A 115,343-nucleotide genomic window follows, 5' to 3' on the forward strand; every position below is an offset into this window, starting at 1 on the left:
AAAGACGGCTTCAAGCAGCGGCTTCAATCGTTCTTCGTCGCTCCATTGCCGGAACAGACCCAAATCTGTAGGATTCGAATTCGCCATCACGAAACGCGCTTTTTTGCCTTTGGTTTGGCTGAATCGGCTTCGAATAAACACAGAAGGGCTAGGCACAGTCGTCACATAGGTACCGTATTCCGTTAACAACGGACGGCATTTACCGAATTTCGATTTGGCTGCCGCATCGAAAATCAGATCGAAAGCTTGACCGCTTTTGAGAAAATCTTCGCGGTCATACGCGATCACTTCGTCGCAGCCGAGCGCTTTTGCTGTCGCTTCGCCGGACAAGCGGCAAACGCCGGTTACATGCGCTCCGGCGATCTTTGCCAACTGAACGGCGTAATGCCCGACGCCGCCTGTCGCGCCAATGACAAGCACCTTCATCCCGGCAGTCATGCCGCCGAGCTTAGACAACGCCTGATAGGCGGTAGACGCGGCAAGCGGCACTGCCGCCGCTTCTTCGAAATTCAGTGAGGTCGGCTTTTTCGATACAATAGAAGCCTTGCAACATAATACTTCCGCCAAAGCTCCCGCTTGCGTGGCTCCGTTGGTAAAGCCGTATACTTCGTCTCCCGGCGCAAATTCGCTTACGCCTTCGCCGCATTGCTCGACGATTCCGGCAAAGTCCGATCCGAGAATTTTAGGAAACCGAAGCCCGGAGATCACGAAGGCAACTCCGCCGCGTACTTTAAAATCGATCGGATTGATCGAAGTCGCTTTCATCCGAATTTTGACTTCGTCTGCTTTGGGGCTAGGCTCGGGATGTTCACCGACACGGAATTTCTCAGGCCCTCCATATTTATCGATCAGCACAGCTTTCATATCGAGCACCTCGCTTCGCTTTTTGGTCATTCTAGACTTGATCATACTCGGTTACAGAGGCAAAAAAAAGCTCGATCTGTCGTAATCTTCCGAATAGATCGAGAAGATTACGACAGATCGAGCTGTTGGATCGAATATAGATTAAACTTAGATGCCGCTTGGTACAGGTGTTTCTACCGTATCAAACAAGAAATCTTCGTCGCGCAGCGGCTCAACGTGAACGGTACGAACATAGCCGTTGCCTTTTTTGGAGAAGAAGTCATGCTGTTTGGTTTGCGTTTTGAGACCGTTGAGGACGATCGGGTTGATACTTTCATCGTCTTCTTCGAACTGCGGTTCCAAGCCCAAGTTCATCATCGCTTTGTTGGCGTTATAACGAACGAATTTGTTGACTTCTTCGGTCAGACCGATTTTGCTGTACAGTTGCGCCGTGTATTGTTCTTCGTTTTCTTGAAGAATATGCAGCAGATCGTACAGTTCTTTTTTCGCGTCTTCCGCTTCCGATGCGGGAAGATCGCGCAGCACTTCTTGCGCAAGGACGCCGACGTAGACGCCGTGAATACTTTCGTCGCGCAAGATCAAGTCGATGATCTCGCCGCTGCTTGTCATTTTGCCTTGTCCGGCAAGATACAGCGGATAGAAGAAGCCGCTATAGAACAGGTAGCTTTCCAGCATAACCGAAGCGCCCATTGCCAAGTACAAGTCTTTTTGCGTCTCGATATTTTGGTAATATTTCGAAATGATCGACGCCTTTTTTTGCAGCAGCGGATTTTCTTCGACCCAGCGGAATACTTGGTCGATCTCTTCCGTGGACGCAAGCGTTGTGAAAATACTGCTGTAGGACTTCGCGTGAATTTGCTCCATCATGCCCATGAACGCGAGTACCGCTTTGCGTTGCAAGTTCTCCACGTGCTCCATGATTTGCGGCATACCGACGCCGCCTTGTACCGTATCGAGCAGCGTCAAGCCGCCTAGAACCTGCATGTACGCTTCGCGCTCGTCATCGCTTAATGTGATCCAAGACATTTTATCATCGGACAACGGAATCTCTTCATCTGTCCAGAATTGCATAATATTTTGGTTCCAGAACATCAATGTAAAGTCATCGGCAGGACGGTTCCAGTTCACAGCTTTAATCATGTTGAGTCATCCCTTTCATGGTGGAGTATTTATAAAAAAAGTTAAGTTTGGATATTGTTGGTTGAAATTACGACGCACAGAGACCGTTCTTCATCGAACGGCGCACAAGTTACTTATTATGAGCGATAAAATTACAAAAGTAAAGCGGGGCGTTTTTTAAGTTCAGACTGGTCATCCGAATCGTGAAAAGGCGCCCCGCAGCTTCTAAATGAACTTACAATCTATCTACTAAACTCTTCTCAAATCTTCGGCTGGCTTAGATCGCGCAGCTGATACATTCTTCCACGCTCAAGTGGTTCGTACGTGTGTAGTACAGAGCTTTTAAGCCTTTGCGAGCGGCATACAGGTAATAACGGGCCAGATCGCGAGTTGTGACGTTACTGTTGACGTGCAGGATTGCCGAGATGCCTTGATCGATATGTTCTTGGATTTCCGAGATCAGATCGATGACTTTGAATTGGTTCATTTGGTACGCCGATTTGTAGTAGAAGAAGTTCTCTTGCGCCAAATACGGCATCGGGAAATACGTTGTCGAGTTCGCGTAAGTGCGAGTCTCGATCGCATCGACGATCGGCATTACGCTAGACGTCGAGTTTTGGATATACGAGATACTTTGCGTTGGTGCAATAGCCAAGCGATAAGCATGGTACAGACCGTTAGCTTGAACCAGCGTACGTAGGTGCGACCAATCTGCCGTTGTCGGGATATGCACATCGCCGAACAACGCTTTGATTTTGTCGGTGCGCGGGCTGTAATCAGTCTGTACGTACTTGTCGAAGTATGTACCTTTTGCGTATTCGGATTTCTCAAAGCCTGCAAAAGTCACGTTGCGGTCGCGTGCGATTTCCATACTTTTTTCGATCGAGTAGTAGTTCATCATCATGAAGAACGTACGAGCGAAATCGATCGCTTCATCGCTTTCGTAAGCGATTTTGTTTTTCGCCAGATACCCGTGCAAGTTCATCGCGCCCAAGCCTACCGAGTGCATTTCACGGTTCGCTTTCGCTACGCCCGGAGCATTTTGCACTTCAGTCATATCGCTTACAGCGGTCAGACCCAGCATCGCTTCGTGTACGGATTCACGCAATTTGCCGTGTTCCATCACGTTTGCGATATTCAGGGAAGCCAAATTGCAGCTGATATCGCGGCGAATTTGGTTTTCTTGACCGTAATCGTTGATTGTCGATGTTTCTTGCAACTGATAGATTTCGGTGCACAGGTTCGACATTTTGACCATACCGAGATCTTTCAGGGCATGGTTATTGTTGGCGTTACTTTTGTTCATGATGTACGGATAGCCCGATTCCAATTGAACCATCGCAATCTTAACAAGCATATCGCGTGCGCTCATGATGTTCTTTTTCTTGATTTTGTCGTTTGCGAGCAGTTCGTCGTACATTTCGTCCAGATCGAGATCGTCGAGATGTTTGCCGTACTCTTTGTAGACGGAATAAGGACCGAATACCACAAGCGGTTGGTTTTGTTCGGCAAGTTGGTAGAAACGGTTCGGGATAATCAGACCGATCGACAGCGTTTTGAGGCGCGATTTTTCGTCGGCATTGATCTTTTTGCTATCCAGGAACTCCAGAACGTCCCAACCGAAAATGTTGTAGTAAGCCGCGCCGGAGCCTTTGCGTTGACCCATCTGATCGGCATAAGAGAACGCGTCTTCCATCAATTTCAGAACAGGCATTACGCCTTTTGCCGCGCCTTCGACGCCTTTGATCGGTTCGCCGCGTCCACGAAGCTTGGACAAGTTAACCGCAACGCCGCCGCCGATTTTCGACAACTGCATGCAAGTGGACAAGACATAGTTGATCGAGTTCAGCGCATCGTCCATTTCGAGCAGGAAACACGAAACCAATTCGCCGCGGCGGCTTTTACCTGCATTTAGAAACGTCGGGGTAGCCGGTTGTACGCGTTGCTCCATGATTGCCGTTACGAGCGATTTTGCGGTCTCGACGTTACCGCCGCCGAGATGCAAAGCTACGATAGCCGAGCGATCCGCGTAAGTCTCCAGATATTGTGCTTTGTCATTGCTTCTCATCGCATAGTCGGTATAGAACTTCGAAGCTGCCATGTACGAAGCGAATTCGAACGGAACGTTGTGCGAAGTCTCGAATACGGAGATCACTTCTTCGCGCGTATAGTTCTCATAGACATTTTCGTAGTAATCATTTTCGATCATGTAATCGACTTGGGAACCGAAATCCGGGAAAGTCAGGCTGCGCTGCTGTACTTCCTCCATGAAAGCAGCGACCGCTTCTTTATCTTTTTCTAAACGGAAAAATCCATCGGCGTTTCTAAGCATCAGTTGGTTGTTCAGTTCAATATGCCGCAAGGGTATTCAGCTCCTCTTTGAGATGTAAAATATCTTTATTTGTGCCCGACAGTTCGAATTTGCATAAGATCGGTACGCCGTAAGTTTGAGAAATAGTATCTGCGCTTTTTGCAAAAGAAAGTCCCCAGTTGCGGTTGCCGCTGGCGCATACGCCTTTGAGCTGCTGTCCGTTTTTCTGGAGAAACGAGTTGACTTTGTCCGGGATCTGTCCGAAGCCCGTTGTGTAGGTGACGAGGATGAAAGGCTCTTCCAGCTTCATCGTTTCGTCGATTTGAATCGCGGGGAGTTCCAATTTTTCGATAAATCTCCGCACGTTTCCGGTTCTGGAATCGTAAGCGATCAACATATTCTTTCACGCTCCTTAACACCCGGCAACAACTAGATATAGATTAACCAGGTCAGTGTTAATCATTCTATAACCAGATATGGGGTTTGTCAAAGCAGAATTCGATAAAATAAAAGTGAGCAAAATAGAAGAAAAGGCGTAAACGCGAGCTATATCGGGAAAAAGGGCGATTTTACTTTGCCTAGGTTCTTAAATGGGGATTGACGACGAAAAAAGCAAAGAGCTTTTTTGAGAATGGCGTAACGGTGCGGGAGGAAAGAGAGGCTTTGAGCAAAAGCTTCTTTTTAACCGTCAAGAAGTGCAAATTAATTTTTTTGAACAAAGTGAGTAAAAGTTAGCTGTGCGGGAAAAGGATGGGGATAAGCTGTAGAGAAGAGTTGTTTTTGAGCGGTGGATAATGGGGATAGCGGGGATAGATCGGCGACTAAAATTGTGGACGGCGGGGATAATGGGGATAGATGCACAACCTAACAAAAAGCAGCGGATAGACTCCAGCTGCTTTTTCTAAATTCCATATCTGCATATAGACAGTACGATTCGTTTTACTGGAGTTCGATCCTTTTCGCCATTCGCGCATAGCGATGACCGCTTAACTCAATCCTGCCGTCTTCGATATAGCCAAGACGTTCATACAAGGCACGCGCTTTGACGTTATCTTTTTCGACAAGCATCATAGCTTTGGCGTAACCGAGTTCGGCAGCGCGATGTTCGAACGCTTGAATCAGACGCGTGCCGATTCCGCTTCCCCGATAAGCACCACTGACCGCGAGCGAATCCAAGTAATACTCGCCAGATCTGGTTTCGGGAATTAATCCTTCAGTGGGTAAGCCTTGTGCTCGTAGTCGGCGTAGCAAAGGGAGGTCTAACGCTTCGGCTTGTTCACCCGGATAGCTGAGCATAAAGCCTGCGATATTGCCGTCAGCATCTTCGCATACGATCGTGTGCTCGTAACTGAGCCGGCAGCCGGGCAGTCGGAACAATTCTTCCAGTACATCCATCGTATCCGGCATATCCGTAGTCCCCGCGATCGTATGCGCAATATCTCCGATCGCGTCATACATGAGAAGAGATACCGATTGAGCGTCGTCAGGAGTTGCCTTGCGAATCTCAAAATGGGAAGTCATAGTCAAACTCCTTTTTATTCGTTGTATTCGTGATTAATCCGGGTCATGGTTAGGATCGGCAGCTTGGCGTTTTTTCTCTTCGACATGGGTCGGATGACCAAGATAAAAACGGCGCAGCGGCTTAAGGTCTTCACTGAGTTCATAGACCAGCGGAATCCCGGTTGGGATATTCAGATCCAGCAGTTCATGTTCTTCGAGGTCTTCCATAAATTTGATTAAAGCCCGAATCGTATTGCCGTGAGCGGAGATTAGAATATGATGACCGCTTTGCACCAAAGGAGAGACTTCGTCTTCCCAAAATTCGCCGACGCGTTCGATCGTATCTTGCAGACTTTCTCCTGCCGGAAGCTGATCTGCTGGAACATCCGCGTAACGTTCATCATGGCTTGGCAAACGTTTGTCGTCTGCTTCCAAAAGGGGCGGACGTACCGACAGACTGCGACGCCACAAATGGACTTGTTCTTCGCCGTATTTTTCAGCCGTCTCCGGCTTGCTCAGACCTTGAAGCGCTCCGTAATGCCGTTCGTTCAGTTTCCAAGATTTATGTTCAGGAATCCATAGCAGCCCTAGTTCGTCCAGCGCGTAATGCAGCGTTTTGATCGAGCGTTGCAGCACGGAAGCATAGGAAATATCGAATGTATAATCGGATTCGCGTAAAATGCGTCCGGCGTCTTTGGCTTCTTCGATTCCTTTTTCAGTCAGATCGACGTCAGTCCATCCGGTAAACAAGTTTTTTTCATTCCACTCGCTTTGTCCATGTCGAATCATGACTACCCGATACATAGTTCGCATCTCCTTTTGGCAAAAAAATCAGCACCGTGTAAATTTTTTCTTCTATATATAATAAAGCAAAACCGTCAATTTAAACGCAAAAGCAAAAATCCCTCTTCATCAGGCGGTTGCCAGAGAAGAGGGATTGCTGTTCCTGCAAGCTTACGTTCGATTACTTCGCTTCTTTAATCTCCGTGATCGTCATGACTTTGGTCTCGGAATCGAAGTCTTCTTCGGTATACGTGAATTCAACATTCGCATTTTCCGAGATTTTGCCAAGCTGTGTTTGCGCTTCTTCGGACAATTGGTACATAACCGGGTTGCCGCTCACTTCGATCTCAGCTGTGTGACCATCGGCAAGACCGATATACGCACCTCGACCTGTTTTGTCATCTTCAGTTGTTGGTGCAGAAGCCGAAGGCGTAGTGCCTTTATCCGTGCTGTCTGCTGGTTCTTCTGTTTTCGTGTCAGCAGGAGTGCTGTCTGTCGAACCGTTGTCTGTTGTCGCTGGATCGCCTGTTGTTGGATCAAGATCCGTCGTTTCTTGCGCTTCGCCAACTGCCGAATCCGTAGATTCATCCGAGCTGTCTTCTTTGTCGATGTCTACTTCGTTAGTCGGATGCGCGTCGTTATCTTCTCTAGAGATATCGCCGGTCGTTTCGTCCGAAGTATTGGTCGGAGCCTGCTCTTGGATCGGCGAAGCTTCTTGATTGTTCCCACACGCCGCGAGTACGCCCGTTAGCATCAAAGTCAAAGCCAGTACAGATAAAGATTTCATTTTTTTCATGTTGTGAAACACCTCCAAATGGTTATACGCTTAAGGTTCTCAAAAGTTACATAGCCGGCAGTCCGAGTAAAAGAACGACTTGGCGACTGAATGTACGGTGTAGAAAAGTGCCTTAAGAAAGTAAGTCTTAATCTATTGTTACCCAAAAAGGATAGGGGTTGCAAATGTGCGGGGGAGGGATTTGTGTTTTTTGCAGAAAACTTTGAAGAAAAACCAGTATCGGATTACAAGAAAATACAGTATGATTCTCTCAATAATTTGATATTGGAGTGAATAAGGAGGGCACCTACAACATGAAACTCAAACTCTGGACATTCGTGCTGCTCATCGCCATTTTCCTCATTGCGATCGCAGCAAAGCCAGCAGTCTTAGAAGCGCTAGGAATTGGACAAAGTCGACCAACAATTACCGACGCTTCACTTGCCAAGCTCACCGAGCAGCAGATGAACGACAAATACGGCGCAACGTTTCAAGTCCATTCATTAACCGAAACCCAAGTCGGCGCACGGTTTCAAACGGTAATATCGGAGAAAACTCTATCCAATCAGTCTCCACCTTTCTTTTTTCATGCAGCCGCTTTCAAAGTTGCCGATTACTTCCGAATCCAAGACGATTACGAGCTGCAACGATTAGTTCGACCGATCGTGGATGACGTGATGGGAAGCGATATAGAGTTCATCTACGATCTTACCTACGCTTCGCCGAGTTTATTTACGCATATCGACAATATCAATATGGACTGGAACCAATTGCTCAAAAATCGCGAACGCGAACATATCGAACTCGAATTATCCATGTACGCGCCGATGGTATCCCGTTATGACCTAGCGCAAAAATTTACAACATTGAAGAAGCGACTCCAACAAGAGCACCTGAGTTTTGCCGGGCTACATATGTACCGAGTGGACGCAGCGAATTTCGATACGAAGCTGCTCACGATGAAACGTAAAGACTTGGCGAAAGTCATTCGTGAAGTTCATGAGCTTGCCGAGAACAAATCGACAAATGAATCGAATTTGAAAAGCACGCCTTTTACCGGATTTCAATAAACTGAACTTGTCAGAGACTTCGCAATTTCGTTCCATATTGGGTACAATACATAGAAGTGTTTATTAAGCGATTCGTAAGGAAAGGAGTTATTTCATCATGAGCGAAGAACAAAATCAACAAAACCAAGTACGCGAAGCAGCCGATTTGGCGGCGCATTTCGATGTCACGGTAGAGAAGGCGCGAGAACTTCCTTTTGCGGAAGGGCAAACTTTAATATGGGGCGAAGCATTCAAGATGGATAGTTGGTTGATTTTAATGCAGCCAAGCGACAATCCGCAGCAGCCTGAACCTTTTTTCGGTAACGTTGACGGTCAAGGCTGGGCATTTCTGTTCACCGATCCGATGCACGCTCAGGTCTTTGCACGCAACAACCAACTGGTAACACCGGGCGGGCAAGTGCTTATTGCCAAAATGCAGGTTGATCCGATGATTAACTGGTTGGAAGAAATCGAGAAGTCGGGACTGTACGGCGTTCGTTTTAACGAAGGCGAGCAAGGATGGTTCTCTCCGATCTCCAATCTGCGCGATATGCAGCGTTATGTCGAAGAACAGCAATAAGATTGGATTTGGAAAAATCAAAGCGCCTATTCGCGAAAAGAAAGCATACTCGCGAATAGGCGCTTTTTTTGGCGTATACAAACAACAAAATGTTAAAAAGATAACGTCTCGCCGTCAGCCGGAATATGCACCTGTGCCGACAGATTTTCTTTGTTCAACGCTTCAGCCAAGTCTACGCGACGCGTCAAACAATGATTGATCGCTTCCATATGAACCGCAATCACTTGGGTATTCGGTGCGTAACGACATACGTTTACTACATCGCTCGGCGTCATGATAATCGGATCTCCCTCGTTGAACCTAGCGCCGCCCGCGTTCACGACGGTAATATCCGGGTGCTCTTTGTCCAACACCTGAATGACATCGTCGCACCAGATCGTATCGCCCGCTATATATAAAGTCGGTTCACCGTCAGCTTTTAACACAAATCCAGAGACTTGCCCCATCGCTTGACCGATCTTCCCTGTGCCATGTCTACCGGATGTACGGATGATCGTCACTCCTTCATGGATAACGGGTGCATCTATCGCGGTTAGATTCGAAAACCCGCTTTGGTCAATCTTTTCTTCGTCTCCGGGCTGACAAAACAACGGAACATGACCACCCAGCCTTCCGGATCGCAAAGTCTGCTGCCCTGCCGGGTCCCAATGATCCAGATGTAGATGGGTCACTAATACGGCATCCGGCGAAGACCAATGCTCACTAGGCAGCGGTAAAGGAACGAGCGGATTTGGCTGGGGGTTGGGGCTGTTGGAGATCGGAGGGTTAATGCCTTGCGCACTAAGGGCAGGATCGACAAGCCAAGTCAGACCGCCGTATTCTAGCCATAATGTAGCGTTGCGGATCAAGGTGATATTCATTTTTAAAGTCTCCTTTGGCTAAAAAGTTAGATAGGGATAGCACATTCAAGCGTTGCGGCTAGCTGCCGTGATATACTTCTGATTATAAAAAACGAACCATGTCTCCGTACATAAGACCGTGAAAGAATTAGACATCTGACGCTTTCAGCATGAAAAAAGGGGGAGAAAACAGTGAGTATAGAGCGTCGTAATGAAATGCAGCGCAAACAACGGCGACAAGCGGACAATCATGCGGCAGATCGGCAAATTGCAGAAAGTACAGACCGCTATCCTTTATTCCATGCTCCAGCGCTCGACGATATCGATCGAATGATCTTGGCTTTGCTGCTTGAAGACAGTAGGCGAACGCACAAAGAAATCGGCGAACAAGTGCATCTCACGGGGCAAGCGGTGGGAACGAGGGTCAGACGTATGCAAGAAAACGGTGTGATCCATGGATACACGCTTCGCTGGAATCCGGCGCAAGCAGGGGTGGGTACCGAAGCTTTTGTGACGGTATTTCTGGATTCCGGTACGATTCATGCGTCTTTTTTGGCGTTTGCCCAAAAAGACGAACGTGTAGCGGAATTGGATCGGACAAGCGGCGAAGGATGTTATTTGTTAAAAGTTCGTACGGGTTCGCCGCAAGAATTGAACGATTTTTTGCAGGCGTTACTTCGTTACGGCAATTATCGGGTAAATCTGTCGATGGGACGTTTAAAAGGGTAAGGCAGACGTTAGAGGAAAATGAATCGATCATAGCGAAAAGGAAAAGAACGGAGAGGGGCGACATTCATGCCAAGCGCTTTAGAACAAATTCGCAGTTATCTGGCGGGAGAAACGGAAGTAACCGAGATCAGCGATCTACCTGCATGGTTAGAAATCTTGGCTTCTGCGGAAGAATATATCGTCAATTATGAACGGATTGGCTCAATCGGAGAATTGGAGCAACTTAATCCGGTACTGGCTTATGTCGAGCGGAGTCTGGACGTGCTGCAAAGCGAGCGTAATTCCTTTTGGATTCAAGAACTACTTGAAGAAGTACTTGCTTGGAGCGAGACGGCAAAAGGCGGCACGCGCCTAGATCGGATCGGTTGGCAACGCCAAGGCATCAATGTATTTGTACATAATGAAGGTTCGGCAGATTTGTATTTGGCACGTTCTGCGGTTCAAAATCGGGATCGGCGCCGGTTGACGGCTTTGCTGATTCGCACGCATGGTCTGCTCGGTCAATATTTGCGCGGAGAAGTGCCTTTTGCCGCGAATTTGCCGCTGCGAGGTCCTGTCGACGAAGGGCTTCTGACCGAGACGGAGTTGGCGCGTCTGCTTATGGCGCTGAATCGTTGCGTGATCGCGGCGGTATCCGAAGAATTGTGGGAGTCCGTCGCTTCGGATCTGGAAGACTGCGTGCTGCATGTCTCGCTGGGCACGATCCCGGAAGATGACGGGCTATATACGCGTCTTCGCCGACTACGTACCGGTTCGATTCGTCGAGGCGAAGATTTCGATGGCGAGTTGAAGAACGTGAACCAAGCGCTGCAAGAAGCAGGCATTGAAGGCGGCTTGGAACAAGCTTTCGAACGTCTGCGCGATAAAACGTTATGGTATGTCGAAGCGGCACTTAGCGAGTTTTCGCTCGAAGAATTTGTAAAGATGATGCTTCTTGCGCTGCGCGGCGCGGACGAAGGCCCGCAAGCTCGGCATATCAGCTTCGAGCGTCTGATGCACGGCTTGTATTACGACTACAAAGGCGTCAAAAAAATCAATCTGTACAAAAAGCGGATCATCGAAAAGTATTTGCGCGAACTGGATTGGACAGCGGTACAAGAAGGCGGTCGTCATGCGGATAGCCCTCATCTGCATCACCGGGTCATTCGTGAAAAAAGCAACGCCGATACGTGTTTCTTCGGCTTTGTTTTTTCTCCGGCTGCGGAGAAGTTGATCGATTTTTGCGTCGAAGCCGAAAAATCGCCGTTGTACGAACGTGCGGTATTGATGCTGATGGATCTATTTGGGCTGCGGCGCGATGCGTACGACCGTTTCCATAACGAAGACGAATATTTGGAGACGATGAACAGTTCGGCAGACGATAAAAAGATTTTGCTGTCGTATATCTCGGGATCACGCGTGCTGGATATCGGACCTGGCGGCGGCGTATTGCTGGATCTGATCGAACGCGAAATGCCGGGCAAAGAAGTGATCGGAATCGATATTAGCGAAAATGTAGTGGAAGCGCTAGAACGTCGCAGACGCTTGGAAGGACGCAATTGGCGCGTGCTCAAAGGCGATGCGCTCAATTTAACCGAAACGATTGCCCCGGGCAGTATCGATACGGTCGTTTTTTCTTCGATTTTGCATGAACTGTATTCTTATATCCCGTTCAACGGACGAAAGTTTAATCTCGATACGGTGCGCGCCGCGCTGCGAAGTGCTTTCGATCTGATTCCGGTCGGCGGGCGTATTTTGATCCGAGACGGGATTATGACGGAACCTGGTGAACAGCTTCGCAGATTACATTTTACCGATCACAATGCGCTCACCAAGCTGGAGCAATATGCGTCGGATTTTGCCGGTCGCAAGATTCAGTATGACGTGATTGGACCCAACCAAGTCGAAATGCCGGTTAACGACGCGATGGAGTTTTTATACACGTATACATGGGGCGAAGAAGCCTATGTCCATGAGGTGCAGGAGCAATTCGGATATCTGACGCCGTCGCAGTATGAGAAATGTATCGGAGAGTTATTTGGTGAACAGGTCAATATCGTGTTAAGCCGTGCCTTTTTACAAGAAGGATATACGCACGCGCTGCAAAATAAAGTCACGATCACGAACGAAGCCGGAGAAGAAGTATCGCTGCCCGACAGCACATGCTTGATCGTCATCGAAAAAATCTCCGAAAAATAAAGAAGAGTTGCGATGGTATTCGGAACCTTCTGACAGACGTCTTCGTACTAGAAAAAGAAAACCTGCGCGCCAAGCATGGTGATGTTGGAACTTAAGGGGGAAGAAGATGCCGAAATGGGCAAAATTGGTGCTGTATCTGCTGGTTGCCGCGATACTGACCCGACTGATTCCGTTTTCGTCGCTGTTCCGCAATCTTAATACGATGATTCACGAATTCGGTCATGCCGTTGTCGCGCTCGCGACTTCGGGCAAAGTCTCATCGATCGATCTCAACGCGAATCATAGCGGAGCTACGTATGTCATGACGTATTCGACGTGGAGTTCGATCCTCGTGTCGCTTGCCGGATATACGTCTGCTGCTTTGTTTGCGGTACTGCTGTTTTACGGGTATTACAAAAGACAACAAAAACAAGGTCTGATCTTGATGACGGCAATTGCGCTGATTCTGCTTATTTTCTATGTGCATAGCGGATTTGGCGTAGTCTGGTTGATCGGTTTTATTGCGCTAAATGTATTGATGTATTTTGTATGGGAGCCGCTTCGCAATTTTTATTATTTGCTGCTCTGTTTTTTGACTTTGGAAGAGTCGATTACAAGTTCGTTTTATCTGGCTTGGGTGTCGGTCACGTCTCCGCGTGCGGCAGGGGATGCGGCGCTATTGGCGCAAGATACGTATATCCCGGCAATCGGTTGGTCGATCTTATTCATCGCGTTCTCGCTATTGTGTGCGAACTGGTGTATCCGATTATTTACCAAAACGAGAGAAGAACGTTCGGGAGGCCGGAGTGCCGGCAGCGGTTCTCGGCGTTCGAAAATGAGGTTTTAAGCATAAATAGCAAGAAGGAGCTGACTGGAAGATGGCGGATAAAAAAAGCTGGAAAGACCGAATGAGCGAGTATGGACGAGACAAATTAGGAATTGGCGTCGGCGGCAAAGATCCGATTGATGCGGAAACTGTAAGATCGGCAAGTCAACCCATTGATGAAGCCGAATTTCAGTCCCGCGTCAAAGGCTACGGCAAAGAATATTCGGAAGCTTCGTTTTGGGAAAAAGTAAAAAAGTTCGGTAAAAAAGCAGGCGTCAAAGTGGTGTATGCCGCTCTCCTTCTTTTTTATACATTAAAAGATTCGGACGTTCCCCCTTGGGCAAAATCGGTGATCGTCGGCGCTTTGGCGTACTTTATCTCGCCGCTCGATATCATCCCTGATTTTATTCCCGTTGTCGGCTATCTGGACGATTTCAGTACGTTGATCGCAGCCGTCTCGATCGTCGCCAAACATATCGACGACGAAGCGCGCGGCAAAGCAAGAGCGCGACTCGTTGCATGGTTCGGCGAAAGCGCCACGCTCGATCTAGGCGAAATCGAAGCCAAGATCGATACTTCAAAAGATTCTGAGTAATCAACATAAAAAGCACAGCCAACTGATGGCTGTGCTTTTTTATTTACCTGCCCACACAAAAATCGCGGTGCGAAGAGAAGCAGCAGCGAAGGGAGAAATTCAGTGAAAGACGCCTTTAAACTCGGAAAGCTACTTCCTGAAATCTCTTCCCGCTTTCCGAGTGAAACAGCGGCTTGAACGAATTTCTCCCGCAGCGTCTCCTTATCTCAATCTTACGCTCGATCTGAGACCGCTTCGATCCCAAGCGCAAGCGATCCTACGAGCCCGGCGTTATCGCCAAGCCCCGGCGACACAATATACTCGCTCATATTCTCTAGCACCGACGAAGCCACATAGCCGTTCAAGTTTTTCGAGACTTGCTCGCGAATCAACGGGAATAATTGCGTTTGGTGCATAACACCGCCGCCTAGAATAATCTTTTTCGGCGATAGCAGCAAGATCGCGCTTGTGATCGCTTCCGCTAAATAATGGGCTTCGATTTTCCAAGCTGCATGATCTTCGGCAAGACCATCGGCGCTTTGTCCCCAGCGTTTGCCGATTGCCGGGCCTGCTGCCATGCCTTCCAGGCAATCATGGTGATACGGGCAAGTGCCTTCGAAAGTGTCATCGGGATGTCTGCGAACCGGGACATGCCCGCCTTCGGGATGCACCAGACCGTGAACCAATTGACCGCCAGCGTATACGCCGACACCGATTCCGGTACCGACCGTGTAATACAGACAGCTATCCAAGTCTTGAGCCGCGCCGAACCTTGCTTCACCGAAAGCTGCCGCGTTGACGTCTGTATCGAATCCGACCGGAACATCCAGTTCCTTTTTCAAATGTCCGAGCAGGTCGTAGTTCGCCCAACCCGGCTTAGGTGTGGTCGTCACATGCCCATAAGTCTTGCTGTTGATATCCAGATCCAATGGACCGAACGAGCCGACGCCAAGCGCTTCGATATTTTTGTCTTTGAAATAATCGACTGCTTTTTGCGTCGTGGCTTGCGCTTCTTCTGTAGGAAAACTGATTCGATCCAAAATTTCTCCATGTTCGTTGCCGATGCCGCACACGAATTTGGTGCCGCCTGCTTCGATTGCTCCGATAATCATTCTGATCGTCCTCTCTGCCTAGATTGAAACTCATTATATCATATGCAACTATACGCTTTTTAATAAAGAATTGAATTTATATTGACAAGTATACTTGGCAGGAATTATGATTCATCTATGACAAGTACACTTGGCAATATCGAAGGAGAAGAGTGGAATGAACAAAGACGAAATATTAGCAAAAAGTCGCAAAGAACATAAAAATCGAGATCTCGTCAAACAAGACATTCAGATTCGAGCGGGTCATATCGGATCGCTGACTGCAATAGGTCTTGCAACGGTCTTTTTCGTACTTCAAGCTGTACTCGGCGGAGGTCTGAATTTTGGGTTTTACGCGCTTCTTTTTGCAATCAGTGGAACCAGCTGGATTATCCTCGCTTGGAAATTGAGACAGAAAAAAGATATTGTATTTGCGGTTTTGTTTTCGCTGGCAGGGATAGGATTTTCGATCATTTATATCTATCAGCTAATTTCGGAGTACATGGGGTGAGGTCATGGAAAGCGAATTAATTCTTAGAAATCGATTGAAAGAAGCTCGAACCCAGCAAAAGCTTTCTCAAGCTGAACTTGCGAAAATAGTAGGGGTATCCCGCAATACGATTAGCTCAATCGAAACAGGGCAATTCAATCCTACTGCGAAGCTAGCTCTGATCTTATGTATCGCGCTTGATTTAAAATTCGAAGATTTATTTTTTTTCGATTAAGGAATCAACCTAATTTACAGCTGCTCGATCAGCGTAAGGAGAACCGATCATGGATATTTCAGGGATTTTGGAAAGTGTCAGAGACGCAAATGTATGGATACAGATGGGCGCTGTATTTTTGCTTTCGCTGGTGCCTTTTTTGGAAGGGTATATCGCGGCGGCTGTTGGGATTGCCATCGGATTCCCGGCTATTGCAACCATTTTGGCAGCGACGCTCGGGAACTGGGTTTCCGTCATGGCTGTCGTTGTACTCTATGATAAAATCGGCAAATATCGCGAAGGTAAAGCTTCCAAAAAATCGTCGACGAAACGGATGGAAAAAGCACGCGCGTTGTTCAGCAAATATGGAGTGCCAGGCGTTGCATTGATTGGCCCGCTCGCATTCGGTCATCATCTGGGTGCCTTGATTTCATTACTGTCGGGAGCGCCAAAACGGTACGTAACCTTATGGATGACAATCGGGATTATCGTATGGACAGTGGGAGCGGGCGTACTGGTCTTGCTTGGCGTTAATGTCGCAGGTAACTTCTAACCTCAATACTTCTCGAAAACCAAGCAGAGCTTCCAAGTCGAAGTGCTGCTTTTTTTGTTTTTAAATTTGGCAATGTGGAGTTTGACCTATCTTGGATGAGTGCGTTGTGCTATTTTAAACAAGAATATTGAAAGCGTAATCTTGAAAGGGGACATATACCATGAACCATCGGAATCATCACGCCTCGACGACAGATTTAAACGGAAGTTGGAGAATCAAAGATTTTACGCCGGGGGAACCTTCTTCGCAAGAACAAGCGGCTCCCGGTCTGGATGATCGGTATTGGATGAGTGGTCAAGTGCCTGGCGACGTGCATCATACGCTAACAGAGCGGCGGGTGATCGATCCTCCGTATTTTGGACATAACGATCTAAAAAGCCGCTGGGTCGAAGAACGGGAATGGTGGTATCGCAAAGGCTTTGAATATCAGGAAGAATTGGTTTCTGAAAAGACCGAGCGATCCGAGCTGATATTCGATGGGCTGGATACATTCGCGACTGTGTTTGTAAATGGGCACGAAATCGGTAGAACCGCTAATATGCTGATGTCGCACACTTTCGACGTGACCCGCGTTTTGCGTAAAGGCTGGAATATGATCGCGGTTCGTTTGGATCCCTTGCAGCCGCATCATCGGGATAAAGAACGTTTTGACTGGTCGTCCTATACGAAAGAACGTCCGTGGCTGCGCAAAGCGGCAATGAATTTCGGTTGGGATTGGGGTCCGAGATTGGTGACCGTAGGGATCTGGGGTGGAGTACGTCTGAACCGATACACGCAGGCAGAAATCGAAAACGTATTCGTCGAAACACTCGCAATAGATGAAAAACAAGCAGAGCTTCAATTATCAGCAGAAATTAAGACGTATCGCGGCATATCGGAACTTCCGTTAGCTCTTCAAGTGAAATTGGAAGATGCCGAAGGAAATAGCGTATACGAAGATACGATTCAACCTTTACAACAAGCAAATCTGAATATAAGGAATCGACGACAAACTGGTTTTCATACTTTGTTCGCTCTGAAAAATCCAAAACTTTGGTGGACGCATGATCTAGGTGACCCTTATCGGTATACGTTGACCGCGAAGCTTTATATTGGAGAAGAACAGATCGATACATGGACGCAATCTGTCGGCGTACGCACGATTCAACTACATACCGAAGATGAACAAGGACGCGCCGCTTTTCGGTTTTTCCTTAACGGTCATCCGATGTATATCCGAGGTGCCAACTGGATTCCTGCGGACAATATGATCGGAGCGATTCCAGATTCCCGTTATGAGGAATTGATCGAGTTATCGGCAGAGTCCGGCATGAATATGCTACGCGTCTGGGCAGGCGGTATTTATGAAAAAGAAGTGTTTTATGAACAATGCGATGCTCAAGGAATGTTGGTCTGGCAAGACTTTGCGTTCGCGAACGCGCTATTCCCAGACTTCAATATCGATTTTATGAACAATGTACGCGCCGAAGTGGAATCCAATATAAGGCGCTTGCGCGGACGTGCTTCGCTTGCGATCTGGTGCGGGAATAACGAGATCGATTGGCTCTATGATATGAAAAGTGCGAGTGGCGATATTCGTAGCGATTTTTACGGCGAATTGATCTACCATGAACTGATTCCCGAAGCGCTGGAAGTTCTCGATCCGAATCGTCCGTATTGGCCTTCCTCGCCTTTTGGCGGAAGCGATGCGAATGATCCCGAAGTCGGTGATCGGCATAATTGGCAAGTCTGGCATGGCTCGGTCTATCCGCGTCGGTCGGGAGAAGTGCCGATTTTGGATTATAGTATAGAAGGCGTTACTTTTAAAAACTACAAAAAAGATATGGCGCTGTTCAGTAGTGAATTCGGGATGCACGCGTCTGCGAATCGATATACGCTTGAGAAAAATATGCCGCTTGGCGAATGGTTCTGGGGCAGCGAAGAAATGGCGTACCGCAACAAAGATACAAACCATCGCAAAGGGATTTTGTTGATGGAAGGATATACCGGGCTTCCGCACGATATGCAGCAGTATATGAATTTCTCAATGCTCACGCAAGCGGAAGGTCTACGCTACGGCGTCGAACATTATCGGCGCAATCCTCGAAACGGCGGGAGTCTGATCTGGCAGCTCAACGATAGCTGGCCGGGGACAAGCTGGGCGATTATCGATTATGAATTGTTGCCCAAAGCGGCGTACTATTATGCGAAAAAGTTTTATCATCCATTGTTGTTGTCGCTCGAACACGAACCAGGCGAGCCGCTCAAAGTATGGGCGGTCAACGATGGTCGGGAAGAAGTTCAAGTGAAAGCGATATTGGAAGTCTGGAATTTTGACGGGGAAAAGGTTAGCGAATATGAGTTTGATTCGGAACAAGGAATTCGAGGGTCTGTTCAGCTTGGAGAAGTAGACGAAGCGCAAGCGTTAAAAGGAGAAGACGCGCCGAGCGTATGTGTGCGATTGCGCTGGATCAGCGGAGGCGATCCTCAATTCGAACAAACGTATATGCTGCGCGATCATCGAGACTTGCAATTGAAACCGACTGAGCTGACTTGGGAAGCTCAGATTCAACAACCAAGCGAGAGTGCAACGCCGCTATGCGAGGTGATTGTCGAAGCTTCGTCGTCGCTAGCGCGTATGGTGAAACTCGATTTGCCGCTTGGACGTGTCCGCTTCAGCGACAATTATTTTGATTTATTGCCGGGCGAACGTAAGAAAATCCAGCTTTCGATGCTGGATGGTTCCGAGCTTCCGCTTGCTTTTGTGATGGAGCATCTGCAAGTAAGCGCGATGAATAGTTATTGATAACAAAAAGGCTGAAAAAAAGCCAGCAAAAAGGCGATTCCGCTGCAAACAGCGGAATCGCCTTTTCGGTATACAATCGCGAAGACGAAATTTATTCGTCTTCGTCCGTGTAGACTTCGTCGCGGTAGCCTTGATCGGTCTCGGAATCGATCAAGTTCTTTTGCACGTCGTCCGGAAGCGACGACGGGAACGAACCTTCGCGGAACAATCCGTTGTCTGGATCGGTATCGCGCTCAGTTACGAGATCTTGCGGGACGGTAGAGCGGTCGCCGTCCGAGATCAGAGGTCTTGCCGAATCGTCGGATTCGGCAGCCAGCTCGCGGCGGCCTTCATCGCCGCCCATTCCGTTGAGCAGATCCGTGCCGTGCGGCTCGTCTTGAGCCGGAGCGGCAGGATCGACCGGGCTGTCCGGATGCAGATCATCGGCATCCGGGACATCTTCCAGCATCGGAGAATCCAGATGCGGATCTTCTTCGGTGCGGTTCGGATACGCTTCCGGATCGGTAATGACGAGGTCTGAATCAGCTGCCGCGTGTTCGGGAACCGTCTCTACGTATTCCATCGTCTCGTCGGGAATATTGCGATCTTCGGCATAGCCGGTATCTCGTTCAAGTTCAAAGCGCTCGTGAGCGCGGTCGGATTCATTTCGCGGATCGAAATTCATGATCATCTCTCCTTCGAATCATAGTAGTTGTATACATAGCCTTTACCCGAAAGGATAAGTTCGTAACCTTTTTTGTCACGTTGATCGCGATTTTGGAATGAAAGCGAGGATTCAGCCGCGATTGGAGATAAAGGTACGTTTGAGTACAGCAAGCAGCTTCAAATCCTTTCATATCAGGCTGGATTTGATTAGGCGGCGTAGGAATCGGGTAGGAAACACAAATAAATAGGAGTAAAATTAGTAGGTTAGAAGCAACCAGACATTTGCTGCGCAGCGATTGAGCCGACGAGGGTATCTTGCGCGAAATCTGTAAATGTCGAACCGGTTTTTTAATCGAAAGGAAGGATGGACGGATGGAGTTTTCGTGGAAAAAGAACTTAATTGTGTTATGGGCAGGCGTATTTTTTTGTAGTATGGCGTACTCGATTTCGATTCCTTTTTTGCCGATCTTTATGCACGACGAACTTGGCGTTGGGGATCGATATTTATCCATTTGGGCAGGAGCGGCATTCGGGATTACCTTTTTGTCCAGTGCTTTGATCTCTCCGTTCTGGGGATCGCTTGCCGATAAATATGGACGCAAACCGATGTTGATTCGTTCCGGATACAGTCTAGCCGCTTTGTATCTGATCAACTTTTTTGTACAAGATCCGGTGCAACTGATTGCACTTCGTCTTTTTCAAGGCTTGCTTGCCGGATTTATCCCGGCGGCGATCGCATTGGTCGGAACAAATACACCGGAAGATAAAACCGGTTATGCGCTAGGAATCATGGCGACAGCCGGAGCTTCAGGCAATATCGTCGGGCCGTTAATCGGCGGTCTGGTAAGTTTCACGCTTGGCAACCGGAATGCTTTTTTATTCTCGAGTGCGATCGTATTGATCTCGGCGCTGGTTGCGACCTTTTTGGTACATGAAAAAGAATTCAAACGTCCGAAAGTGCGTTCCCGGGTCAAAGACGATTTGAAGCAAGCGGCAGGAATCCCGATCTTTTTCGCTCTGCTTGGGCTTGTCGCGATGAGTAACTTCTCGGTCATGATTTTAGAGCCGCTGATTACGATCTATGTCAAAGGCATGGGCGTAGATTCGGATCGAACGTCGCTGATTTCGGGGATCGTGTTCTCGGCAGTCGGCGTCGCGACCGTCATTATGGCGCCTCGATGGGGCAAGATCGGCGGGAAGATCGGTTACGGCAAAGTCTTAATGATCGGTCTGATCGGTGGCGGGATCGGCAACTTGCTCCAATTTTTCGTGACCGGTTACGTCGGATTCGGTATTTTGCGTTTCGTATACGGGCTATTTTTCGCAGCGGTATTCCCGGCGGTTAATGCGATGATCGTACAAGTGACGAAGCCTGAATTCCGGGGGCGTGCATTCAGTCTGAATCAGTCGGCTACGCAAATCGGCACAATGGCGGGACCGCTGCTTGGCGGCGTACTTGGCGCTCTTGTATCGATCCATTGGATTTTCGTGATTAACGGTTGTGCATTGTTACTTTGCGCATTTATCGTACATTACAAAAAGATCGATAAGACCGTGCCTTTTCAACGTACCAAGCTTGCCGAGAGCGAATCGAAATAAAGAGGTCGGTCGTAGGTTTATCGGCAGTTGACAATCGCGTAACTTCGTCTTACCATAACCGAAGGCTGTGGTTCATCTCAGTGATACAAATACTGCGTAAGCAGGCTTAAAATACAAGCTTAAAAATAAAAGCTTAAAATAAAGACTCAGGAGGCGTAATGCACGATGACGATACCTAAAGTTTTGACGATTGCCGGTTCGGATACAAGCGGAGGAGCCGGAATTCAAGCCGATCTGAAAACGTTTCAAGAATTGAATGTGTACGGCATGACGGCGCTGACTTGCATCGTAACGATGAATCCGCAACGCTGGAGCCATAATGTGACGCCAATCTCGGCTGAACTGTTAGAAAGCCAACTCGATACCGTTCTGAACGGAATTGGAGTCACTTCGGCAAAAACAGGCATGCTCAGCACGGTCGAAATTATCGACGCGATCGCTCGGAAGATCGAAGAACGTCCGTTGGAATATTTCGTTGTCGATCCGGTTATGGTCTGCAAAGGCGAGAACGAAGTGTTGAACCCGGATACGGCGGAAGCGATTTTGGAAAAGTTAGTGCCAAAAGCGACAGTGGTAACGCCAAACCTGTTCGAAGCTTCGCAGCTGGCAAAAACAGAGCCGATTCGTACCGTTGAAGATATGAAAAACGCGGCCGTGAAAATTCACGAGCTTGGCGCGAAGTATGTCGTGATCAAGGGCGGCGGAAAGCTGCTGCATGAAAAAGCGGTTGATTTGATCTATGATGGCAAAGACTTCGAATTGCTGGAATCCGAGCGAATCGAAACGAATTATATCCACGGCGCAGGCTGCACGTTCTCGGCTGCGATTACTGCGGAACTCGCCAAAGGCGCTGATGTGCATACCGCAGTCAAAAATGCCAAAGCATTCGTAACCAAAGCGATTCGTCACGGTTTCCCGATTAACTCATTTGTCGGACCTACACTCCATGCGGCACACCGCTTGCATCAAGATTAAAAATCAACGTATCGTTTAATGCTTCGCAACAAAAAGACGGATTTCCGGCAATCTTGCCGAAGAAATCCGTCTTTTTGTGCCTGATGGCAATTGAAAGTATCCAACGATTATTGGAACATAGGGAACAAGTAACGAACCAAGAAGTACAAAATGCCGAACGTAATAATGATATATGCAGCGTACTTGATAAATGTTGAAGCAACCATGCTGGAATCCGATTTTTTCTCGATTCTACGTTCTTCAACGTCCACATCCCGATGCGAATTATTCATAATCATACTCCTCCTTTATTAACGATTTCATTAAGATATTCATTTATACACAGGGTATAATGCCTTGAAACACGGGCTTTTTACCTACAAGTTCAACAAAACGATACATACAATGGCAGGAAAGAAGTCTATACTATCGAATAGGAAGTCTAAGGTATCGAAATATATAGGTAGCTTCTTGGAATTCTGGTGTGAGACGACTTCACGTTTTTTCGCAGATGACGCCAAAGGGAGGGCTTATGCGAACTTTATTGAAAATATTAGCCGTTCTAATCGGAATCTTTATGATGATTTTTATCGGTGTACAAGCTTATCCGAAGCAACACAAAGAAATACAAACCGTTCCCGTCCATACGTGGAATTTTTTGTGGGATAATATAAAATCGGAAAGCAAAGTCGATAGACCGCCTGATCAAGTTCTAAATTCGCAAGAGTGGCAAACGCTTGATGCGGATTCAAAGCCGTCTACACCGCCACCTGGCGTAGAATGGGCTTGGGTGCGTATTGATATTCCAGCGTTAAAAGGCTCAATGCCTTCCGTATGGATCGAAAAAGCTTATGCCAACAATATTGTCGCGTATACCGAATACCGAGAGTTATTCGATTCGAATCGTCAATATGAATACGATAATAATGAGTTATTGCTACCTCTTCGCACCGAAGACGCGGGCGGTTCGATCTATCTGCATATGAATATGAAAGAAGCGCGCACGGGAATCGTGCAAGAAATTAGGTTTGGCCACTTTTATGATCTGCTCACGTTATATTTGACCCGAGATCTGGTAGATGTGCTGCTGGGCGGTTCATTTGTATTGATCGGGTTAGTGATGTTGATTTGCGCGTTCTTTTTCCATCGCAACTATATTCGATTTTGGCTGTCTTTAAGCATTATTATTTTATCGATTGGTCTGCTTGTCGTCTCGTATTCTCCGTTCTTATTCACCGTCTATCCGGAGTACGGTCAGATTCTTCAGCGATTATTCGATTTTGCGTTATTTTCTTTGTTACCTTCCTTCTTATACTTCTTCCAGTTGATCTTTGGTAAAGGGTATAAAAATATTATGTTTTACCTGAGCCGTTTCCAGTTAGGCTATTCGTTTTTCAGTCTGATCTTATTATTTTTGAACGTGCTGACGAACGAACGGTATTTCTCCATCTACTTCTTGTTCACCACTACGATTCTGGGTGTGTGGATGATTATCGAATTGTTGACAATGTTGGCAATCTCGATTCCTTATAGTTTGAAAAAGAACAAAGACGCGCAGATTTTCAACTTGGGTCTGGCTGTTTTTGCAGGTGTCGTCGTGTTCGAATTGGTGCGCTATTATGCGAGTGGGCAGCAGTACGATTTGTATTGGTGGAAATGGGGCATGGTGGTCTTCGTGATCTCGCTGATCGTCGTATTGGGACGGAGATTCGCCGAGACGCATAATCAGATTCTTCAATATTCCAAAGAGCTCGAGATGTTCAACAACGAACTGCAACGAGCCGAGAAAATAGAAATCATTAGCGATCTTGCGGCTTCAGTCGCGCATGAAGTACGTAATCCTTTGCAAGTGACGCGCGGTTTTTTACAGCTTCTTGGAGAACGTTCGGCTTCGTCGGACAAAAAGTATATCGATATGGCTTTGGATGAATTGGATCGTGCCTCGGATATTATTACGGACTTTCTTACTTTTGCCAAACCCGGCACCGAAAATATCAAAACGTTATCGATTTCGGAAGAATTCCGGCATATCGAAGGCGTGCTGACTCCGCTTGCCAGTATTCATCATGGACAGTTGTTGCTCGATATGTCTGCGGATCTCTACGTCAAAGGCAATTCGTCGAAGTTCAAGCAAGCTTTGATCAATATCATCAAAAATAGTATCGAAGCCCTTGAAGATGAAGGCAAAATCCATATCGTGGCTAAGCGAGAAAATGGAGAGATCGTGATTGTCATTTCGGATAACGGGATTGGGATGAAGCCAGAAGAATTAAAGCGTCTAGGCGAGCCTTATTTCTCGAATAAAACCAAAGGTACAGGCTTAGGTCTTATGGTGACTTTCCGTATTATCGAATCGATGCAAGGCACATTGACATTCAGCAGCGAAAAAGGAGCAGGAACCCAAGCAACGATCCGTTTACCGGAAGCCTCGGCGTAAGAGGTTCCAGACGGAAGTTGCGGAGTTCCCGCTCCTTTTTTTGTGAAAGGATATGTGAATTAGGTGCCGCTTCCCCACATTGCCGCAGGTTCAATCGAGACTTTTTCAGCTTTTGGAACGATACTGGACGGATGAGGAGGAATCACGAGATAAAAATGATCGGCAGATTCCTGCACCGCGGTTAAACGAATATGTTCCGGCATTTCAAGACCAAACGTGTCATGCAATGTGCTTTTTGGATCATTTAATAGACGCGCCAAGAATTCAGGATCTTCCCATGCTTTTTGAATCATTTGGGCTTTAATCGAAGTTTCCGTTGTCAGGTTTGTCATTAAAAATCATCCTTTCGCATGCGAATTCATGATTAGATTGCAGAGGACAAGTGACGTTGGGACTTTTTGAAAATGATTATATTTTGTGGAAGATTATAGCACGGATAAAAAAAGGTAGCAAGTAGGTAAAAATAGTCGGTCAACGGTACAACGAATCATTATTGATCCATAAGCCAATAGTGCAATCCGCCTAGCGCCAATTTTTGTTTTTCGCGTTCAATTTGTTCGGCAATCTTTGCTAAATCTCCAGCAAGTGCTTTGTGAAAATCCAGCAGATCGGGAAAATAAGGTTGAGCCTGTTGAAGTCGAAGTTGCCGCTCTGTAGAAAATTGCGCGTAACGGCTGAGCATTCCTTTTGCATAGACGGCTTGATCAATATCAGAAGGGAACACGCTAATCTTAGGGTCTTGCGCGTACTCTTTTCGATAAAGAGATACCAGGCAATTGTAAGAACCGTCTTGCAAATCTTGCTTGTAGTCTGCCCAATCATCTGCCATTTGTAGCGTGATCAGCACTTCACCTACATCATGAATCGCTTGCTTTTGCAAAAATGGATCTTCAGCGAACAGAACCAGAGGGCATAATAGCAACGGAGCAGATCGGTCGGCTAGATCTTGAGGACGTTCGAAAAAAGAATCGTTGCGTTGTTCGGCGGCAAGCCCGGAAGCCCATTGTGAAGTACACGACAACAAAGCTTGACGGAAATGAGAAGCGGAAGGAAATAACGCGGCATAACGGACATTCATTTCGGCATGAAAAAGTTGAGACAATATAACGGAGGTTCGATCTTTCTGGGATACCTGATCGATAAGCGCGTCTTGAAGATGAAAATGCAGCATCCCGAAAATATTGGCTTCGGCGATTTCCCGGCAAGTCTCGATCGAAGCTTTTGCAGCTACGCGAAGCCAATAAGGGAGTAGGCAGCAAATGTAGTTGGTCGAACTATTTCCGTGTTCTGGATCGAACCGATTCAGATAATGGACGCCGGATTCGGCGAAAGGTGGAGGGAATTGTCGGACTACGTCTCGGCACATTCGAAAAGCACGCTGCATCTCTTTTTGCAGTTCAATCGAGAACTCCATAGACATCGCTCCTTTGCCTTTTTATTCTATGCTTATCTACGTTCAATTGGAATGTTTTCCCTGCTAGATTTTGTATTTCTTTGACAGCAGAAAAAAAGCAAAAATCGCTTGGTCGAAAAGCCGATAGTATAGTATGCTGAACATCAGAAATCATTCGTTAAAAATCATGATTTGAAATTTCTCAGGAACTTAAATTTTGCTTATTAAGGAAGGAAGAACTTTACTTATGGATTCTAAACCATCGTTCCCTATTTCCCCGCTTGTTGAATTGCTGGGGCTTGAAGGTCATATCGAAGGCGGCTGGCACAAAGAAATCTGGAAGTCTTCGTTCACGATTCCGCATCGTTCGTTACCCGAAGAATATAGCGGCGACCGTTATGCGGCGAGTTCGATCTATTTCTTGTTGCATCCCGGCGAATTTTCCGAATGGCATGTCGTACATTCCGATGAACTGTGGCTCTGGCACACAGGCGGAGCTTTGGCTTTGACACTTGGCGGCGACGGCGAAGAACCTGTGGAAGGCGAGGAAATCATTCTTGGCCCGGACACGGCGAACGGTCAAACTTTCCAAGGGCTGGTTCCGGGGAAAGTTTGGCAAAAAGCGCGTCCGATCGGCGACGAACCTGTATTGGTAACGTGTATCGTTGCCCCAGGTTTCCATTACGACGATTTCAAGTTGATCGAGCGGAAGTAGAAATTTCAATGAATTGGTATACCTTCGGGCAAATGTTGAACATCATCCAACTCGGACAGATCGCGGAAGCCGCGGATCGTCAGCGGCAAATGCGGTTGCTTCCGCAAGGTCTGGTCTGGGTCAATGGTCCTTATCGCGACCGGATCGTGCAGGTGCAAGATTATTTGCTTAGCGATCTTTGGCATATTGTCGAAGACGAAGACTCCAAGTCATGGATAGAAAAGCGAGCGGAGTGGGAGCGCAAGCGAATCGAAATGCTGGAAAGCCAGTTGTTTGAACAACGGGCGCAGCGATTCGAGCCATCAAATCTTCCAGAGTAAAACGAGCGGAGGGCATGGAAGTGCCGAAAAAAACAAGGTTTAATATTGGCGCAAAAATACTGGCGGGGTATTTGTTCATTTTGATTTGTTTAGGATTATCGCTGTTGGCGGTTTCTTCTCAAGTCCGAAGTTTGCAAGAAGCCAATGCTTTTATTAGCGAGCATGATATTGCGGTACACGATGAATTAAGCGTCTTGCAAAAAAACGTCTTGGATATGGAGACGGGTCAACGCGGCTATCTGCTTACCGGCGACCGCGATTATCTCCAGCCCTATACAACAGGGCGCAGTGAATGGGAAACGACATATAGCCGCTTGTATGAATTGGTCGGCGACAATGCGGCTCAACAACAAACGCTCAGTTTGATTCGCGCGAATATCGAAAGTTGGATTACCGAGATGGGCGATCGTACAATCGCGCTGAAAAGCGAAGGACGAGAAGCCGATATGCTCGCTTTCTATACCGGAGATGCAGGGAAGCGGGAGATGGATCAGCTACGCGTACAATTCGATTCGTTTCGCGATACCGAGCAGCGGTTGACCGATGCTCGGGTTGCCGAATTGAAAGCCGATAGCGACCGGATGATCTATGCCATGATCGGTCTATGGGCGTTGGTCGGAATCGTCTCGATTATTGCTGCGCTTGCGATTGCACGCAATATTTCCAAAACGATCTCCCATGTAACATCGGTGATTCGCTCAATTACACTTGGCGGCGATCTACGTGAACGGATTCATGTTCGTTCGAACGATGAGGTTGGAGATTTAGGCGAGTCGACAAACTTGCTGCTGACCAAAGTTCAAGCGGAAGACCAGCACAAAGAACGGTTGATTCGGTTGGCGGAATTGCTGCAAGAACGTTCTTCGAAGTCCAGTGAAGAATTGGCGGAAGCTTTTATGTCAAAAGTATCCGAAACGACAGGCATACCGGTCGGTGTTCTCTACAAGATGGACGCTGCGCAAAACGTGTTGATCAAATCAGCTGTGCTCGCCGAAGATCACGAACATGCAGAGCGTACAGATAACGTTGAAATCAAAGTCGGTGAAGGCTTGGTTGGACGCTGCGCATTAGAAGGACGCACGCTGCATATGCAGGATGTACCAACTGATTACGTCAAAGTTTCTTCGGCTTTGGGAAATACTTCATCGGCAGAAGTCTTGCTCATTCCAGTGCTATACGGCGGTCAAGTCAAAGCGGTAATAGAATGGGCATCGCCGAAGCCATTCGAACGTTCCGAAGTCGAGCGCTTGGAGCGCAAAGCCGAGCTTCTCGGTAGTACGCTCCAGACGGTAGAAGCTAGACAAGAGATTGAACGCCTATACCGTGAATCGCAAGCGCTCAACGAAGAACTACAAGCGCAATCCGAAGAAATTCAGATGCAGTCTGAAGAACTTCAAGTTCAATCGCAAGAATTGATGACGCAGCGAGACGAGCTGGAAAGTATCAACGAACAGCTTGGGGAGCAAAAACATGCGGCAGAACTTGCGGTCGAAGAAACGCAGCAATACGCGCAAGAGCTTCAAGTGAGTTCTAAATACAAATCGGAATTTTTGGCAAATATGTCGCATGAATTGCGGACACCGCTCAACAGTATGTTGATCTTGTCGCAAATTCTTGCCGAAAACGAGAATCGGACGTTGACTGCCAAAGAAGCCGAGTACGCATCGAGTATTCACGCTTCCGGTAAAGATCTGCTTAACCTGATCAATGATATCTTGGATCTGTCCAAAGTCGAAGCCGGTAAAATCGATATCGCTGTAGAAACGGTCGATTTGGCTAAAGTGGCTTCGGATATGGAGCGTTACTTCGCTGAGATTGCGATGCGCAAACAATTGGATTTCCGAATCGAAATCGAAGAAAACGTACCGGGTTATATTTTCACCGATGAACTGCGTCTTGGACAGATTTTGCGAAACTTGTTGTCGAACGCATTCAAGTTTACGGAGCGAGGCGAAGTCGTACTGCGAATCGGTCGTGTACCGGGAAAAAAGGTCAATCCGGAAGGCGCGGCTTACGATCAGTTGGCATTCAGCGTTAACGATACGGGAATCGGGATTACTGAAGAAAATCGTCAGCTGATTTTCCAAGCGTTCCAACAAGCGGACGGCACGATTGCTCGCAAGTACGGCGGAACGGGGCTTGGTTTGTCGATCTCGACGCAGTTGTCGAATCTATTGGGCGGTGAGATCACGCTCGATAGTCAGTACGGCGTAGGCAGTACATTCTGCTTGTATATTCCGTGCGTCAAAGACGATGGAGAATTAGCTGATTTGTTCTTGCCGCTCAATACGCGTCGATTCTGGTCAAGCGCTCATTCGCTGCAACAAGCTCCGTCTTTTGAAGAAGGGCTGCCGATTGAGCCGTTCACCGATCAGGCAGATTTCTCATTGAAATCTACGTCTGACCATCAACATGGATCGATTCGAATTGTGCCGGACTCCGAAGGAACGGAAGAGCGTGAAACGCAAGCGTTGTTCCCGCCTTCTGCGCAAGATTTAGATTTAGCGCTGGAAGGTACGCGCATGATGATCGTAGACGACGATATTCGCAATGTGTACGCGCTCACGAGCATGCTCGAGAAGCACGGCGTTGATATCGTTGTCGCACTGACTGGGCTGGACGCATTGGATAAGTTAAATACCGAAGGCCCGTTCGATATGATCTTCATGGACATTATGATGCCGGAACTCGATGGGTTAGAGACGATGCGCCGGATTCGCTTGGCTCCGGAGTTAGCTCATATTCCGATTCTTGCGCTAACGGCTAAAGCGATGAAAGAAGATCGGGAAAAATGTCTAAACGCGGGTGCATCGGATTATCTGACGAAGCCGCTGGATATGAATCTGGTGCAAGAGCGGATGAAGATTTTATTGTCTACCTCAGGTCGGATTGCGGACTGAGATTGTTACAAAAGTTACTTGGGTGGGGAAGCGAGACGACTGCGAGATAAATTCGTTAGCGTATGCTTACGATGTGTCTTTCTTCGAAAGCCTTTAGGTCGCTTGTTGAAATTGGGAAAGTTGATTAAAAGTTTTATAAGGTTTTTCCCAATTAGCGATGCAAATTCGACAGTTATCTTCTGGAGAATCTGCATCACAAAGGCGAACACTTAAGCATAGGCTTCCGAAGTGCATTTCTTCGAAATGCTTTACCTGCACTGAATTTATCTCTCCGTCGTCTCGCTTCTCGCGTCAGTGTAACTCCCCACAATAAAAAGCCCTTATCCGAAACATCGGATAAGGGCTTTTTAGGATTTCTTTTAGCTTGGAAGTTGTTCTCTTCCGGATTGGCGGGCGTGGCGGTAGAGATCGGCGTAATGACCGCCGCTGGCGAGCAATTGGGCATGTGTGCCTTGCTCGGTCAATTCGCCGTTTTGCATCACTAGGATGCGGTCGGCGTGCATAATCGTGGATAAGCGGTGAGCGATTACGATGGTCGTTCGACCTTTGGATACGGATGCCAATGCTTGTTGGACAAGCTTTTCGGTCTCGGAGTCGAGGTTGGCTGTGGCTTCGTCCAAGATTAGGATTTTCGGGCGGAATACAAGGATTCTCGCAAAAGAGATCAATTGACGTTCGCCGGCGGATAAGCCGCTGCCGCGTTCGGATAGATGCGTATCGTAGCCGCTAGGCAATCTGAGAATCATCGGATGTGCGCCGACGAACCGGCAAGCTTCGATGACTTGTTCACGCGTAATGTCTTCGCGGAACAAACGGACGTTATCGATGATGGAACCGGCGAATAGATACGGATCTTGCTGGATCAATCCGACAGCGGCATGAAGGTCGCTTTGGCTGAATTTGCGGATATCGGTGCCGTCGATTTCGATCGACCCTTGATTCACGTCGTAGAATCGGTTGAGCAGACTGATCAGCGTGCTTTTGCCGGCACCTGTCGTACCGACGACGCCGATCATTTCGCCGGATTGAATATGCAGATCCAGACTTTTTAACACTGGGCGATCCGGGCGGTAACCGAAAGTCACATTACGGAAATCTACGTCGCCGCGAAGGGCTGTTTTATCTAATGACACACGTTCGGTATCCAGAGGTTCGCCTACATTGGGTTGAGTCTGCAGCACGCGCTGAATCCGTTCGACCGCAACCGTGGTCGATTGGAACGTATTCCACTGCATGGTGATCTGGTTGATCGGTTGGAAAAATTGCCGGATATAGCTGACGAACGCATACAAGACGCCGACTTCCATACTTTGACCCAGCACGGCACGTCCACCTAACCAGACCATCAAGACTAGCGCCGCATTGCCTAGAATATCAAACGTTCGGTTAAACAAGACGTTGGAGCGGATTTGCTTGAGATTGGCGTCCCAGTATTTACGGTTCTGCTCAGTGAATCTTCCTAATTGCTCGTCTTCTTGACGGAACGATTGAATGAGTCCCATGCCCGATAAGTTTTCGGCTGTAAAAGCAATCAGACGAGACAACCGGCTCCGCGCTTGTTGATACGTGCTTCTCAAATACGAGCGGAACAAAGCGGCGACTACAAAAATAACAGGAAGAATCAGCATCGAAAAAGCAGCAAGCTGTGGATCAAGACTAAACATCAAAACGATGATCAGAATCAGCATCATCCCGTCGCGTACCAGACTTAGCAGCACTTGCGTGAAAAATTGGCTGATCGTCTCGGTATCGTTGGAGACATTTGTCACGAGACTGCCGCTATGCGTACGATCAAAAAACGACATCGACATTTTCGAAATATGTCCAAATAAATCTTTGCGAATTCGAGCGATAATACTTTGCCCGGCATACTGCAACAAATTATTTTGCAGATAGGTAAAGATAAAGCTGACAATCGCAATCCCCAAGTAAAAAATCCCGAGCCGGATCAGCGAACTTCCGCCTTCGCCTTTGGCTAAATGATCGTCGATCGCGATCTGGACAATCAGCGGTTGCAGTAGTTCGGCAGAAATACCGAGTAGCGCACAGATGGCAACGCCGACAAAAGCCAGGGTATGCGGTTTGGCGTAACCCATCAGCAATTTTAACGTCGAAGAAGCAAAAGAAGTCTGACGATTTGCTTTCGTAGATGTTCCATCGGTTGATGGTGAATTATTCGATTTCGTCATGGCGAAGCCCCTCCTCTTGCAGACGGTGCATTATGGCATAAGCGCCTTCGCGGCGCAGCAATTCTTCATGCGTACCCCGTTGAACGATCTGTCCTTCGCTTAATACGATAATTTCGTCCGCGTGCTTCACTGCGCTGATTCGGTGCGAAATAATCAACGTTGTTTTGCCGTGTCGTTCTTGAATCAGATTGTCCAAGATCCCGGTTTCGGTGACCGCATCGACCGCGCTCATACTATCGTCGAGAATCAGCAATTGCGCTTTTTTGGTTAATCCGCGCGCCAGACTGGTTCGTTGACGTTGCCCACCGGAGAGTGTGACGCCGCGCTCGCCAAGCTGCGTGTCGAATCCTTCTGGGAAGCGTGAAATATTATCGTAAATCATCGCGTGTTTGGCACCAGTCTCGACTTTCTCGATTGGAGCTTCACGGTCGCTGAAAGCGATATTGTCGCGAATCGTCGTACTGAACAAAAAGCCGTCTTGCGGCACATAAGCCACGCGTTCGCGCAGACTTTCCAGCGTCAGATCGCGAATATCCGTATACCCGAAAAAGAGCGAGCCGCGCGGCGGTTCGTAGATTCGCATCAGAAGTTTGACGAGCGTCGTTTTGCCGCTGCCGGTACGTCCTACGATACCGATCGTCTGACCCGGCGCAATCGTGAAATCCAATTCTTTGAGCGCAGGTTCAGCACTGCCCGGATATGAGAACGTTAGATGTTCAAACCGGATTTCTTGCGGCTTATCGAGGATCTGTGCGTTTTCTTCGTTTTGCACATCGGGTTCTTCGTTCATCAGACGATTCACCCGTTCGAGCGAAGCGCCGGAGCGCTGCATCATATTGATGACGTTGCCGATCTGCTGAAGCGGCCCTACGATGATGCGCATATACAAGGTAAGCGAAACGAAGCTGCCGAGCGTTATCGTGCCGTTCAACGTTTGCGTACCGCCAAGCAGTAACGCCAGCACAAGCGACAAAGCGCCGAGAAACGGAATAACCGCTTGGAACAAAGAAGACAGTCGTACCAGAAATAATTGAGCGCTCCGAATCAGATCGACTTTTTCTCCAAAACGCCGTCCTGCGATCTGTTCCGTGCCAAAAGTTTTCGTAACGCGGATTCCGCCAAATTGTTCTTCGGCAGATTCGGTCATCCCCGCTAACGATTCTTGTACATTCATCGAACGTTTGCGAATTTGAGGGCCGATTCGAACGACGATGAGCGGAATCAGAATCAGCGGGCTGATACAGATGAGAATCAAAGATAGCGGAATATCGCCAATTACCATCATCACGATACAAGACAGGAGCAGAACGACCGCGTTAGTCGTCTGCGTGACCCCATTCGAGATCGATTCCCGTACCGATTGCACATCGTTCGTGACGTAACTGAGAAGCTTGCCCGTACCTTGTTTGGAAAAAAAGTGTTCGCTTAATGTAGAAAATTTGCTGAACAATTTTTGCCGGACTTCGAATTCGAAGCGCCGACCGAGTCGCATCACTTGATATTGTCCTAGACCAAATAAGACGCCATATGTAATGCCGATCCCGAGCAGCAGCAGAGCGAAGGAAGAAACGAGATCGTAATTCAGACTTCCGGCTTGAAGATCGTCGGTAAAGCGTCCCAAGACAAGAGGGAGTGCAGATTGCACCACGTTGGCGACGACAATCAGCAAGACCGCAACAGCATAACCGGGGATATGCGCGAACACATAATCTTTGAGCAGTTCTTTACCTTTCAATCGTTATTCATCTCTCTTTCGAACCGTCCAGCGGCGAGTTAGACACGAAAAGGCAAAGCGAGCAGATCGAAAAGACGATCTATCGCTGTGCCTTTGGTGACGCGTTGTTGCATCGTCATGATGACTCTTGTTTTTCATCTTATACCTATTACCCGGACGTTCAAAAGACAAACGGAATGAGGATTAAATGTAATGCAAACCATAGGTAGAAGGGAGCGGAATAGATTCAAACCAACTTGGAATATCGGACTGACGCGTATAGGTGTGGTCGAACAAAATTCCATATACTTCGGTTGACTGGAGTTCACGGCGGCTAGAAGTCGCAAATACTTTCCCGGTATCGTCGATTTGAAGCGCTTCTTCCCACGAAAGACTCCACAGATCACTCGCTTGATCCAGCAGAATACGAAGATCAGTGATCAATAGCGTACCGCCGTTGTGGACTTGCTCTTCTTCATTATAGGGTTGGCGAAGGATAGCTTGCAGTTCTTGATCTTGCCACGGGACGTCGATTTGCAAGTGGGACAAATCGAATGTTTCCGATGCCGCTGCGAGTAAAGCAGCGACATCCCTAGGGGCGCCGCCGTAAGAAACGACGGTGGCTGGATTTGTAGAGGCGTGCCGATTTTCAGGCACGGCTAGAGCGGCATAGGCGACAATGCCGCTGTGGTCTTCCGCAACCAGCGTCAAAGGCTGGTTGCCGAGTACGGCGGCATACGCAGCGGCGCCGAGCCGGCTACCAAGCCCGGTGACGCTTTCTTCGAAGCGGGTCGGGCTGGCTTCATGCAGCGTATGGATGCGCTGCAAATCTTGCGGGATCATCGCGCGGATAGTCAGCGGCGATGAACTTGCGCCGGAAGCCGACGATTCCGGCAGACGAGGGCGTAGCGCGAACCGGGTCGCGCGCCCAAAAGCGGCGCTGCCCGCTCTTGTATACAGCGAGCGATCGCCGGAGATCAACAGCAGCGGAGCTTGGGCTTGCTTAGCGTGAGCGATGCTCAGCTCAAGCAAGTTTCCGGCAAGCCCTGCACCCCGATGATGAGGCGAGGTGCAGACCGAGCCGATCGAGAACGCGCGGATCGACGCTACGCCGCCTACGCGCAGCCTCGAAGGCGCAAGCCCCATAAAAGCGGCGAGCGTGCCGTCTTCGGCAAAAGCGCCGTAAGAATGAACGATGCCCGGCGCAAATAAAGGCGGAAACATCTCCGCCATCGAAGGGGAAATATTCGGACGAAACACTGCGTCCGAAAGCTGAGCCGCTTGGGTTAATTCGTGCGGTTGAAGGATACGGAAAATCGTCATGGGGTAGACTCCTTTGCCTAAGTGAATGATTGCCGCGACTATAACAGAAAGCGCTTCAATTTGTAAAGACGAATCTAATGGTCTGGACATCGCGTAACTCTCTGATCGATAAAGAGTTGCCTGAAACGATGCACCAAGTGGATTTTTGCACAGTCTTTGACTATGATAAAATAAAGAGCTTGAACCGAACCGACTTACATACACAACTGGGGGAAGCAAACATGGATCAATTTACGCAAAAACTGGAACAATACGCGGAGTTAGTCGTAAAGGTAGGGGTCAACATTCAGAAGGGGCAGGTGCTTCATCTGCAATCTCCGATCGAAGCGGCGGATTTTACGCGATTGGTCGTCAAAAAAGCGTATGAAGCCGGCGCCAAATACGTCGAGATCGAATGGGAAGACGAAGCTTCTACGCGTTTGCGTTACGAATATGCGTCGGAAGATACGTTTGATTATTATCCGACTTTCAAAGCTGAAGCATTAGAAAAAATGGCTGCCGAAGGCGGCGCGGTCATGCATATCAAAGTTCCCGATCCCGAGTTGTATCGCGGCATCGATTCGATGCGCGTGGCGCGTGCGACCAAAGCGGCAGCAGCGGCGCGAAAAGGGTATCAGCATTTTGTCCGTACTAATCAATTGTCTTGGTGTCTGATCAAAGCTCCGACGGTTGCATGGGCGAATAAAGTCTTTGCCGATCTGCCGGAGAATGAACGCGTGGATGCGATGTGGGACACCATTTTCCAAATGAACCGCGTCGGCGAAGGCGATGCGGTAGCCAATTGGCACACTCATATCGAGACGCTCAAAGTCATGCAAAGCAAGCTGAATGATAAAAATTATAAAAGTCTGCATTACCGCGCACCTGAAACGAATCTCAAAGTCGAATTGGCTCTGAATCATCTATGGCTCGGCGGCGGCGACACCAATCAATCGGGTGTATACTTTGTAGCGAATATGCCGACTGAAGAAGTGTATACGATGCCCAATCGTGCAGGCGTAAACGGTACGGTGACCGCGACGCTGCCACTTAATCTGAACGGACGTCTGGTTGAGAAGTTGTCGCTGACTTTTGAAAATGGACGTGTCATCGCATTCGACGCTCAATCGGGACGCGAGCATTTGGAATCGTTACTTGATACCGACGAAGGCGCGAAATATCTCGGCGAAGTCGCCTTGGTTCCCGACGATTCTCCAATCTCCAACTTAAACCGTGTATTCTACAATACCGGAATCGATGAAAATGCGTCTTGTCACTTTGCGCTGGGAAGCTGTTATCCGGTCAATATGAAAGGCGGCGCCGCATTGTCGCAAGAGGAATTGTTGGCACGCGGCGGCAACTCAAGTTTGACGCATGTAGACTTTATGGTTGGATCAGCTGAATTGGATATTGACGGCGAATTGCAAGACGGAACGATTGAGCCGGTATTCCGCGCAGGGCAATGGAGTATTTAAACAATCGGTTTTGCAAAATCTTTTAATCAAAAATTCATCAACTCAATCACAGAATATGGTACATTAAATAAAGGAGGGATCGGTATGGATGAGCAATACCAGCGCCAACTTGAAGAACAAAAGCGCTTGTTTAAGCAGCTTGGAATCAAGCTTGACGCTTTGCAAATTCATGAGAAAGATTTTCCCGTTAAAATGCGAGGTTATACGAAAGAAGATGTCGATGCCTTTTTGGATGACGTGATCCTCGACTATGAACGGTTTTATCAAGTGATCTCGGATTTGCTCGACAAGTACAATGCGCTTCAGCGCCGCCAAGGTTACGATCTGGAGAAGAAAGACGCTGAAATTGCGCGATTGGCTGAAAAAGCGAAGGTGCAAGATTATTTGGTGGATCGCCGAATCGTCGATGAAGCGGTGCAGGATATGGAGCGTGCGCTTCAAGCTGCAAAACGCCGCATGCGTCCAAATCCAGGCGATTCGTACAACGATTCGTATTAAACGGACCATTTCCCGAAATTGAGAGGAGCAACTACACATGGAACGTATTGAGAGCTTGGAACAATATAATCAACAAATCGGTGGCGACGGTTATACCGTAATCAAATTTGATACGAACTGGTGCCCGGACTGCAAAAACTTGGATCGTTTTATCGGCGGAATCATGGACAAAAACGAAGATAAGCAATTTTTCGCGATGGACGCTGAAAAGTTCCAAGAAATTGCGGAGTCGAACGAAGTACGCGGAATTCCGAGCCTGCTCGTTTTCCAAAACGGCGAAAAAATCGCGCATCTGCACAGTAAATTCGCTAAAACGCCTACACAAGTTTCCGAGTATTTGGAATCGATCGGTAAGTAACAACGCTTGTGGCAAAGGCGTCGGATGGTGTCTGTTATCCATAAAGTCAAAGGGCGACCTCGTGTCGTCCTTTTTTTATTTTGAAATTTTTTAACGGAAAAAGGAACTTATTTCGGTCTTTGCGTGTTCTTATCGTCGAGTCATGACTACACAGAGGGGCAAAGGAAGTGAGTGCAATTGGACGATCGCGAACTGTTCGAGACGTATAAAGAAACGGTATACCATTATTGCTTATATATGCTGCGGAGCCGAGCAGATGCAGAAGACGTGTGTCAGGAAGTGTTTGTCAAAGCGCTATTGGCAGATCGAAGCGGTATCGATTATTTGAAAGCTTGGCTGATGAAAATCGCGGCGAACGAATGTCATTCGATGATGCGGCGTCGAACGAACGGAGAAATCAAAGAAAAGCGTGCTTTTTGGTTATCAATGCCGCTGCGCTTAACGCAAACGCCTGAACAATCGTATGAAAAAAGCGAGACCTCAGGTGAGTTTGAAGAAGTATTGAAATCACTCAAACCGAAGCTTCGAGAAGCTTTATTGCTTTATTATATGGCAGATTTATCTACAGCAGAGACCGCAGAAGCGCTCGGCGTACCTCTTGGAACCGCCAAATCCAGAATCAGCAGAGGGCTTCAGGCGTTAAAAAAAGTTGTTCCTAACCAAACGGCGATGCCGAAGAAAGAAGGCGACCATCATGCTTCGAGCTACTGACCACGATACGGAGAACAAGCTGCGGAATTTGCGCAAAGAACAGCCGAATTACGATGTCATGTGGAACAAAATTCGATTAGAAGCGGATAAGCGGGGATCAGGTTGGCAAACGTCGGAAGACCTTTCAAGGTCTAACTCTAATCGACGGAAACGTTGGATATTGCCTATAGCCTATGCGTCTTTGGCAGCCGTCATTGTGATCGGAGCTGCGGCGTCACAAGGGTATTGGAAGAGTTTGCAGCCGGAAGCCAGCGCATCGGCAGTCGGGCAAGCGCTTGAAGCTCAAGCGGAAGTGGACGGTATCGTGCTCAAAGTCAACAACGTCGTACAAGGCGGAGAACGAAGATTCGGTCAAAGTGACGCAGAAGAGCAGATGAAACTCCATGTTTCGCTTAGCGGGCTTAGCGATGAAGATATTCAGATCGCTGCATTCGATAAATCTTCGATCACAGATCTGGATACCGGTAAAAAATTAGACATGCAAATGGCAGAATTTAATATCGGCGATGTGCGTAATGTAGAGGACTGGCAAAACAACCGTACGTTAAATACGCTATCTGTAGTGACGGGAGATTTTAATTCGACTCCGGGCGAACATCGTTATCGGTTAGAAATGTCGGATTTATGGATGATTCGCCATACGAAGGTTCCGATTGAAGGCAAGCTTAAATCAGGTCAAGAATATACGGTGCTACCGGATCAAGATTTTAAAATTAAAGTAACGGATATCGATTGGGATGCCAGTAAGAAAACATTGAAAGTTAAATTCTTACCTAATTCAAATGCTCCTCAGTTAGATACCGAAGATGAAAATCTGTTCACGATGGATCGCATGAGTACGATTAGCTTACAATCAGGCGATAAACAAATCAGTTATTCGGGATTTTCGGCACCTGATCGTTCGAAAACAAGCGATGGACTCTGGGAAGGCGAATATGTCATTCGAGAAGGGTTGACCGAAGACCAATTGTCCGATCTGACGATGACCTACAGTTATCCTGAGAAAGTCCGTGCTATCAAAGGACCGTGGAATATCGACTTTACATTGGATTCGTCAAAAAGTGAAATCCCTACAGAAACGGTTCCGATTCAAGATGCTAGAGACTTCACGGCGCAAAGCGGGTGGACGCTTGGGAATGCGTTAATCGATCCTTATAGTATTGCGATCCCTGTATATCGCGGAGAAAAAAGTCGTGCGCTTCAAGACGGAGAAATTGTTCGATTTGCGAATATTTCGCTGACCGATGGAGTCGTCACCATGTCGGGTATGCAAGATCCTACACCGGACACGATCCAACAACAGGAACGCGAGAATGAACAAGAATTTATTAAATTCGGTATACAAGGTATGGCGAAAAACGATAAGCAAGATCAAATGACATACGACTATTGGGATAGCTACGATTTCCGAGGTAAACCTTTGACGGCTTCATTTGACGGAGCTTGGATCGCGCATATTGAACCCAATCACTGGACGAAGATCGATGCGCCGACGGCGGAGCAAGAAACCGTAAGCGATACGCTAGCGGAAGATAAGCAGGTTCAATACCTGGTTCACCGAAAAGGCAAAGATGTATTTCTCCAAACTCGGGTACCGGAAGGCTTGTGGATTTACGAAGGCACCTCGCTCCAAGTAGACGGTCAAGTCTACAAATTCGACGAGAACGCAATCGAAGAACAATCCGTTCAAGACGAACAAGGCAATTATCACCGCGTAGACGTGTACCGCAACATTCCTGAAGGCAAAGAATTTGCGATCCAGATGCTCGGCTACGGCACGCTGGATCCTACGAAAAAAGCGAAAGTCGTCATTCGTTAATCTTTATCTCGATCAAGAACGCCGAAGGTTTTGTGACCTCGGCGTTCTTTTTTGCGTATATACCTTATCTGGAAGAAAGAGGTGAGAGCATGCTTGTCATTTCTCCGATTGTAGCGGGTCTAGCAGTCCTTCAATGGGTATTAGATCGTATTATTTTAGAAAATAAAGATAAAATGTGGGACATAGACGGAGACGGATTCAAGCCTTACGTCTGGTTTATCGTCATCAGCAGTGTATTGGGGGTTGGCTTTTTGATCTTTTTGAGTGCCCCTTACGGATATGTGTGGATAGCTGGGTTGGTTACTGCACTTTTTGCTGTACGTGCTACATTTGAACGCATCTATATTTTTGATTCGAAACGATATATCGTCTCGTATTGGATGACAGGGATCATGTTGGCGTCGACAGTGTTTTTAGCGCTCGGTATCTACGGTTGAATAAAAAGAAAGGAGAACCCTCAAAAGTTCTCCTTTCTTTAATTTCTATAACCCCCCAACGTAGCTAGAAGCGAGACGACGTAGAGGGGATTCAGTAGAGGAGCGTTAGCGTTCGCCTTTGAAATTGAGAAAACTCCTATTAAGAGTCCAATCACTTTTCTCAATTTCAACAAGCGACCGAAACGAATTCCCCTCGCAGTCGTCTCGCTTCCCATAGCGAGTTAATCCTCCACTTCATTTTCCTTCGCCCACTCATTCAACTTACGATCACTCGGCAACAAGAACGTTATCACGCCAAGCAGCGGCAAATAACTACAAAACTGCATCACCGTAGCGACACCCGAGGCGTCAATCCAATTGCCCAGAACCAATCCGCCAAGACCGCCCATCCCAAAAGCCAATCCTGTCACAAGCCCCGATACAGCTCCGACTCGCCCCGGTATCAACATTTGCGCATACACGACCGACACCGAGAAGCTCGATAGCAAAATAAACCCAATCAATGTCAGTAAAATTCCCGTCCACATTAGATTCGCATAAGGTAGCAAAAGAGTCAGCGGAGCCGCAAATAACATCGATCCGAACAACACATTCCGTTTACCGAAACGATCTGCAAAAGGCCCGCCGAGTAGTGTGCCCAGCGCACCTGCCGCAAGAAACAAAAAGACATAGATTTGCGCATCTGCGATACTCACGGAAAATACATCACGCAAATAAAACGCGTAATAACTTCCGACCGAAGTCACATACCATGAACGGACAAATACGAGCAGCAACAGCATAATCATCGCTTTGGTTACTTTGCGGCGTACAGCCGGATTCATGACTTTACGTACAACCGTTTTTTTCGTCGTCGCCGCAATCTTGAGCGTACGTCCATACCAACGAGCGATAAAAATTTGAATCACGATTCCGATCGCCGCTATGCCCGTGAACCAGATCGCTCCAAATTGCCCCAGCGGGATAAAGATGAGCCGCGTCAGCAGCGGAGCAAGAGATTGCCCGGCGTTACCTCCGACTTGGAAAATCGATTGCGCCAGCCCTCGACGCGATCCTGCTGCCATATGCGAGACGCGCGATCCTTCCGGGTGAAATGCCGCTGAACCTAAGCCGACGAAAATGACCGCGATAATAACAGCGGCATAACTCGGCGCATAAGCGAGCAGCAGCATCCCCGTCAGCGTAGACGCCATCGCCATCGGCAATAGGGCAGGTGTCGGACGCTTATCCGCAAACAAACCGATTACCGGCTGCATGATCGAAGCCGTAAAATTAATCGCAAACAAAATCCAACCCAGCTGCCCATAACTCAGCTGCATCGAATCTTGCAAAATCGGCATGATCGCCGGAATCACCGATTGCATCGAATCGTTAACCAAGTGCACCAATCCGATCGCAAACAATACCCCATATACCGTATTGTTGCTCGTCGGCTTTTTAGTGATCATGTCTTTTTTTACCCCCATACCTCAAACCCTCCAAATCCCAATCAAATATGGAAATCCACAATATTCAAATATTCCTATGTATGAAAATATATATTTTTACCACAATGAGTATCATTTTAGGTGAAGTCCAGCAATCCGGCAACTATACGTTAACTCTAAATAAGATCTTTAAATATCGATTTTTGATTGACTCACTTTTTTGCTAGTGCTATGATGATGGCGAGGCTTGTTACCGGTAATGCGGGCAATACCCACGATGAATAGCTGAGACGTATCGATCTGGAACTTGATTCCTGATTATTACGTATGCTTCTTTCATTGTAGGTATTGCCCTTTTTGGTGCTTATCCCGAAATAAGTTGCTTCCGTCATAGACGGCGGGACGATCGCCCGGCTTTTTGTTTCGGGATAGGCACTTAATCCTCTAAAACAGGTGGTACATGTGATCATTAAGCAGATATTCAACAACAATATCGTCAGTACCGAAGATGATAAAAATCAAGAATTACTGATTCTCGGTAAAGGGATCGGGTTCAATTCTAAAGTCGGCGATTTCGTCGACGAGAAGCGGATCGAAAAGATATTCCGTTTGCAAGATGAAGTATTGTACGAAAAGTTCAAAGCTACGATTATGGATGTGCCTATCGATATTTTACAAGCAACTGATGATGTGGTTACGCTTGCTCGTATGCAACTGGGCAAAACGATTAGCGACGGCATTTACGTGTCGTTATCGGATCATATTCAATTTGCTGTACAACGTATACAAAGCGACATGATTATACGTAATCCGTTGTCTTGGGAAATTCAACATTTTTACAAAGCGGAATACGATGTAGCCAAAGAAGCGTTGAATATACTCAAAGAACGATTGAATATCGAATTCCCCAAAGAAGAAATTTGCAACATCGCGCTTCATTTCGTCAATGCCGAAGTGAGCGATTCGATGAATGATGTTACACGTCTTATGCAGCTTTTGCAGGAAATTATGAATATCGTAAAGTATCATTACAATGTGGAATTGGATGAAGACAGCGTGAACTATTTCCGTTTTACCACGCATCTGAAATACTTTTGCCAGCGTGTTGTGACCCATTCCAGTTACGAAGACGTTGAAGAGTATTTATACGAAATCGTGAAAAAGAATTATCCTGAAGCTTTTGCTTGCATCCATAAGATTGAACGTTTTATTCGCAAAAACTATCAATATGATATGACGCACTCCGAACAATTGTATCTTTCGCTACACTTGGCACGGCTTATGAAAAATCGAATAGACTAAGAAGCACACAAGGGCTTGTTACTGTTCAATCAGGCAATACCCGAATGATCCAGACGTACTCTATAAGGAGACGTCTATTCGTTCGGGTATTTTTTGTGTCCGCATTTCAAATTAACGTACGGAGGAACCTTTAATGAACAATCAAGAAACAGCTCAAAAAATTATTGAATCTGTAGGCGGGATCGAGAATGTCAATTCGGTCTATCACTGTATCACACGCCTTCGTTTCAGTCTGAAAGACAACGACAAAGCAAATGCAGCAGAACTCAAAAAGTTAGATAAAGTGATGGGAATCAATATCGCGGGCGATCAATATCAGGTCATTATCGGCAACGACGTCCCTAAAGTCTACGGAGCGATCGTTGACCAGCACCCTGCTTTAAAAGCAGACACGACCGCTTCTACGCAAAGTTCGACGCAAAAGAAAACAAAAAATCCAATCTCCCGTTTGTTTGATTTTATCGCCGGCGTATTTGCTCCGATTCTTCCAGCCATTGCAGGTGCGGGTCTGCTTAAAGGATTCGTCGCTTTATTCGTCGCATGGAACTGGATGTCGGTCGATACCGACGTGTACCGTATTATTTCTGCGATCGGCGACGGCGTATTTTACTTTTTACCAATCCTGATTGCGGTCAGCGCGTCGCGGAAATTTGGAGCTAATCCCTATGTCGGTATAGCCGTTGTCGCGGCATTGCTGTATCCGGACATGGGAGCGTTATTGTCTTCCGGAAATCCGGTGTCGTTCCTAGGTCTTCCCGTTACCGCAGTAAGTTACTCGTCAACGGTTATTCCAATCTTGCTTGCGATTTGGTTAATGGCTTATGTGGAAAAATGGGTCGATAAGATTATGCCGTCTTCGGTCAAATTGTTGTTCGTTCCGTTGATTACGCTCGTTGTAGTCGTACCGATCACATTGATTGCAATTGGACCACTGGGTACGGTCATTGGTAACGGTCTGTCTGGCGGTATCAACTGGTTGCTCGCAAGCGGAGGTGTTGTCGGAGGCGCTATTTTGGGCGGTGCGATGGCACTGATCGTCATGACAGGGATGCACTATGCAATTGTTCCGGTTATCTTGAGTAATTTGGCAACGGTCGGTTTCGATAAATTTTTGCCGCTCACTTATATTTCGAATATGGGTCAAGCTGGCGCAACTTTCGGGGTGTTTTTCCGTGCGAAAGACAAAAAGCTTAAATCGGTTGCATTATCCACAAGTTTCACGGCATTGATGGGCGTAACAGAACCTGCGATGTATGGCGTCAATATGACGTATAAAAAGCCTTTTATCGCCGGTATGATCGGTAGTGCGGCAGGCGGAGCATTCGGTATGGGCTTTGGCGTTAATGCTTATGTTCTTGCGGGTAACGGCGGTCTTCCGGGTCTGCCTGCGATGATCGGTCCGACATTCGGCTACGCAATCGCTAGTATGGCAATTGCTTTTGTAGTCGCGACTATCGTGTCATTTGTTTTGGGAATCAAGGAAGAGATTGCGGTTCCAGATGTTGCAAACTTGGGCAATACAAAGTCTGAGCCTACTTCAAGTACAACTTCTGAATCGACAACTGCTACATCGCCGAGTTCCGTAACGATTGTCGAAGAACCGGCTAAAATCCCGGCAACCAACGAAACCATCTTATCGCCAATGAACGGACGTTCGATTCCGCTTACCGAAGTACCTGATCCGACTTTCGGCGATGAACTGATGGGTAAAGGCATTGCATTCGTACCTTCGGAAGGTCTTGTGGCTTCGCCGGTTAACGGCACGATCATGAATTTGTTCAAGACGAAGCACGCGATCGTGATTCATAGTGATAGCGGTGCAGAAATTCTTATTCATGTAGGGATTAATACCGTTAAGCTTCGGGGACAGCATTTCGAAGCTTTGGTCGAATCAGGAGCACGCGTACGAGCTGGCGATCCTATTCTGAAATTCGATCTGGAACGGATCGCTGAAGAATATGACACAACGACTGCGATGGTCGTCACCAATACACCGGATTATTCGGTAATCGAATCTCTTGAGATCGGCAGCGTCGCTGTCACTATGCCTGTACTTAAACTCGAAGTGTAAGAGATAAATGTTTTGCAACCATAAATCTTAACATTAACAATGATCTAAATTGAACGGAAAAGGAGAACGACAACATGACGAAAACGACAATGTTTCCTGCTGGTTTTTTATGGGGCGGTGCGATTGCCGCAAGTCAAGCCGAAGGAGGGTTCGATCAGGGCGGAAGAGGAATGTCGACTTCCGATATGGTTCCTTATGTTAATAAAAAAGATTACACCGATCTGAGTTCGCAAATGAGCCGATCCAGTGAGGCAATCGCGGAAGCAATGGCTCACAAAAGTGCGAAAGGTTATCCAAAGCGATATGGAATCGACTTTTACAATCGGTACAAAGAAGATATCGCGTTGTTTGCCGAGCTAGGCTTCAAAACATTCCGTATGTCTATTTCTTGGAGCCGCATTTTCCCTACAGGTATGGAGACAGAGCCGAATGAGGAAGGATTGCGCTACTATGATTCGGTCTTCGATGAATTAAATAAATATGGAATCGAACCGCTTGTGACGATGTCGCATTATGATATGCCGATTCATCTTTCGCTTGAATACGGAGGTTGGAAAAGTCGGAAAGTGATCGACTTGTTTGTCCGTTATGCAGAAACACTGTTGACTCGTTATAAAGGCAAAGTGAAATATTGGCTAACCTTTAACGAAATCAACACAACGATTATCGAACCGTATACAGGCGGCGGACTGATTATGGATCGGGAAAGCAATCCACGCGAAGCTTCATACCAAGCGGTTCACCATCAATTTGTTGCAAGCGCGTTAGCTACAAAAGCAGCGCGGGCAATCGATCCGAATGTTCAAGTGGGTTGTATGCTAGCGCGTATGATCCATTATCCGGCAACTAGCAGCCCTGACGACGTATTGGCAGCGCAGTTCGAAAATCAGTTGAATCTTTTGCACACCGATGTTCAAGTCCGTGGTGCATACCCTCCGATCGCAAAACGTTATTTTGCAGAAAATCAAATTAACTTGGTTATGGAACAAGGCGACGAAGAAATCTTGCGTCAGCACACGGTCGATTTTATCTCGTTCAGTTACTACACGTCGCTCGTTGCCGCAGCCGATCCGAGCAAATACGGCGTAACGGGTGGCAACTTGTACAGCACGATTAAAAATCCGAACCTGCCTGTCACTCAATGGGGATGGCATCTGGACCCGGTAGGTCTGCGCACGACGCTCAAGGATATGTATGATCGTTACCAAGTTCCTTTGTTTATCGTCGAAAATGGCCTGGGAGCCAAAGATACGCTTGAATCCGACGGTTCGATTCAAGACGATTACCGAATCGATTACATGCGCCAACATATTCATCAAATTGGCGAATCGATTTTGGACGGCGTCGACGTCATGGGTTACACCGTCTGGGGTGTAATCGATATCGTCAGCGCTTCGACTTCCGAAATGTCCAAACGCTACGGCATCATCTACGTCGATCAAGACGACGAAGGTAATGGTACGTTGAACCGTTCCAAAAAGAAAAGCTTCGATTGGTACAAAAACCTGATCGCAACCAACGGCGCATCTTTAAATTAAAAGAAATGTAACTACAAAACACAAAAAGCCCTTTTTCGGATGATCCGAAAAAGGGCTTTTTATTTACTCTATATCACTCAACTAAGAAGGAAGCAGACGCAAAATCGCAGCGAAGGACGAAATTCAGTAAAAAACGCCTTTGAACCCGGAAAGTAACCTTACCTCAACTTCCAATCCCACTTTCCGGGTGAAACAGCGTTTTTTACGAATTTCGCCCGCAGCGCCTCTAATGCTCAATCAACTCGTCCTTCTTAGGCTTCTTCCACTTCGAATCCAGCCTGTTTCCAAGCCGCTGTACCGCCATCGATAAACGCTACGTCCGTGAAGCCCATCAGCTTCAGCGCGTAAGCGCCCAGAGCCGCTTGACCGCCTGCGCCGCAAGTGACCAAGATCGGACGATTGCGATCGCTTAGACGTTCGTCGCGAAGTTCAGCAGGAACGCCCAGATCGGCGCGAATTGGCAGCATGCCGAGCGAAATGTTTGCGCTGCTTGGGATTAGTCCGCAAGCACCCGCATCTGTTGCATCTTGCACGTCGATGATGAACGTGTTCGGATTTGCATTGATTTTCTCGCGTGCTTCTTGAGAAGTGACAGCAGGTACATTGTTTCTTGCTTGAGTTACCATGTCTGTGAATGTCATAGCCATTGTGAAATTCCTCCTCGAATATAAAATACTTCCGTTACTCTTTTACCCAATTCTGCGCTTAGCGATTATCGACTTTTTCCGGATACAAATCATGGTTCATCAATCGGTTGAACGCCATTTCTTCGTATTTCGTGCCCGGCTTGCCATAGTTGGTGTAGGGGTCGATCGAAATGCCGCCGCGCGGAGTAAACTTACCCCAGACTTCAATATACCGTGGGTCCATCAGTTTGATCAAATCATTCATGATGATATTCATACAATCTTCGTGGAAATCGCCGTGATTGCGGAAGCTGAACAGATACAATTTGAGCGATTTGCTTTCGACCATTTTCACGTCCGGGATATAGCTGATATAGATCGTTGCAAAATCCGGCTGTCCCGTGATTGGGCACAAGCTTGTAAATTCCGGGCAGTTAAACTTTACGAAATAGTCGCGGTACGCGTGTTTATTATCGAATGATTCCAAAATCGCGGGATCATATTCGAATGTATATTTCGTGCCTTGATTGCCGAGCAACGTTAAATCTTCCAGACCGTCTTGGCGAGAGTGACTCATATCCAGATCTCCTTTTATATGAAACTTAGAATTTAAAAGTGTAAAATTATACGCCGCGTTTGTTGCCCCAGACCAGCGTATGAAGTTGCGGCAGCGCGCGAGCGTCTTTCAGGTCGGCAAGCTTCGACATTTGATCGATCAGCCATTCGTAGCGTTGCAGTAAAGACGACACATGATCGCTAGATTCATGCGACACTTGCGGATTTCCGGTTTGCAAAATAAACGGGACATCCGGGTAACGACGATGCACATCGCGTGCGTAAGTCAGATCGTTTTCATCGAAAATAACGATCTTGATACAGACGTCTCGGCGTCCCGGTGCGTCTTGTAACCGAGTCACAATATCATCCAAGATGTCAAAATCGGTATCCATACCGGAACTTGGCGGCTTCGGTGACAGTGTCACTTCATCAATACGAACTAGCCAATCTTGCCAGCGCGAACCTTGCGTCTCGACTGCGGTTCGGATGCCTTTTTCGTGGAGTTGTTGCGCTAGAAAAGCAAGCTGAGGAAGCAGCAGCGGGTTCCCGCCGGAAATCGTCACATGATCGAACGTGTCGCCGCCGATCTGCATCAATTCTTCAACAATCTCGTTTGCGGACAACATTCGGATTTCTTCTTTGGCGCTGCCGTCCCAAGTGAACTTGGAATCGCACCATGAGCAGCGATAATCGCAACCGGCAGTGCGAACGAACATCGTTTTGCGACCGATTGCCATGCCTTCGCCTTGAATCGTTGGGCCGAAGATTTCAAGCACAGGAATCGGACGGGCGATTGGGGGAGAAGTTGTTGCGGTCATTCTTCCATCCACTCCCGTCTAGCTTCGGCGTAAGAAGTCGGCGTCTCGAACAGACGAACAAACTCGGTACGTGCGCCGAAAGACGCGTATTCATCCGATTGGAGTGCTTGCTCCATCTGTTCATAGATCCAGACCACCATGTTTTCCGCTGTCGTATTCATAAGCGGCAATGTTTCATTCAGATAGCGATGATCCAAATACGTCTCGATCCGGCTTTTCCAAATCTGCTTGATATCGCCGAAGTCGACCGCAATACCGTTTGCTGCGGGAATCGCAGAGATGCCGAATACGACTTCATACGTGTGCCCGTGCAGATTTTTGCATTTGCCTTCGTAATCATGCAGATGATGAGCCGCATCGAACGTAAACGATTTGCTGACCATTACTCTTTTGCGATGATAACGAAGTTGTTCTTTTGTAATATCTTGTTCAAAAACTTGAAGCTGTTGCACGATATGAAAAGGTCCCGGCGTACGTTCACTCATACGGTTTCACTTCGATTCGCTAAATATTGATGCAGACCTGCACTTCTTAGTTGGCAAGCCGGGCATTCGCCGCAACCGTCGCCGATAACGCCGTTATAACAAGTCAGCGTACGCTCGCGTACAAATTCAAAAGCACCCAGTTGATCGGCGAGACCCCAAGTTTCTGCTTTGTCCAGCCACATGAGAGGGGTATGAATCACGAACGGATAATCCATCGCGAGGTTCAACGTGACGTCTAACGATTTGACAAAGGTATCGCGGCAATCTGGATAACCGCTGAAATCCGTCTCGCACACACCGGTTACGATATGACGTGCCCCGGATGTTTTGGCGAGAATCGCAGCAAAGCTCAAAAACAGCAGATTGCGTCCTTCGACGAACGTACTCGGCAGTTCGCCTTCTTCTTGCGTGATCGCAATATCGTCGCGAGTCAGCGCGTTCGGCGCAAGTTGATTGAGTAGACTCATATCGAGAATCGTATGCTTCACGTCTAATTCTTTGGCGATTGACGCTGCACATTCAATTTCCAGTTTGTGCCGTTGTCCGTAATCGAACGTGACCGCTTGCACTTCGGCAAACGTTTGTTTTGCCCAGAACAAGCAAGTCGTACTGTCTTGGCCGCCGCTAAATACAACGACCGCTTTTTCATTTTTTAACATGACAAAAAACCTCTTTCTTCTTCATAAGATGACGAAGGAAAGAAGTTCAGGAACTGATCGGTAAAAAACAAAGGTCGATTTTTGGACAGACTTGCCCCAAAAATCGGATCGCGTTCAAAAAAGCCAACCTTATACAACAGGCATACAAAAGTCGGTCAAGTCGCGATTAGTTTTTTATAGAGGGAGTTCTCGAACCTCTCCCGTACTTTGGCAGCACGGAGTCTCTTCGGATATAGCCAATATACGCTGCACGCAGCGAGCTATAGTATATCATACCTCCTTACGGCATGCGAGTTGAATAAAATAAAAACCCCGAATATTCGTTCGCAAAAAAGCGGTGTTCGTATTGAGGTGCGAACACCGCTATGATATGATTGCAGCAGTCAAAGCTTACATAATCGTGAGACGGCAACAACACGAAAGGACAACTAAAGATTATGATGGGAAAAGCTCATTTTATTATCGGAACGGGCGTATCCTTGTCGGTGTTGGCACTGACCGGAGCGCCTGTTACGCTGGGAGCGATCGCAATTGCAGGGATCAGTTCATTGCTTCCCGATATCGATCATCCGAACTCGATTCTCGTCACCCGCGCTTTGCCGGATCGGCTGCTGCGTATTTTACAATCGGCGATGTTGTTGATCGGAGCCGCTTTGTTGTTTTACGCGCCTGTCCCGCAGCCGTGGAACAGCGTACTTGCCGCAATTGCGGTCGTCGCGATGTTTTTACCCGAACAGGCGCTGCGCAAAGGTGCTTTTGTTCTGATTGGTCTAGCGATCATTATACTGGGCGAACATTATGCGCCGTGGAATCGGATGGGCGGAATTTTGTTGATCGTATTTTCACTGGCTCCCCACCGAGGGATTACGCATACGCTTTACGCGGTCGCGGCTTGGACTTTATTGCTTTACGGGCTAACCGGCTCGCATGGGCAATCGATCTGGTTGGCTGGCGGCTTAGGTTATAGCATACACTTGATCTGCGATTCGCTCACCAAAAACGGGATTCGTCCGCTTCCGCCGCTCAAATGGAAGCTTCGGTTCGCATTAATGACCACAGGCAAAAAATCCGGCAAACGAATCGAAAGGATCGGAATCTGGATTACGATTATTTTATGCGCCGCTGTATTTGGCATTTCGTTAATCGAGTACGGGGCGCGATTATATCTACAATGGACTTCTTAACAGGTAGGAGCGAGATTACGGATGAACAGAAAGTCGTTTTATTGGTTATGGTCGTCGCAGACGTTATCGAATGCCGCCGATATTTTATATGTCACGGCATTGACCGTACTCGTTCTTCAAGGCACAGAATCGGTTGTTTCGACTATTCTTGTGCCTTTTTTTCGTATATTTTCTCAAATTATTAGCGGTTTTTTAGCGCCTTTGATGCTGAGGAAATTCCGTTTGCAACGCCTGATGTTGGTTTCGCAAGGCGGTCAGTTGCTGTTTTTCGCGATATTGGCAACCTATTTGGTTCAATCAGACGGATTACCTTCGCTTGGGGTGGTATTTGGCTTGGTATTCATGATGTCTTTCTTAGACGGATGGACGACACCTGTGCGTAATGCGTTAGTACCAAGGTTGGTCGGAAAAGATTGGTTGATGCGAGCGAACGGATTGATCTCGGTCAGCGACCAGACGGTGCAATTTGCCGGTTGGGGTGTGAGCGGCGTACTGGTTGCTTTTCTAGGCGCTTCGCCCGTTATGTTGATCGTATTAGGGTTATACATCATTGCCTTTATCTTCACCGCATTGATTGTAGAGCCTGCCAAACGCAGTGTTCCGGAAGAAGCAATCTTGCCAGAGTCCGCGCAGACGAGACGTGAAGCGTTGCTTGAAGGTTGGAAAAAGATCGCGGTAAGCCCAAGATTACGTGCGCTAACGTTAATTGATTCGATTGATATGTTAGGCGGTTCAGTATGGGTAGGCGCATTCACACTGATCTTTGTTCAAGAAGCATTGGGACAAGGCGAAGAATGGTGGGGCTTTATCAATGCCTCTTATTTTGCAGGTGCGGTATTGGGCGGCTTGATGGTCGTCACGCTGGTCAAAAAGTTTCAACGCCGCCTGTTCGATTCGATGTTGGTTGGCATTTTGGGTTATGCAGGGCTGACTTTAGTGTATGCCCAGACAACCGTTCCGATCGCAGCGCTTTTCCTCGTATTGATCATGGGACCTTTTGCGGAATTATCGATGATCGCTCGTCGTACACTTATTCAGCAAAGCGCCAGCGAAGAAGATTTGCCGAAAGTTCTTTCCGCGCAAGCGACAGTGCTCAATATCATTTTCTGCGCATCGCTGCTCGGTATGGCAAAACTTGCGGAAAGTATCGGAATCGTGAATTTGTATCTCTATGCGGGCGGCATGTCCGTGCTTGCTTTTGTGATCGGGATTTTCGTAAGAAAGCATTTTACCAACAAATCCCTTTTAGAAAAGCCCCTATGATGATAAAGTGAACAACAACGATATCCTGCTTCGGCAGAGCGAGAGGGGTTCATTGTGAATGAGTATCGATCTACGTAAAAAAGCAGAAGAAAATCTAATCAATCTGTCCAAAACGGCGACCATTTCGTTGGATAAAAAAGGGCTAGGCAATCAGCGGGCGAAAGTCGCTTTGGCGCTCGATATCTCCGGCTCGATGACCGGGCTGTTTTCGAGTGGTCTTGTGCAACAAGTGTGCGAACGGACACTTGGGCTAGGCATGAATTTTGACGATAATGGAGCGGCAGACGTCTTTTTATTCGGGATCAAAGACTATGAAGTCGGCGAGATACAAAAAGATAACTTTTATGAATTTGTCAGCCGCGAAATCCGTCCGAACTATCCGCTAGAAAACGGGACAAACTATGCTGGCGTCATGCAGCGTATCGCGGATTTTTATTTCCCGGATGCGATGAGTGTCAAAAAAGGATTGTTTGGGCTTGGCCGCGGCAAAGTGACGGTAAAACCTACACGCGTCGAAGAGGAACCGGTTTACGTCATTTTCGTCACGGATGGCAACTGCTTTGATGCGGAGCGCGCTGCCGAAGTGGTACGTCAGACGTCCAAGCTCGGTATCTTTTGGCAGTTTGTTGGCGTTGGGCGCGAGCAATTCCAATTTCTGAAACGACTTGATGATTTGGACGGCCGTCTGATCGATAATGCGAACTTTTTCCAAGTGAATGATCTCAAAAAAATCTCCGACGAAGAACTGTATGATCGGCTGCTCGGCGAGTTCCCGGAATGGCTCAAAGCCGCAAAAGAGAAATCGCTGATTAAATAGAGTATACTGAGGTTACATCTGAGGCAAGTGACATCTAAGAAGAATCATTTCATGTTATCCAATTTGATCTAAAACGGAGGCGCATACGATGAGTTCGTTTCAAAGTTGGTTGAACAAAACAAAAACAGGTTTGCAAAATCAGGTAGGTCGCTTTAAAAATAAAGACTTTTTGGACGCAATTGTCGCGGGGTGCGCGGTTGTTTCTGTCGCTGACGGTACAATCGACGCCGAAGAAAAGCAAAAGATGGCAGGTTATATCGGACGCAGCGAGCAATTAAAAGCGTTTAATGTCAGCGAAGCAATCGAACGGTTTAATCATTTTGCCGGAAACATGGAATTCGACGTGATGGTCGGCAAGCAAGAAGCACTTCGTTCTATCGCTAAATTCAAGTCCAAGCCTGAAGAAGCTCGTTTGATCGTCGGTGTATGCTGCGCGATCGGAGCAGCTGACGGAGATTTCGATCCTCAAGAACAAGCAGCAGTACGCGAAATCTGTAATGTATTGAACTTACAAGCTAGCGAGTTTGGTCTGTAAAAAAAGATATTAGATTTACTGTATATATAGCATTAATGATGGAGGAAGAACCTCCGACTTGTCCGTTTTTCGGTCGGAGTCGGAGGTTTTTTTGTAACGAAAAAGAAATTTCGAAACCGATACGAAACTTCGCCGTATAGCTGTATTAGGCTGTGAGGCAAAGGATAAGCAAGCATCGATTGTCTGCAGCACGCAAAGTTGTTTTACCCCCGAAGAAGCAGTTATAATTTAAGTGTTCTTGAAACTCACTTTGCTTTTGAAGAAGCTTGAGATCAAGACGGCTTCTATCACACCATTCCGATAGGGAGGGCAATAGACAGCAATGACAATTTCTTTGGTGAAAGGTCAGAAAGTCGATCTGACAAAAGGGAACGCCGGCTTGTCGAAGATTACGGTCGGATTAGGCTGGGACCCAGCCGAAAGCGAAAGTCGCGGTTTATTCGGAATCAAGAAAAAATCAGCGAACATCGACTGTGATGCGTCGGTACTGATGCTGAGCGAACAAGGGAAGCTGACTAACGGCAAAAATGTCGTCTGCTTCCACAATCTTCAAAGCCCGAACGGTGCTGTCGTTCACGGCGGAGATAATTTGACCGGAGCGGGAGACGGAGACGACGAGCAGATTCATATCGATTTGTCGAACGTACCTGCCGATGTTCACCGGTTACTCGCAGTCGTCAATATTTACGATTGCGAAGCTCGCAAACAGCATTTCGGTATGATCCGTTCTGCATTCATTCGAGTATTTGAATCCGGTAACGGCCGCGAATTGATTCGCTTTAATCTGACGGACGATTACTCGGGTATGACCGCTCTCTTGGTTGGCGAGATTTATCGTCACAACGGCGAGTGGAAGTTCAGCGCAATCGGTGAAGGCGCACAAGCTCCGCACATCGATCTGCTTGCACGTCGTTACAGCTAAGCTTTGATTATTCCATCTTCATCCCAAAACCAAACGAAAGAAGGAATTTAACATGGCAATCAGCTTACAAAAAGGTCAAAAAGTCGATCTTACGAAAACAAATCCAGGTCTGAAAAAAGTTCTGATCGGTCTCGGTTGGGACACAAATAAATATGATGGCGGCGCAGACTTCGACCTTGACGCTTCGGCATTTTTGCTGGGCGGCAACGGTAAAGTAACCGCAGATACAGATTTCGTATTCTATAACAATCCAAAAAATGCGAACGGTTCGGTTGTACATACCGGCGACAACCGTACAGGCGAAGGCGAAGGCGACGATGAGCAATTGACTGTTGAACTCGCTAGCGTACCTGCTGAAGTTGAAAAAGTATCGTTTTGTATTACGATCCACGACGGTGCAGGCCGTTCGCAAAACTTCGGTCAAGTCTCGAATGCTTTTGTACGTATCGTCAATGAAGAAACAAACGAAGAATTGATCCGTTATGACCTCGGCGAAGACTTCTCGGTAGAGACGGCAATCGTAGTTGCTGAACTGTATCGTAATAACGGCGAATGGAAATTTAGCGCTGTAGGTAGCGGCTACCAAAATGGTCTGGAAGGTCTGGTTCGCGACTTTGGCCTGGCTGTATCTTAAGAAAGATAATCGTTCATATACGGGCTTCATGAAATAAAATCGAAGACCGTCTACCCAGACGGTCTTCGATTCATCTATATGCGTTTATATTTAGATATGAAGAAACGGAGGCAATACTCATGACAATTAGCTTATCTAAAGGACAACGAATCGACCTAACGAAAACAAATCCCGGCTTGCAAAAAGTTCTAATCGGCTTAGGTTGGGATACGAATAAGTATAGCGGCGGCGCTGATTATGATTTGGATGCTTCTGTATTTCTTCTTCACGAAGACGGACGCGCAAAAGGGATTGAAGACTTCGTATTCTATAACAACCCAAAAACGCCAAATGGCTCTGTTGTGCATACAGGCGATAACCGTACCGGCGAAGGAGAAGGCGATGATGAGCAAGTGATCGTAGACTTTTCGCTTGTTCCGGCAAATATCACACGTATCGGCATCACGGTTACGATTCACGATGCTGAAGCGCGCATGCAAAACTTCGGTCAAGTCTCGAACGCATTCGTTCGCGTTCTGGATGCGGAAGACAACCGTGAAGTGTTGCGTTATGACTTGGGCGAAGAATTTTCCGTCGAAACCGCGGTTGTCATCTGCGAATTGTATCGTCAAGGCGCGGATTGGAAATTCCAAGCGATCGGTTCCGGCTTTGCAGGCGGCCTGGCTGCACTGTGCAAAAACTACGGTCTTGACGCTCAATAATCCGGTCTAAATTCCGGATGATTAGTTAGAGAAAGCGAAAGGCGGAATTTTTTTGACGACTACGATTATTAGAGGGCAAAAAGCCGATCTGACGAAAACAAATCCTGGTCTTGACGGGATTGTCGTCGGAATGGGTTGGCAAGGAGCGCCGGGATTCGATATCGATTTCTCGGCGTTTTTGCTCGGCGTGGGTTCCAAAGCGACTGCCGACGAAGATTTGATCTTTTATGGGAACCCTGCTGGCGCGGGCGGTGCTGTACAGCTCCAGACCCAAAGCCGTAGTGCTTACGCCGGCGTAACCGATCAAGAACAAGTCAATATCACGCTAAGCCGTATTCCGGCTGCTTATGAACGGATTGCTTTTTCGCTGACTTTGCATGAAGGCGAGCAGCGTCGTCAAAGCTTCGCCGGTGTGAACGGCGTATATTTGCGTATCGTTGATTCCCGCGGCGGCTCGGAATTGGTTCGTTTTACGTTGGATAAAACATCCGGCGTCGAAACCGCGATTGTCGTCGGGGAACTGTATCGCTACAACGGTGAATGGAAGTTCAGCGCAGTCGGTAGCGGCTATACCGGCGGCTTGGCGGCGCTTTGCGGAAGTTTTGGGATCGAAGTGGAATCGGAACCGACTCCGCCAGCTCCTACGCCGCCAACCCCTGCTCCAAAGCCGACGCCGACACCTCCGCAGCCTTCACCGCCGAGTCAGCCGTTCAACCCGATCCCGGCGCAACCTCAAGCTGAGAATCCGGCGCCGCTGAATCTAGGTCGTCCGGGTCAGCAAGCGGGCGGTAATGCCAATCCGACGCCTCCGTCAACTGCTCCACAGCCTTCGGCGCCAAGTTTGCAAAAGATTGAATTGACGAAACGCGGCGAAAAGATCAGCTTGGAGAAAAAAGCGGGCAGCATGACGATCGGAGAAATTCTAATCAACTTGAACTGGAATCAACGTCAAGGAACCGGATTTTTTGGCAAAACTTCTGGCGTCGATCTAGATTTGGGTTGTTTGTTCGAATTGAAAGACGGCACAAAAGGGACAGTTCAAGCTCTCGGCAATGCTTTTGGATCGCTCAATCAAGCTCCTTATGTAATGCTGGATGGCGATGATCGCACGGGTACGAAAAGCGGCGGCGAAAATATGCGGATTAACGGTGCGCGGGTTCGCGATATTAAGCGAATTGTCGTGTATGCGTTTATCTATGAAGGTGCTGCAAACTGGGCACAAGCCGACGGTGTCGTCACGATCAAAGGCGGCGGTCCCGATATCATCGTTCGAATGGATGAGCATGGCAGCCGCAAAGGCATGTGCGCGATTGCTATGATTACGAACGTCGATGATCAGACCTTCAGCATTGAACGTCTGGTTGAGTATTTCTCCGGTCACCGCGAACTCGACAAAGCTTATAGCTGGGGTCTTCGCTGGACGACGGGGAGCAAATAAATTTCTAAAAAATCGATAACAAGCACGACGGTTCGATCCGTCCTGTTGATACGGTCTCTGCCCGCTTCTATGCCCGCAGTCTCCTAGCAGGCCGCCTCTGAACCGCCTTGAAGGAGAGAGTGGTCATGGCGGATTTTTTTCAGAGCTTTTTCGGTAATTTCGCTAATTATTTTCAGTGGGAACATGTCGGAGCGGTATTAAGTCAACCGGCGACTTGGGGCGTTATAGGTACGCTTGTTATTTTGGAAGGATTATTGTCTGCCGATAACGCGTTGGTACTTGCGGTCATGGTGCGGCATCTTCCAGCGAATCAGCGTAAAAAAGCTTTGTTTTACGGCATCATCGGAGCGTATTTATTCCGCTTCGTCGCGATTGGTGTCGGAACGTTTTTGGTCAAAATCACTTGGGTCAAAGTTGTGGGCGGGATCTATTTGCTTTGGATCGCGGCAAGCAATTTGTTCGGGCTTGAATTCCGTTGGCGTAAAGTCGGCGGAGTTCCACTACTGCCTACCATTGGACGCAAGTCTGAATCGGACGAAGAAACAGAAGACAAAGCCAAAAATTACGGATTTTGGCGTACGGTACTTGCTGTTGAACTCATGGATATTGCATTTAGTATCGATAGCGTGCTCGCGGCTTTCGGTCTAAGCCAAGAAGTCTGGGTACTGCTGCTAGGCGGCATGATCGGCGTCTTGATGATGCGGGGCGTCGCTCAATTGTTTCTCAAGCTGCTTGAGAAATTTCCGGAATTGGAACGTGCTGCTTTTATCTTAATTACGATTATTGGATTGAAGATGATTGTCGCGGCTTTGTTCGATTACGAATTGCCGCAATTTATCTTTTTCCCGCTTCTTATTGCTGTATTTGTCGGGACGATTGTGCTCAGTCTGGTTCGTCAGCGCAAAGTTCAACAATAAGAAAGCAAGCTAGACTTTTTAGCATTTGTTTTATGGATCTAAATAAGCGTGATCAGGGCTGCCGTGTGTTGAATGTTCGACACTCGGCAGTTTTGTAGCGCTAAATCATTTTAAGATAAGTCTATTCCTCCGCGTACATAGAAAGTCTTTCTTTTTGCACAATTTCTCGTCTTCATCAGGCATGGTTCATCACGATTGAGATTTTGATCCAACTAGATCGATTTTTTTTGTTTCGCGGAGTTTTTTAAATATGCCGCTTGTGGGAGGGGAACTTATGCGTTATTTCGATTATTTATCAGCAGAAGAGACAGAAAGAGTGTTCCACGTATCTCCCGCACCTTTTAGTAACCGGTCGGAGAAAGAAAAACTTGCTCATGCGATCGGAGCGGCTTTATATATGCCAGCGACTCGGACGACCATTGCCGAAGATTTGCGTTCAGGTAAGCACAAAGGATTAACCTCGATTGTGATCGATTTGGAAGATGCGGTCGGCGATCTGAAGGTCGAAGAAGCAGAAGCTTCGTTAATCGCGCAAGTTCATACCTTGGATCAATGGATCAAAGAAGGACAAATGGACGAAGAAAGTCTTCCGCTTATTTTTGTACGGATTCGGACCCCTGAACAAGCCGAGCATATGATGGAACAATTAGGCTGTGCGGTGCTTCGGTTGACCGGGTTCGTTTTTCCAAAATTCAATACGCAGACCGGAGATCGTTATCTTCAAATGCTGCGTCGATATAACGAGTCTAGACCTGAAGGTAGCCCGGTTTTGTATGGAATGCCCATTCTCGAAAGTTCCGATATTCTTTATCTAGAAACGCGGCTGGAAACGTTGCTTGGAATTAAGCAATTGCTGGATCGTTATCGAGAGTACATACTGAATGTTAGAATCGGAGCAACAGACTTTTCAAGTTTATTTGGGCTTCGCCGAAAACCGGATATGACGATCTATGATATTGGCGTGATTCGCGATTGTGTAACCGATATCGTGAATATTTTTGGACGTGCGAATCAAGGTTATGTGATCTCGGGGCCGGTGTGGGAATATTTTAAAAGTGACCGGGTTGTGAAGCCGCAACTGCGCGAGACTCCGTTTCTCGAAACGGCGGGGCCTGCAGGATTAAGGCTTCGGATGCAATATATCAATAAATATGTAGACGGTCTGATCCTTGAAGTCGAAATGGACAAAGAAAACGGCATTGTCGGCAAAACGATTATCCATCCGACGCATATTTGCCCGGTTCAAGCGTTATATACCGTTACACATGAAGAATATATGGATGCTGCACATATTCTTGCCAGCAGTGGAGGCGAGATTGGCGTAGTCAAAAGCGGTTACGATAACAAAATGAACGAGATCAAGCCTCACCTCAATTGGGCACGGCGTATGATGATTCGTTCGGAAATTTATGGGGTGCTGAATGAGAACCAAAACTTCACTGCATTACTCGTCAACTAACGACGAATATATCTATGAAATGCCGGAAGGTTTGACGGTAAAAGTGAAATTAAATCAAAATCCGTTTCACTTACATCCTGACGATTTGTTCCAAATGGCAGCTCGGATTAACAAAAAGCGTAGCTTTCTATTTGTCAGCCGGATTCTGGGCAAACATATTCCGGTCGATCCTTATAAATCGCTACTCGGCGGGGCGGCTCTGGCTTTGTTGTGGCAACAACAGCATCATGTTCAAGCTACGTACCTCGAAGCTACGCAAGATCGAGAAGGCGTAGAACTGTTTAGTGTAGAAGATGTATGCGAAGCGCTGCGTAGCGATAAAACAGAAGCTTCCGAGTTATACCGAAGATTGCAAACGTATAAGTTACACACCGAAGAACCTGCGCTATTTATCGCTTTTGCGGAAACGGCGACGGCATTGGGGCACGCGATGTATGACTGCTTTACGGGAGATACACGTTTTTTGCATACTACCCGCGAAGAATTGATCGGACGAGAGCCGGTGCTGCGTTTTGAAGAAGAACATTCGCATGCGACGGATCATCGCTGTTATGCACGGGATGCTTCGTTTTTTGCCGGAGAAGACACGGTAGTATTGGTGGATGACGAAGTGACGACAGGCAACACGGCGCTGAATATTATTCGCGATCTACAAAGTAAATATCCGCGTCGCCAGTATGTGGTAGCGAGTCTACTGGATTGGCGCAGCGCGGCAGATCGAGAACGTTTTGCACAGCTGGAACAAGAATTGAATATTTCGATCAAAACGATTGCGCTCATCGAAGGCGAGATTGACGTACAAGGCGGCTCGATTGAAAAGTTACCGCATACGGAGCTTGATCGACTTATCTCGGAAGATATGCGGATTATTCATCATGATGTATCGCAATTTTTCACGCATTTGGATGCCGTATCTTCGGATTCTGCGGGAGTGACATCAGAGTGCCCGTATTTGGAATGGACAGGGCGCTTCGGGATGTACGAGAATGATAATTCGAAGTTGGATAACCAAGTGCAGCAAGCTTCCCAGTACCTGAAAGAGCAGCGTCTTGGAACACGGTCATTATGTATGGGAACCGGCGAATTTATGTACGTGCCGATGCGATTTGCCGCAGAAATGGGAGAAGGCATTCGCTATCAGTCGAGTACGCGCAGCCCGATTCATGTATTGGATGAAGAACAATACGCCGTGCGTAGCGGCTTCCCGCATACTTCGCCGAATGATCCGGGGGTTGCGAACTTCTTTTATAATGTACCGGAAGGGCAATACGATGAAATTTTTGTCTTTTTGGAGCGTCAAGTGCAAGAAGTGAATTTGGAACCTTTATACCGCGCATTGAAGCAAAGTGGCGTATCGATTGTTCATCTGGTTGTCGCAAGCGTAGAATCAAAGAATACTCAGGGATCGGGAGGAACTTCGCATGTCTAATCCGTTAACGTCTAAAGTGCTTCCTGTACCGCAACGTCTCGGCAGTTATAGCCCGGATGACGTTGTTTTTCTGCTTAAAGATTTGAGCGATGCCAAGCTTGAACGTCCAACCGAAGACCGGGAAGAAGCGATTCAAGGCGGCACCCATTACTCCGAAATGCTTCCCGTGGAATACAAACCGACTCCCGAATACTTGAAGCTTTTTCATGAGACGTTAGAAGCGACAGCGCGTAAAGTCGCGCGGGATGCAGGCATTGTCTCGGAACGATTGGCTGCGCGTCACGGTACAGATTTCGTATTGGCTTCATTGGCGCGTGCAGGTACACCGATCGGGATTTTGATTAAAAGATATTTCCGAGCGGTCTACGGCGCAGAACTTCCTCATTACAGCATTTCGATTATTCGCGGCAAAGGCATTGACGAAAATGCGGTGCTCTATATGCTGCGCGAACATCCGAACCGTCGTATTCAATTCGTCGATGGCTGGACAGGCAAAGGCGCGATTCGAAACGTATTGGCGGAAGCAAAAGAAACCATACATAACAAATATGGCATCGAACTCGATGACGATCTAGCAGTGCTTGCCGATCCGGGTCGTTGCTCCGAAACGTTCGGGACGCGCGAAGATTTTCTGATTCCGAGTGCTTGCCTGAATTCGACGGTCTCAGGGCTGATGAGCCGGACGGTATTGCGGGACGATCTGATTGGACCGGATGATTTCCACGGAGCCAAATATTATCAGGAATGGTTAGAGGACGATGTATCGAATCTATTCGTGGATCGGGTATGCCAATACTTCGCAGAAATTCAGCAAGAAGCGAAAGCCGAAGCAGAGCGATTAGAGAATTTACCGGAAGCGAATAGGTCCACTTGGCAAGGAATGAAAGATATTGCGCGTATTCAGCAAGATTACGGGATCGCTGATGTGAACTTGGTTAAACCGGGTGTCGGCGAGACGACGCGAGTTTTATTAAGGCGCGTACCGTGGAAGATTCTTGTGGACGATCTGAACAATCCGAATCTTCGCCATATTTTGCTGCTTGCTCAAGATCGCGGCGTTCCGGTCGAAGTGTATCCGGGGCTTACTTATTCGTGCTGCGGGATCATCAAGCCGCTTAGCGGAGGTCAATCATGATTTTTGCGAGTGATCTGGATCGGACGTTGATTTATTCCAAAAAAGCGATCGGCGATTCTTTCGTAGAAGCGGAAGTCATTCCTGTTGAGCTGTATCAAGGGGAGCATATTTCGTTCATGTCCCCGGCAAGTTCGAAATTGCTGGTTGAATTGTCGAAGACGACTTTGTTTGTTCCGGTGACAACGCGTACGATTGAGCAATATGAACGTATTTTTTATATCCGGGAAATTTTCCGGCCCAAGTATGCGGTGACCAGCAATGGAGGCAATGTACTAATCGACGGCGTGCCTGATCCCGATTGGAAAAAGCATGTAGATGAACAGTTACGCTCCAGCGAAGATGCGGCAAAAGTAATCGAAGCTTTCGATAACATTTCTTCACCGGAGTGGGTCAAGTCGTATCGTCATTCGGACAATTTGTTTTATTCGATTATTTTGGAACGGGAGAAGATGCCGCTGGATGTGGTTGAAGATTTCCGTAAAGAATTGGCAAAGATGCGCTGGAATTTGTCGGTACAAGGGCGCAAAATGTACCTCGTACCCGATGGCGTAAATAAAGGCGAAGGTCTACTGCATGTCAAAGCTTTGGCAGGTGCTTCACGCATCGCGGCATCCGGAGATTCGCTGCTTGATGAAAGTCTGCTAAAAGCCGCGGATTATGCGATCGTACCTCGGCACGGCGAAATTTATGCGGCGCATCAGCAATCGGGCTTATACACCTTCACAGATCGCGACGGAATTCATGCTGCCGAAGATCTGATTGTGAAAATTTCGGAGTGGTTCCAAGATCCTAAATTCAACTCCGGCGAAACGAATTCGTCTTTTCACGCGTAGTACAACGTAATCTGAATAAGCCAAGAAGTCCCCAATCGCTGAAAAAGGAAGATGACAATGAGAAAAATATGGATGAACCGCTGGTTTTCGGTTGCTTATCATTATGTGAAATTGATTCGTGACAACGAAAACGGCGAGCCTTTTACTTTTTACGGAACGCATCCGAATATCGATCATGTATCGCTTGCGGCAAGTGACGTCAAAGAAGTGGAACCGGAAGTGGAAGGCGAAGCATATATCGCATTTTGCTTGGACTTTTGCCAAAGACATGGAATCGATCTGTTTATTCCGAGGTTACATATGGAATTGATCGCGCAGCATCTTCGCCGTTTTGAAGAGATCGGTACGAAAGTGATGGTGTGCGGCGATCTGGAACTGCTGCAAAATATGATGAACAAAGAAAAGTTTTATCGTTCATTGGAAGGCAAAGGAATCGTCGAAATTCCGAATTACCGAGTCGTGCAAACTGCCGATGAATTTGCAAAAGCGTATCAAGAGTTAACGGAAGCCGGAGAGCGTGTCTGCTTTAAACCAACCGAAGCTGAAGGCGGGATGGGCTTCCGAATTTTAAAAAAAGACAGCGATCCGCTGACCGACTTATACGGTTGGGTAACGCTGGAAACGACGTACGAAGAAGCGCACCGTACATTGTCATCTGTAGAACGTTTTGAAGATCTGATGGTGATGGAACTGCTTGAAGGCGATGAATACAGCATCGATTGTTTGGCGGATGCAGAAGGCAACCTGCTTGCGGCGGTACCTCGGCTTAAATCGGAAGGACGCGTCTATCATTTGGAGTATTCGAAAGAATTACTTGAGATCTCAGAGCGTATCGCGGAAAATTGCCGGATTCCCTATGCTTTTAATGTTCAGGTGAAGTACAATAAAGGTGTTCCGAAGCTGCTGGAAATTAATCCGCGCATGTCCGGAGGGCTGTATATCACCTGTCTGTCGGGTGTGAATTTCCCGTATTTAGCCGTTAAATCCGCATTCGGCGAAGTATTCCCTAAGCCGAACCCGAAATTTGGAATCAAAGCAAGTTACGTGGAGCAAGCCGTAACGCTCAGTTTCACAGAGAGCGAAGCTTAAACGCCCTTAATCCAATGGGTCTTGGGCGGTCTGTTCGATTCTGCTATCAAGCTGGAGGTGTGTAAGGCATGATCGATTATATCAAACGCTACGGTCTGGCAATTACCGCCTTTATTGCGGGATATGCTGTTACGATTGCCGGACAAGAATTTTTGCCTATATATGTGTCGGCGCTGATCCCCGGTGGTGCCGTGCTGCTCAGTATCGGAGCTTTTAAAAAACGCAAAAAAACGCCGACGCCAATCGATGTATCTCCACAGTCTCAGCCTCAACCCGAAGTTCTTCCGCCTAGCGGAAGACGTACCGGTATTCCGGCTGTCGATGCGGCGGTTGAACGTCGTTTGCGAGAAGAACAAGCCGCCGAGCGTGAGCAAGCTACCGCAGCGGCAGCCAATCCGCCGAAACCGGCTCAGCCGCCCGCGGAACCTGATGAAATGTGGGACCCGGTGCATGAGTATATCTCGGTCATCGAAGAGTTGATCATTTCGGAAGGACAAAAAAATTCGCTGGATGACGAAATCGTGGAAAAAACGATGTCGCTGCTGGCACGGATTTCGCGTCTGATCCCTCAACTGAAAGAATTAAATGACAGCAAAGTCAATCACAATATTCAGCGCCTGGTATTCAAAGATCTGAATGGAGCGATCAATCCGTTTTTAAAACTTAGCGGCGAAGCGAAACGCAAAAACCGACGGTTACTACTCGACGGAATCAAAGACATCAATTCTCGGTTATCCCTCTATGTAGAAACGATTGAGCATCGCGATTTGATTGAGCTTCAAAGTCGAATCGATCTCATTCAACAGCGTTATCGTACTTCCGATTAACTCTGAACGAAATCTAATCTGATCTCAAGGAGGAATTTTTAATGTCGATGAATCTCGCAGTAGATTTGAAAAAAGATGATGTGCAAAAGGTAGAACAAGAAGCTAGACAGGTGATTCAGAAAGTAGCAAATACCGATAATCTTCAACTCGATGAGTTGATGGATCAGATTGGCAGAATGGGTCAACGTACGATGGAAAAAGCCGGGCAATCGCTGGAAATGCTTCAGCGTCCGGTGAACGATATGGTATCGGGCAAACGTTCGGAAGTCGGCAACAATATCATGCGTCTGCGTACCGAAATCGATTCGCTGAGCAAAAGTAAACAACTGGGTCTATTTGATAAATTGTTGCGCAAAACCCCGCTGAAAAATTACGTCTACAAATATCAATCGGTCAAAACAAACGTGGATGCGATTGTCGTTTCGCTGCGTAACGGCAAAGATACGCTCGAAGAAAATATGGCGTATATGCGCAATCTCAAACGGACTTCGATTGAAGAAGTATACAATCTGCAAATGCGGATCGCGATGGGCAATCAGTTGAAAGCACTGTTCGAAGAAGAAATCGCAAAGCCGGAAAATGCGAATCGCAAAACAACGCTGGAACGCGGTCTGCGTAAAGTCGTGACGCGCATTCAATCGTTTACGGAAATGATTATGTTGTATCAACAAGCGATTGCCGGTACGGACATCATCAATGACAATAATGACAAATTGATTGATTCGGTCGATGCGACGATTGATAAAACGCAGCATTTGATTACGGTCTCGGCAATGATCGCAATGGCGCTGCAAGATCAAATGGAAACGATCGAAGCGGTAAATACAGCGAATCAGACGCTGCAAAATATGTTCGAAGAAAACTCGCGGATGCTCAAAGAAACGACGCAAAAAACAAACGATCTGCTGGGCAAACCCGCAATGCAGCTTGAAGCCGTTGAACGTGCGATGGGCGATCTGTTCAGCGCGATGGATCTGTATGAGCAATCGAACCGGAGCATTATCCAATCTGCGACCGAGCAGACAGGCCGTATGACCGAAATTAACAAAAAGATGAATGACCGCCTCGGTCTGATGCAAAGCGGCGGAGGAAGCGAACCTGCTCGCGTAACGGCTGGGCAACAAAACGAATCCAAGCAATTACAGTCGATCTCGAACTTACTCGATTAATACACATAGAAAAGGGGGACTTATACGATGAATATCAAAGTCCTGAATGCGCGTATGGAGCGCAGAGAAGATAAAAGCTATATCGGTAAAGTGGAAGCGGAAGTCGAAGGGCATAAAGAGCCTTATGAGCTGACGATCTATAGCAAAAGCGGAGACGCTTGGGAATACAGTCTGCATTTCTTGCAGCAGCCAGGACCGGAAGAAGAAATTTTGGCGTTCGAAGAACATATCGAAAACGACGATGAAGCTTTTGATATCATGGTCGACGCAGCTTGGGACTCGATGGAGCAACAATAATTTTAATTTAATGATAAAAAGCCACTTCACCGCATCCAACGGTGAAGTGGCTTTTTGCTATAGCTATGCAAACTTATTTGATAAAAATATTCCCGAATGGGATCGCTTCACGTAAAATCCGTTTCACCAATCCATCGTCTTCCATATGTTCACGTATTTCTTGACTACGCGTACCGCCCGCTTGAAGGAGTACATGACCGCGCCCGGTCATTTTCCAATGATAATTCATATGCTGGCTCGCGAGGTGATTGCCGTATACCGCAAGATCGAGCTTCGCGTTTTCCGGATACGCCAAAATACTGCCGGCATTCACGAAGAGAGGTTCTTTTTCATGCAGCTCGGCTTTGAACACGGTGCCTTGCGTCATAATTCCGATCTGACCTTCGCCGGAAAATTTCATTTTAATCGCGTCTTGCGTAATCAGCATATTTTTTAGTTTTAAAATGCGGCTTTTCATCTCGACGCCTTCGGTATAGAAAAACAATTGGCGGAAATCATATAGCATATCGCTGCCGCCCGATAAATCAAGTACTTGTAGACCGAAGCCTGCCGGAAGCACTGCTGTAAATGTACAATGACCTTCGAAATCGGCACGGATCAGTTTGCGCTTACGCATCATACGGCTGATTTCGAGCAGACGATCGCTACGACCGCGAGGATTGCCGCGATAAGACATCACTTGCTGGGGATGCAGCACATGTACTTTATCTGCAAGATCAAGCTCAAAGGTATAAGCCTGAGCGCCAAATGAATCGCCCGATTGTTCATGGATAATATTCATAGATGCCCTCCGTTCAACGTCTGCCGCGTAAGCCTAGACGAAGAACGCGGATAAATAAGAAGTAACCGACAAATAGACCGATCAAAACAAAAATAGTAATTTTCATGATATTTGCACTGCGGTCTCGTTCTTGTTGAGCCTCATTAAGTAAAGCAACGGTCTGTTGAAGTTGTTGGTTTTGCTGATCAAGCCGTTTGTTTTGTTCGTTGAGTTGGGTGACTTGATCGCGGTACGTTTCCATATCGCTGCGGTAACTTTGAATATCGGCTTTGGCATCTTCCAATTGATTCACCGTTTCTTCGTAACTTTGGCGTAGTTGATTAACTTCGCTTGGGAGCGCACCGAACATTTCAAGCCCGTTAACAAAGTTGTCGAACGGTTCCCAAGCATGGGCTTGGCGCGCTGTAGGAAGCAGGAGAAGACCAATGAATAAAAAGGCAGACAGGCATTTGGACAAGGTGGAAAAAAAGTTGGGTTTCATCGTGAACGTTCACCTCGGTTTTTGGTAGATAAGAAGACAGCCTGCGCTGGAATCTGTGAGCTGCGAAGTTGCGAAAATGTTTGAAAAGCGAATCAGTCGGGTATAGATAAAGAACGAAGCGGATGCGCTTTCTAATAACGTAACCGCTATTTTTAGTGCCAAAACTTGTACGTGATTAAGTGTACCGAAGTTTCCCGATAAACACCACTTTCGGTTAAAAACGATCACTTCTGCACGTATGATGAGCACTTTCATACTAATCATCGAACAGGAGCGAATATAGATGTATACAACGAACACGAATTTTACAAAAATCACAGTCACTTTGAATGGAGAACGTGTCGGCAACGAACTGTTGCTTGATAGCGTAACCTTCCGCCCCATCACTCATGAGACAGCAACTACCGATCATCAACCTAAAGTCATTGCTAAACACTAAAATAGAGCAAATCAAAAGCGGCTAGGCTTCAGATCCGGAAAACCTTCGGAACTGAGCTTAGCCGCTTTTTTAGTAGGTCAAACGATCTTTACTTTTTAACCGTGACCGAAATGACTACTGTTTTGTTGCCAAACTTGCCTTTGATCGAAGTTTTGCCTTCAGTCAAAGCTGTAATCTGACCGGAAGCCGATACGCTCGCTACAGCAGGCTTAGAGCTTGTCCAAGTCGTTTGCGCCGCAACGTTGCCTGATGCGCCTGTATCGTACTCAGCAGTTACGATTACGGTCTTGCCGCTACCCGGAATGAGTTTCAACGATTTCTCGTCAGCCGTCAGCTTTTTCAGCTTCGGAACCACAGACACATCCACTGATACGGCGATGCCTTGATACGAACCGTTCAACGTCACTTTGCCTTCCGATACGCCTTTTACAGAAGTCGTCGCGATCGAAGCAATCTGAGGATTGGAAGATACCCAACCGACTTTGCTGCCGAGTGAAACTTTGCTTCCGTCTGCGAAGAAGCCGGTCACTTTAATCGATTTGCTCGATTTGATATTGAGTTCGATTGAAGTCGGTTCAACGACAATCTTCGTGATTTTTTGTTCGATCTTCACTGGGATCGTGATCGTTTTGTTCAAGTACGTGCCTTTCAGCGTTGCAGAGCCTTTGATCAGACCTTTGATTTCTTGACCTTTGTCTGTCGTTTTGATGACCGCATTCGTACCGCTTACGGTCCAAGCGATCAACGACGATACGTCTTTTTCTTGTCCATCTTCCCAGACTGCATTGACGACTGGCAAGTCGGAAGAATCTCCGATAATCAAGCTCGTTACTTCATCTGGACCGATCAGAACAAGAACTTTTTCATTGATCGTCACTTTGAAATCGACTTTTTTGCCTCGTACCGATACATCGCCAGAAGGTGAATTTACCGAAGATACGTCCGGCAACGATGCAGTCAAAGTTACGGTTCCTGCGGATTTTGCGATAACTTTGCCATTTTCGATTGTCGCGATTTCTTCATCGCTGGATGTCCATGTCACATCGTTGCTGAGATCAAGCTTAGCATCATCCAATTTCAACGCGTTTACTTTAGGAAGAGCTTCGGATTCGCCTTTGAATAACTCGGTTTCGCTTTTCGCGATGTCGAGCGATTTTACGGTCGGATAAACGGTAATTTTAATATCTTTGGAAATTCCGCCGTATTCCGCTTTGATCGTTGTGCTGCCTACCGATTTTGCTGTGACTTTTCCGTTGTCCACAGTTGCCGTTAACAGATTGCTCGATGTCCATTTGGAAGCCGCAGATACGTCGAGCGAAGAATTCGCACGGTCGCGAACTTCGGATTTCAGATCCAAGGTTTCACCGAGGAATAATGTTGTAGCTTCGGATGGGTCCAGCAGCAGCGCTTCGTAAGGTGCACGTACATAGACGTCGATATTCGAAGTTACGCCCAGATATTGAACCGTAATGGTTGCTTTACCTGCTGTTTTGACCGTCAATACGCCTTTTTCAACCGCAACAACTGATTCATTCGAAGAAGTCCATGTTGCTTCAGCGGTTACATCATGCTCGCCACTACCACCGGCAGCTGGAGCGATGGATTTCAATTTCAATTCGTCGCCAACAAGCAATTCTGGATTTGTGACTTTGCCTTTGGCATCTCGAATTTCAAGCGAAGAGTAAGGCAGTTCAACCGTGATCTTGAACGTACCGGTTTGCCCTTGGTATTTGGCTGTGATCGTCGAAGTACCTTTGCCAATCAATTTCAATTGACCAGCATCGATCGTTGCGACCGAAGTGTTGGAGCTTGCCCATGTTGCGAGCGAAGTAACATCCGTCACTTCGTCTTTGGCTTCGCCGCCTGTAATTTTGGCTTTGACTTTCAGGTCTTTGTCAGCATCGCCCAAAAGGTATGTACCGCTTTTGACCGGTTCGATCGCAAGTTTCGTATACGGATAAGAAGCTGCGATTTCTACCGTCGCGACTGCTCCTTCATAAGTAGCTGTAATCGTAGTATTGCCGCTGTCTTTCGCTGTAACAAGACCTTTGACCACTTGCGCGACGTCTTCATCGGAAGATGCCCATGATGCGCTTGCTGTAATGTCTTTTTTAGAAGTCGAACCTTCAATCGTTGCAAATACTTTCAGTTGTTTTGCCGATTGACCGATAATCAATTCTTTTTTGGTTGCGTCGTCAAATGCAATCGAGGTAACGTCTCCCGTGGCAGCAAAAGCATTCGCTGGGAATACCATTGCAGCTATAATCATAAGTAGTGCCAGGGTTCTCATTACTTTGTTTTGTCGGATCATGATCTTCTCCTTCAACTCAATCAATTTTTTTAATGCACATAGAAGGCGGGTTCAGCTCTTCCGTCTTTTTTATTATCGGAAAAAACCCCTAGAACATTACGTTTTTTTATAAAAAAATTGGAAATGAGTAATATGAACTAGTTTCGACAAAAAAGCTGTTTACATTCAATACATGATACATATTGGAACGTATGTTCGATCATTGGGCAAAAAAATAAACGCATTCTGCGGGGATGCCGCTACGTAGCAAAAATCGTTCAAACGATTCGCCCGGAATCGGCTCGGTCTTGCTCGTAAGCAGCAGCATCGCGAATCGATTGGCTTGACGTTCGAGCTTGCCTGCGCTGAAAAACGAATGTTCTTCGATAAAAAAACGATTGACGCCTTTGTGCAGACGGTCATGTCCAAGTTCATGCGCGCACACGAAGTTCCGCCATTCTTCGGGAAGCTGTTCGTTGATGACGATAAACCGTCTGCGAAGTTTACGGTAATACAGCCCTTTGGTCGATTTTCCGAGATCCATATACCGGATATGAATCCCGAGTGACTCCGCCATGACAAACGGATCGGTCGTGCGGGTCTTGCGAATAAGCCGGGTTACGAGTTGATTCATCGAGTCCACCGTCCGCGTCCTCCTTTGACGGAATGATTGAAAAAAGATCAGCTTTTGCGTTTGTTCATTTGCTTCGCTTCCCAGAACAGCCCGGTCAACACGTCTTTGATCCGCTGCTTGTCTTCACGATCTAACGGAATTCCGTCGAACATTAGCTCGCCGTCTTCTTCCAGCATTTTTTTGAAATCTCGCTTGTCGCGTTGGTTTGCCCATTCTGGTGCGGAAAGTTCTTGCGCATCATGCAAATAACCCGCTTCATTCATCATTTCTTCGTACGGAACGCCGAGAGCTTGCGCGATCTTCGTGATCGTCTGCGGTTTCGGTACTCCGCGAAGACCATGCTCGATACGGGAAATTTGCGAAGTGCTGACACCGGCTGCTCCAGCAAGACGATTGATACTCCAGCCTTTGCGCTCACGAACTTGTCTTAAATAATTGCCAAATCGCTTTTCCATATCCGCATCCTTCCTCGCTTCGTTAATATAGCCGATCTTTCGGCGTTCCCTCTTTGTTTAATATACCCAATTTTGAGTTCCGGGTAAATGTATGAATCAAAAATATTGCCAAAAGGCGGGAATTTATTCTTTGCTTTTTACAACAAGTAAGTCTGCATCTTGTGGAATAAAACGACAAATTTACTCTTTACGAGTTTGGAAAACATATGGTAAGGTTAAAACAGAAATACGAACAAGATGCGAACAAAAGCTTAAAAAGAGAAGTTTTCCATTTTAAATATTGCCAAAAGACAACAAAAGGAGAGATCAATATGGATACAACGTTATATTTACCGAAGCTGGATCGTCGGAAAACGCAAGCGGCAATTGAAGCGGCTATGGAAAAATATCGGATTTACAAAACGATTACGTTTGAGGAACGAGAAGCTAGCGTGACTTCTTCTTATCATGATATTCCTTCCGGTTATACCGGTACGACCAGCGATTCGACCGCGCGCACTGCGATCTATAATGTGGATATGCCTGCTGCGCGTATCGCGTACTGTGAACGAATTGAACGAATTGTCGAACGACTCAATGACCGAGAACGTCTGCTGCTGCGCGAACGTTATATGAAGCAAGACGATGTATTCGACTACAAAGTGTATAATCATCTGTTCGATCCGCCGATCAGCAAAGATACGTATGTGAAGGTACGTACCGGCGCTTTTTACAAAATGGCATTGACTCTATCGGCTATGGGATTAATTGAACTAAGCGAACTGTTAGCAAAAGGAACAACGAACCGTGTAGAAGACAAGGTCGGAAAACGTGCTTAATTCGTCATTTTAAATAAAAATATTTTTTTCGCAAAAAAGGGAACGATCTTGAATCTGCGTTGTCTATAAGGGTAGAAGAGGTGAGCAGATGGATAAGATCAATAGCCGTCCGGTTGTACCGATGCAAGCTGCCGACCCGGATACCGTCATACGCACCTATTGGGGCGAGGTGTGGAAATATCTCTTCTTTATGACGGGAAGCCGCTCTACTGCCGACGATCTAACGCAAGATACGTTTATCCGAGCACTGCGGGGATGGGACTCTTTTCGGGGAGAATCTTCGGTCAAAACTTGGCTGATCCGTATCGCACGAAATATTTGGGTGAATCATAAACGTTCTGCGTTTGTTCGTCGGGTCATTCCTTTTTCGCAGATTGATCGAAGTGAAGTCGAAGCTTCAGCAGAAAAAGCATATCTAGCCGAAGCGGGCGAACGACGGATTTGGGAACTTGTTTTTCGATTACCGGACAAGTTACGCGAGACGTTGCTTTTGGAAGCCCATTATGGAATGACGGCGCGAGAAGGCGCAGAAATGTTAGGCATACCGGAAGGCACATACAAATCGAGACTGTCTCGGGCGCGAACAAAGATGGAACGTATGATGGACGAGGAGGAACTGACATGAACCGATTCAAAGAGCCGGATCATGACCGCAAGCAAGCGCAAAGTTCAGAAGAAAAACCGACTTGGTACAACCTATTGAGCCAAGAGCCCCGGCAAATAAGTCAAGAGCCGACATTTGAGCAAATGCGTAAAATCAAGGAGGAATCAAACATGAATCACACGTATGCAGCAGGAAAAAGAAAGTCGAAATGGACTTGGGGAACTGTAGTTGCCGCAGGTATTGTATCGATCAGTATTTGGGGAGCAAGTTCAGCAGGGCTAATGAATTCGATCAATCCAAGCGGCGCACCTGTCACAGGCAGTGTACAGACTGATCCTGGAGCGGGCGGAATGAATGCGGGAGGTATTGCCGGCGGACAAGACCAAGAACAAGGTCTTTCGGAAGAAATTGCGCAAGCTAAGCAAATGGCAGAGTCTTTCAAAAAAGAAGATTGGACAGTCACGCAAGAAAAGCTGGATGTATATAACCGTGAAATGAATGCTGGCGAAGATGCTGGAGATGGGTTTATTAATTGGGTTGAAAAACGTCAAAAAGAACTATTGGCGTATGCGGAACCGGAGTTCCTAAGTGTTTATTTTACAAATGAAGCAGGCAATACGCCTTACAATGCAGCAATAAATACAGAGTCGGAGATTGCAGTCGAAAATATGCAAATGAAGATGAGAAGCGTGAGTGAAGACGAAAAACAAATCACGTTCGATTATACGCTGGATCTGACATTCTCCAATGGACGCGATCCGCTGGCGTTGAAAGGCGCGATTCAGATGCAAAAAGACGGCGAAAGCTGGAAAGTTCTCAAAGATACACCGCAAAAAGCGTCGTATGTGGAGCTGTATAAGTTGGCGCGTCCAGATCTAGGTTGGGGCGAAGGAAATCAGTAAGATTCATCCACGCGTAAAAGTTAAAAGCTGCAATTCCTACTCAGGAGTTGCGGCTTTTTCTATATGCAAATCGTGGCGATATAAAAAAAACGCAAAAAAAACAGGCTTCGGAAAAATCCGCTGCCTGATCGTAGAAGTTCGCTTGCGCGAGCTTGTTCTTACATGTTGTATTTCTTTTTGAAGCGTTCAACTTGTCCGCCAGCATCAAGAATTTTCTGTTTGCCAGTGAAGAACGGGTGCGAATCGGAAGTGATTTCCACTTTGATCAGCGGGTAAGTGTTGCCGTCTTCCCAAGCTACAGTTTCATTGGATTTGCGAGTCGAAGCGCTCAAGAATTGGTGCCCAGTGCTCGTATCCATGAATACTACCGGTTGGTAGTTCGGGTGGATTCCTTGTTTCATCTATTTTCAACTCCTTCATAGAATAATCAATAATCACATACACTACATAGTAGCATAAGGCAAGCATCTTGACAATATTGAAATCGAGAAGAGGAAAAATTTGTTTTGTAGATTAAAAGAAGTTCAGACATGTGAATCGCAAAGCGCTCTTTATTATATAGAAGAAACACGATTTAAGAACCTTTTAGTGCGTACTAAAATAAGCGATTCCGTAAAAGATGACAAATAAAACGACTGCTATAATAAGCCCTGTAATAATCGTTCCTTTTATTGAGGTCTTGGACACTTCTTCATGGAAATGATGGGCTCGCTGTCTAGCGATTTCTTCATCGTTGCCGTTCAAGTTATTGTGGAACATACGATCACGACTCCTTTATTAAAGTTAGATTTTTAAATGAAGAAAAGTGATGTTTAATTTGACAATTTTATCATGAATATTGATGGATGAGCAAATGAGATCGAAGTCTGTGAGATGGATGGGGTAGGCTTGAAACCGCGCTGTCATAAGGATTAGAAGTGGATTCGTCTTTTTTTCGCCTTAGACCCGTCTTTTGTTCGGCGTTTATCGGACAGAAATCGGACGCTTCTCCATCTTCGTTTGGTGAAAAAGGCGGTAAGATTATATCATCGGGAAGTTGAGCAAGAGGGCAAGCGCCGAAAGCTCGAGAAGCTTAAATGAGCCATACGAACGGATGCGATCTTTTACGCAAAGGCGCAACCGTTTTGCTTAGGCGACCAGCGGCGACAGAGCCTTTTTGCAAAACCCCCGAAGAACGAAAAATTGTTCATATCAAGCGCGACCTTGATTAAACCGCCAATAGATTTTCTGTTGGCGGTTTTGGGCGTGGAGCGAGAAAGGAAGGAGGGAGTGTTATTCGGGAGCAACTCAAGCAAGCGTTAGAAAAACGCGTACCGGAGCTAACCGGGCATGTTCACGATATGCCGTCACTCGGACATCCGTATATCGGATACGGAGCGGTAATTTCATTCGCGGAAGAAATTCAAAAAAGCGAATGGGTCGGGTATCGACGGATCATTAAAATCTTTCCGTATGCCGACGAGACCGCCGGAAGCTTCGCTACGGTCGAAAGATTAGCGAGCCAAATCGAAGCGGCGCTACACGAGCAGCCGATCTACGTTGCATCTGATTCGGAGGCAACGACTGAAGCTGACGCAAATACAGCGTTCACTTGCGTATTTGCCGGTTCTGCCGACGGCGATCGCACCGACGGTCTGCTCGGCGCGGCTACGCGGGGCTTACGCTTTGCCGTATATCGGCAACCTGGCGGCGTTGCCGAGCAGACCGGAGTGCCCAGCGCGGAACTTGCCGCGCTGATAGAGAACACGTCCGCGCAGCTCGGCGCGGACTGGCAAGTCTATGCCGACCGCTGGCAGTCGGCATGGGCAAGACCTTGCGTACTGTGGCGGCTATCCGGTAGCCGCAAAGTGACCGCAAAGCCGTCTGCCTACGATGTCAGGCGGACGTATACGGCGCACGTACTGGGGCGCACGCCAGCCGAAGAGCGCGAAGCGCTATCGCTGCTCGCGGAGCGGTTCAGCTCCGCGCCGCGGTTAGCGCCGACTGTACCTGGTCGGCGCGGCGCGACGATCGCGGATCTGAACGTCGATCTGGAGGTCGACGCTTTTTTGAAAGGTCAGCTTCGGCTAGATGTGCTGGAGCGGGTCGCGGAAGCGTATGGGCGTCCTGTCGAGCCAGAACCGGCGGTGCTGATGGGCAGCGTCGGTCTGAAGCAGACGGACTGAGATGGATTTAGGTCCAAGACGTTAGAGCTGGAAACGAAGGTGGGATTGGAATGAACGAAATAACGAAGTCGTCGGGTTCTACGAGTAGCGAATCTGCGCTCTATCCGGCATCCGCATGGATGGAACACGCTGAAAGTCTATTCGGTGTACGCGCAGAAGTCGTACATGGTGCGCTTTGCCAACAAAAAGCGAAGCATTTTACCAAACAGCAAGTCACAGAGCAAATCAACCAATTTATGAAAGCGAAGGTGAAGTAATATGGCAGGCGGAACTTGGAGTACAACAGAAAAATCGGTCCTTCCGGGACTTTATATGAATTTTCAGGCGGCAGCGGCTTCGGCTATTCAACCGGGGAGTCGCGGCACGGTCGCGGTTATTGTTAAAAGCAATTGGGGACCCGAACGCGAATTTGTCGAGATCGGAAGCGAAGCGGCAATTGCCCGTACGTTTTCGAATGAACAAACAGATGGAGCGACCGCTTACGATTCGCTGTATCTAGCTTTGCTGGGCGGGCCGCAAAAGCTGCTCGCTTACCGCATCGCGGACGATACAGCGGCAGCGGCATCGCTGACTTTGAAGTCCGGCGAAACCAATGCGCTGCGTCTGACTACGAAGTATACCGGCAGCCGAGGGAATACTTTCCGCGTAGCGGTACAACCGAATATGACGCAAGAAAATGCGCTGGAGCTGCGTTTGTATGAAGCTTCGAAGCTGCTGCGTACATTCGTATCCGAAAGCGGAGACGTCGCTTCATTCGTCGAAATGATTAATGCCGATGCAGAAAATGCTTGGATTCAAGCGGAAGCTTTGGCTCCGGAATCGGTATTGTCGCAAGTATCGGGCGTTGCTTTTGCAGGCGGCGCAAGCGGTAACGGCGAACTGACGAACGCGGATTATATCGCGGCGCAAACGGCGCTGGAAAGTACGGATTTTGACGTATTGGCGCTTGATTTTGCAGCAGATTCTGCTTTGCTACAAAGTTTTGCATCATTCGTGAAGCGTCTGCGCGCAGAAGGTCGCGGGATTACGCTCGTAGTCGGCGGTTCGGCGGCTGACGATGTATCTACCAACGCGCCAACGTTGGTGTCTGCACGTTCGGCGACGCTGAATCATGAAGGCATCGTCAATGTAGGAACCGGCGTGAAGTTAGGTTCGGCAGTATACAGCTCGGCGCAAACGAGCGCCTATGTTGCGGGTCTGATCGCAGGGCAACGTCTGAATGAATCGACAACGTATCATGCGACGCCATTTGAAGATGTGACTCGCCGCTGGACACGTTCGGAACAAGAACACGCGGTGAAAAACGGCGTATTCCTGTTGTTCCACGACGGTCGCCAAGTTAAAACGCTGCGCGGCATCAATACGCTGGTTGCGCCGGCTAGCGGTCAAAACAACGCGTGGAAAAAAATCCGCTCCGTCCGCGTGATGGATACGATCAGCAGCGATCTCCAGCGTACGGCGGAAGATTCTTACATCGGTAAAGTCAACAATACCGAAGAAGGTCGCCTTGCATTGATTGGCGCAATGAAAGAATATTTGGCGTTGCTTGCTCAAAGCGGCGTAATCGAAACCGGTGGTTTTGACGTGATCCAAGATCCGGCTTATTACGGCGACGCTCCGATTACCAAGCCGGAAGCCGACCAAGTCTTTTTGCAATGGAATGTGAAGTTGTCCGATGTGATGGAGCAGTTGTTCGGCACGTTCTACGTGCAATAAAAAGTCGGATAAGAAGCGTTTACGCCAACTACGAATACTGCGTAAAACGCTTCTTTTTAATAAATAGATCAATCAAACCTACTACAACAATTTCAAGGAGGAAATAATATGTTAGATGCTTCGAGAGTGATTTTGGGAACGTATGGTCAGCTGCATATCGATGGAGTATGGCAATCGCATATCAATAAATTGGAAGCTAGCGTAGAGATCGAAAAGCGCGAGCTGAGCCTGACCGGAAGCGATTGGAAAGTACACAAAAACGGCGCGAAAAAAGGCACGGGCACGATGAGCGGCTACAAAGTCACTTCGGATATGATCCGCCGCGGGTTCCAAAAGTTCGATATTATCTCCAAGCTTGACGACCCGGAATCGTACGGTCACGAGCGCGTGCGTCTGATTCGCTGCATGCCGGACAAAATTCAACTCGCTAACTGGAACGCGGGCGAAGAAGTCGCGGAAGAAACGACGTTTACGTTCGAAGGCTATGAGCTGCTCGATCCGATTCGCGCGAACTGATTTTTTAATATAAATCTACGAAAATGGCGTGCTTGGCTCAGAACTTACGAGTCTTGGCACGTCGTTTGTTTTTAAATATCCGTACACATTCGAGGAGGAAACTTGCTATGAGTAACCATGAAAATATGTCCGAAGAACAAATTTTGGATGTGCTGTTCGAAGCCGCCGACAAATTGCCGGAAGAAACCATCGTAATCCAACGCCTTGATCTGCGTATGACGCTGCGCGGTCTGACTTCCAGCAAAGTCGACGGAATTCGCGAGCGCTGTATGGTTCGCAAAACGGTCAAAGGACGCACCGAAGAAAAAGTCGATAGCGAGACGTTCAATGCGCTGCTGATCTCGGAAGCGACCGCGAAACTTGAAGTGAAAGGGCTGGAGCTGAACGGCTGGGGCGACCCGCGTATCACGAGCCGACTCAAGTTGTCCGGCGGCGAACAAGCGGTGCGCCGTATGTTGCTTGCGGGGGAACTGGACGCGGTAGGCGACAAAGTGCTGGAACTGTCCGGCTTCGGCGTGGAGCTTGCTGACGTAAAAAACTAATCCACTCCGGCGGAGTGACGACAATGATGTACCACATGTGGGTACGCCATCACCTCCGTCCCGGAGAGTTCTGGAATTTGCCGCGCGGGGAGCGGTTGATGTTGCTGGCTTTTTCGGAAGAGGAGCTGGAAGCGCTGAGTGACAACAATTAAACACTACATTTCTAAATAAGGAGGTGAACATATGGCAGATTTTTCAGCCAGTTCAACAGAACTTAAATCGACAGTCAGGTATTTGGATCAAATTCAACGTGCTTCCGATCGATTTGGACGGGCACGTTATCAAAATGTGACTAAATTAAATAGCGAATTGAAATTGACTTCTCGTTACTTTGATCAAGTTTATAGAGCGGCACGTAAAATACAAAGCGTTACTTACGATACGGGCATACAACGTTTGAATAGGCAAGTGACATCAGCTTCAAATGAATTTTCTGCGCTTTATCGTGCAGCTTCTAAAGTAAGCCAGCTTCAGATTGGAATTTCAATTGATCTTAAAGATCATGTAACCAGTCAGTTGAATGGGTTAAAAGAAAAGCTGCAATCTTTCAGTAGCCTTAAAATAAATGCAGGCGGAACAATGAAAATAGAAGGAAAGCAAACTGCTGATCCAACTAAAACTTCCGATATGAGTGGAGATTCATCAAGTCTGATTGAAGCGATTCAAGACAATACGAAAGCGATCCGAAGTAATACAACTCAGCTTCTATTGTTTGATAGTACTACTCAAGCCCAGCCAGCAGAGCAAAACAAAAGTACAGGCAGTAAGATCATGGGGGTTTTAGGAAGTATTTATACCATTCTGGCTCTAGTAGACTTCTCATACAGAGGTTCAGGGAAAATTCGTCAAATGACGCAACAGAAAAAGATATATCCAGATGCAAATGCTGGAAAAGCAAGCAAAGGAAAACCTAATTCAGGTCGAAATCAAAGCAGCAAAGGCAAAAGAAATACTAAAAGCAATAGCAAAGGAAACAAACGATCCAATTCAGCAAAATCGAATGCTACTAAAATTTCGACTTCCGATAAATCGGCACCTAAACCTGTTCCAAAGCAACATTCCGATACGCTCAAAAATTATCACGATCGTTACGGGAAAATTAGAACAGGCGAATCAGAAGTACGTAAAAATGCTTCCTCTAAAGGAGGTAAACCATTCAGTTTCAAAACAGTGGGCGAATCTTTTAAAAACTTTATCGGTTCGCAGAAAAATGCTTTAACTAAACTGCCTAAACCTGCTTTTTTGAGTTCCATAGGAGAAAAATTTAACTCTTTTAAAGACAAAGGGAAAAATCTGATGGACAAAATTCCTGGGAAAAATCTTTTGAAAGCAGGCGGCAAGGTCTTAGGAAAAGTGGCTGTTCCTCTTGCAATTGTTTCAAGTGCAGCATCTATATTCCAAGCTCCCAAAGAAGAACGTGGTAAAGCGATTGGTTCTGTTGTCGGAACAGCAGCTGGAGCGTTTTTTGGAGGACCAGCCGGAGCTATGGTTGGGAATTATTTTGGAGGAGTGGCAGGGGATTGGATACAGAAATCCAAAATTATTGAAAAAGGTGGAAAAGCGATTGGCGAAGGGGTTGATTGGATCGGGCAAAAATTCAAAAATTTGTTTGGCAAAAAAACGCCGGAAGCAACAACAGCGCCTTCTGCTGCTCCAGCAGTTTCATCTGCATCAGCTATAGCTAATCCAAGTGCTACGTACTCTAATTATCTTTCTACATCAGCAGCAGTTGGTTCGACAACGACAGCAAGCGCACTCAATGTACCTGCTATTTATCAAACAAAGTTAGCTTCGAAAGTAGCAGCTAAAGGTAGTACAGGAACTAAAGCAGGGTCAGAATCTGTTCAACTTAGCGAAGCTCAACTTGGTTCTATATCGGGTATGCTCAAAGACTTCAAAGCCGAAGTGACTAACCAAGTATCGATTACGATTCCTCAAGGAGCCGTACAACTCGATATCCACGAGGAAATCGACTATGCCGAAATCGAAGGCAAGATCGGAGCAGCAATCGTAGCTAAAGTTCGCCAGGCGTTCAACAACTATAAACCTTCTGGCGGAGGCGGCGGTTCGGCTGGAGTTTCTAAAGTTATGGCGACCTAAGATTTCTATTCCACATGGACAGTTTTGAATCGTAGGTCAAAGAAAGGAGGGCAGCCGTGGAAATTTTCTTGTTTTACGGCGACAAAAAGTATTTTCATTTTCCCGTCAATCCGGAAGAAATCAATTTCTCACGTTCCAAAGGATATGAAACGGTCAATATGTTGCAGCACGGAGAGTTCGATTTTGCGCAAGGCGATAAGATCAAAGAGATCAGTTTTTCGTCTTTTTTTCCAAAAGAATATGATCCGTCTTATTGCCAGTTCCGCAAAATTCCCGATCCGATGGTAGCGGTTAACGTACTCAATCGTTTCCTTGTATCGGCAGAACCGGTACGGTTGGTGATTTCGCATACGGGGATCAATGTTCCAGTGTACCTGATCAGCTATAATAGCTCGTTCCGCGGCGGAGAACCGGGCGATATTTATTTCGATCTGACGTTTCGGACATGGCGCGATGCGAAATTGCAAGGCAAATATGGAGCGGTCAAAGCACTTAAGCGAGCCGATCTCAAACCCGTCAGCAAAACGTACATCGTCAAAAGCGGAGATTCGTTGTCCAAAATCGCCAAGCTAGAATTAGGTTCGGAAGCCAAATGGAAATCGATTTACGCATTGAACCAAGCAGTGATCGGTCCTAATTCAAACCTGATTAAGCCGGGACAAAAGCTGGTGATGCCGACATGAGCTACAAAGTCATTTTGAACACGAATACCGATATTACGCCGATGGTCGAAAGTATCAGTATGCGCGATGCGCTCGATCAGATTGCGTATCAGGCAAATGTGCGGCTCGCCGTATCTTCCGCGAAAACATTGCCTGATTTCACGCCGGGAACGCCGATTCGAGTAAGCGGCGTTCCTTTTGACGGAAAAGACATGTTGCCGCTGCTCAATCCGGGCGTGATCTGGGAAGCCGAAAGCACGAATAGCGGGACAAAGCGAATCTCGCTAACGTTGTACGATCGAATGATCTATTTGGAGAAGTCCGAAGACGAATATTTGTTTCCGAAAGACCAGACCGCGACTCAACGTTTGCAAAAATATGCGAAAGACTGGGGCATCACAATCGGCAAGTCGGTCGATACGAAAATCAAACTCGCCAAAGCGGTGTACCGATCGCAGACAATCTTCTCGATGTTGTTCGCAGATTTGAAAGAAACGGCAAAGTCGGGCGGTGCGATGTACCATCCCCGGATGACAAGCCGAGGGTTGGAACTATTCGAACTCGGCAGTAATACCAAAGTCTACGAGCTGGACGCTCTGATCGACGTTGCGCAGATGCGGACGCTCGAAGGTGCCGTAACCAAAGTCAAAGTGCTGGCAGCAGCGGAATCTTCAAACGGCAAAGAAGTTCCATCCAAAATTTTGACCGTCGAAGAAAAAGGCACGAAAGAACTGGGCACTTTGCAAAAGGTGATTTCAGACGATCAGGTCAAGACGGCGAAAGCGGCAAAAAAACTCGCGCAAAGTTACTTGACCGGTATTCAAGAAACGTTCACGGTTACCGCGCCCGATATCAATATCATTCGAGCGGGCGATGCCGTCATGCTCAGTAAGATGAAGCTGATTGTCACGTCGGCGAGTCACGATCTTGGCGATCCGGGGACGATGACGCTGGAACTGGCAACCGAAGCTTCGGTAAAAAGGAGGTTTTATCTTGACTAAAGATCCTTACGGACAATTCGCCGATATGATGAGTTCCGCAATGAAAGGGCATACCCGACAAATGGCAAGCGGTCTTGGCGGCGTTTTGGGAACGATGACAGCATCCGGTGTAAAATTAGACGATTTCAAACACGAGATGCAAGACTACTGGGTTGCGGCTTTGCCGGGGACTTTGCAGACGGATGCTTCAAGTGGCGGCTCGGAAAGTTCCCAATCCGCTATTGCTGCTGATGGTTCGGAGTCGGGTGATCCTTCGAGCGGAGAAAGTACCGTGACGCTAAACGTCGACGGCTTTAAGCCTGGCGATCGGGTGTTGGCAATCCGCGTTAACGGCGGGAACGATGTAGTCGTGCTTTGTAAGGTGGTGGGCGCGGATGGCTAATCTTTTTCCCGATAACGGCGGTTTTTTCTGGGGAGACGAAGAAAGTGTCGCTCAAGCTGATTCGAACGTCGTAACGTTCGGAAAAGGGTGGAAGTTCGATTATGCCCAAGGCGAATTTATGACGACGCCTAGTGGGCGGGTTGCGGTAGCAAACAGCCGGGAAGCTTGGATCGAATGGTGCCAAAAAGCAATTCGCACTCCGCGTTATCGCCACGTGATCTACTCACGCGATTACGGCAGCGAACTGGAAGACTTACTTGGCAGCGATTATCCCCATTCCGTGATCGAAAGCGAAGTCGAGCGTATGGTGACCGAAACATTGCTCGCTGACGATCGGACAAGTTCGGTCGATCAATTTTCATTCGCATGGATCGGCGATGGATGTACGTTCAGTTGCCAAGTGACGAGTGTACAAGAAGACGTAGAATTTTTGGAAAGCGAGGTGATTGAATTTGGCTGATTTTCCTTATTATTTGCAAGATCAGACGGAGGAAAATATTCGGGCTCGGATGTTAGCACGTCTTCCTAACGATTTGGACAAGTCGGAAGGATCGTTTCTGTGGGATGCTCAAGCTCCGGCGGCGTTTATGTTGTCGGAAGCGGCGTTGTGGGCGCAAGATTTGCTTCGTCGAGGGTTTGCCAGTACGTCAGCGAGCGCAGACAGCAACTTCCGTTCGGAAGAATTGGATTTGCGGGCGGGCGAACATGGCGTAACGCGTCGGGTCGCTACTTTTTCGGAAGGAACCGTATTTTTTAGCGGAGAGCCGGGGAAGATCGTTCCTGCGGGAACCACCGTATCTTCTCCTTCGGATGAAGCTATTGGCGAAGCGTCAAAAGAGTATGAAACGACGTCCAGCATCACGATTGGTGAAAACGGTAGAGCATCTGTACAGGTTCGCGCCGCAATCGCTGGAGCGCAAGGCAACGTTCCGGCGGGTTCGATCTCGCTAGTATCGGATTCGGTATCCGGTGTGACAGGTGTGAACAATTCAGCAGCTACCACGGGCGGTACAAATATCGAGTCGGACATGTCGCTACTTGAACGCTTTTACGCCAAAGTCCGTAATCAAGGCACAAGCGGGAACAAAGCGCAGTACCGGCAATGGGCAAGCGAAATCGCAGGAGTTGGAGCAAGCCGCGTGATTCCACTGTGGCAAGGACCCGGGACTGTTGGGATCTATCTACTGGATAATGATAAACGAGCCGCAAGTGCTTCGATCGTCTCCGCTGTTCAGCTGTACATCGATCCGACGCAAGACGGTCAAGGTGAAGGCGCTGCTCCGGCGGGACCCGTCGTGAGCGTTATGCCAGCAGAAGAAGTTGCAATCGATATCGAAGTCACACCGACGCTTGCCAGTGGCGCTTCCGCAGCCGACGTCAAACGTCAGATCGAAGAAGGAGTGACGGCATACCTGAAGCAGCTTGCTTTTCAAGATCCGCTCGTTCGTTATACCCGGATTGCCGCGATCTTGCTCGATATTCCTCCTTTGATCGACTACACGGATCTAACAGTAGGCGGTGTTAGCGACCGGAATATTGAGATGGAAGAACATCAGGTGGCGGTGCTAGGGACGGTGACGGTACATGAGTGAGACCGTTTTGCAGCATGTAAAAAGTACTTCCGATTTGCTTGCCTATGACGATTCAAAGCTCCCTCTTTCTCCGAAAGGGCAGGAGCTTTTTTCGTACCTGCCGCAATATTACGAGACGTCTCGGATCATGCGCGCGGATACGGAAACTAAAGGTCAGGAAATGGATCTGCTTTACGCGGCGCTGGACGAGACATTGGATCAGTTTTTTGTGCGAACCGCGACTTGGGGATTGGAATTGTGGGAACGGGAGCTGGATATTGAAGTTGATCCTGCGAAACCAATTGAGCAACGTCGTTCGGTCGTGGAGTCGAAGCTACGAGGCGGTGGCGTCTTTTCCGGCAAAATGGTGCGTAATGTGGCGGCTGCGTATGAACGGGGCTCGGTCGATGTTACGTTCAAGCCGGAAGAGTGGTCGTTTACGATTACCTTTGTTGGAACTCGTGGTCTACCTCCTAACCTAGACGACTTGAAAGAAGCGATCGAAAATATAAAACCTGCGCATTTGATGGTGGAATATGCGTTTACGTATTTGATTTGGAAAGAACTCGATAGCAAGAAGTTAACATGGAACCAATTTGATGAACTTCATCAAACTTGGAACGAACTGGAGGTCTGGAACTAATGACAGAAATAACGACGAATTTGAACTTGCCGATTCCGCTTGGAAACGAGAATGTGAATCGACAATATTTTGTGGATCTGATTCAGGCAATCGATACTGGCGCCGTATCGCAAGAGCAGCTATCAAAAGCGATTGGAGATATCAAGATCGATTTAGTTGACGCATACGATAGTACGGATAAACAGAAAGCAGTCAGTGCAGATGCGTTACGTAGAGGACTGGAAACGAAACAGAATACGTTACGCTTGGCAGATAACTACTTAAATGCTAATGTGCTGATCAACGCGCCAGCTGTAGATAATGGTGGTAGAGAATACCCGAGTGGGGTCAGCATGTTTAAGGTGTCGACTTCGACCGCGGGGTGGCCGACAACAAACGGATACGTACTTACGTTCCGCGTAAGTGGTGGAGGATATCAAGTGTTCTATGAATCCTATGCAGGCACTGTACAGACTGAAAAAAATATGCGGCAATGGACACGTAGTAAAAAAGAAAGTAATAATTTTTGGCAGCCGTGGACGAGAGCTTTAACAGAGTTAGATCAATTAGATTATGTAAGGCAGCCAGGATATGCGGTGACGAGTGGAACTGGAACGTCTTATACAGTCGCGCTTGATCCTGTACCTAGCTCTTTGCCTGAGGGATTTGGTATTACGATTGTTCCTCATGTTGTAAACACAGGTGCGGCAACTTTAAAAGTTGGAGGAAACGTCGTTGTTGCCTTAAAAAATACTGACGGTGCAGACTTTGCTGCCGGTGATCTTCCTCCAGGACTTCCCGTACAGTTTCGCAAAGTAGGAGCAAATTTTATAAAGAGTAGTGGAGGGGGAATGCGAGAATATTTTGGAGATGGTTCTGACGAAGATTTTAATTCAACAGCAAATACGACATTACCATCTACATTAAATGGACCTATTGTCGTTAAAAATTATAAATCTTTTATTTTGAATGCTGGTCATACGTTTACAGTTTCTAATCCTTGTCGCGGTCTATTTATTTTTGTTGATGGAGATGTAACGATCAACGGCACATTAACAATGATAGCGAAAGGAGGTCTCAATGTTAGTTATCCCGTTATACCTGAGACTCCAGATAAGTATAAAACAACATATTTATCAAGTGTGATGAAATTATACGGAGGAGCGGGAGGAAATGGTGGTAAAGCTGTTTATGGAGGACCTGGAGGTACGGGAGGAGCTGGAAGGCTCTGCGTAGGTGGTTTCGGAGGGGGTGGAGGAGGAGGTACAGCTTATGATATCAATACCCAAAACTCGTATCATCCAGGAGGCGCAGGCGGCTCTATACAATATCAAGATGTTCCGAATCCATCGTTTACACCAGGCAACATGGCGGCTGGAGGAAACGCGGGTATAAATGGTAGCGGAGGATCAGGAGGCGGAATGACTTATAGAAATTCCGGTACTCCAGGTACCGTAGGGCAACGAGGTGGAGGAGTTTATGGAGGAGGAGGTGGAGGAGGTGGCGGTGGCACTGATTATAACGCCGGTGTAGGAAGAGACGGACAGTATGCAGGTGGTTTTATTTGTATCATAGCGAAGGGTTCTATAACTGTAGGTTCAACAGGAATAATTTCTGCTTCGGGAGGAACAGGTGGAGCAGGCGGAGGAGGATCGCCTTCTGTTTATAGTGATACTTGGGGATCATATGGTGGAGGTGGAGGAGGAGGTGCTGGTGGCGGTGTAATTTCTCTTTTTTATAAGATTAATTATAAAAATTCAGGAAACCTTTCTGTTACTGGAGGCTCTGGAGGATATGGAGGTTCTCAGACTCCAGGCTACTATAGGCCTAATACAAACCCTGTTGTATCGGATCCAGGTTTTTCTGGTTCTCCTGGCACTGTATTAATAAAAAATATCTAAAATTTAAATATACATGCCAGCTCACCTGTCTCATATATCATCATGAAAAAGCTGGGTTGGCTACTAGGAGGTTCAAACATGTTAATCGCACTGCTGCTGGTACTTGTAACGATTGATTGGGCAACAGGATGGGCGGCGGCATGGTTAAGAGGGGAGTTGAGAAGTCGGACAGGATTTTTGGGTATTTTGCGTAAAGTAGCGATGTTTACCGTCGTGGCTATCGCACATCTTATTGACACAGTATTGGGCGACCTGCACATCTTTCGGGATGCGGTCGTCTTTTTTTATCTTGCCAACGAGCTTCTTTCCGTTATTGAGAACATGGGTAAGATCGGTGTCCCGATGCCAGATTTCTTGCGCAATGCGGTTCAAATCTTCCAGTCTAAATCCAATCCTACCGAGAATGTACAGTTAATCTCGAAGGAACAGCCAGAATTGATCAAGTCGGAAAAAGAACGAGAAGAAAGTTCGGAAAGTGCTCCACCGGATAACCGAAGCGCTTAAAGGTAAGATTTAGATTAAATATCTATGGATACGAAATTCTAAAAAGAGAGGAATATCTTCATGAACCTCAGCAAATACCCCATCGAGCGCCGCTACATCGCCAAGCGCTCCAACACCAGACCCGGCACCCGGCTAACAACCGGGGCGCCGGCTTTTTTTGTCGCTCACGACACCGGAAATCCCAGCGCGACCGCCGAGAACCACTACCGTTACTTCAATACCTTAACCAATCGTTCCGCATCCGCGCATACGTTTATCGACGATCGGCAAATTTTAGAGATCATCCCAACCGGAACATCGTCCGATCCCGCCGAAAAAGCTTGGCACGTCTTGTACAACGTCACCGCCGACAATGAACGCTTCGGCTACAACGCCAATGACGCCGCTTTAGGCATTGAATTATGCTACGGCGGCAATATCAACTTCCAGCAAGCTTACCAACGTTTTGTCTGGTATTTGGCTTTTTGCTGCAACAAGTGGAACAAAGACCCGCGCCTTTTTATCCCGAGCCATAAGCAGCTCGACCCGGCGCGAAAAATCGATTGCGACAACGCCCTCAAATCCGGCGGTTTGACGCTCAAAGACTTGATCGCCGATGTCACCGCCGAACTTAACAGCATCGCCAACACCCCCGTTCCGGTTGCCGATTTCACACCGCTTCCGGTCGATCTTGCTTTAGCGCTGATCACCGAATACGTCCGCCCTGCTTGGGCAAAAGCCCGAGTGGCAGACAAGCAGCCGGAAGCCGAACATTTTCACCGCCTTGCAGTCAATCTTCGCGCAGCAGCGAGCATCGACGATCAACTTCGCCCTTTGCCAAGCGCAATCAAGCTGCATAAATCAAATGTGCAAGAACTTGTTTTTCGCTGGCTTTCTCCGGCGTGGTATCAAGCTACAGCTGTCAAAGATACCGAAGCTGCAAAGCTCGCCCATGACCGCGCCAATGCTTTGCGGCTTGCAGCCGGGCTACCCATTTCGTAAAGCATGACGGCAATATACATCTGCCCGCGATCTGAAATCATCTATAACTTTTTAAGCCGTACGTCTCAATCTCCCCGCCAGACAACCCCGCTCCTTTTATAAACCTCGGTACATTTTCCAATCCCGGAAAAGTACCGAGGTTTTTTCGCGTTCAATATCTTCACGTTTAACAAGCTTCTCTGCACGCCTATCCCCACATATTTTCTAAACCGATTTTCGTCACATCCTCTGCTATAATGAAACTCAAAACTCTGTTCCTCTTTTATACGGTCAAGAAAACGGGTATAATCGACTCCAACCGATTCAACAGACAGAGAGTTTAACAGATAGAGAGGGCGGCTGTAACGATATGAGTTTGATGGAAAAAAGAGAACACCGGCAACATGCCGAAGACAAGCACGAAGCTTCGCGATCTTCGTTTGAGCGAGACTATTCGAGGTTAATCCATTCCCCGACGTTCCGCCGCTTGCAGGGCAAATCGCAAGTGTTCGGCGCGGGAACCGGCGATTATTATCGCACAAGGTTAACCCACTCGCTCGAAGTTGCGCAAATTGCGCGGCAAGCTGCGAAAAATCTAGTCTTTCAACATCCCGAAATCACATTGGAGCGTGCAGATAGCCCGGGGCTTGTACTGGACCCGGAAGTCGTCGAATGTGCGTCGATCGCGCATGATTTCGGGCATCCTCCATTTGGACATAAAGGCGAAGAAGTGCTTGCTGATATTTTGGAAAAGTTGATCGAAGACCGGACGCATAAAGCACTTCGCGGCAAAAAAGAAACCGCCGAACAAAAACGTGCCAAGCGCAGTGAAATGCGTTACCGCTATGAACATTTCGAAGGCAACGCCCATAATTTTAGGTTAATGATGTTTTTGGAGAAGCGCGAAAACTTGGATGGACTGAACTTGTCGGACGCGGTGCTGCTTGGCATTAACAAGTATCCGTTCTCCGGTCTTGAAAATAAAAAAGGCATGTACCGCAACGAATGGAATTATATTTCGAATATACGTAATGAATGGCGAATTCCGGAAAGCAAAACGACGCTCGAAGCGCAGTTGATGGATTTATGCGACGATATCGCGTATTCCGCGCACGATTTGGAAGACGGCATCAAAGCAGGCAAGATCGAAGTCCATGAACACTTTATGCACGACGAAGGCACGCACCGATTGATTTTGGAAAAAATTCAAACGCTTGAAGATCGGGTATGGCAAGGAGTAGACCGGGAATCGATCAGCATGAAAGTCAGCGCGGTACTCGACGATTATCTTCAGGTCTGGAATTCCAAATGGCCGGTATGCGATCGGGACTTTTCCCGTACGCGGCGTGAAGTTAAAGCGTATTGGGTCAATCATTTTGTCAGCAGTCTGGGTGTGATCGATGATGGCAATTGGAAAAAAGTCACGTTCGTCAAAGACGGCATGGAAAACGATGATATGCTGCGTACCGTGAGCGTGCTCAAAAGCTTCGCTTGGGTCACGATGATCCGGGATCTGCGCGTCCAACGATTGCAAAAACGCAGCGAATGGATTATCCGTCGTCTATGGGATGCTTTCGTTGATCCGAAAACGGCAGTATCGATTATTCCTAGCGATTGGATGCACCGTTTTGAACGCGACCAAAAGCAAGAAACGCCGGTCTGGACATGGGAGCGTATGGTGATCGATTATATCGCGGGCATGACCGATACGTTTGCGGAAAAAATCTACAACGAATTATATGGATTGAAAGTCGGTTCGATTTACGATATTGATTAAAGTTCCACACCGAAGCGAGCCGAGGCAACTCGGACGTAAGGGAAGGGGTAAGACATCATGAAGAAATTTACTTTAGGCATCTTAGATATGTCTCCGCGTTTGGATCGAGTTTCGGATGAAGAAGCTTTGCAGCAATCGGCGAAACTTGCGAGTCATGCCGAACAATGGGGTTATCATCGGTATTGGCTGTCCGAGCATCACGGAATGGATTCGCTAGCTTGTAGCGCGCCCGAAGTGATGCTGGCGCATATCGGCGCTCGTACGAACCATATTCGGATCGGCGCGGGTGCGATATTGCTGCCTCATTATAGCCCACTGAAAGTCGCGGAGTGCTTTAACTTACTTGCGGCTTTGTATCCGGGGCGAATCGATCTAGGCATCGGTAGAGCGCCGGGCGGGGACGCGCATACAACGATGGCGCTTAGCGGCAATTTCTTGTCCCATGTCGGAGAAATGCCGGATAAAGTTCGCACCTTATGCGAAATTTTGGACGGCAGTTACCGCTACGACGGCGAAGCCGTACAAGCACGTCCGAACCCCAAGCAACCGCCGGAACTATGGATGCTCGGTACGAATACCAAAAGCGCGAATATGGCAGCACAATGCGGCGCGTATTATACATTCGGCCAATTCATGAGTTCGACGGACGGGACAGAAGTGGTGCAAAATTACCGCGAACAGTTCCAACCCACAGCAACGCGCGAGAAGTCGCATGTGATGATTGCCGTACACGCGATCTGCGCCGAAACCGATAGCCAAGCCCTAACGCTAGCCGAACAGTTCCGAGCGCAGTTCCCGCAATCGTCAATCGGTCGCCCGGATTTAAAAGGCAAAGACGACCGCATGTCGATGATCTTAGGCGACGTAGACCGCGTACGCGAACGATTACTCGACCTGCAAGAAACGTACCAAGCCGACGAGATCATGGTCGTCTCACCCGTAACCAATTACACTGACCGCCTAGACTCTTACCGCCTGATCGCTGAAGCAGCAGGGCTAAACTAATCAAATCAACAAATAATCTTTTAAATATCAACAAAACATTTAAGCAAAAAAGGCTATCCATTAGGATAGCCTTTACTTGTTGAGAACACCAAACGTAACTGGAAGCGAGGAGACGGAGAGGGATTCAGTGCAGGAACGATAGTGTTCGCCTTTGAACTTGAGAAAACTCCTATCAAAAGTTAAATCAATTTTCTCAAGTTCAACAAGCGACCGAAACGAATCCCTCGTAGTCTTGTTGTTTCCCACCTTCACGTAACTTTCTCCACAAAACTAAGGCTACCTCACAACTAGCCTTTTTTCTGCTTCTCCGCATGTGAGCGTAACAACGCGATCCCTTCCGCAATTCTCCGCTCGTTCAGCATCGAGAAACTCAGCCGAATATGCTGATCCAGCCGTCCCGCCGGATCGAAAAACGACCCCGGCACAAACGAAATCGCGTCTTCTTTAGAGCCGCTCCCTAGCGCGTCCGCAAGCAATTGCTTCGGTTTGATCTCCTCCGGCAACTCTATCCATAGATTCAGACCGCCTTGCGGCGAATTCCAATGCCAGCACGAGCCTTGTAGCGCTTGTTCCATCGCTTCTTTACGTAGTTGCAACGCGGTACGCAGCTTATGCAGATGCCGACGCGACCGTTCCGATTGAAATTGATACGCGAACACTTTTTGATTCAATAGCGGCGTGCCGCCCGTACTTCTCGCTTTTGCCACCAACAGACGACGCATCAGATCCGCACGTGCCGCAAGGCAGCCGATCCGCAGACCCGGGAACACGTATTTGCTAAAACTACGGATATAGATCGTATTGCCCGATGTATCGTAACTATAAACGGGAGGAGGAGGCGGCGCATCGAAATACACATCGCGAAACGCATCGTCTTCCACCAAAATACAATTGTAAGTCTCGGCAAGGTCCGCAAGTTGTTTGCGCTGCTCGGCAGGCACGCACCATCCGGTCGGATTATGGAAAGTCGGATTCAGATAAAAAAGAACCGGACGATGGCGGCGCATCAGCGCTTCGATCTCGTCCATGCGGTAACCGTCGGGATGAATATCGACTGGCACTAACCGCGCGTTGCGATGATTGAACATTTCGATCGCCACGCTATAGCTCGGTTGTTCGATCAGTACCGCGTCGCCGGGACGCACCAACGCTTCGCAAGTCAGATGAATCGCTTCTTGCCCGCCGTTCGTCACCAGCAATTCTTGACCTTCCGGTACGAAGCCGCAAGTTTCCGACATATAGCGGCGCATCACGTTCAGCAATTCTTCGTCGCCTTGCAGCGGGGCATACGTACCGAGTACACGCGGGTGCAGGTCGAATACATGCTTTGCTTCTTCCGCCAGATATGAATTAGGAAGCAGCAGCGGATCGATTAGCGCTTGCGAAAATTGATACCGGCATTCGACGCTATGCAGTTCGCCCAGAAGTGCGGGCTGCGAAGCTTCCGTGATCATAGTCTCCGAATCGGAAGTCTCAAAATCATCCGAACGAAAGCGCTGTACGCTAGCAAATCCGGTTTCCGCAGGGCGACGAGGGACGGTCAGGTAATAACCGGATTTTTCACGCGATTCGATCAATCCTTCGTCTTTGAGACGATTATAAGCTTTGTATACGGTCAAGCGGTGCAGCCCGGTTTCTTCAGACATTCGCCGAACCGAAGGCAATTTTTCTCCTTCGATCCAATCGCCTCGAGCGATCCGAATCCGAAGTTCCACCGCAAGCTCCGCAGAGTTAGCAAGAGGTAACAAAAATCCGTCAGGGACGGTATGAGAGCGATTCGATCTCGAATTTCCACGTGGACTAGCCGAATCGGTCTGACGATCGCGTTTATATGAATAAAGGGAAGGGTGCTGTTCCATGATGGGTTCTCCCTACTTCCGGGGTTGCCGGATCTGAATGTGTGAGTATTGAGACTATCATAGCTGATTTTACGGTAATGTACAGACAATCTGTTCTATTTTTATAGATCTGTTCTATTGACGCCCCTTTACAATAGCAAGCAAAGGGGGAGAACAGATGATTTTATTGGGTTACTTGATCATGTGCTTGATTTTCGGAACGACTTTTTTGGCGATTAAACTAGGGGTAGAAGCAGGTTTGCCGCCTTTTTTTGGAGCAGGGGTTCGATTTTTAGCAGCAGGTCTGATTTTAATGATCTGGATGAAAGTACGTGGGAAGATCAGTTTTTCGCTACTTTTACGTAAAGAAACGTTGTTTACAGGGATCGGCATGACGTTTATTACGTTCGCGGCGGTGTATTGGGCGGAGCAATATATTTCTTCGGGTCTAGCTTCGGTACTCTCTGCGACAGGTCCGGCTTTTATTTTGTTGATGCAAGCCGGGGTATCTCGCGTTCGAATTCCTAAAATCGCATTAACCGGAACATTGATTGGGACAGCAGGCGTAGCGCTTTTGCTGTTGCCCGGTGCTGAAAATAAAACGGGATCGATGTGGTGGATTGCCGGAATGGTCGTGATTGTAGGCGAACTTGGATATGCTGCCGGTACGCTGGTTGCCCGATATACCAGCAAAAAGTTCCCGGAAGCTTCACCGACCTCACTCAATGCGGCTCAAATGATACACGGTGGCTGGTTGCTACTCCTTTTGTCGCTTTTAACAGAAGGCGGTGCAGCGGAAGTAACGAATATGTCCCATGCACTTCTTTCGCTTTTATACTTAACTTTGGTTGGCTCGATGGCAGGGCATACGTTATTTTATTGGTTGATTTCGCGCACGCATCCTGTTTTTCCGTCGACATGGTTATACGTATCGCCGTTTATCGCGTTAACGCTTGGCGCTATCGTCTACGACGAACCGCTACATTGGAATGCAGCACTTGGCTCGCTAATCGTATTGATCGGGGTGCTTCTTACGAATATGGAAGCGATCCGTTCGATGTTTCGAGCTCGTAAAGCGGCAGCGAAATTGCGAAGTCAGTCTTAACCGGGATACGTAGCACAAAAAGCACGGACATTCGACAGCAGTCGGACGCCGTGCTTGTAGTATTTTTCCTGCTTTTTTTGAAAAAATTTCTACTATTATATATAGCGTAACTTGTATTGCAGATTAACCTTGACCAACCTGATTAGTATTTACGCGCGTAATCCACGAGGTTGCGTGGCAACGTTTCGCCTTTGACAAAAGCTTTAAGGTTATCGATAAAAATTTCAGTAGCGCGTACATCGTAATGATCGGTATTGCCTGCGACATGCGGAGTGATAATGACGTCTTCGCGTTTCCATAACGGATGGTCTTCCGGCAGCGGTTCTTGTTCGAATACATCCAATGCCGCGCCTGATAAAATGCCTTTTTCCAAAGCTTCAAGCAGCGCGTCCGTATCGACGCTTTGACCTCGACCTACATTGATAAACAGCGTACCACGCTTCATATAATCGAAACTTTTTGCATTGAAAAAGTGTTCGGTCTGATCGGTTAGCGGCAAAATGCTAACGATCACATTGCCTTTGCCGAAAGCTTCTTCGATCCCGTCGGTTGTATACATTTCGTCGATATATTCTTCGGGACGTCCAGAATGACGCACTCCGATCGTGTTCATTCCGAAAGCTTTGGCGAGTCTAGCTGTAGCGCGTCCGATATGACCGGTTCCGACAATCACCATCGTGCGTCCTGATGCTTCGCCATAATTGCCTTTTTTGTCCCATACGCCTTGCGCTTGGTTGCGAATATTTAGATGCAAGCTGCGTGTCATACTGAGAAGTACGGCGAAAATATGCTCGGAAATCGGAATCGCGTGAACGCCGCCGGAATTCGTCAATGCGATATTTTTACGTTCGAAGGCATCCAGTGGGAAGTAATCGACCCCAGCCGACCACGATTGCACCCATTTTAGCGAATCGCTTTCGATCGCGGCTTGCTCCGTTTTGCGATTCCAGCCGACCAAAATATCTGCGCTGCGTATTTGTTCAGGTGTCACTTCTTTGATCGGAACACTTTTTAATTCATAGTCCGGTGCGATCTCTCGGATTTGCTGAGTCTGTTCATCTGAAAAAGGATAAAGCGTCAAAATCGTTGGCATGATAAAGTGTTCCTCCTTGTTTTCGCAATCTCTATCTACCTATCTTAGCAAAGTTTGCTATATAAATCTTCTTACCTACATGAAGATGCGAAGGAGGATCGAAAAAAGGGTATAATACCCATAGCTAGAAAGCAGAGAAATGGTTGATTTAGAAAAAGGGGCGGTCACGATCGGAAAATACGTCATGTACGCTTTTGATTTTGGGTATCGGTTATTTATTCGGATACGCGATGACGAAGTGAGTGGAATCGGTGCGCAGCTTGCGTATTATTTATTGTTATCTTTTTTTCCGTTTTTGATTTTTATTGTGACGATGATCGGTTATGTCGACTTATCTATCGATCAGATGTTGAATGTAGCGCGTCAAGTGTTACCGAGAGCGGCGATGGATACGGTCGAAGGGATACTAAGCGAAGTGACGGGTGCGAACGGAACTTTGTTATCGGTCGGGATGCTCGCTACGATCTGGACGGCTTCTCGGGGCATTAATGCTGTAATCAAAGGATTAAACAAAGCGTATGACGTCGAGGAAAACCGGAAGTTTTGGCAGATTCGGTTAGTCTCGTTATTATCGACTCTTGTACTGGGGATCGTGCTGCTGGTTAGCGTCCTGTTAATCGTATTTGGACGTTGGATCGGGGATCAATTGAACCGTTTGCTGGATTACCCGCCGGGGTTTGAAAGCGTATGGGGACCGCTGCAATATGTGACACCCCTTGTGATATTGATCGCGGTATTCACTGCGTTGTACTGGATCGCGCCTAATCGTCAGATTAAGATTCGCGAAGCTTTTCCGGGAGCGGTATTTGCGACAATTGGATGGTTGCTTACGTCGTTGGCGTTTTCTTTCTACGTCAACAACTTCGGTAATTTTACGAAAACGTACGGGAGTCTTGGCGGGATTATCATTTTGCTGACGTGGCTGTATTTTAGCTCGATCATCATTATGGTCGGCGGCGAAGTGAACGCGACTTTGAAAGCAGGCAAAAGCGATCGGGTTCCAGCAAGGCAATCCACGCCGAGAGGAGGGTGATTAGTGATGTCGCAGCAAGAAAAAAGAAGCCCGCATCTGTTCGTTGCGATCCCGATAGGCGTAGAAGTCGGAATGCGACTGAACGCTTGGGCAAAATCGACATTCGGCGAATCTTCGTTTCGCCGCTGGACCGATCCCCGTGACGTTCATTTCACGCTGAAATTTCTGGGCAGTGTAGAAGAAGAGCGAATCGCGGAGATCAACGCCGCGCTTCGCGAAGCTTTGGCGCGCGAGACGCCGTTCGCGCTGGAACTTGCCGGCGCGGCAATCTTCGGCTTGCCGGAAGCGCCGCGCGTGCTGTTCGCCGAGCCAGCGTCAGGCTCGGCAGGGTTGTCGCGTCTTGCCGACGCGACAGAGGAGGCGCTTGCGCCGCTGGGCTTTGCGCGGGAAAAGCGCAGCTTCCGGGCGCATTTGACGCTGGCGCGTCAATATGCGGCAGATGCACCGGTGTTCGAGCCGGCGAAGCTTGCGTCGGCTCCGGCTTTATCGGTCGGGATCATCGACCGGGCAGTGTTATATCGGACGCATATGAATAAGAGCCCGATGTACGAAGAAGTATCTTCTTTTCCGCTCTTTAACACAAAAGACCCTTGAGTTCTCGATACGCCGAGAATTCAAGGGTCTTTTTATTGAGTCTTCATTTTAAGTGTTAAGCCAAAGCTCCTGCCAAAACGATCCGACCACGCGGTTGATCGCCTTCGGCATCCGGTTCAAGCGTAATCGCGACCATATCATAATCGCCAGGCTCCATTGTATACGTCAAAGCCCCTTTGCCGTCGCCCGATAAGAATGTACCGGCATTAATTTTTTGATCGCCTTTGATCAACCAGACTTGATACGCTTCGTTGCCGCTAAGCTTCGGTAAATCGCTAGCTTGAACGACTAGGCGCGTTCCGGTATCGTCTTGCACCATAGCTGCCATACCGGAAGCGGACGGATCTTCTTCGCTGCCGACCAAAGCCACCGTACGATCGACTTGAGCGCCTACAGCCGGGCTGTTTGCCGCTGTCAGTTGTTGCTGCATGTCTGAAGTGCGCTGCTCCATCGCAGTAAGGGTGGAACGCATATCGTTCATTTCGCTGCGAAGTTGCCCTGTATAGATTGCTAAAATCACAGCAGCGGCTGCCATGATCGTCGCTGCACCTGCCCACAGACTACGGCTCAGTCTTGCTTTTGCTGTTGAAACGACTGGAGTTGCTGTAGAGGTAGACTTTTCTGAATTCACACGATCATTTACGGCACGTACCGGTGATGGTGCAGTTTCTTCGAGGTGGCTGCGTTCTTCAACATCGCGACGAGCCGAATCTGCTTCAATACTTTGCAATGCTTGTTCGCGCATCATTTCTGTTTCCGAATTCCCCAATACATTTGCCAAAATACGATTTTTCATGCCGGATGGGGGAGTGACCGGTTTTGAGGCAAGCGCCAACATACCGGTTGTGTCTAGAAGTTCAGTTACGCGTTGTTGTTCTTCCGCATGTTCGGACAAAAAGAATTCATATTCGGCTTGTTCTAATTCATCCATTCCGCCGAGTGCATATTCTTCAGCAAGATCAATCATCGAATCTTTGCGTTCGCTCATCGTTACGATTCCCCCCTTTCTGTAAGAGTCAGTCTTTTTTGTAATTGCTTCAATGCAAGCCGGACACGGCTTTTGACCGTTCCGAGCGGGATATTGTAGCGTTCGGACACTTCCTGCTGCGTCAATCCCTTGTAGTAAATCAAGTCAATGACTTGTTGTTGTTCATCGCCAAGTTCCTGCAATGCGGTCAAAACACGTTCTCCTTCAAGCGTGCGTTCGACAGTTTGTTCCGTGTCCGATGATTCGTCAAGTATCGCATTAAGATGTTCGTCTTCAACAGGAATCGCTGCTGCTCTGGCGCTACGTCTTCTGAGCATATCAATTGAAATATTACGCGTCAGCGCAAACATCCAAGTCGATAATTTGCCGTTAGAGGAATTGTAACGTTCCGCATTGTTCCAAATTCGCATAAATAATTCTTGTACCGCTTCTTCCGCAGCCATCGAGTCGTTCAATAAACGGTAAGCGAAAGCATATACGGGTCTTTCGTAAGTATCATACAAAAGTTCGAGCGCCCCCGCATCTCGATCGGCAATTTGCCGAATCAGACGGAGGTCTTCCGTTTGTTCATTCATTCAGGAGCTCCTCTCAGTATTCTCCCTTCTATTATACCTTTCGCAAAATCTTTTACTATGGATGACATTATTTAAAAATAAAATTTAAAAAATAGCTTTTTTTATGATTCAAACCAAATTATTTGGTTATGAAACAAAACTATACTAGCCTATTTTGGGTCTGTAAACGGGATGAAAAAAGCTGAAAAAAGATTGCAAATTGAAAAAAATGTTCATGTAAGCTATAATGAGCTTTGTGCTTTTTTTTATCATTCCTCTTTCTATTCACAAAAACCTCGAAAAAGGCGAACGTACTTTCGGGAAAAATTCGATTCAAAACGAATTTGAGTGGTTACATAGGAAGGGAGTATGTCGAAAGTAAGGAGGATATTTATATTATGGAACAACTTAAAGATAACCGTTGGATCGTGCTATTGGTTGGCGTGATCTTAATTTTTGTTTGTGCAGCGACCGTGTGGACACTTAATGGTGTACGCCCATCTTATGCAGAAGCGGTAGACAAAACAGAAGGAACGTACGTGAGCATGGGGGCTTGCGAACGAACCGATTCGATATTCGATCATGTATTGTATCCAGAATTAAAGGCAAGGACCGCCGCTTGGACGCAACTGCAAGAGTCGAAATCAAACTCTGCGGCGGACAAGCAGCAGCAACAAAAAAGTAAATCCGCTGCCCAATCTAAAGTCGTAACTGCACAAAAGTCCGAAAAAAAGGCAACCGTCGCTTCAAAAACGAAAACTACTCAAAAAGAGACAGCATCGAGCGTCTCCAGTCAACAAAAGAGCAACAAGAAACAGGCTACGTCCACGCCAGTTTCCGCTCAAAAGACCGCATCCGCGGCAGAGGCCGATTCGAAAAAGAACTCGGTCACATCCCATACTCCCCCAACCCAATTGTTCTTCACTAGAACTGCGCTGCTCAGTCAAGATCAGTCTTCCGAAGCGACTTGGACTTACGATCTGTCTGATGAAGACGTACTTTTGCTTCAACGTATCGTCATGGCAGAAGCAGAAGGTGAACCTTATCCAGGTAAAGTCGCTGTCGCCAATGTTGTATTGAATCGTCTTCGTTCTGCGAATTTTCCCGATACGGTTAGAGATGTTATCTATCAACGATATCAGTTTTCACCTGTGCAAAATGGTCGTTTTGATCGCGTAACGCCTTCTGAAGATGCAGTCAAAGCAGTCGCTGAAGCTTTGAACGGTCGAAAAGAAGTGCCGGATGATACGTATTATTTCGTGTCGATTTCATTAGCTACCGACATGACGATTCCAAATACGCGCACACCGGTCAAAAAAATCGGGCATCATACGTTCTTCAAATAAATCAAACTGTATTCCTTAAGATCCCAGCTAAACAATAGCGAATTTGGGTTACATACGTTTACGCGTTATAATAAAGCGAAAGTCGTATACGCCAAAAGTTGAATATGCGATTTGTAGTATTCAAACACGTCTATTTGAAAGCGAAAGGAGCATGTCGATTATGAAAATTACGTATTATGGACACTCTGCTTTATTGGTAGAAGCCGAAGGGAAATCGATCATTATTGATCCGTTTTTGAGCGGTAATCCCGAATCAGGCATTCATCCTTCAGACATCAAAGTTGATGCCGTATTATTGACGCATGCGCATGGCGATCATTTCGGAGACACCATTGAAATCGCCAAAGCCAACAACTGTCCAGTTGTCGCTCCAGTCGAACTTGCCAATTATTGCTCGGAGCAAGGTGTAGAAGCGGTAGGTATGAACATCGGCGGTTCGCATCAATTCGACGGATTCAAAGTGAAGTACACGTTGGCATTCCACAGTTCTTCTTTGACTGTTGGCGATCGCGTCATTTATGGCGGCGAACCGGCAGGAATCTTGCTGACGATCGGCGGAAAAACATTGTACCATGCAGGGGATACCGCGCTGTTCGGCGATATGAAAATTATCGGGGAACTGAACAAGATCGACATTGCGGCACTTCCAATCGGAGATTTCTTTACGATGGGACCCGAAGATGCACAGATCGCAGCCAAATGGATTGGCGCACCTAAAGTATTGCCAATGCACTATGATACGTTCCCGCCAATTAAACAAGACGTAAACGCGTTTTGTGAAGGTTTGAAGAAAGACGGTATCGAAGGAATTGCTTTGAAAAACGGCGAGAGCCTCGACGTATAATGAAATAGATTTGATGAAGACCTTTCTTCTTTATAGAAGAAAGGTCTTTTTTGCGCGAAAATTTGCTAAACTATAAAAATGTTGTAGTCTCAAGAAAGCTATGATAAGTTTAATTTGACTAAATGACCAATAATTAAAATTAGTCATTTTTACAGATATAAAGTAGGAGGGGAACGTATTGGCTCATATTGATCGTCGCGAACTGATTTTACAAGCAGCTGCTCAATCGTTTTCATTATTCGGCTATAAAGCGACCACGATGGATCAGGTTGCAAAAATTGCGAACGTAGGAAAAGGAACCATCTATACGTTTTTTGAAAATAAAGAAGAATTATTCGATGAAATCTTGCTCAGTGCGATTCGTGAATTGCAACGCAGAGCCGAAGCGGAAATTCGCGCAGAGCGTCCTTTTTTCGAAAATATTTATCAAGCTTTGGATGCGATCTTGGAATTCCGCGAAGAACACGATTTATTTTTGAAATTGTCACAAGAATTACGCGATATCGGAACTCCACAAGCCAAAGCCGCTTTGTTTAAAGTGGAAAGCGTCGTACTCGAATTTTTACAACAAGTCGTACGCGAATCGATCGAAAAAGGTCTAATCCGCGAAGGCAACGCCGAAGTCATCGCATTCGGTATGCTGAAACTCTTTATCGCCCTCACCGGAGAATGGGAAATGCACCATCCCCCGATGTCCAAAGAAGAATTGAAGCAGCATATGTTCACCTTCTTGACTCAGGGCTTCACAACTGCTCCTTAATTCCTTTTAATTATCCAAGCCATGAAGCAGGTAAACGAAACGTAACTGGAAGCGGAAAGACGGAGAGAGAAATTCAGTGAAGGTAAAGCATTTCGGAGAAATGCACTTCGGAAGCATACGCTAGCATTTCGGAGAAATGCACTTCGGAAGCATATGCGATAGTGTTCGCCTTTGTGGTGCAGATTTTCCGGGAATAAGCCTTAAAATTTGCACCGCTAATTGGGAAAGCTCAAATAAAAGGTTAAATCCTTTTTCCCAATTTCAACACGCGACCTAAAGGCTTTCGAAGAAAGACACATCGTAAACATACGCTAACGAATTTCTCTCGCAGTCTTTCTGCTTCCCCCACCCAAGTAACTGTTTTGCACATTTTGCATCATTGCTTGGACAAATTGCCCTACCCATAGGCAAAGTTATTTTTTTATCGTATAATGACTCAAAATCATGTTATTTCCCTGCGCACATCTTGCGTAAGGCAAACGCAGAGCTTCATACATCACTGCACTAATGCTTTGCCGCAAAACAAACTTTTATCGAGAAGATAAAAGAATTAAATTGCACGCCGTGTCAGCCGAATGTTACAATAGGGAAACTAAAAATCCAACTGCGAGCCCGTTTTTTTGGCGGGATGTGGAAGACTGCTTTTTGACCCCTGCGGACCCCCGCTGGATTCGAAAAGGAGTCTGTTCTCTTATATCTAAGGCTTTTCGGTTTTCGGTGGCTGCTCTATGCAAGTGCCTGTCTCTTTTGTCGGGATGAATGAATTTCATTATAGAAAGGTTGTTTGATGAAATGACTGGATTGCCTCCGAAACAGGGTCTATACGATCCGCAGTTTGAAAAAGATGCCTGCGGTATGGGCTTTATCGCCAATATTAAAGGAACGCCTGCGCACAATATCGTTCGTGACGCACTGACCATGCTTGAAAATATGGAGCATCGCGGCGGTCAAGGCGCCGAGCCGAACTCCGGTGACGGAGCCGGAATCATGTTGCAAATTCCGCACGACTTTTTCGCGGCGCAAGACCTAGGGTTCACGCTTCCTGCGGCGGGCGAGTATGGCGTCGGAATGTTATTTTTGTCGATGGACGACAAAATTCGTGCTCGTCATGAGTATATGCTCGGCGAGATTATCCAAGCAGAAGGACAGAAGTTGCTTGGTTTCCGTACCGTACCGACCGACGATAGTACACTCGGTTTTTCCGCCAAAGCAGCTAAGCCTTGCGTAAGACAAGTCTTTATCGGACGCGGCGAAGTGCACGGAACAGACGATTTGGCTTTTGAGCGCAAATTATATGTGATTCGCCGGTTGGCTGAAATGTCGATTCGTTACGCGGAAGGCGAAGGCGCAGAATCGTTCTATATCCCAAGCTTGTCGAGCCGCAAAATTGTCTACAAAGGCATGTTGACCACTGCTCAAGTCGGACTGTTCTACCCTGACCTTGCAGACGAACGTTTGTCTTCGGCAATTGCTTTGATCCACTCGCGCTTTAGTACGAATACATTCCCAAGCTGGGATCGCGCTCACCCGTATCGTTTCATGATTCACAACGGTGAAATCAATACGATGCGCGGCAACGTGAACTGGATGCACGCGCGTCAGACGTTGTTCGAAAGCGAAGTGTTCGGCGCCGATCTGGACAAAGTAAAACCTGTAATCAACCCGGACGGTTCGGATACAGCAATGTTCGACAATACTTTCGAATTTTTGTATCTGAGCGGACGTTCACTGCCACACGTGGCAATGATGATGGTTCCAGAACCGTGGAGCAAGCACGAAACGATGGACGACACGAAAAAAGCCTTTTACGAATATCATAGTTGTCTGATGGAGCCGTGGGATGGACCAGCCGCTATGGCATTTACGGACGGCGTGCAAATCGGAGCGATTCTTGACCGTAACGGTCTTCGCCCGGCTCGTTATTACGTAACGAAAGATGACCGTATTATCTTGTCTTCCGAAGCTGGCGTATTGGACGTTGCTCCTGAAGATATTTTGTACAAAGATCGTCTGCGTCCAGGCAGAATGCTCTTGATCGATACGAAGCAAGGACGCATCGTGTCGGATGAAGAAGTGAAGCAGCAAATCTCGTCGGAAGAGCCTTACCGCGAATGGCTCGACGAGCATATGATCAACTTGGACGAATTGCCAGAAGCCAAAGAACCGATTGCGCCGAAGCACGAAAATGTGACGCAGCTGCAATTGTCGTTTGGTTATACCTTCGAAGAACTGCGTAAAGTATTGGAGCCGATCGCGTCGACAGGAATCGAAGCAACGGGTTCGATGGGTTACGACGCACCGATCGCAGTCTTGTCGGATAAACCGCAGCGTCTGTATAACTATTTCAAGCAGATGTTTGCCCAAGTGACGAATCCGCCGATCGATGCGATTCGCGAAGAGATCGTAACGTCGGCTTCGACCGCGATCGGTCCAGAGCGTAACTTGCTGCTGGCGGAACCGGAAAGTTGCCGTATGATTTCGCTTGATACACCGGTTCTTTCTAATGAGGACTTTGCTAAAATCCGTCATGTGCACCGTCACCGTCCAGGTTTCCGTGCGATGACGATTCCGATCTTTTTCGAAGCGGCAAAAGGCGCCGAAGGTCTGCGCGAAGCACTGGACAAAATGTGTGAAGCCGCTGACCGCGTTATCGAAAAAGGTCATAATATCTTGATCTTGTCCGACAAAGGCGTCGATCGCCAAAATGCTGCAATTCCAGCTTTGCTGGCTGTTGCCAACATGCACCACCATTTGATTCGCAAAGGTACGCGTACCAAAGTAACGTTGCTGCTGGAATCGGGCGAACCGCGTGATGTGCATCATTTTGCGTTGCTGCTTGGTTACGGCATCAGTGCAGTCAATCCGTACTTGGCGTTCGAAACCCTTGACGATATGATCTCGCAAGGCATGTTAAGAGGGATTTCGCATGAGAAAGCTGTGAAAAACTTCATTAAAGGCATGACCAAAGGCGTCGTGAAAATCTTGTCCAAAATGGGTATCTCGACGATCCAATCGTATCGCGGCGCACAAATTTTCGAAGCCGTAGGTCTGAAATCGGAATTTGTCGATCGCTACTTCACATGGACGCCAACGCGTATTGGCGGGATCGGATTGGAAGAAGTCGCATTCGATGCACTGCTTCAACATAACCGTGCATTCTCCGACAAAGACGGCATCGATAAAGTGCTGGATTCCGGCGGCGATTACCAATGGCGCAGCGACGGCGAAGAACATTTGTTCAATCCGCAAACGATCCATTTACTGCAACATGCGGTACGTACCGGCGATTACGAGACATACAAAAAATACGCGCGCTTGGTTGAAGGCGAGTCCAAAAAGCATCTGACTTTACGTGCATTGCTTAATCTCAAACCAGCTGGCGAAGCGGTTCCGCTTGAAGAAGTCGAATCGGCAGAGTCGATTATGAAACGCTTCAAAACAGGCGCGATGTCATTTGGTTCGATCAGTAAAGAAGCACATGAAGCGCTGGCAGTCGGGATGAACCGAATCGGCGGCAAAAGTAATACAGGCGAAGGCGGCGAAGACCCGGCACGCTTTATTCCAGAAGCGAACGGCGATTCGCGCCGTAGTGCGATCAAACAGGTCGCTTCGGGACGATTCGGCGTAACGTCGAACTATCTGGTGAACGCTGACGAAATCCAGATCAAAATGGCGCAAGGCGCAAAACCGGGCGAAGGCGGACAATTACCGGGTCGTAAAGTATATCCGTGGGTTGCCGAAGTTCGCGGTTCGACACCGGGCGTAGGTCTGATCTCGCCGCCACCGCACCACGATATTTATTCGATCGAAGATTTGGCTGAATTGATCTATGATTTGAAAAATGCGAATCCTCGCGCAGATATCAACGTGAAGTTGGTATCCGAAGTCGGGGTTGGTACGATTGCGGCAGGCGTAGCCAAAGGTCGCGCCGATATTATCCTCGTCAGCGGTTATGACGGCGGTACGGGCGCATCGCCGCAAGGTTCGATCCGTCACGCGGGTATGCCGTGGGAATTGGGTCTTGCCGAGACGCATCAGACATTGATTTTGAACAATCTGCGCGACCGCGTAGTGCTTGAGACAGACGGCAAAATGCTATCTGGACGCGACCTTGCGGTAGCGGCACTGCTTGGCGCGGAAGAATATGGCTTCTCGACAGCTCCGCTGATCGCAGTCGGTTGTATCATGATGCGCGTATGTCAATTGGATACTTGCCCAGTCGGCGTCGCGACGCAAAACCCGGAACTTCGCAAAAACTTCATGGGTGATCCTGAGCATGTCGTGAACTTTATGAAATTCGTAGCCGAAGACGTACGCGAGATCATGGCGAGTCTTGGCTTCCGTAGTATTCAAGAGATGGTCGGACGTACCGATTGCCTCGACACAGTGGATGCTTCGCATCATTGGAAAAAGAAAGGGCTGGATCTGTCGCCACTTCTGCATATTCCGCAGCTTCCAGAAGGCAGTGCGCCTTACCGTACGCAAACGCAAAACCACGGCTTGGAGCAAACGCTCGATATGCGTGAGTTGCTGAATGTTGCGGCTCCTGCGCTTGAGCGTGGGGAGAAAGTCGAAGCTCATTTCAAAATTACGAATGTGGATCGCGCCGCGGGTACGATTCTCGGCAGCGAAGTGACGCGCAAATACGGAGCGGCAGGTCTACCTGACGATACGATTACGCTGCGCTTTACAGGTTCGGCAGGTCAGAGCTTGGGGGCATTCGTACCGAAAGGCATCACGCTTGAAGTATCGGGCGATTCCAATGACTATGTCGGCAAAGGTCTATCGGGCGGTAAAATCATCGTGAAGCCTGATCCGAAATCGACCTTCAAGTCGGAAGAAAATATCATCATCGGTAACACGGCGCTGTACGGAGCAACAGGCGGCGAAGCGTATATCAGCGGGATCGCGGGTGAGCGTTTTGCCGTGCGTAACTCTGGTGCGAAGATTGTCGTTGAAGGTACAGGCGATCACGGCTGCGAATATATGACAGGCGGACGCGTCGTGGTCTTAGGTACGACAGGACGTAACTTTGCAGCCGGTATGTCAGGCGGCGTTGCGTACATCTATGATGGGACAGGCGACTTCGTTGACCGTTGCAATCTGGAGATGGTTCTGCTTGAGAATCTGGAAGACGCAGCGGAAAAAGAAGAAGTACGCGGCATGATCGAGCGTCACGCGCAGCTTACCGGAAGCGGTGTAGCGAAGCTGATCCTTGACGGTTGGGAACAGACGTCATCGCGCTTTGTCCGCGTTATTCCAAAAGACTACAAACGGATGCTGGAGCAGATCGAAAAAGCAGAATCGACGGGTCTGACTGGCGAAGCTGCATTGCTTGCGGCATTTGAAGCGAATATGCGCGAACTGGCACGTACAGGCGGTTAATGGCATAAGTAAATAAAGATAGCCCGTTGAGTTCTCGTTAGAGAAACCAACGGGCTTTTTTCTTGAAAAAATGACCAGATTAGATCGTTGTCTATGTTACATTGATAAAGGATATAAAGTCGAAAACGATTGAAGGAGGTTTGTGGATGGAAACGATTAGCGAAAAAATGCTCGATTCAAAAGAGGGGCGGCAAGGATCGGGAGAACCGGTCGTTCGTTTTAGCAATGTCGTCAAGCGGATCGGTCGCAAAACGATTATCGAAAATTTGACGCTAGATGTACCTGCCGGACAAGTCTTCGGATTTTTGGGACCCAATGGTTCAGGTAAAACGACTACCATTCGGATGATGACAGGCTTGATGAAATTAAGTTCGGGAGACATTGTGATTGCGGGGCACAGCATTAAGCAGTCTTTTGAAAAAGCGATCACCGAAGTAGGAGCTATTGTCGAAAACCCGGAGATGTACAGCTATCTCAGCGGGTACAGCAATTTGCTGCAATATGCTCGAATGAGAGCAGACGTGACCAAAGAACGGATCGACGAAGTCGTGAAGTTTATGGGCTTGGAAAAACGGATTCGAGATAAAGTGTCTACATATTCGCTAGGAATGCGTCAACGTCTCGGCGTCGCACAAGCGATCTTGCATCGTCCGAAGTTGTTGATTTTGGATGAACCGACGAATGGTCTAGATCCACAAGGTATTCGCGAACTGCGTGATTATTTGCGTGAACTGACGCGCCGCGAAGGAACGACCGTATTCGTATCCAGTCATTTGCTCAGCGAGATGGAATTGATGTGTGATTCGGTTGCGATCATCCAAGCGGGCAAACTAATCGATGTGCGTCAACTTCATGGCGAGTCCGATGCGGAGACGATGCTGGAAACGATCTTCGATGTCGGGCAAATGGAAGAAGCGATTGCGCTGCTAGGCGGCGGCGAGATTCGCGACGGTCGATTGGTCGTACGCACGAATCGCGAAGGAATCGCGGAGATCAATGCGCGCCTTGTACAAGCGGGCATCGCAGTCTATGGCATTCACCCTCAGAAGCGTTCGCTCGAAGATCAATTTTTGGAGATGACGGGAGGTGGCGGCATTGTTTAATTTTTTTGCTTTGGTGCATAACGAAAATATTAAAATCCATGCGCGGGTACGGACTTGGATCATGCTCGGCATCTTGCTCCTAATCGCTGTATTAATGCCTGTTTTATTTCATTTTATTAGTGAAGATATGGGTGTATGGAGTTCGATGAACACGATGCTTCAATTTTGGTTTTTGCCGACGGTCTTCTCGGTCGCGGTAGCAGCGGACACGGTAGCCGGCGAGTTTTCACGCGGTACCATTAAGTTACTGCTGATTCGTCCGTGGAGTCGGATCAAAATTTTGTTGTCCAAATATGTAGCGATCGTGCTGTTTATGCTGACGTTATATGCCATAATGATTTTCGTAAGTCTTGGCGTTTCCTCGATCTTATTCGAAAATCAGTCGGGTTCAAACGATATTTTGGGACAACTTGCAGGGAGTCTGTCTGATTTCTTCTGGATGTCGCTTCTGTATCGACTCATTGATACGCTGATGTATGTCACGATGGCATTTATGTTCGCTGCGATCTTCCGAAGCAATTCGCTTTCGGTCGCGCTGACGATTGTTCTACTGTTTATGGGTTCGCTGATCACTTTGCTGATCGATCCTTCCAAATACGAAATCGGTCGGTATCTGTTGTTCGCCAACTTGAATCTAGGTCAATATCTAGGTTCGGAGACAGGCACATATGGCGTGACGACGCTTGGATTCTCTTTAGCTGTTCTGGCTGTATACTACATGGTGTTCCTTGCGTTAACGTTCTGGGTATTCCGAAAAAGAGATGTGGCGTAAAGGCGGGAGTGCCTTGCATCTATGAATTGCGCTATAATAAGAAGATCGACAAACCGGCGCACTCGACTTTGAGTGCGTTCGGATTTTAGGAAGCGAAGGTGAAGAAAGACGTGCAAGCAGACGAGACTCTGATTCGGCAATGGATTTCACATAGCGAAGCCGATACCGCAGCGCTTGCGGAATATTTTGCAAAGTTGGCTCATCCCGGTACAGTGATCGCGCTTGATGGAGATCTAGGAGCCGGAAAAACGAAATTTTCGCAAAGTTTTGCCGCAGCTTTAGGCGTAAAAGGGATCGTAAACAGCCCTACTTTTACATTAATCAAAGAATATGAGGGGCGTTTGCCTCTTTATCATATGGATGTATATCGCATCTCGCAGGATGAAGCCGAAGATTTAGGATTGGAAGAATATTTTGAAGGTGCTGGCGTATCTTTAGTCGAATGGGCTTCGATCATTCCCGATCTGTTGCCAACCTACATTCTTCATTTGCGTATTGAGCATACCGGAGGCGACGCGCGGATCATTCACTGCGAAGGGATCGGTACGCCATACACCGAGTGGGTCGCAAACTTACCGGTATCTCAATAATTTAAGAATTCAAGAAGGACGGAGCATGTAATATGGAAAAAGATAGCCGGCCGCAGAGCCGGATTCTTGCGTTAGACACCTCAAGTGCTGCGCAAGCCGTAGCGGTATTGAATGAAGATCAGGTACTAGCAGAAAGTAATAAGTTAGCGGAGCGCAACCATTCGGTCAATTTATTGCCGGAGATTCAACAGTTGTTGCAGCAGTCCGAGATCAATAAATCAGATTTGACAGGCATTGCAGTCGGAATCGGGCCGGGTTCTTACACAGGCGTACGAATCGCGGTTACAACAGCCAAGACTTTGGCTTGGGCGCTCAAAATTCCAGTCGTGGCGGTATCGAGTTTGGAAGCTCAGGCAGCATCAGGGCTCGCCAACACGGATTTCGAAGCCCGCATTTGGGTGATTCCGCTTGTCGATGCAAGGCGCGGTCAAGCGTATACGGCATTATTCGAAGCAGAAGGCGTTCAGGCAGAGCGATTGAAACGGCTTGCGGAAGACGCGATTTTGTTGACTCAAGATTGGGTCGCCGAATTGGCACGTAAGTTCCAAAACACTGCGATTTCGGATCGTCCTGAGCAGATCTTGTTTACCGGAGACGTTGCTCAACATGCCGAGAAGATTGATACTTTTGCAGAGTTGAGCGGATTGTCGCCCGAAAAGGTTCATGCCCAACTTTGTCAGGTCGACGCGAGTTGGATCGGCAAGATCGGGCAGCACAAACTTGCAGCTGGCGAAACAACGGAAGCTCATACTCTTTTGCCGAACTATACGCAAGTGACAGAAGCCGAAGCCAATCTATTAAAGCATACAAAGCCAGCTCAATAAAAAAGGGGGTCGCATGCGGTGGAGCATCAAGAAAGAGAGTCGGTAGAGTCTTCAGAACAATCGGTTGTCACTTTTCGTTCTATGCGGCTCGAAGATATTCCAGACGTTATGGTGATCGAACATGAATCTTTTTCATTGCCGTGGACGGAACAAGCTTTTCGGAGCGAAATGACGCTGAATCATTTTGCGCGTTATATCATGATGGAAGTCGACGGGAAACCGGCTGGATACGCCGGCATGTGGACCGTTGTCGACGAAGCGCATATTACAAATGTAGCCGTGCGTACCGCATATCGAGGGAAAAAACTAGGTCAACGATTGTTAGATGAACTTCTCGATCTTGCGGCGGGTCTGGAGCTTGAGCGCGCTACGCTTGAAGTTCGGGTCAGCAATGATGTTGCGCGAAATTTATATACCAAAATGGGATTCCACGAAATCGGAATTCGCAAAAGCTATTATTCGGATAATAACGAAGATGCCGTCATTATGTGGATCGATCTGAACGATCGTTCGCAAGCTGCTGGATCTACGGAAGGAAGCGTGTAATTCAAATGAACAAAGCATCTACATCGCATACAGCAGATGCAGCAACGAAAGATGTATATATTTTGGCGATTGAAACGAGCTGCGACGAAACTTCGGTGGCAATTGTCAAAAACGGCAAAGAAGTGATCGTCAATCATGTGGCAAGTCAGATCGAGACGCATAAAGCTTTCGGCGGCGTCGTTCCCGAGGTCGCTTCGCGTCAGCATGTGGAATGTATCACGCTGTTGATCGAACAGACGATTGCGGAAAGCGGGCTGCAAGCCGAAGAACTCGACGCCATCGCGGTCACAGAAGGCCCGGGTCTGGTCGGCGCGCTGTTGGTCGGGATCATGGCAGCAAAAGCTTTGGCTTTTGCACTGGATAAGCCGCTGATCGGAACGCATCATATCGCCGGTCATATTTATGCCAATCAATTGGTCGAAGAAATTCAGTATCCTGCGATTGCATTGGTGGTATCTGGCGGCCATACGGAAATTGTACGCCTTGAACGCGAAGGGCGTTTCCAAGTTATCGGACAAACCCGTGACGATGCAGTCGGAGAAGCTTACGACAAAGTCGCGCGCTCACTCGGCTTTCCTTACCCGGGTGGCCCGCATGTGGACAAAGCGGCGCAAGCGTCAGATACGGCGACCCCGCTTCCGCGCGTATGGCTGGAAGAAGGTTCGTATGATTTTAGCTTGAGCGGATTGAAATCTGCGGTATTGAATGTTGTGAATCAGAGCCGTATGAAAAACGAAGAAGTGGATTCCGGAAGTATCGCGAGAGGTTTCCAAGATTCCGTTGTTGAAGTCTTGGTGGCAAAAGCGGTTCGCGCTGTACATGAATACGGAGGCAAGCAATTGCTGCTTTGCGGCGGGGTTGCTGCAAACGGCGGTCTGCGAAAAGCATTGCAGGCAAGCTGCGAAGCGCAGCAGATTCCGTTAGTCATTCCGCCGATGAAATATTGTACGGATAATGCGGCGATGATCGGAGCTGCCGCTTATGTGAAATGGACGCATGGCGAATTCAGTGATTTATTTATTAAAGGCGAACCCGGGATGTCGCTTGAGGCATGGTCGGTTCAATAATCAGAAGATCCGTTCAAGTACGCGCTGCGTCTTGACGGATCTTTTTTATTTGTCAATCCCTGAATAAACTTATCCACATATCCCCTGACAATAGTGGATAAACGCTTCCAAGTCCCGCCAAACGCCGACTCTCTTTTCTATGAAAAAGGGGATATGTTTTGCAAAAGAACAAGCTAAAATCTGTGGATAATGTGTATAACATGGTGGATAAAATTGGTTTCTATTCATAAGAGGCGGCATGGACAAGAAAAAACCGACCTTTTCGGTCGGTAAGATAGCAAGTTAACTCTGATTAGTGTGGATAACCTGGTGGATAACAGGAATAGCTTTAAAAACGGTATTGACAAAAAAATTATTCTGCCGCTAGCGTCTCCCATTCTTCATAAGCCGAAGAAAGCTGTGTTTTATTCGTATCGATCGCCAGTTGTCGATCTTGAATCGCCATATAATCTTCGTAGATTTCAGGAAGCGTAAGTTCCGTCTCCAATGTAGCGATCGAACTTTCAAGCTCTGCGATCAAGACTTCGAGTTGTTCCAATCGACGTTGACGATTACGTTCATCGCGCTTCGCTTGTTTGCTTTCTTCAAACGATGCTTGCGCGCTTTTCGAATCGTCATTAGGTTCTGCCGGGCTTGCTGAAGTCGCGGCTAACGAAGAAGGTTTGGGGCGATTGCCACTGAGTACTGCCGCTTCGCGCGCGATTTCTTCAAGCTCTTGCTTCTTCTCTACGTAATCGTCGTAATTGCCAAGATACGCATGGATACCGTTTGGACTCAGTTCGATCACGCGCTCTGCCATTTTGTTCAAGAAGTAACGGTCGTGAGAAATAAAGAGCAACGTACCTTCAAAATCGATCAAGGCGGACTCCAGCACTTCTTTGCTGTATAAATCCAAATGGTTGGTCGGCTCGTCGAGCACAAGCGTATTGGCTTCAAGTAGCATCAGCTTCGACAGAAGAACACGCGCTTTTTCGCCGCCGCTAAGTGCCGAAATTCGTTTGAGTACGTCTTCGCCGCTGAACAAGAAGCTTCCCAGTACCGTACGAATACGCGCTTCTTCCATATGCGGATACGTACCCCATAGTTCTTCAAGCACCGTATTTTGCGGATTTAAGGTATCTTGATCTTGATCGTAGTAGCCGATTTGGACTTTGGCGCCCCATGTGATTTTGCCTTCGTCTTGTTGGCGTTTGCCAATCAGCGTCTTGAGCATCGTCGATTTACCGACACCGTTGGGACCGATCAAAGCGACCGTTTCTCCGCGGCTTAGCGCAAAAGAAGCATGTTGGAAAAGCTTGTCGTTTCCATCATACGAAGCAGACAGACCATCGACATGAAGCACATCTTTACCGGAGGTATAAGCTGCTTGGAACGAAAAGTTCGCTCGCTTGAGATCGCCGGCAGGGCGGTCAAGTCGATCCATTTTCTCCAATGCTTTGCGCCGGCTTTGCGCGCGTTTGGTCGTAGACGCACGGACGATATTTTGCTGTACGAAAGCTTCCATTTTGGCAATCTCGCCTTGTTGCTTCTCATATTGCTTGAGATCCGCTTCGTATTCGGCAGCTTTCAGCTCGGTGTATCGGCTGTAGTTACCCGTATAGCGGCGTGCGCGGTGGCGCTCGATTTCAACAATCGCATTGACGGTTTTATCCAAAAAGTAACGGTCGTGAGAAACAATGAGCAGCCCGCCGTCATAACTCCGCAAATAATCTTCCAGCCAAGTGAGCGTCTCGATATCCAAATGGTTGGTCGGCTCATCGAGCATCAGCAGATCAGGGCCTTGCAGCAGCATTTTTGCCAAAGCCAAACGAGTCCGTTGACCCCCGCTGAGTGTCGAGACGATCGTTTCGGGGTCGAATTCCCCAAAGCCCATCCCGTGCAGGACGCTGCGGATTTTGGTACCGATCTCATACCCGCCGCGATCTCGGAACCAATCCGAGCGCATGGCGTAGCGATTCAGCAAATCTTGATAAGCTTTGTCTTGCTCGGAATGAGAAGAACCTTCCGTAATTTCAAGTTCCATCTCGCGAATTTCGCGTTCCGCATCAAGCAGGTCGGCGAAGACATCAAGCATTTCTTCTTGAATGGTGCGATCCGACTGCAATCCGCTATTTTGAGCGAGATAACCGAGCGTCGTTTCTTTGTTTTTAAAAATTTGACCTTCGTCATGAGACATTTCTCCAGCGAGAATTTTGAGCAAAGTCGATTTGCCGGCACCATTCACGCCAACCAAGCCGATTCGCTCGCGTTCAAGCACTTGAAACGTGATTCCTTCGAGGATACTTTGAACGCCATATCTTTTTGTAATTCCTGTCGCTTGCAGCAGCATGATTCGTTGTCCTCCGCGCTTATAAAGTCGTCTAGTATATTTTATTTTACATTAATAGCTTCAAAAAACCAAAAGGAACAACGTGATTCAAAAAGAAAAACCCTCCTATCTCTTGTGATCCCTCTGTGAGCGGTGGTTATTTGCGTAAAACAATGATAAACTTGAGCATGTGAGAACAAAAAAGAGAACAGAAGAGAACCCGGGAGGCGAACGGGATAAAACCTCTAGCGGATAAAGCAGAGCTTCGGCGTCATATGGCGCGAATCCGAGAAGAATTGCCGCAATCACTGCGTCAATATTCATCGAATATCGTGTGTGAGCTGGCTTTGCATGAACTAAATACATGGCGTGAACGCAAAAAAGCGCCGCTTGCGATTCTCGGTTATCTACCTTTTCGGAGTGAACTCGATATACGTCCTGTACTGGAAGAATGCCGAAAGTCAGGCGATACCGTGCTTGCGCCGCGAATTCATTCGGGTACTCGGCATATGCGGTTGTTGATCATGAACCAAGCAACCGATGAAGAAGTCGGCACTTGGGGAATACCCGAGCCGAATGCGCAACTTCAAGAATGGGAAGAAGACAAGCTCGCAGAGATTGATGTGGTGCTTGTGCCTGGTCTTGCTTTTGACACACGCGGAGGGCGTATCGGTTATGGCGGTGGATTTTACGATCGTTTGGCGCAGCGATTCGCTGCGGCTCACGCTAATCCAAGTTATTGGGCTTTGGCTTTTGCTGAGCAAGTGATTCAAGAAGTTCCGATGCAGCCGCATGATTTTCGATTAGAGCAATTGATCGATCCGACCGGAGTAACGTTTACGAAAGATCGGATTTGATAGATAGATAATATAAGTAGAGCGATGGATGAGAAGAGGTGACCTCATGCTGTGGAAAGTGGCAATTTTG

At 47.6% G+C, this 115,343-nt stretch carries 113 protein-coding genes and 1 riboswitch (2 of these 114 cut by a window edge); of the genes, 79 read left to right on the top strand and 34 right to left on the bottom strand.

Annotated elements, in window-relative coordinates; genetic code table 11:
* From NOM90_RS06980 to NOM90_RS07010, 7 genes are all read right to left on the bottom strand, one after another.
* On the bottom strand, positions 1–864 hold the 5' portion of the coding sequence (locus NOM90_RS06980; protein ID WP_255940949.1) for an NAD(P)-dependent alcohol dehydrogenase. It extends 81 nt beyond the left edge of the window; only the first 864 of its 945 coding nucleotides appear in the window; its start codon is at positions 862–864; the stop codon falls past the left edge of the window.
* A 147-nt stretch (positions 865–1,011) separates the two neighbouring features.
* A complete protein-coding gene (gene nrdF, locus NOM90_RS06985) occupies positions 1,012–2,004 on the bottom strand; it encodes a class 1b ribonucleoside-diphosphate reductase subunit beta (protein WP_255940951.1) in 993 nt (330 codons plus the stop codon).
* Between the two features lie 256 nt (positions 2,005–2,260).
* On the bottom strand, positions 2,261–4,345 hold the full coding sequence (gene nrdE / locus NOM90_RS06990; protein WP_255940953.1) for a class 1b ribonucleoside-diphosphate reductase subunit alpha: 2,085 nt from the start codon (positions 4,343–4,345) through the stop codon (positions 2,261–2,263).
* A complete protein-coding gene (gene nrdI, locus NOM90_RS06995; protein WP_255940955.1) occupies positions 4,332–4,691 on the bottom strand; it encodes a class Ib ribonucleoside-diphosphate reductase assembly flavoprotein NrdI in 360 nt (119 codons plus the stop codon). Before nrdI ends, nrdE begins: the two co-directional genes overlap by 14 nt.
* A gap of 542 nt (positions 4,692–5,233) precedes the next feature.
* The gene (locus NOM90_RS07000; protein ID WP_255940957.1) at positions 5,234–5,815 is read right to left on the bottom strand and encodes a GNAT family N-acetyltransferase; all 582 of its coding nucleotides are present in this window, start codon (positions 5,813–5,815) and stop codon (positions 5,234–5,236) included.
* 33 nt (positions 5,816–5,848) lie between these two features.
* The gene (gene gpmA / locus NOM90_RS07005; protein WP_255940958.1) at positions 5,849–6,598 is read right to left on the bottom strand and encodes a 2,3-diphosphoglycerate-dependent phosphoglycerate mutase; all 750 of its coding nucleotides are present in this window, start codon (positions 6,596–6,598) and stop codon (positions 5,849–5,851) included.
* Between the two features lie 160 nt (positions 6,599–6,758).
* Entirely contained in the window at positions 6,759–7,373 is a 615-nt protein-coding gene (locus tag NOM90_RS07010) for a hypothetical protein (protein ID WP_255940959.1), read from the bottom strand.
* A 293-nt stretch (positions 7,374–7,666) separates the two neighbouring features.
* Between NOM90_RS07010 and NOM90_RS07015 the strand changes: the two genes are divergently transcribed.
* Both NOM90_RS07015 and NOM90_RS07020 read left to right on the top strand, forming a co-directional pair.
* The gene (locus NOM90_RS07015) at positions 7,667–8,422 is read left to right on the top strand and encodes a hypothetical protein (protein ID WP_255940960.1); all 756 of its coding nucleotides are present in this window, start codon (positions 7,667–7,669) and stop codon (positions 8,420–8,422) included.
* A 97-nt stretch (positions 8,423–8,519) separates the two neighbouring features.
* The gene (locus NOM90_RS07020) at positions 8,520–8,981 is read left to right on the top strand and encodes a hypothetical protein (protein WP_255940961.1); all 462 of its coding nucleotides are present in this window, start codon (positions 8,520–8,522) and stop codon (positions 8,979–8,981) included.
* Positions 8,982–9,073: 92 nt separating this feature from the next.
* On the opposite strand, the gene NOM90_RS07025 is transcribed toward NOM90_RS07020, so the two are convergent.
* A complete protein-coding gene (locus NOM90_RS07025) occupies positions 9,074–9,841 on the bottom strand; it encodes an MBL fold metallo-hydrolase (protein ID WP_255940962.1) in 768 nt (255 codons plus the stop codon).
* A gap of 171 nt (positions 9,842–10,012) precedes the next feature.
* Between NOM90_RS07025 and NOM90_RS07030 the strand changes: the two genes are divergently transcribed.
* From NOM90_RS07030 to NOM90_RS07045, 4 genes are all read left to right on the top strand, one after another.
* A complete protein-coding gene (locus NOM90_RS07030; RefSeq protein ID WP_370866580.1) occupies positions 10,013–10,549 on the top strand; it encodes an Lrp/AsnC family transcriptional regulator in 537 nt (178 codons plus the stop codon).
* Between the two features lie 66 nt (positions 10,550–10,615).
* On the top strand, positions 10,616–12,727 hold the full coding sequence (locus tag NOM90_RS07035; protein ID WP_255940963.1) for a class I SAM-dependent methyltransferase: 2,112 nt from the start codon (positions 10,616–10,618) through the stop codon (positions 12,725–12,727).
* A 106-nt stretch (positions 12,728–12,833) separates the two neighbouring features.
* Entirely contained in the window at positions 12,834–13,553 is a 720-nt protein-coding gene (locus NOM90_RS07040; protein ID WP_255940964.1) for a M50 family metallopeptidase, read from the top strand.
* 31 nt (positions 13,554–13,584) lie between these two features.
* Positions 13,585–14,127 (top strand): YkvA family protein, encoded by a 543-nt coding sequence (locus NOM90_RS07045; protein ID WP_305120945.1) that lies wholly within the window; start codon positions 13,585–13,587, stop codon positions 14,125–14,127.
* 212 nt (positions 14,128–14,339) lie between these two features.
* Here the strand turns inward: NOM90_RS07045 and NOM90_RS07050 are convergent, their stop codons facing one another.
* Entirely contained in the window at positions 14,340–15,218 is an 879-nt protein-coding gene (locus tag NOM90_RS07050) for an ROK family protein (RefSeq protein ID WP_305120946.1), read from the bottom strand.
* Positions 15,219–15,375: 157 nt separating this feature from the next.
* Between NOM90_RS07050 and NOM90_RS07055 the strand changes: the two genes are divergently transcribed.
* The 4 genes from NOM90_RS07055 (at position 15,376) to NOM90_RS07070 (ending at position 19,239) form a co-directional block, all read left to right on the top strand.
* Positions 15,376–15,708, top strand: coding sequence for a DUF6442 family protein (locus NOM90_RS07055; RefSeq protein WP_255940965.1), 333 nt, complete (start codon positions 15,376–15,378; stop codon positions 15,706–15,708).
* Positions 15,709–15,712: 4 nt separating this feature from the next.
* Positions 15,713–15,922 (top strand): helix-turn-helix transcriptional regulator, encoded by a 210-nt coding sequence (locus NOM90_RS07060; RefSeq protein WP_255940967.1) that lies wholly within the window; start codon positions 15,713–15,715, stop codon positions 15,920–15,922.
* A gap of 49 nt (positions 15,923–15,971) precedes the next feature.
* Complete coding sequence (locus tag NOM90_RS07065; protein WP_255940969.1) at positions 15,972–16,454, top strand: small multi-drug export protein; 483 nt, start codon at positions 15,972–15,974, stop codon at positions 16,452–16,454.
* A gap of 160 nt (positions 16,455–16,614) precedes the next feature.
* Positions 16,615–19,239: a beta-mannosidase gene (locus NOM90_RS07070; RefSeq protein ID WP_255940971.1), complete on the top strand. Its 2,625-nt coding sequence runs from the start codon at positions 16,615–16,617 to the stop codon at positions 19,237–19,239.
* 91 nt (positions 19,240–19,330) lie between these two features.
* Here NOM90_RS07070 and NOM90_RS07075 read toward each other — a convergent pair whose 3' ends face one another.
* Entirely contained in the window at positions 19,331–19,903 is a 573-nt protein-coding gene (locus NOM90_RS07075) for a hypothetical protein (RefSeq protein ID WP_255940974.1), read from the bottom strand.
* Positions 19,904–20,256: 353 nt separating this feature from the next.
* On the opposite strand from NOM90_RS07075, the gene NOM90_RS07080 reads away from it, so the two are divergent.
* Complete coding sequence (locus NOM90_RS07080; RefSeq protein WP_255940976.1) at positions 20,257–21,483, top strand: MFS transporter; 1,227 nt, start codon at positions 20,257–20,259, stop codon at positions 21,481–21,483.
* 165 nt (positions 21,484–21,648) lie between these two features.
* The gene (gene pdxK / locus NOM90_RS07085; protein ID WP_255940978.1) at positions 21,649–22,458 is read left to right on the top strand and encodes a pyridoxine/pyridoxal/pyridoxamine kinase; all 810 of its coding nucleotides are present in this window, start codon (positions 21,649–21,651) and stop codon (positions 22,456–22,458) included.
* Positions 22,459–22,565: 107 nt separating this feature from the next.
* Here the strand turns inward: pdxK and NOM90_RS07090 are convergent, their stop codons facing one another.
* On the bottom strand, positions 22,566–22,730 hold the full coding sequence (locus tag NOM90_RS07090; protein ID WP_255940980.1) for a hypothetical protein: 165 nt from the start codon (positions 22,728–22,730) through the stop codon (positions 22,566–22,568).
* Positions 22,731–22,969: 239 nt separating this feature from the next.
* On the opposite strand from NOM90_RS07090, the gene NOM90_RS07095 reads away from it, so the two are divergent.
* On the top strand, positions 22,970–24,874 hold the full coding sequence (locus tag NOM90_RS07095) for an ATP-binding protein (RefSeq protein WP_255940982.1): 1,905 nt from the start codon (positions 22,970–22,972) through the stop codon (positions 24,872–24,874).
* A gap of 59 nt (positions 24,875–24,933) precedes the next feature.
* Here NOM90_RS07095 and NOM90_RS07100 read toward each other — a convergent pair whose 3' ends face one another.
* Together NOM90_RS07100 and NOM90_RS07105 are read right to left on the bottom strand one after the other, a co-directional pair.
* Positions 24,934–25,206, bottom strand: coding sequence for an NHLP leader peptide family RiPP precursor (locus tag NOM90_RS07100; RefSeq protein ID WP_255940983.1), 273 nt, complete (start codon positions 25,204–25,206; stop codon positions 24,934–24,936).
* Positions 25,207–25,364: 158 nt separating this feature from the next.
* A complete protein-coding gene (locus NOM90_RS07105; protein WP_255940985.1) occupies positions 25,365–26,288 on the bottom strand; it encodes a hypothetical protein in 924 nt (307 codons plus the stop codon).
* A 226-nt stretch (positions 26,289–26,514) separates the two neighbouring features.
* Here NOM90_RS07105 and NOM90_RS07110 point away from each other — a divergent pair, with 226 nt between their 5' ends.
* Genes NOM90_RS07110 through NOM90_RS07120 form a run of 3 tightly spaced genes read left to right on the top strand, consistent with a single transcriptional unit; the run spans position 26,515 to position 30,202 of the window.
* Positions 26,515–26,982 carry a cupin domain-containing protein gene (locus NOM90_RS07110; RefSeq protein WP_255940987.1) on the top strand — a complete coding sequence of 156 codons (468 nt, stop codon included), beginning with the start codon at positions 26,515–26,517 and terminating at the stop codon, positions 26,980–26,982.
* 8 nt (positions 26,983–26,990) lie between these two features.
* On the top strand, positions 26,991–27,302 hold the full coding sequence (locus NOM90_RS07115; protein WP_255940989.1) for a hypothetical protein: 312 nt from the start codon (positions 26,991–26,993) through the stop codon (positions 27,300–27,302).
* 14 nt (positions 27,303–27,316) lie between these two features.
* Complete coding sequence (locus tag NOM90_RS07120) at positions 27,317–30,202, top strand: CHASE3 domain-containing protein (protein ID WP_255940991.1); 2,886 nt, start codon at positions 27,317–27,319, stop codon at positions 30,200–30,202.
* A gap of 359 nt (positions 30,203–30,561) precedes the next feature.
* On the opposite strand, the gene NOM90_RS07125 is transcribed toward NOM90_RS07120, so the two are convergent.
* From NOM90_RS07125 to NOM90_RS07135, 3 genes are all read right to left on the bottom strand, one after another.
* Positions 30,562–32,391 (bottom strand): ABC transporter ATP-binding protein, encoded by a 1,830-nt coding sequence (locus NOM90_RS07125; protein WP_370866581.1) that lies wholly within the window; start codon positions 32,389–32,391, stop codon positions 30,562–30,564.
* Positions 32,375–34,126 carry an ABC transporter ATP-binding protein gene (locus NOM90_RS07130; RefSeq protein WP_255940992.1) on the bottom strand — a complete coding sequence of 584 codons (1,752 nt, stop codon included), beginning with the start codon at positions 34,124–34,126 and terminating at the stop codon, positions 32,375–32,377. Before NOM90_RS07130 ends, NOM90_RS07125 begins: the two co-directional genes overlap by 17 nt.
* Before the next feature lie 183 nt (positions 34,127–34,309).
* Positions 34,310–35,428: a GNAT family N-acetyltransferase gene (locus NOM90_RS07135; protein WP_255940994.1), complete on the bottom strand. Its 1,119-nt coding sequence runs from the start codon at positions 35,426–35,428 to the stop codon at positions 34,310–34,312.
* A gap of 221 nt (positions 35,429–35,649) precedes the next feature.
* Here NOM90_RS07135 and NOM90_RS07140 point away from each other — a divergent pair, with 221 nt between their 5' ends.
* The 6 genes from NOM90_RS07140 to NOM90_RS07165 all read left to right on the top strand — a co-directional run bounded on the left by NOM90_RS07140 (position 35,650) and on the right by NOM90_RS07165 (position 40,705).
* The gene (locus NOM90_RS07140; protein WP_255940996.1) at positions 35,650–36,882 is read left to right on the top strand and encodes an aminopeptidase; all 1,233 of its coding nucleotides are present in this window, start codon (positions 35,650–35,652) and stop codon (positions 36,880–36,882) included.
* 84 nt (positions 36,883–36,966) lie between these two features.
* A complete protein-coding gene (locus NOM90_RS07145; RefSeq protein WP_255940997.1) occupies positions 36,967–37,380 on the top strand; it encodes a DivIVA domain-containing protein in 414 nt (137 codons plus the stop codon).
* A gap of 37 nt (positions 37,381–37,417) precedes the next feature.
* A complete protein-coding gene (locus NOM90_RS07150) occupies positions 37,418–37,738 on the top strand; it encodes a thioredoxin family protein (protein ID WP_255940998.1) in 321 nt (106 codons plus the stop codon).
* Positions 37,739–37,909: 171 nt separating this feature from the next.
* On the top strand, positions 37,910–38,449 hold the full coding sequence (locus tag NOM90_RS07155) for an RNA polymerase sigma factor (RefSeq protein ID WP_255940999.1): 540 nt from the start codon (positions 37,910–37,912) through the stop codon (positions 38,447–38,449).
* Positions 38,433–40,268, top strand: a complete 1,836-nt coding sequence (locus tag NOM90_RS07160) for a hypothetical protein (protein WP_255941000.1) — start codon at positions 38,433–38,435, stop codon at positions 40,266–40,268. Before NOM90_RS07155 ends, NOM90_RS07160 begins: the two co-directional genes overlap by 17 nt.
* 89 nt (positions 40,269–40,357) lie before the next feature.
* A complete protein-coding gene (locus tag NOM90_RS07165; protein ID WP_255941001.1) occupies positions 40,358–40,705 on the top strand; it encodes a DUF4181 domain-containing protein in 348 nt (115 codons plus the stop codon).
* Between the two features lie 221 nt (positions 40,706–40,926).
* Here NOM90_RS07165 and NOM90_RS07170 read toward each other — a convergent pair whose 3' ends face one another.
* On the bottom strand, positions 40,927–42,171 hold the full coding sequence (locus tag NOM90_RS07170) for an MFS transporter (protein WP_255941002.1): 1,245 nt from the start codon (positions 42,169–42,171) through the stop codon (positions 40,927–40,929).
* A 423-nt stretch (positions 42,172–42,594) separates the two neighbouring features.
* Here NOM90_RS07170 and licT point away from each other — a divergent pair, with 423 nt between their 5' ends.
* From licT to NOM90_RS07185, 3 genes are all read left to right on the top strand, one after another.
* A complete protein-coding gene (gene licT / locus NOM90_RS07175) occupies positions 42,595–43,434 on the top strand; it encodes a BglG family transcription antiterminator LicT (RefSeq protein WP_255941003.1) in 840 nt (279 codons plus the stop codon).
* 133 nt (positions 43,435–43,567) lie between these two features.
* Positions 43,568–45,505, top strand: a complete 1,938-nt coding sequence (locus tag NOM90_RS07180; RefSeq protein ID WP_255941004.1) for a beta-glucoside-specific PTS transporter subunit IIABC — start codon at positions 43,568–43,570, stop codon at positions 45,503–45,505.
* A gap of 74 nt (positions 45,506–45,579) precedes the next feature.
* Positions 45,580–47,043, top strand: a complete 1,464-nt coding sequence (locus NOM90_RS07185) for a glycoside hydrolase family 1 protein (protein WP_255941005.1) — start codon at positions 45,580–45,582, stop codon at positions 47,041–47,043.
* Positions 47,044–47,294: 251 nt separating this feature from the next.
* Here the strand turns inward: NOM90_RS07185 and NOM90_RS07190 are convergent, their stop codons facing one another.
* The 5 genes from NOM90_RS07190 to queC are packed head-to-tail and all read right to left on the bottom strand — an operon-like array spanning position 47,295 to position 50,189.
* On the bottom strand, positions 47,295–47,690 hold the full coding sequence (locus tag NOM90_RS07190) for a rhodanese-like domain-containing protein (RefSeq protein ID WP_255941006.1): 396 nt from the start codon (positions 47,688–47,690) through the stop codon (positions 47,295–47,297).
* Between the two features lie 58 nt (positions 47,691–47,748).
* The gene (gene queF / locus NOM90_RS07195; protein WP_255941007.1) at positions 47,749–48,246 is read right to left on the bottom strand and encodes a preQ(1) synthase; all 498 of its coding nucleotides are present in this window, start codon (positions 48,244–48,246) and stop codon (positions 47,749–47,751) included.
* Positions 48,247–48,292: 46 nt separating this feature from the next.
* Complete coding sequence (queE, locus tag NOM90_RS07200; RefSeq protein WP_255941008.1) at positions 48,293–49,045, bottom strand: 7-carboxy-7-deazaguanine synthase QueE; 753 nt, start codon at positions 49,043–49,045, stop codon at positions 48,293–48,295.
* Positions 49,042–49,530, bottom strand: a complete 489-nt coding sequence (gene queD / locus NOM90_RS07205) for a 6-carboxytetrahydropterin synthase QueD (RefSeq protein ID WP_255941009.1) — start codon at positions 49,528–49,530, stop codon at positions 49,042–49,044. Before queD ends, queE begins: the two co-directional genes overlap by 4 nt.
* Positions 49,527–50,189 (bottom strand): 7-cyano-7-deazaguanine synthase QueC, encoded by a 663-nt coding sequence (queC, locus tag NOM90_RS07210; protein ID WP_255941010.1) that lies wholly within the window; start codon positions 50,187–50,189, stop codon positions 49,527–49,529. Before queC ends, queD begins: the two co-directional genes overlap by 4 nt.
* A gap of 160 nt (positions 50,190–50,349) precedes the next feature.
* Positions 50,350–50,393: riboswitch (PreQ1 riboswitch) on the bottom strand.
* A gap of 233 nt (positions 50,394–50,626) precedes the next feature.
* Between queC and NOM90_RS07215 the strand changes: the two genes are divergently transcribed.
* From NOM90_RS07215 to NOM90_RS07295, 17 genes are all read left to right on the top strand, one after another.
* The gene (locus tag NOM90_RS07215) at positions 50,627–51,373 is read left to right on the top strand and encodes a metal-dependent hydrolase (protein WP_255941011.1); all 747 of its coding nucleotides are present in this window, start codon (positions 50,627–50,629) and stop codon (positions 51,371–51,373) included.
* Positions 51,374–51,394: 21 nt separating this feature from the next.
* Positions 51,395–52,636 carry an MFS transporter gene (locus tag NOM90_RS07220; RefSeq protein WP_255941012.1) on the top strand — a complete coding sequence of 414 codons (1,242 nt, stop codon included), beginning with the start codon at positions 51,395–51,397 and terminating at the stop codon, positions 52,634–52,636.
* A gap of 58 nt (positions 52,637–52,694) precedes the next feature.
* Positions 52,695–53,453, top strand: a complete 759-nt coding sequence (locus tag NOM90_RS07225) for a VWA domain-containing protein (protein ID WP_255941013.1) — start codon at positions 52,695–52,697, stop codon at positions 53,451–53,453.
* 88 nt (positions 53,454–53,541) lie between these two features.
* The gene (locus tag NOM90_RS07230) at positions 53,542–53,988 is read left to right on the top strand and encodes a tellurite resistance TerB family protein (protein ID WP_255941014.1); all 447 of its coding nucleotides are present in this window, start codon (positions 53,542–53,544) and stop codon (positions 53,986–53,988) included.
* A 322-nt stretch (positions 53,989–54,310) separates the two neighbouring features.
* Entirely contained in the window at positions 54,311–54,910 is a 600-nt protein-coding gene (locus NOM90_RS07235; protein WP_255941015.1) for a TerD family protein, read from the top strand.
* Between the two features lie 52 nt (positions 54,911–54,962).
* Positions 54,963–55,544, top strand: a complete 582-nt coding sequence (locus NOM90_RS07240) for a TerD family protein (protein WP_255941017.1) — start codon at positions 54,963–54,965, stop codon at positions 55,542–55,544.
* Between the two features lie 119 nt (positions 55,545–55,663).
* Complete coding sequence (locus NOM90_RS07245; protein WP_255941018.1) at positions 55,664–56,245, top strand: TerD family protein; 582 nt, start codon at positions 55,664–55,666, stop codon at positions 56,243–56,245.
* Positions 56,246–56,297: 52 nt separating this feature from the next.
* On the top strand, positions 56,298–57,683 hold the full coding sequence (locus NOM90_RS07250; protein WP_255941019.1) for a TerD family protein: 1,386 nt from the start codon (positions 56,298–56,300) through the stop codon (positions 57,681–57,683).
* Between the two features lie 125 nt (positions 57,684–57,808).
* On the top strand, positions 57,809–58,600 hold the full coding sequence (locus NOM90_RS07255) for a TerC family protein (protein ID WP_255941021.1): 792 nt from the start codon (positions 57,809–57,811) through the stop codon (positions 58,598–58,600).
* Between the two features lie 274 nt (positions 58,601–58,874).
* The gene (locus NOM90_RS07260; protein WP_255941022.1) at positions 58,875–60,059 is read left to right on the top strand and encodes an HpcH/HpaI aldolase/citrate lyase family protein; all 1,185 of its coding nucleotides are present in this window, start codon (positions 58,875–58,877) and stop codon (positions 60,057–60,059) included.
* Positions 60,022–61,488, top strand: coding sequence for a phosphoribosyltransferase family protein (locus NOM90_RS07265; protein WP_255941023.1), 1,467 nt, complete (start codon positions 60,022–60,024; stop codon positions 61,486–61,488). The genes NOM90_RS07260 and NOM90_RS07265 overlap by 38 nt, the downstream gene beginning before the upstream one ends.
* Complete coding sequence (locus NOM90_RS07270; RefSeq protein WP_255941024.1) at positions 61,481–62,623, top strand: cysteine protease StiP family protein; 1,143 nt, start codon at positions 61,481–61,483, stop codon at positions 62,621–62,623. The genes NOM90_RS07265 and NOM90_RS07270 overlap by 8 nt, the downstream gene beginning before the upstream one ends.
* Complete coding sequence (locus NOM90_RS07275) at positions 62,620–63,456, top strand: HAD family hydrolase (protein ID WP_255941025.1); 837 nt, start codon at positions 62,620–62,622, stop codon at positions 63,454–63,456. Before NOM90_RS07270 ends, NOM90_RS07275 begins: the two co-directional genes overlap by 4 nt.
* A 51-nt stretch (positions 63,457–63,507) precedes the next feature.
* The gene (locus tag NOM90_RS07280; protein ID WP_255941026.1) at positions 63,508–64,545 is read left to right on the top strand and encodes an ATP-grasp domain-containing protein; all 1,038 of its coding nucleotides are present in this window, start codon (positions 63,508–63,510) and stop codon (positions 64,543–64,545) included.
* Positions 64,546–64,613: 68 nt separating this feature from the next.
* Complete coding sequence (locus NOM90_RS07285) at positions 64,614–65,372, top strand: hypothetical protein (protein ID WP_255941027.1); 759 nt, start codon at positions 64,614–64,616, stop codon at positions 65,370–65,372.
* A gap of 41 nt (positions 65,373–65,413) precedes the next feature.
* Entirely contained in the window at positions 65,414–66,541 is a 1,128-nt protein-coding gene (locus tag NOM90_RS07290) for a toxic anion resistance protein (RefSeq protein WP_255941029.1), read from the top strand.
* 27 nt (positions 66,542–66,568) lie between these two features.
* A complete protein-coding gene (locus tag NOM90_RS07295; protein ID WP_255941031.1) occupies positions 66,569–66,838 on the top strand; it encodes a hypothetical protein in 270 nt (89 codons plus the stop codon).
* A 73-nt stretch (positions 66,839–66,911) separates the two neighbouring features.
* Here the strand turns inward: NOM90_RS07295 and NOM90_RS07300 are convergent, their stop codons facing one another.
* The gene (locus NOM90_RS07300; RefSeq protein WP_255941032.1) at positions 66,912–67,619 is read right to left on the bottom strand and encodes an AIM24 family protein; all 708 of its coding nucleotides are present in this window, start codon (positions 67,617–67,619) and stop codon (positions 66,912–66,914) included.
* A 13-nt stretch (positions 67,620–67,632) separates the two neighbouring features.
* Positions 67,633–68,100: a hypothetical protein gene (locus NOM90_RS07305; RefSeq protein WP_255941033.1), complete on the bottom strand. Its 468-nt coding sequence runs from the start codon at positions 68,098–68,100 to the stop codon at positions 67,633–67,635.
* 283 nt (positions 68,101–68,383) lie between these two features.
* On the opposite strand from NOM90_RS07305, the gene NOM90_RS07310 reads away from it, so the two are divergent.
* Entirely contained in the window at positions 68,384–68,539 is a 156-nt protein-coding gene (locus NOM90_RS07310; protein ID WP_255941034.1) for a hypothetical protein, read from the top strand.
* An 88-nt stretch (positions 68,540–68,627) separates the two neighbouring features.
* Here the strand turns inward: NOM90_RS07310 and NOM90_RS07315 are convergent, their stop codons facing one another.
* The 3 genes from NOM90_RS07315 to NOM90_RS07325 form a co-directional block, all read right to left on the bottom strand.
* Positions 68,628–70,850: an Ig-like domain-containing protein gene (locus NOM90_RS07315; RefSeq protein WP_255941035.1), complete on the bottom strand. Its 2,223-nt coding sequence runs from the start codon at positions 70,848–70,850 to the stop codon at positions 68,628–68,630.
* A 199-nt stretch (positions 70,851–71,049) separates the two neighbouring features.
* Positions 71,050–71,463, bottom strand: a complete 414-nt coding sequence (locus NOM90_RS07320) for an ImmA/IrrE family metallo-endopeptidase (protein WP_255941842.1) — start codon at positions 71,461–71,463, stop codon at positions 71,050–71,052.
* A gap of 47 nt (positions 71,464–71,510) precedes the next feature.
* On the bottom strand, positions 71,511–71,918 hold the full coding sequence (locus NOM90_RS07325) for a helix-turn-helix domain-containing protein (RefSeq protein WP_255941036.1): 408 nt from the start codon (positions 71,916–71,918) through the stop codon (positions 71,511–71,513).
* 311 nt (positions 71,919–72,229) lie between these two features.
* Between NOM90_RS07325 and NOM90_RS07330 the strand changes: the two genes are divergently transcribed.
* The 3 genes from NOM90_RS07330 (at position 72,230) to NOM90_RS07340 (ending at position 74,242) form a co-directional block, all read left to right on the top strand.
* A complete protein-coding gene (locus NOM90_RS07330; RefSeq protein ID WP_255941037.1) occupies positions 72,230–72,736 on the top strand; it encodes an ArpU family phage packaging/lysis transcriptional regulator in 507 nt (168 codons plus the stop codon).
* An 88-nt stretch (positions 72,737–72,824) separates the two neighbouring features.
* Complete coding sequence (locus NOM90_RS07335; protein ID WP_255941038.1) at positions 72,825–73,361, top strand: RNA polymerase sigma factor; 537 nt, start codon at positions 72,825–72,827, stop codon at positions 73,359–73,361.
* Positions 73,358–74,242 carry a hypothetical protein gene (locus NOM90_RS07340; protein WP_255941039.1) on the top strand — a complete coding sequence of 295 codons (885 nt, stop codon included), beginning with the start codon at positions 73,358–73,360 and terminating at the stop codon, positions 74,240–74,242. The genes NOM90_RS07335 and NOM90_RS07340 overlap by 4 nt, the downstream gene beginning before the upstream one ends.
* 158 nt (positions 74,243–74,400) lie before the next feature.
* Here NOM90_RS07340 and NOM90_RS07345 read toward each other — a convergent pair whose 3' ends face one another.
* The gene (locus NOM90_RS07345) at positions 74,401–74,643 is read right to left on the bottom strand and encodes a type B 50S ribosomal protein L31 (protein WP_255941040.1); all 243 of its coding nucleotides are present in this window, start codon (positions 74,641–74,643) and stop codon (positions 74,401–74,403) included.
* Positions 74,644–74,827: 184 nt separating this feature from the next.
* Complete coding sequence (locus NOM90_RS07350; RefSeq protein WP_255941041.1) at positions 74,828–75,001, bottom strand: hypothetical protein; 174 nt, start codon at positions 74,999–75,001, stop codon at positions 74,828–74,830.
* Between the two features lie 581 nt (positions 75,002–75,582).
* Here NOM90_RS07350 and NOM90_RS07355 point away from each other — a divergent pair.
* The 18 genes from NOM90_RS07355 to NOM90_RS07440 all read left to right on the top strand — a co-directional run bounded on the left by NOM90_RS07355 (position 75,583) and on the right by NOM90_RS07440 (position 91,666).
* Entirely contained in the window at positions 75,583–76,407 is an 825-nt protein-coding gene (locus tag NOM90_RS07355) for a hypothetical protein (protein ID WP_255941043.1), read from the top strand.
* A gap of 50 nt (positions 76,408–76,457) precedes the next feature.
* The gene (locus tag NOM90_RS07360; RefSeq protein WP_255941044.1) at positions 76,458–76,664 is read left to right on the top strand and encodes a YqzN/YkzM domain-containing protein; all 207 of its coding nucleotides are present in this window, start codon (positions 76,458–76,460) and stop codon (positions 76,662–76,664) included.
* A gap of 1 nt (position 76,665) precedes the next feature.
* On the top strand, positions 76,666–78,123 hold the full coding sequence (locus NOM90_RS07365) for a phage tail sheath family protein (RefSeq protein WP_255941045.1): 1,458 nt from the start codon (positions 76,666–76,668) through the stop codon (positions 78,121–78,123).
* Between the two features lie 108 nt (positions 78,124–78,231).
* Positions 78,232–78,639, top strand: a complete 408-nt coding sequence (locus tag NOM90_RS07370) for a phage tail tube protein (RefSeq protein ID WP_255941046.1) — start codon at positions 78,232–78,234, stop codon at positions 78,637–78,639.
* A 107-nt stretch (positions 78,640–78,746) separates the two neighbouring features.
* Positions 78,747–79,181: a phage tail assembly chaperone gene (locus tag NOM90_RS07375; RefSeq protein WP_255941047.1), complete on the top strand. Its 435-nt coding sequence runs from the start codon at positions 78,747–78,749 to the stop codon at positions 79,179–79,181.
* 23 nt (positions 79,182–79,204) lie between these two features.
* Positions 79,205–79,333 (top strand): hypothetical protein, encoded by a 129-nt coding sequence (locus NOM90_RS07380; RefSeq protein ID WP_255941048.1) that lies wholly within the window; start codon positions 79,205–79,207, stop codon positions 79,331–79,333.
* A gap of 31 nt (positions 79,334–79,364) precedes the next feature.
* A complete protein-coding gene (locus NOM90_RS07385; protein WP_255941049.1) occupies positions 79,365–81,281 on the top strand; it encodes a hypothetical protein in 1,917 nt (638 codons plus the stop codon).
* A 56-nt stretch (positions 81,282–81,337) separates the two neighbouring features.
* The gene (locus NOM90_RS07390) at positions 81,338–81,964 is read left to right on the top strand and encodes a LysM peptidoglycan-binding domain-containing protein (RefSeq protein ID WP_255941050.1); all 627 of its coding nucleotides are present in this window, start codon (positions 81,338–81,340) and stop codon (positions 81,962–81,964) included.
* Positions 81,961–82,944: an XkdQ/YqbQ family protein gene (locus tag NOM90_RS07395; protein ID WP_255941051.1), complete on the top strand. Its 984-nt coding sequence runs from the start codon at positions 81,961–81,963 to the stop codon at positions 82,942–82,944. The genes NOM90_RS07390 and NOM90_RS07395 overlap by 4 nt, the downstream gene beginning before the upstream one ends.
* The gene (locus NOM90_RS07400; protein ID WP_255941052.1) at positions 82,937–83,326 is read left to right on the top strand and encodes a DUF2577 domain-containing protein; all 390 of its coding nucleotides are present in this window, start codon (positions 82,937–82,939) and stop codon (positions 83,324–83,326) included. The genes NOM90_RS07395 and NOM90_RS07400 overlap by 8 nt, the downstream gene beginning before the upstream one ends.
* Positions 83,319–83,786 (top strand): DUF2634 domain-containing protein, encoded by a 468-nt coding sequence (locus NOM90_RS07405; RefSeq protein ID WP_255941053.1) that lies wholly within the window; start codon positions 83,319–83,321, stop codon positions 83,784–83,786. Before NOM90_RS07400 ends, NOM90_RS07405 begins: the two co-directional genes overlap by 8 nt.
* Positions 83,779–84,918, top strand: a complete 1,140-nt coding sequence (locus NOM90_RS07410; protein ID WP_255941054.1) for a baseplate J/gp47 family protein — start codon at positions 83,779–83,781, stop codon at positions 84,916–84,918. The genes NOM90_RS07405 and NOM90_RS07410 overlap by 8 nt, the downstream gene beginning before the upstream one ends.
* A 127-nt stretch (positions 84,919–85,045) precedes the next feature.
* A complete protein-coding gene (locus NOM90_RS07415; RefSeq protein WP_370866591.1) occupies positions 85,046–85,540 on the top strand; it encodes a putative phage tail protein in 495 nt (164 codons plus the stop codon).
* Positions 85,540–87,420 carry a hypothetical protein gene (locus NOM90_RS07420; RefSeq protein ID WP_255941056.1) on the top strand — a complete coding sequence of 627 codons (1,881 nt, stop codon included), beginning with the start codon at positions 85,540–85,542 and terminating at the stop codon, positions 87,418–87,420. The genes NOM90_RS07415 and NOM90_RS07420 overlap by 1 nt, the downstream gene beginning before the upstream one ends.
* A 42-nt stretch (positions 87,421–87,462) precedes the next feature.
* Complete coding sequence (locus tag NOM90_RS07425; protein ID WP_255941057.1) at positions 87,463–87,924, top strand: phage holin family protein; 462 nt, start codon at positions 87,463–87,465, stop codon at positions 87,922–87,924.
* Between the two features lie 60 nt (positions 87,925–87,984).
* On the top strand, positions 87,985–88,905 hold the full coding sequence (locus tag NOM90_RS07430) for a peptidoglycan recognition protein family protein (RefSeq protein WP_255941058.1): 921 nt from the start codon (positions 87,985–87,987) through the stop codon (positions 88,903–88,905).
* Positions 88,906–89,254: 349 nt separating this feature from the next.
* Entirely contained in the window at positions 89,255–90,661 is a 1,407-nt protein-coding gene (locus tag NOM90_RS07435) for a deoxyguanosinetriphosphate triphosphohydrolase family protein (RefSeq protein WP_255941059.1), read from the top strand.
* A 57-nt stretch (positions 90,662–90,718) separates the two neighbouring features.
* Entirely contained in the window at positions 90,719–91,666 is a 948-nt protein-coding gene (locus NOM90_RS07440) for an LLM class flavin-dependent oxidoreductase (RefSeq protein WP_255941060.1), read from the top strand.
* 287 nt (positions 91,667–91,953) lie between these two features.
* Here NOM90_RS07440 and NOM90_RS07445 read toward each other — a convergent pair whose 3' ends face one another.
* The gene (locus NOM90_RS07445) at positions 91,954–93,525 is read right to left on the bottom strand and encodes an aminotransferase-like domain-containing protein (RefSeq protein WP_255941061.1); all 1,572 of its coding nucleotides are present in this window, start codon (positions 93,523–93,525) and stop codon (positions 91,954–91,956) included.
* 157 nt (positions 93,526–93,682) lie between these two features.
* Here NOM90_RS07445 and NOM90_RS07450 point away from each other — a divergent pair, with 157 nt between their 5' ends.
* Positions 93,683–94,609 carry a DMT family transporter gene (locus NOM90_RS07450; protein ID WP_255941062.1) on the top strand — a complete coding sequence of 309 codons (927 nt, stop codon included), beginning with the start codon at positions 93,683–93,685 and terminating at the stop codon, positions 94,607–94,609.
* 142 nt (positions 94,610–94,751) lie between these two features.
* Here the strand turns inward: NOM90_RS07450 and NOM90_RS07455 are convergent, their stop codons facing one another.
* Positions 94,752–95,702, bottom strand: coding sequence for a D-2-hydroxyacid dehydrogenase (locus NOM90_RS07455; RefSeq protein ID WP_255941063.1), 951 nt, complete (start codon positions 95,700–95,702; stop codon positions 94,752–94,754).
* A 139-nt stretch (positions 95,703–95,841) separates the two neighbouring features.
* Here NOM90_RS07455 and NOM90_RS07460 point away from each other — a divergent pair, with 139 nt between their 5' ends.
* Positions 95,842–96,735, top strand: a complete 894-nt coding sequence (locus tag NOM90_RS07460) for a YihY/virulence factor BrkB family protein (protein ID WP_255941064.1) — start codon at positions 95,842–95,844, stop codon at positions 96,733–96,735.
* A gap of 6 nt (positions 96,736–96,741) precedes the next feature.
* Positions 96,742–97,329 carry an RNA 2',3'-cyclic phosphodiesterase gene (thpR, locus tag NOM90_RS07465; protein WP_255941065.1) on the top strand — a complete coding sequence of 196 codons (588 nt, stop codon included), beginning with the start codon at positions 96,742–96,744 and terminating at the stop codon, positions 97,327–97,329.
* A 55-nt stretch (positions 97,330–97,384) separates the two neighbouring features.
* Here the strand turns inward: thpR and NOM90_RS07470 are convergent, their stop codons facing one another.
* Both NOM90_RS07470 and NOM90_RS07475 read right to left on the bottom strand, forming a co-directional pair.
* Complete coding sequence (locus tag NOM90_RS07470; protein WP_255941066.1) at positions 97,385–98,317, bottom strand: anti-sigma factor; 933 nt, start codon at positions 98,315–98,317, stop codon at positions 97,385–97,387.
* A gap of 2 nt (positions 98,318–98,319) precedes the next feature.
* The gene (locus NOM90_RS07475; protein WP_255941067.1) at positions 98,320–98,892 is read right to left on the bottom strand and encodes an RNA polymerase sigma factor; all 573 of its coding nucleotides are present in this window, start codon (positions 98,890–98,892) and stop codon (positions 98,320–98,322) included.
* Positions 98,893–99,269: 377 nt separating this feature from the next.
* Here NOM90_RS07475 and NOM90_RS07480 point away from each other — a divergent pair, with 377 nt between their 5' ends.
* The 10 genes from NOM90_RS07480 (at position 99,270) to tsaD (ending at position 112,108) form a co-directional block, all read left to right on the top strand.
* A complete protein-coding gene (locus NOM90_RS07480) occupies positions 99,270–100,217 on the top strand; it encodes a cell wall hydrolase (protein WP_255941068.1) in 948 nt (315 codons plus the stop codon).
* Between the two features lie 160 nt (positions 100,218–100,377).
* Complete coding sequence (locus NOM90_RS07485; RefSeq protein WP_255941069.1) at positions 100,378–101,061, top strand: metal-dependent hydrolase; 684 nt, start codon at positions 100,378–100,380, stop codon at positions 101,059–101,061.
* Positions 101,062–101,239: 178 nt separating this feature from the next.
* Complete coding sequence (locus NOM90_RS07490; protein ID WP_255941071.1) at positions 101,240–101,821, top strand: TetR/AcrR family transcriptional regulator; 582 nt, start codon at positions 101,240–101,242, stop codon at positions 101,819–101,821.
* A 792-nt stretch (positions 101,822–102,613) separates the two neighbouring features.
* Positions 102,614–107,206: a glutamate synthase large subunit gene (gltB, locus tag NOM90_RS07495; protein WP_255941072.1), complete on the top strand. Its 4,593-nt coding sequence runs from the start codon at positions 102,614–102,616 to the stop codon at positions 107,204–107,206.
* Positions 107,207–107,352: 146 nt separating this feature from the next.
* Complete coding sequence (locus NOM90_RS07500) at positions 107,353–108,309, top strand: ABC transporter ATP-binding protein (RefSeq protein ID WP_255941073.1); 957 nt, start codon at positions 107,353–107,355, stop codon at positions 108,307–108,309.
* Positions 108,302–109,081, top strand: coding sequence for an ABC transporter permease (locus NOM90_RS07505; RefSeq protein ID WP_255941074.1), 780 nt, complete (start codon positions 108,302–108,304; stop codon positions 109,079–109,081). Before NOM90_RS07500 ends, NOM90_RS07505 begins: the two co-directional genes overlap by 8 nt.
* Before the next feature lie 98 nt (positions 109,082–109,179).
* Complete coding sequence (gene tsaE, locus NOM90_RS07510; protein ID WP_370866582.1) at positions 109,180–109,671, top strand: tRNA (adenosine(37)-N6)-threonylcarbamoyltransferase complex ATPase subunit type 1 TsaE; 492 nt, start codon at positions 109,180–109,182, stop codon at positions 109,669–109,671.
* A 32-nt stretch (positions 109,672–109,703) separates the two neighbouring features.
* A complete protein-coding gene (gene tsaB / locus NOM90_RS07515; protein ID WP_255941075.1) occupies positions 109,704–110,495 on the top strand; it encodes a tRNA (adenosine(37)-N6)-threonylcarbamoyltransferase complex dimerization subunit type 1 TsaB in 792 nt (263 codons plus the stop codon).
* 81 nt (positions 110,496–110,576) lie between these two features.
* Complete coding sequence (rimI, locus tag NOM90_RS07520) at positions 110,577–111,041, top strand: ribosomal protein S18-alanine N-acetyltransferase (RefSeq protein WP_255941844.1); 465 nt, start codon at positions 110,577–110,579, stop codon at positions 111,039–111,041.
* A 5-nt stretch (positions 111,042–111,046) separates the two neighbouring features.
* Entirely contained in the window at positions 111,047–112,108 is a 1,062-nt protein-coding gene (gene tsaD / locus NOM90_RS07525) for a tRNA (adenosine(37)-N6)-threonylcarbamoyltransferase complex transferase subunit TsaD (protein ID WP_255941076.1), read from the top strand.
* A gap of 352 nt (positions 112,109–112,460) precedes the next feature.
* Here tsaD and abc-f read toward each other — a convergent pair whose 3' ends face one another.
* Positions 112,461–114,437: a ribosomal protection-like ABC-F family protein gene (gene abc-f, locus NOM90_RS07530; protein WP_255941077.1), complete on the bottom strand. Its 1,977-nt coding sequence runs from the start codon at positions 114,435–114,437 to the stop codon at positions 112,461–112,463.
* Between the two features lie 215 nt (positions 114,438–114,652).
* Between abc-f and NOM90_RS07535 the strand changes: the two genes are divergently transcribed.
* Positions 114,653–115,273, top strand: coding sequence for a 5-formyltetrahydrofolate cyclo-ligase (locus NOM90_RS07535; RefSeq protein ID WP_255941845.1), 621 nt, complete (start codon positions 114,653–114,655; stop codon positions 115,271–115,273).
* A 46-nt stretch (positions 115,274–115,319) separates the two neighbouring features.
* Positions 115,320–115,343, top strand: the 5' end (the start) of a protein-coding gene (locus tag NOM90_RS07540) for a MogA/MoaB family molybdenum cofactor biosynthesis protein (protein WP_255941079.1). 462 nt of this gene lie beyond the right edge of the window; the window shows 24 of its 486 coding nt (coding positions 1–24); it begins with the start codon at positions 115,320–115,322; its stop codon lies off the right edge, out of view.

Origin of the sequence: Saccharibacillus sp. JS10, assembly GCF_024436065.1 — a bacterium.
GTDB lineage: Bacteria > Bacillota > Bacilli > Paenibacillales > Paenibacillaceae > Saccharibacillus.

Excerpts from the sequence above, each read along its gene's own strand:
- nrdF (WP_255940951.1), bottom strand. The coding sequence starts at position 2,004 with ATGATTAAAGCTGTGAACTGGAACCGTCCTGCCGATGACTTTACATTG.
- nrdI (WP_255940955.1), bottom strand. The coding sequence starts at position 4,691 with ATGTTGATCGCTTACGATTCCAGAACCGGAAACGTGCGGAGATTTATC.
- NOM90_RS07000 (WP_255940957.1), bottom strand. The coding sequence starts at position 5,815 with ATGACTTCCCATTTTGAGATTCGCAAGGCAACTCCTGACGACGCTCAA.
- gpmA (WP_255940958.1), bottom strand. The coding sequence starts at position 6,598 with ATGTATCGGGTAGTCATGATTCGACATGGACAAAGCGAGTGGAATGAA.
- NOM90_RS07010 (WP_255940959.1), bottom strand. The coding sequence starts at position 7,373 with ATGAAAAAAATGAAATCTTTATCTGTACTGGCTTTGACTTTGATGCTA.
- NOM90_RS07015 (WP_255940960.1), top strand. The coding sequence starts at position 7,667 with ATGAAACTCAAACTCTGGACATTCGTGCTGCTCATCGCCATTTTCCTC.
- NOM90_RS07020 (WP_255940961.1), top strand. The coding sequence starts at position 8,520 with ATGAGCGAAGAACAAAATCAACAAAACCAAGTACGCGAAGCAGCCGAT.
- NOM90_RS07025 (WP_255940962.1), bottom strand. The coding sequence starts at position 9,841 with ATGAATATCACCTTGATCCGCAACGCTACATTATGGCTAGAATACGGC.
- NOM90_RS07035 (WP_255940963.1), top strand. The coding sequence starts at position 10,616 with ATGCCAAGCGCTTTAGAACAAATTCGCAGTTATCTGGCGGGAGAAACG.
- NOM90_RS07040 (WP_255940964.1), top strand. The coding sequence starts at position 12,834 with ATGCCGAAATGGGCAAAATTGGTGCTGTATCTGCTGGTTGCCGCGATA.
- NOM90_RS07045 (WP_305120945.1), top strand. The coding sequence starts at position 13,585 with ATGGCGGATAAAAAAAGCTGGAAAGACCGAATGAGCGAGTATGGACGA.
- NOM90_RS07050 (WP_305120946.1), bottom strand. The coding sequence starts at position 15,218 with ATGATTATCGGAGCAATCGAAGCAGGCGGCACCAAATTCGTGTGCGGC.
- NOM90_RS07055 (WP_255940965.1), top strand. The coding sequence starts at position 15,376 with ATGAACAAAGACGAAATATTAGCAAAAAGTCGCAAAGAACATAAAAAT.
- NOM90_RS07060 (WP_255940967.1), top strand. The coding sequence starts at position 15,713 with ATGGAAAGCGAATTAATTCTTAGAAATCGATTGAAAGAAGCTCGAACC.
- NOM90_RS07065 (WP_255940969.1), top strand. The coding sequence starts at position 15,972 with ATGGATATTTCAGGGATTTTGGAAAGTGTCAGAGACGCAAATGTATGG.
- NOM90_RS07070 (WP_255940971.1), top strand. The coding sequence starts at position 16,615 with ATGAACCATCGGAATCATCACGCCTCGACGACAGATTTAAACGGAAGT.
- NOM90_RS07075 (WP_255940974.1), bottom strand. The coding sequence starts at position 19,903 with ATGAATTTCGATCCGCGAAATGAATCCGACCGCGCTCACGAGCGCTTT.
- NOM90_RS07080 (WP_255940976.1), top strand. The coding sequence starts at position 20,257 with ATGGAGTTTTCGTGGAAAAAGAACTTAATTGTGTTATGGGCAGGCGTA.
- pdxK (WP_255940978.1), top strand. The coding sequence starts at position 21,649 with ATGACGATACCTAAAGTTTTGACGATTGCCGGTTCGGATACAAGCGGA.
- NOM90_RS07090 (WP_255940980.1), bottom strand. The coding sequence starts at position 22,730 with ATGAATAATTCGCATCGGGATGTGGACGTTGAAGAACGTAGAATCGAG.
- NOM90_RS07095 (WP_255940982.1), top strand. The coding sequence starts at position 22,970 with ATGCGAACTTTATTGAAAATATTAGCCGTTCTAATCGGAATCTTTATG.
- NOM90_RS07100 (WP_255940983.1), bottom strand. The coding sequence starts at position 25,206 with ATGACAAACCTGACAACGGAAACTTCGATTAAAGCCCAAATGATTCAA.
- NOM90_RS07105 (WP_255940985.1), bottom strand. The coding sequence starts at position 26,288 with ATGGAGTTCTCGATTGAACTGCAAAAAGAGATGCAGCGTGCTTTTCGA.
- NOM90_RS07110 (WP_255940987.1), top strand. The coding sequence starts at position 26,515 with ATGGATTCTAAACCATCGTTCCCTATTTCCCCGCTTGTTGAATTGCTG.
- NOM90_RS07115 (WP_255940989.1), top strand. The coding sequence starts at position 26,991 with ATGAATTGGTATACCTTCGGGCAAATGTTGAACATCATCCAACTCGGA.
- NOM90_RS07120 (WP_255940991.1), top strand. The coding sequence starts at position 27,317 with ATGGAAGTGCCGAAAAAAACAAGGTTTAATATTGGCGCAAAAATACTG.
- NOM90_RS07125 (WP_370866581.1), bottom strand. The coding sequence starts at position 32,391 with ATGACGAAATCGAATAATTCACCATCAACCGATGGAACATCTACGAAA.
- NOM90_RS07135 (WP_255940994.1), bottom strand. The coding sequence starts at position 35,428 with ATGACGATTTTCCGTATCCTTCAACCGCACGAATTAACCCAAGCGGCT.
- NOM90_RS07140 (WP_255940996.1), top strand. The coding sequence starts at position 35,650 with ATGGATCAATTTACGCAAAAACTGGAACAATACGCGGAGTTAGTCGTA.
- NOM90_RS07145 (WP_255940997.1), top strand. The coding sequence starts at position 36,967 with ATGGATGAGCAATACCAGCGCCAACTTGAAGAACAAAAGCGCTTGTTT.
- NOM90_RS07150 (WP_255940998.1), top strand. The coding sequence starts at position 37,418 with ATGGAACGTATTGAGAGCTTGGAACAATATAATCAACAAATCGGTGGC.
- NOM90_RS07160 (WP_255941000.1), top strand. The coding sequence starts at position 38,433 with ATGCTTCGAGCTACTGACCACGATACGGAGAACAAGCTGCGGAATTTG.
- NOM90_RS07165 (WP_255941001.1), top strand. The coding sequence starts at position 40,358 with ATGCTTGTCATTTCTCCGATTGTAGCGGGTCTAGCAGTCCTTCAATGG.
- NOM90_RS07170 (WP_255941002.1), bottom strand. The coding sequence starts at position 42,171 with ATGGGGGTAAAAAAAGACATGATCACTAAAAAGCCGACGAGCAACAAT.
- NOM90_RS07180 (WP_255941004.1), top strand. The coding sequence starts at position 43,568 with ATGAACAATCAAGAAACAGCTCAAAAAATTATTGAATCTGTAGGCGGG.
- NOM90_RS07185 (WP_255941005.1), top strand. The coding sequence starts at position 45,580 with ATGACGAAAACGACAATGTTTCCTGCTGGTTTTTTATGGGGCGGTGCG.
- NOM90_RS07190 (WP_255941006.1), bottom strand. The coding sequence starts at position 47,690 with ATGGCTATGACATTCACAGACATGGTAACTCAAGCAAGAAACAATGTA.
- queF (WP_255941007.1), bottom strand. The coding sequence starts at position 48,246 with ATGAGTCACTCTCGCCAAGACGGTCTGGAAGATTTAACGTTGCTCGGC.
- queE (WP_255941008.1), bottom strand. The coding sequence starts at position 49,045 with ATGACCGCAACAACTTCTCCCCCAATCGCCCGTCCGATTCCTGTGCTT.
- queD (WP_255941009.1), bottom strand. The coding sequence starts at position 49,530 with ATGAGTGAACGTACGCCGGGACCTTTTCATATCGTGCAACAGCTTCAA.
- queC (WP_255941010.1), bottom strand. The coding sequence starts at position 50,189 with ATGTTAAAAAATGAAAAAGCGGTCGTTGTATTTAGCGGCGGCCAAGAC.
- NOM90_RS07215 (WP_255941011.1), top strand. The coding sequence starts at position 50,627 with ATGATGGGAAAAGCTCATTTTATTATCGGAACGGGCGTATCCTTGTCG.
- NOM90_RS07220 (WP_255941012.1), top strand. The coding sequence starts at position 51,395 with ATGAACAGAAAGTCGTTTTATTGGTTATGGTCGTCGCAGACGTTATCG.
- NOM90_RS07225 (WP_255941013.1), top strand. The coding sequence starts at position 52,695 with ATGAGTATCGATCTACGTAAAAAAGCAGAAGAAAATCTAATCAATCTG.
- NOM90_RS07230 (WP_255941014.1), top strand. The coding sequence starts at position 53,542 with ATGAGTTCGTTTCAAAGTTGGTTGAACAAAACAAAAACAGGTTTGCAA.
- NOM90_RS07235 (WP_255941015.1), top strand. The coding sequence starts at position 54,311 with ATGACAATTTCTTTGGTGAAAGGTCAGAAAGTCGATCTGACAAAAGGG.
- NOM90_RS07240 (WP_255941017.1), top strand. The coding sequence starts at position 54,963 with ATGGCAATCAGCTTACAAAAAGGTCAAAAAGTCGATCTTACGAAAACA.
- NOM90_RS07245 (WP_255941018.1), top strand. The coding sequence starts at position 55,664 with ATGACAATTAGCTTATCTAAAGGACAACGAATCGACCTAACGAAAACA.
- NOM90_RS07255 (WP_255941021.1), top strand. The coding sequence starts at position 57,809 with ATGGCGGATTTTTTTCAGAGCTTTTTCGGTAATTTCGCTAATTATTTT.
- NOM90_RS07260 (WP_255941022.1), top strand. The coding sequence starts at position 58,875 with ATGCGTTATTTCGATTATTTATCAGCAGAAGAGACAGAAAGAGTGTTC.
- NOM90_RS07265 (WP_255941023.1), top strand. The coding sequence starts at position 60,022 with ATGAGAACCAAAACTTCACTGCATTACTCGTCAACTAACGACGAATAT.
- NOM90_RS07270 (WP_255941024.1), top strand. The coding sequence starts at position 61,481 with ATGTCTAATCCGTTAACGTCTAAAGTGCTTCCTGTACCGCAACGTCTC.
- NOM90_RS07275 (WP_255941025.1), top strand. The coding sequence starts at position 62,620 with ATGATTTTTGCGAGTGATCTGGATCGGACGTTGATTTATTCCAAAAAA.
- NOM90_RS07280 (WP_255941026.1), top strand. The coding sequence starts at position 63,508 with ATGACAATGAGAAAAATATGGATGAACCGCTGGTTTTCGGTTGCTTAT.
- NOM90_RS07285 (WP_255941027.1), top strand. The coding sequence starts at position 64,614 with ATGATCGATTATATCAAACGCTACGGTCTGGCAATTACCGCCTTTATT.
- NOM90_RS07290 (WP_255941029.1), top strand. The coding sequence starts at position 65,414 with ATGTCGATGAATCTCGCAGTAGATTTGAAAAAAGATGATGTGCAAAAG.
- NOM90_RS07295 (WP_255941031.1), top strand. The coding sequence starts at position 66,569 with ATGAATATCAAAGTCCTGAATGCGCGTATGGAGCGCAGAGAAGATAAA.
- NOM90_RS07300 (WP_255941032.1), bottom strand. The coding sequence starts at position 67,619 with ATGAATATTATCCATGAACAATCGGGCGATTCATTTGGCGCTCAGGCT.
- NOM90_RS07305 (WP_255941033.1), bottom strand. The coding sequence starts at position 68,100 with ATGAAACCCAACTTTTTTTCCACCTTGTCCAAATGCCTGTCTGCCTTT.
- NOM90_RS07310 (WP_255941034.1), top strand. The coding sequence starts at position 68,384 with ATGTATACAACGAACACGAATTTTACAAAAATCACAGTCACTTTGAAT.
- NOM90_RS07315 (WP_255941035.1), bottom strand. The coding sequence starts at position 70,850 with ATGATCCGACAAAACAAAGTAATGAGAACCCTGGCACTACTTATGATT.
- NOM90_RS07320 (WP_255941842.1), bottom strand. The coding sequence starts at position 71,463 with ATGAATCAACTCGTAACCCGGCTTATTCGCAAGACCCGCACGACCGAT.
- NOM90_RS07325 (WP_255941036.1), bottom strand. The coding sequence starts at position 71,918 with ATGGAAAAGCGATTTGGCAATTATTTAAGACAAGTTCGTGAGCGCAAA.
- NOM90_RS07330 (WP_255941037.1), top strand. The coding sequence starts at position 72,230 with ATGGATACAACGTTATATTTACCGAAGCTGGATCGTCGGAAAACGCAA.
- NOM90_RS07335 (WP_255941038.1), top strand. The coding sequence starts at position 72,825 with ATGGATAAGATCAATAGCCGTCCGGTTGTACCGATGCAAGCTGCCGAC.
- NOM90_RS07340 (WP_255941039.1), top strand. The coding sequence starts at position 73,358 with ATGAACCGATTCAAAGAGCCGGATCATGACCGCAAGCAAGCGCAAAGT.
- NOM90_RS07345 (WP_255941040.1), bottom strand. The coding sequence starts at position 74,643 with ATGAAACAAGGAATCCACCCGAACTACCAACCGGTAGTATTCATGGAT.
- NOM90_RS07350 (WP_255941041.1), bottom strand. The coding sequence starts at position 75,001 with ATGTTCCACAATAACTTGAACGGCAACGATGAAGAAATCGCTAGACAG.
- NOM90_RS07355 (WP_255941043.1), top strand. The coding sequence starts at position 75,583 with ATGCCGTCACTCGGACATCCGTATATCGGATACGGAGCGGTAATTTCA.
- NOM90_RS07360 (WP_255941044.1), top strand. The coding sequence starts at position 76,458 with ATGAACGAAATAACGAAGTCGTCGGGTTCTACGAGTAGCGAATCTGCG.
- NOM90_RS07365 (WP_255941045.1), top strand. The coding sequence starts at position 76,666 with ATGGCAGGCGGAACTTGGAGTACAACAGAAAAATCGGTCCTTCCGGGA.
- NOM90_RS07370 (WP_255941046.1), top strand. The coding sequence starts at position 78,232 with ATGTTAGATGCTTCGAGAGTGATTTTGGGAACGTATGGTCAGCTGCAT.
- NOM90_RS07375 (WP_255941047.1), top strand. The coding sequence starts at position 78,747 with ATGAGTAACCATGAAAATATGTCCGAAGAACAAATTTTGGATGTGCTG.
- NOM90_RS07380 (WP_255941048.1), top strand. The coding sequence starts at position 79,205 with ATGATGTACCACATGTGGGTACGCCATCACCTCCGTCCCGGAGAGTTC.
- NOM90_RS07385 (WP_255941049.1), top strand. The coding sequence starts at position 79,365 with ATGGCAGATTTTTCAGCCAGTTCAACAGAACTTAAATCGACAGTCAGG.
- NOM90_RS07395 (WP_255941051.1), top strand. The coding sequence starts at position 81,961 with ATGAGCTACAAAGTCATTTTGAACACGAATACCGATATTACGCCGATG.
- NOM90_RS07405 (WP_255941053.1), top strand. The coding sequence starts at position 83,319 with ATGGCTAATCTTTTTCCCGATAACGGCGGTTTTTTCTGGGGAGACGAA.
- NOM90_RS07415 (WP_370866591.1), top strand. The coding sequence starts at position 85,046 with ATGCGCGCGGATACGGAAACTAAAGGTCAGGAAATGGATCTGCTTTAC.
- NOM90_RS07420 (WP_255941056.1), top strand. The coding sequence starts at position 85,540 with ATGACAGAAATAACGACGAATTTGAACTTGCCGATTCCGCTTGGAAAC.
- NOM90_RS07425 (WP_255941057.1), top strand. The coding sequence starts at position 87,463 with ATGAAAAAGCTGGGTTGGCTACTAGGAGGTTCAAACATGTTAATCGCA.
- NOM90_RS07430 (WP_255941058.1), top strand. The coding sequence starts at position 87,985 with ATGAACCTCAGCAAATACCCCATCGAGCGCCGCTACATCGCCAAGCGC.
- NOM90_RS07435 (WP_255941059.1), top strand. The coding sequence starts at position 89,255 with ATGAGTTTGATGGAAAAAAGAGAACACCGGCAACATGCCGAAGACAAG.
- NOM90_RS07440 (WP_255941060.1), top strand. The coding sequence starts at position 90,719 with ATGAAGAAATTTACTTTAGGCATCTTAGATATGTCTCCGCGTTTGGAT.
- NOM90_RS07445 (WP_255941061.1), bottom strand. The coding sequence starts at position 93,525 with ATGGAACAGCACCCTTCCCTTTATTCATATAAACGCGATCGTCAGACC.
- NOM90_RS07450 (WP_255941062.1), top strand. The coding sequence starts at position 93,683 with ATGATTTTATTGGGTTACTTGATCATGTGCTTGATTTTCGGAACGACT.
- NOM90_RS07455 (WP_255941063.1), bottom strand. The coding sequence starts at position 95,702 with ATGCCAACGATTTTGACGCTTTATCCTTTTTCAGATGAACAGACTCAG.
- NOM90_RS07460 (WP_255941064.1), top strand. The coding sequence starts at position 95,842 with ATGGTTGATTTAGAAAAAGGGGCGGTCACGATCGGAAAATACGTCATG.
- thpR (WP_255941065.1), top strand. The coding sequence starts at position 96,742 with ATGTCGCAGCAAGAAAAAAGAAGCCCGCATCTGTTCGTTGCGATCCCG.
- NOM90_RS07470 (WP_255941066.1), bottom strand. The coding sequence starts at position 98,317 with ATGAGCGAACGCAAAGATTCGATGATTGATCTTGCTGAAGAATATGCA.
- NOM90_RS07475 (WP_255941067.1), bottom strand. The coding sequence starts at position 98,892 with ATGAATGAACAAACGGAAGACCTCCGTCTGATTCGGCAAATTGCCGAT.
- NOM90_RS07480 (WP_255941068.1), top strand. The coding sequence starts at position 99,270 with ATGGAACAACTTAAAGATAACCGTTGGATCGTGCTATTGGTTGGCGTG.
- NOM90_RS07485 (WP_255941069.1), top strand. The coding sequence starts at position 100,378 with ATGAAAATTACGTATTATGGACACTCTGCTTTATTGGTAGAAGCCGAA.
- gltB (WP_255941072.1), top strand. The coding sequence starts at position 102,614 with ATGACTGGATTGCCTCCGAAACAGGGTCTATACGATCCGCAGTTTGAA.
- NOM90_RS07500 (WP_255941073.1), top strand. The coding sequence starts at position 107,353 with ATGGAAACGATTAGCGAAAAAATGCTCGATTCAAAAGAGGGGCGGCAA.
- tsaB (WP_255941075.1), top strand. The coding sequence starts at position 109,704 with ATGGAAAAAGATAGCCGGCCGCAGAGCCGGATTCTTGCGTTAGACACC.
- rimI (WP_255941844.1), top strand. The coding sequence starts at position 110,577 with ATGCGGCTCGAAGATATTCCAGACGTTATGGTGATCGAACATGAATCT.
- tsaD (WP_255941076.1), top strand. The coding sequence starts at position 111,047 with ATGAACAAAGCATCTACATCGCATACAGCAGATGCAGCAACGAAAGAT.
- abc-f (WP_255941077.1), bottom strand. The coding sequence starts at position 114,437 with ATGCTGCTGCAAGCGACAGGAATTACAAAAAGATATGGCGTTCAAAGT.